The following is a 91,889-nucleotide window of genomic DNA, read 5'->3' as shown; positions in this document are numbered from 1 at the left end:
TCTACTTAGCGATCGCTCTTTAGCAAAACTTTGCGATTTACTGAAAATAGGGAGTAGTAAATTCCCCACTCCCCAATACTGCTTGGGTAAAGCATTTTGAACTCGGAATTGGGTAAGGGGAAAAGGGTAAAGGTTAAAGGTTTTTTCTTTCCCCTTTCCCCTTACCCTTTTCCCCAAAACCCGACAAGTATTGCCCCACTCCCTACTCCCTTTCTAAGCTTCGATAACTACCCGCAAGTTGCCCCGTTTTTTCGCAACGCGACAAGCAGTCGTAGTTCCAGAACGCTCGAATTCCAAATCGAGGATGGTGGGGCCGACTCGCAAATTATGAAATGACAGACGATTAATCGATTCTGGCAAAGCGGGGTCGATTATTCGCAAGCAGTTATTTTGAGCATCAGGCACCAAGTTCACCATCATTTGCAGTAGTTGGAAGATACTACCAGTAGCCCAAGCTTGGGGAGTGCAGGCAACTGGATACTGCACAGGAGCATTATCACCGTTCCGTTCGTAGCCGCAAAAAAGTTCTGGAGGACGTTGATAGGGTTGTTGCTCAGTCATGTCAAATAAACCTTGGAATATTTCTAAGGCTTGATCGATCAGACCGAGCGATCGCAATCCCATTGCAATCAGAGCGTTATCATGGGGCCAAACCGAACCAATGTGATAACCCATCGGATTATAAGCGGGTGACAAACTACTCAGAGTCCGAATGCCCCAACCATTAAACATATCTGGTGCCCGCAACCGTTCTGCTACACTATGAGCTTTTTCGTCTGTGAAGAGTCCCAAATGCAGACAATGCCCAGGATTTGAGGTAATACTGTCTACTGGCTTGCCATCTCCATCCAAAGCCAAGGCGCAGAAATCTTGGTCTTCCACCCAAAAATCTCTATTAAAACGAACCTTAAGATTTCTGGCCTCTTCTTGCCAACGATCTGCCAAATCAAGCCGCTTTTTCATCCTAGCTATTTCTGCTAGGCGCATTTTTGCAGCATAAACATAAGCTTGCACCTCACAAAGGGCAATTGGGCCGTTGGCTAATTCTCCCTTGTGGTTTACGATACAGTCGCCAGAGTCTTTCCAACCTTGGTTAGCAAGACCGCGTTTAGATGTACGGAAGTAACTCAGGTAGCTGGTTTGTTTGGTGTTGCGATCGATCCACTCCATTGCTGCTAGAGCATTGGGCCAAAGTTGCTCTAGGAGTTCTTGATCGTGAGTCCAAGCATAATGTTCGGCATAGAGCAGCAGCCACAGAGGAGTGGCATCAACTGTACCGTAGTAAGGTGTATGGGGAATTTCTTGACAACGAGCCATTTCTCCTAAACGTAACTCGTGCAAAATCTTACCCGGTTCTTCTTCGCGCCATTCGTCGTCGATTTTACCTTGGTATGTCGCAAGTAATATCAGGGTTTCCTTGGCGATTTGCGAGTTTAACATCAGGGTTTGAGAAGCTGTAATCAGCGAATCTCGCCCAAATAGTGTCGAAAACCACGGCACTCCGGCGGAAACAGTCTTATGCTTCCCAAAAGATTGGCGCAACAAATACATATCTTGTTCAGCCCGCTCAATCACTCGATTGAAGGTACTCTTATCTGAGCTAATGCGGGTAATTTGTTGTACCCAGTGTTGCTCCTCCATCCACTCAGCAGCTTTCGCTTGTCCTAAGGTAGTGGCGGCGCTCACGGTTGAACTGGACTGGTTGTTTCTCAACATATTCACTCGGTAGCCCAGCTTTTGAGTTTCGTGAGAAGCTAACTCTAGCTGCCAAACCGCAGTGTACCCTTTGAAATAGTCTGGTTGCCGATGCTGGAATAGAATTCGGGATTCCATCACCGAGCCATCCAAACCTTGATAGGCGAGTGTCAAGGATTCTTCTTTAGGGGCGGATGGCTCTTTGTGTACAGGCGCAACGCTATCGACCTGAGAAAATGTTCCTTCTTCAGCCGTCGGTTCCACTAGACGTAAAAGCCGACCTCGTTTTTCTCTGTCATAGCCCCGGACTTCAAATAAATCAACAAAATCCGCATCAAAGCTGATACTTAGTTCAAAATTGACAGTGGTTGTGCTGTAGTTAGATACTTCTATTTCTTCAAATAGCGCTCCATTCAGAACTATTTCTCGGCGAATTCCGATAGTTTCGGCTTTCAGGCGTTCGTCGATTCTGGGGTTAGTACACAAAATTGAGAGTGAAAACCCTTTTTCAGCAGTACTACTGAGGAGTACAGGCGATCGCCCTTCAATTTGCAGCTCCAAGCGATTGAGAAATCTCGTATCACAACAAAACAGTCCCATGCTGGGATTGCCATCGTTGAGGGAACAGCCAGAAATATTCCCGATAGTATCTGTCACAAAAAATAAATCATCATCTTTAACCGTCAGTGTCGGTTGTGGTCTTTCACTCACAACACAAGGCCACTCAGGAATAGGTAATTGTTCGGCAGGAATAAAAGTTTTTCCATCCAGGAAAATTTTTTCCGGGGTCATTAATGTATCCGGTGTCATGAGCCAAAGTTCCGTGTACAGGTCTATATTTTTGTGATCTTTTGAGTAGAGGTCTTTTACGCAAGAGGCAGCGGGGAAAGAAAAAATACCCTTTTGCTTTGGGACAGAGCAACTAGATTTATTCAGGTTGAAAAAAGAAAGATTTGGGTCAAGACACACAGTCTAAACAAAAAACAGCATCTCGTAGAGAGACACAAGGTGCAAAGTCAGGTCAATTATCTTACCCCTGCTTTTAAGTATGGGATTTTCCCCTGCCCCCCATCTCTCTCCTTCTTGTTGATCCTCACAACTTCCGAAAAAAGACGCTGTCTAAAACTCGTTTGAGCCATTGGAGCCAAAATAATCCTTACACACTGCTAAGAAAATAGCAGCGGTCAAATCTATATAAACAAATATTGATAATTTTATATTCTATAAGGCTCAAGTCAAGACTGAAAACTGAGGGTTTTGAGATAATTCATTAGTCGTTGAACTTTCAGAGACACAAGTTATATAGTATACTCAGAAAAAATGCTACATTCAGAGTTTTCATTGGTATACAGAGCATTTGTTCCATATCTATTATACAATTTTGTTTTAAATATATTTGGTATTTGATTAGACTAAATTATGATAATTAATTAATTTATTAAATTTAATCACTAATCATGGGCTAAATTATGTGAATGTCAATGAGCAGTGGTAATTAATAAACACAGTAGTTAAAACCATACAATAATTAGTGTTTTAGTACTTACTCCTGAAAGATTTTACCTGTGCAAGCAAATGGCAAAGTTGGGCGAGAATGTATATTGGGCTTAGTAGGTTGTCAATCAACAAATCAAGTTGTACGCACTCTCCTAGTTGGTAACGAAGTGTTACGCCTGCTTTAGTGAAAAGCGCTTTTTAGCGTTCTTTACATATTGCAACTGTCTATTTAACTTGAGAGTCCCTTGGAATTTGTACAATGCAGCTGTGACGTGGATCTTGTCGAGGTTGAGCGTTTAACAATAATTCATGAGCATTTCGACTTCTGTGCTGAGTGATCTGCTAAAGTCCCTACCCTACTTGCGGCCCCAGCTATATTTTAAGGCTTCATTAACGGCGCTCTCCCACGCGATGGAAGATCAAGTTTTGGCTGCGACTTTAGCTCAACCCCTTGTAATTGCTAGTTTCCAGCGAGAGCGATTCTACCGCCAAGAAGCTCATCGCTACCAGCGACTAGCCTTACGAAGTAATCAAATATACGTATTATCTGCTCCAGAAACGGATTTCGCCAACAGTTCAGAACACTACGAAAAAGTCGCTTTTGAGCCAACGGATGGCTTAAGTCAAGAGTGGCACTTGGTAGTGATTGCTGACAATTATGCTACTTGTCTGGTTTGTCGGGAAAACCTTGGTTCTATTGCCAAAAACAAGCCATTAACGGAACTAAGCCCTAATCTGGATATCGATACAGCGCGAAGATTTGAGGGAATTTGGACATCGGAAAGGGGAGTTAGCCTCAAAGCCGCCGAATTGCTGTTAGACAGGATTTTAGTTTACAGACCAGAACTGGCAAGTAAAATTCAACAAGCACGTCAGAGGTTTGGCATCGGGGAGCCGCGCAACCACTCTGGAGCCGAACAGGACAATGAATATGCTTGTGACATTGATACAGATCCTTTTGTGCAGCGCTTAGTAACTTATTTGCAAGCTAGTCAGTACAAATTGCACAAAGCCTACCGTTCCATTGCTGCCCAAGCACGAAAAGAACGATTAGTCAACTCAATTAGTACTGCCATTCGGCGATCGCTCGATCCTCATGAAGTTCTTCAGGTGGCGGCACAAGAATTAGGACAACACCTAGAAGCTTGTCGCTGTTTAATTTACCGCGCTCAAGCCACAGATAGCCAAGCCATAATTGAACACGAATTTTTGACACCCGGTGTTTTATCTGTTCGTGGGCAAACCTGGGAGTTAGAGCAAAATTCCCTATTTCGGGACATAGTGGAACAAGGAGAAGGTGTTTGTATTAGCGATACGCTGAATGACCCTCGTGTTAATAATTCGCCAGGACTTTCCTTGATTGCCAAAAAATTTGCCATTCGTTCTTGGCTGATGGAACCAGTGTTTTATCAGGGGCGATTATTGGGCATTGTGGAATTGCACTATTGTCGGATGCCACCGCACGAGTGCCAACCTGGGGAATTGGATCTGGTAGAAGCGATCGCTACCCAAGTAGGAGCAGCTCTTATCCAAGCAGAAGCTTATGCTAACCTAGAAGAACTTAACCAGCAGCTAGAAGCTCTAGACCGCACCCGCAGCAACCTCATAGCCATTACCGGACATGAACTGCGTACCCCCCTATCCACAATTCAAGTGTGCCTAGAAAGTCTCGCTACCGAACCGGATATGCCCTTGGAGTTGCAGCAGATCATGCTCAACACCGCTCTTTCCGACTCGGAACGGATGCGAAAACTGGTACAAGATTTCCTCACACTTTCCAACTTGGAAAGCGGCCGGGTGGAATGGCACCCAGAATCCCTCACCTTACAAGAATGTGTGGATTTAGCACTTAGCCGAAATCGCACGCGTTCCTCAACGGAAAAGCCGCCCCAAGTTAAAACTCAAATTGCCGAAAACCTACCTTTGGTAAGAGCAGACGGTGATTGGTTAGTAGAGGTACTGGCAAAACTCATGGACAATGCTTTTAAATTTACGCCACCCCAAGGAGAAATCACCATTAAAGCGATTTACAACAGCCGTCAGATGGTCGAGGTGAGTGTAGTTGACACTGGACGCGGCATTGAACCGAATCGATTAGAAGTAGTTTTTGACCGCTTCTATCAAGAAGAGGGAGCGCTACGTCGTACTACTGGTGGAACTGGACTTGGTTTAGCAATTTGCCGTCAAATTGTTAACGGCTGGGGTGGGGAAATTTGGGCAGAGTCAACTGGCAAAGATCAGGGTAGTCAGTTTCACTTCACCATCCCAATTGTTCAGAGTAGCCAAGAGGAAAAGCGGACAAAAGTCAAGAGTAAATAGGGATTGGGGATTGGGTACTGGGGCATTGGGCATTGGGCATTGGTTTTTAACAAAGGACTAATGACTAATGACTAATGACTAAAAACTGTTACAGTCTATGACGCGATCGCAATATGATCCTGGTTGCAGTGTTAGGATTCCCTAAAAACGTTGAGAGAATCGACTTTATGGCAGAAACACTCTCTGGACAAACCCCGCTATTTGCTGGCAGCACTGGTGGCTTGCTAAACAAAGCACAAGTTGAAGAAAAGTACGCTATCACTTGGACTAGCCCGAAAGAGCAAGTATTTGAATTGCCTACAGGTGGTGCTGCTGTTATGCGGAAAGGTGAAAACCTGCTGTATATAGCTCGTAAAGAATATGGCATCTTTTTGGGCGGTCAGCAACTTCGCAAACTCAAAATCACAGACTACAAAGTTTACCGGATTTTACCCAACGGAGAAACTACCTTACTTCACCCAGCTGATGGTGTCTTCCCCGAAAAAGTAAATGAAGGTCGTGAAAAAGTGCGTTATGTCCCACGCAGCATTGGGCAAAACCCCAATCCATCACAACTCAAGTTTAGTGGTAAAGCTACCCACGACGTATAGGGACTAGGGATTTGGGACTGGGGACTGGGGACTAGGGATTGGGGACTGGGGACTGGGGACTGGGAATTATAAACAAAATTCTTCCCAATGCCCCATGCCCCATTCCCCATGCCCCATTCCCCATGCCCAATGTCCCATGCCCCATTCCCCATGCCCAATCCCTTAAGTATTTATGGTATTCCCCGATTTCTCCGAATTTTCTCAGCTAGCTCTACAAGGTAACTTTGTTCCCGTGTATCAAGAATGGGTGGCGGATTTAGATACGCCCGTATCTGCTTGGTATAAAGTTTGTGCGGGTCAGCCTTATAGCTTTTTGTTGGAATCCATAGAAGGTGGGGAAAAACTAGGACGCTATAGTTTAGTGGGGTGCGATCCGGTATGGGTTTTGGAAGCAAGAGGCGATCGCACGACTCAGAAAAACCGCGATGGTTCACAGGTCGTTTTTGCTGGCGACCCTTTTACAGCTTTAGCTGAATGTTTAGCACCTTATCACCCAGTAAAATTACCGCAGCTACCGCCAGGAATTGGCGGTTTGTTTGGGTTTTGGGGCTATGAATTGATTCACTGGATTGAGCCGCGTGTACCAATTTATCCACCAGATGAGCGAAATATCCCTGATGGATTGTGGATGCAGGTAGACCACCTATTGATTTTTGACCAGGTGAAGCGGAAAATTTGGGCGATCGCTTACGCTGATTTACGTGACCCGAATGTAGATTTAAAAGCAGCATATCAACAAGCTAGCGATCGCGTCACCCAAATGCTCGAAAAGCTATCTCTACCACTATCGCCCGAAAAAACTAGATTGGAATGGAATCCGCCAGGGAGTAGAGGAGCAGAGGAGCAGGGGAGCAGAGGGACAGAGGAGTATAAGAGTAATTTTACCCGCCCTGATTTTTGTGCCAGTGTTGAAAAGGCGAAAGATTACATTAAAGCAGGTGATATTTTCCAAGTAGTAATTTCTCAGCGACTATCAACAACATACACAGGCGACCCTTTTGCTCTTTATCGTTCCCTACGACAGGTAAATCCTTCGCCTTACATGGCTTACTTTAACTTCCAAGATTGGCAAATTATCGGTTCTAGTCCAGAAGTGATGGTGAAAGCCGAAACCGATGCAGATGGTGGAGTGATAGCAACGGTACGGCCAATTGCTGGGACACGTCCACGGGGTAAAACTACTCAGGAAGATGCAGCCTATGCTCAAGATTTACTCCAAGACCCCAAGGAAATTGCCGAACACGTGATGCTTGTGGATTTAGGGCGGAATGATTTGGGGCGTGTTTGTGAAAGTGGTAGCGTCAAAGTTGATGAATTAATGGTAGTTGAGCGCTACTCCCATGTGATGCACATTGTCAGCAATGTTGTGGGTAAATTAGCACTTGGTAAAACAGCATGGGATTTACTGAAAGCTTCCTTCCCAGCCGGTACGGTAAGCGGCGCACCCAAAATTAGGGCGATGGAGATTATCCACGAATTAGAATCTAGTCGTCGGGGTGTTTATTCCGGTGTGTATGGATATTACGATTTTGAAGGACAATTAAATACTGCGATCGCAATCCGCACAATGGTAGTGCATGATAATACGGTGAGCGTACAAGCCGGCGCAGGCTTGGTGGCTGATTCTGAGCCAGAGAAAGAATATGAAGAGACGCTGAATAAAGCTAGAGGTCTATTAGAGGCGATTCGTTGTTTGCGTTGAATTGAAGAAGGGAATAGGGAATAGGGAATAGGGAATAGGGAATAGGGTACAGATTATTCCCTGTTACCTGTCACCTCTGCTCTAATCCTCAATCCCTTTTATCGAGGAAAGCAGGAGGCAGAGGGCAGGAGGCAGGACGATAATTGCCCGACGCTCCTCTCCTGAGCTACCGCTGCGCTATCTGTTTCCTGCCGCAAACATAGAGAGCAAGGGTTTAAGACAAGAACTCCAAATTTTCAATTTGGTGGCTCTTTTTCAGGAGAGGTTTGAATCCCCAACTGAGGTAAAACTTTCTGCCTCCTGCCTTCTGCCTCCTGCCTTCTGCCTCCTGCCTCCTGCCTCCTGCCTCCTGCCTCCTTCAAAGTTACTTTCGCGTAAAGTTAATCGCACACTGATTTTTGTTGGTTAATTGTAAAACCGGACTTGATATTAGTACAGAAATAGTTCGATCTGCTGTATGAGAATCCAGACCAGATTTTAAAAGTTGATATATCAATATCCTTCTATTTTGAATTACATAGGTTTTACTTTGAACTGCAAGATATTTGGAAACAATTTGTGCTACTTCTAAACCCACGTATCCGCAATACCGTGACAAATTGGGAAGCTTTATAAATCCAATCAACATCAAACTTTTTCCAAAGCTAAACGGAGTTTTTTAGACCTATTGAAAACTGAAAAGAAGTCCTGGTATCCAAATCCAAGACCTCCATTGAAGTTACCACTGACTAGAAATCAACAAACTTGCTCATCATAATTGGCTGAAGTAAATCGCCCAAAGAATTCCAGTTACTCCAATGGCAGCTAAAAGGTTAGTGAAAAATCTGCCAAATTCAACTTCTTGTCCCAATCCCTTGTCGTCTTGACCGGCGGTGAAAAATAATGACCAGGCTTGATTTGCATTGATAGTCTCAAAGTTGTTGAAATCAGGTCTAAAAACAACGGGCCCAATCAAATCTTTTTTGGGATAATCAAAATCAGTTTTCATAAGCTTGCCTCTAAATTGTTTTATTTGTCAACTGAAGAAAATTCGTAAATCTCAAGGTTTCTTCTCTAAAGGTTGGTTAGCCATCCAATCAAACCGTGTCCGGTGATCACTTCCAAAGCTATGAGTGAGACAAAACCAATCATTGCCAAACGACCATTGAGTTTTTCGGCATATTCGGTGAAGCCTGTCCGTGGGGTTTCATCAACATAAACCTTGGGTTCAATCGCAAATCTGTTGAGTTGCCCACGTTCATTAATGGTAAAACCTTTACTTGTCATCTTTTACTCCTTATTTTTGTTTTCTGTAAACAAACAATAACTATTGTAAATATTTTTTGCAACTACTTGACACACTGAAAAAAGTAGTAAGAACCGTACTAAGTAAGTAGGGTATTCGGATTTGTGCGAGAAGTAGGCGATGTCTATGGTCGGCTACGCCTACGCTCTTAAAAGTGAATACACACAACGGTACTAATTGTGTTTAATAAAACTTATCGTTTATATAAACAGAAGTTATTAATGTATGGCTGAGAAAGTATTGCTTATTTGTAACGAAATTGTTATGTTTCTTTACATAAAGATACAAAATCAAATTCAATGCGTTAAACCACTGTTAATCAAGGCTTTCTAAATAACTATACAGTTGAGCCTGCAATTTGCTTTGCCGAGTATCCAAACTCAACGGCAACAGAATTGCTATGCCTAGCAATATCTACGACGGGTTGTGAGGCTTGTAATCCTACGGGGAAGCAAGCTATCGCAGGTGAGGCAAAAACAGCTAAGTGCCTTTGTTAACAGCTAAACGTATTTCTCCTCTGTGCTTTGCACATTTGATTTTTCACATTCGATAGAACTGTAATTTTCTTTTTGGAATTTCTGCTATGTCTTTTACCATCCAGTCGGCTCAAAGTATTTTTCCCGGAACCCTAGTTGCTGATGTTGTTCCAACCGTTGTTGAATCCTTCTCTAAGCTGAATGCTGAAGATCAACTAGCATTACTCTGGTTTGCCTATACCGAGATGGGTAGAAGTATTACAGTTGCGGCTCCTGGAGCAGCCAACATGATCCTCGCACAAGGCTTACTCGAACAAATTAAGCAGATGCCTTTTGAGGCTCAAACGCAAGTCATGTACGATTTGGCTAACCGTGCTGACACTCCCCTCTGCCGTTCCTATGCATCTTTCACCGTGAATATCAAGTTGGGCTTCTGGTATCAGTTAGGAGAATGGATGGCCCAAGGAATCGTTGCTCCTATCCCAGAAGGCTACAAACTTTCTCCCAAAGCTGCTGACGTGTTGCAAGCAATCCGCAATGCTGATTCCGGTCAACAAATCACAATCCTACGCAATACCGTAATTAGCATGGGATTCGACCCGAACGCTCCTGGCAGTTACAAAAAAGTTTCAGAACCGGTAGCTCCTCCCACTGCACCAGCGTTTCGGACTAAAGTCACCATCGAGGGTGTAGACAATCCGACGGTGTTGGGCTACATCAACAACATGAATGCCAATGACTTTGATGCTGCGGTTTCTCTGTTTACCTCTGAAGGTGCTTTGCAACCTCCCTTTGAAAGACCGATTGTTGGTCAAGAGGCAATCCGGGCTTACATGCGTGAAGAATGCCAGGGATTGAAGATGATCCCAGAGCGCGGTGTATCTGAGCCAGTGGAAGATGGCTACACCCAACTTAAAATCACCGGTAAAGTCCAAACCCCTTGGTTCGGTGCTAGTGTGGGGATGAATATTGCATGGCGGTTTTTGCTAGATCCCCAAGGCAAAATATTCTTTGTAGCGATTGACTTGCTTGCTTCTCCTAAAGAACTGCTCAACCTAGTACGTAAATAGAGCGCTAGATTAGTCGCTGCTTAAGCGTGGATTAGTGAGGCATCTTGCCACGCTTAAGCAAAACAAACTGATAACGGCTTTTTTGGCATATTCGTCCTGTGTGCGATCGTTGTTGAAGAAGAATCCAAAATTCAAAATTCAGAATCAATTGGATACTGTAATTTTCCGGTGAAAAATGGAGATTTGGGAATCGGGCTGTATGGATGCTGATGAACTTCTCAAACGTTATTGTGCAGGAGAGAGAAATTTCACTCAAGTAAGCCTGCACTTAGTTAACCTTAGCGAGGTGTGTTTAGCTGGAATCAATTTGGTTCGAGCTAACTTGGCTAACGCGACTTTATCACATGCCAACCTGCGCGGAGCAAACCTGATCGAAGCAAATTTGACTGCGGCGGCTCTCTGGAGAACCGACTTCAGTGGAGCAAATCTGATTTTGGCTAATCTCAAGGCTGCTAACTTGATACGGGCAACTCTCAGTCAGGTAGATTTGCATAAGGGAAGCCTTGTGAAAGCAGACTTGCGTTTAGCAGATTTGCATGATGCTGATCTCAGTGGTGCAAACTTGGCTGGAGCAGACTTGCGTTATACCAACCTTAGTGGTGCGAACTTGGCTGGGGCAAATCTCAGTGGTGCAAACCTGACTGGGGCAAATTTGAGCAATACAGACCTGAGTCATAGCAGTCTTGCCAAAGCTATTTTGTACAAAACTGATCTAAGTGATGTTGATTTCACGGAAGTAGACCTGACCGAGGTCGATTTGCACCACTGCTTATTTAACGGAGTTACCCTAACTGAAGGAAGCTTAATCAAAGCAGGTTGAGCGTTGCTGTTGTCTCATTAAAAATCCAAAATTTAAAAATCAGTCTTTTTCAAGGCAGTTTCAAATTTTTTTACTAATGAATGTCTCGAATTCTTTATTGCAAGATTTGTGCCAAGTTTTACCACATCTACAACCTCAAATCTATTTCAAGTCTTCGCTGGTGTCAGCTAAGATTGGCGATGATCGTATTTTTAGTATGAGAATAGCGATCGCCAAATACCTGTAATATTTAGTTCTAGAGCCAAAACTGGCGATCGCCTTCCACTGTACCTGGAGCAATTCCTTGTAACCGCCGATAAGCTATTTTGTCAGAACCGTATAATGGGACGGGTAAGCGAGGTTCTTTCAACGCCCCGTGATGTAGCAATGTCAGTTTAAGTGTAGCTTCTATTAAACTTTCAATTGATACTTGCTGTTCATGTTCAGGATCGGGAATAACCTTTAAACGCAGAGGATAAGGTAAACCCATTTTCTCAGACTTAACTTCAGTAGTGACCAAAATTACTTCATAGGGCGATAAGCGAAGAGCTAATCCTTTAGTTGGTGCTGTCACTACAGACTGCTGAAATTTATATAGTCGTGGAATCTGAGATTTTACACACTCTACCAAAATAAACTTTGAACCAATAACTTTTGCTCTTTCTCTTAAATTCTTTATTTCATCACCACAAAAACGTCCATCACGGTAAATTAGTACAGTTTTTTGTCTTAATTCAGCAGATGGTAAAAACCTCTCTAGCGTTCGTTTATCAATTGTTTCACCCTCTGTTAAAGCATCTTCTAGTCGGAAACGAATAAACTCCCCTCGCTTATCATATAGACGCACACTCGCACAGACATTTCTACTTCCAAATCCTTTCTTTTTAGAAATTCGGGAAACATCAAATCCGATAAAATAATCAGCAATTTCTAAAGGTTCAGCTAAAATAAAGGGTAAGTTTCCTAATTTTGCGAGAATTCCTGGAATTATCTGATGAAGGATATTACCATAATTACTAGTATTTTTTAATGTATCTTCATAAATTACTTGACTAGCAATTTCACGCCGAAGTAAACGTGAAGAAATAAAAGAATAAAAGCTACCATCATCACTATTATCAGCATGGCGATCGCTCTGAGGGAGAAATGTCAAAACAATGTCAGTAGGAATCGCCATTAATTCATTAATAGCTTGCTCAACTTTTTCTCTATCATCAGAGATGCTTGAACTACTTACTGATACACCAACTCGATGAACAATTATGGTTTCAAACCCATAGTAATTGAGACGTTTCTGAACTTCCCTGATAAAAGGATCTACCTTCAAATCACAAAGCTTCAAAGCTGTAATGCGAATCGGTGTTGCTTTATCTTCATATTGAGCTTGACGACGATAAACACCTCCTTGTGATAGTCCTTTAAGGACATCTCCTCTCCTACTTATAAAATTTTGACCATATTTATCTTTTCCAAATAGAAGTTGAGTATCTTCAAGCTTAAATTTTAGTGGCAGGAATAATTCAGAGAAATTACCGCTCTTTCTGCTATTAATACAGGTTTCCGATAACACAAATCCATAAATACTTAAAGCTAGTGCAGCTTCTTTTTTGTATGAAGCCAAACTATTTTGCCGCTCTTGATAAGGAATCTTAGCTTCTTTGAGTAAATCCCCATAGTTTACATCAAATTGTTTGGCAGTATCCTCTGTGATACAGGGAATAAGAGCGGCCATTGCATAAGGATACCGTTTTTTATTCTTACCAAATTGCACAAGTACAACAGGTTCATCTCTCGGTGCTTCACGAATAGCGATTTCACTGGTTGATGCAGGCTTATAGTTGAGTAATTCTTCTTCACGCTCACCAATAGTTCCTTCAATATCTACAATAGTAGCTGAACTGTTTTTTTCTATATCTCGAACATTTAAACCAATTAATAAATCTTTTGGATTTTGTCTATAAGGATGATTTTCGTAAAAATCAGATAATTTACCTTTGAATACAAAAGAACTGCGAATGGTTATAGCAATAGCTGGGTGTGAAATGTTTTTAATTTCAATTGCTTCCGCCCAAAATTTGGCTTCTCGTCTAACTTCAATTTTGTTAAATGGAATACTAAAATATGAAAATGTCCGTCTAATTTTTAATATTCTTATAGCTAGTTCAGAAAGGATATCAGCAGATATCTGTGGTTGGCTTACCCATTGAATTGAATAATAGCGATCGCCAATATCTTTTTTCAATTCCTCTTGAATTTCTGTTAAAGCTTTTCGCCATTCATCTAAACTTGGCATTGCTTGATCAGGTTTAGCTAAAACCCAGAAATTACCATCTGCAAAGATGGCCATAATATCAGGAAATTTCTGACTAAACCGCCAACCTAAGCGATTTCCTATTTCAGTATCTATTCTGGGAGTCAGTCGAAAGCAGATTAAGTTAGGTTGAGGAATATTTAGTAAAAATATCTCTGCCAAAAATATTGGGGATATATTAGTTTTTAAGGGGGATTGAAGCACACCAGCAGTCATGTAGAAACCTCTGATATAGTAAATTCACAAATTGAGTTAAACGAACAGTAGCGACAACTTACACCCGGATTTTGGGGAAATATTTGACTGAAATCAGCAGAATTTTTACGGTAGCGTCTCAATTCCTCTTGATGTCGTTGAGCTATTAAAGCGAGTTCTATCTGAAAAGCCTTAAGAGTGTTAGGTGTTGCGCTGATAGGTTCTGACCAGTTACCATTTTCTAAGTTATAAAAAGACGCTACTGCTTTTTGCTGGGGGTATCGGTAACTAGCAGCTAGTAAATAAATATACCCTTGTCGCCGATCAAAATCAGAGTGGCCAGTTTTGAAATCTAAAATGTGCAAAGTATCATCTTCTTCGGCAAAAATGCAGTCAATCGCAGCAAAGAAGTTAAAAGATTGATTACCCTGCTTAATCAGAATTGGTTCTGGAAAACCCTCATCACCTCGGCTAAGTTGAATAATTTTCTTCTCAGCAAGAATTGGATTTTGCTGGTAGTTTGTCAGTATTTGAAGTACTCGCTGCTGAACCAAATCTGACTCTTTCCGCAATTCCAGAATCTCTATCATTTGTTCTACAGCGTCTTCTTGATGTAACATCGGGGAGTTTTCATGAAACTCATAAACTCCCTTTTGTGCTAGTAGTCCAATTCGCACAGGAGTGCTATCACTTGCCAAGATTGCTGCAACCGCAGGTTCTCGCGATCGCGCTTTTGTAAAACCTCGTTTCATGTCACAGTGTAAGTGTTCTTTCCCTATGGGTGGAGAGTACTGCAACCATAAGTTGTAACTGACAAATGGTAGCCAATTTTGGCTCATTGATGTCAAACCCCAGAATTTAGCAGAGAAAAAAGTTTTACTTGGTTAGGATTTCGTAGATTGCTGTATATACACCAACCTCGGTTGCCATTTCCAAGGTATGTAAGCCTTCTAGCATCTGTTCGGCAGCCTTTATGAGTTGTGGATTGCGGCTTGATTTTTGAATTTCTTCAAGCAGAACTGGTAGAGGTCTACCAATAGAAAAACTCAGTTGTTCAGGGTTCAACGATTGTTTATTCATGCTTTTGCTCTTGTGTAACGAAATATAACTCAATGAACATCAGTACAACCGCCTGAATTGCCATACAATTTCAACAAGGCAAGATATAAGTTGTTCAGTATTGAACCATATTATGCAACCTGCACAATTGTTGTCAACTATTTAATTCATTCAAAACAAATGTTGAATTTTATTTTCAACACTGGTATTATCTATCTATGAGTGATTCAAAGGCTAAAAATTTTGGATAACTTATAGCCCAGCAACTCCTGAAAAGCTTTGTCAAATAAGGCTTTTAGCCTACTATCACTCAAACCGATAGAAGGCTTATTATTATTTATGCTTCAGGAAATGCGTTAGGCAGTTGAATGTAATTATGGATAAACAAGAGAGTCAGAGTTTTGGCAGGTGTATTTGGCAAGCTCGTAGAAAAAAGGGATTGAGTCAGCGTGAGCTAGCCGTAAAAGTAGGGGTGGACTACACCTATTTGTCCAAACTAGAAAACGACCACGTTGAACCAAGCGAGAAGGTGATCCGCTCGTTAGCAGAACATCTCAGTTTGAATGCAGAGGAGCTGATCTACCTAGCTGGACGTATGACTCAACGTGACTCGGATGCTTTTGAAGAATTGGTTAAGGCGAACTACAAAGAAATGCCTGCTTTATTTCGTCGAATGAGAGAAAGTCCGGGTATTGATTCTTTAGTTAACGCAAGAGATGAGCAAATTGCAAGACTACAAAAAGAAAATGCTGAACTCAGAGATAAGGTAGCAAAGCTTCAAAATCGCTTCTATTCTAAATATGAGATTGAAAACATAGCGAATGATCTTCTAAGTCGTATACAAATTTCATCTCAATATGCCCCGAAATTATCTATCGATACTACTAGGGTATGTGACTTTTTAAATTTGAGTATTTGTCATGCACAAATATCTCCTGATGAGCGGGGATTGATCATAGCTATGATTTTACCTTTAGAACGTACAATTTTGATAAATAATGATATTCCAGAAGTTCTAGGAGCTTTTACAGAATCAACAATTGCTCACGAAATAGGACATTGGTTACTTCATGTTAACAAGAATGAAAATGAAGCTTTATGGGAACAAACAGATATAAATAATGACATTAAAGAAACTAATAGTCCATTCTTCTGTCGTAGTGCTAGTGAGCCACTTGATAAATATATTGCTAGTAGTCAGCTTGATAAGATTGAATGGCAAGCCCAGTATTTTGCAAGCTGTCTGTTAATGCCTCGCCATGTATTGCAAAAAATAAGCAAAGGGCGTGATCTAACTAATTGGAAACATCTTTATATAATTAAAGATGAGCTTGGTGTAACAATATCTAATCTCATAAATAGGCTGCAAGATATTGGATGGATTTATATTCCTAAAGGTTCTAAGCAAATATTCCCTGGAAGTATGGAATCAGAATCTCAACGAATAAAGTATTGGTTATGAGTCAAGAATGTGAGGAGTAAAAAATGAACATCTTCAAAAAATATCAATTTTATAGCAAAGAACAAATTGAGTTGAAAGCTAATGAAGTTTTAAGAATTATGGAGGTTGAGAATTTTCCTCCAAAGTGGCCTTTTGAGGCTAGTCGTGCTGCTGATGCTTTGGGAATAATGATTGACAGGCAAAGCATACCTCCTGATACTCAAGGGTCAATAGTGGCTAAAATTCTCCCATTGGAGAGAAAGATTGTACTCAATGAATTAATTCCTAATCTAAATGGAGGATTTGAACAATCGACAATAGCTCATGAAATTGGACACTGGATACTCCATGTCAATCAAGATGAAGCTGACGGGTTTACAGAACAGTTAGAATTAAATCTAGGACTAGAAGATGTCACGAGATATTTTTTATGCCGCACTGTAGACGCTAAAATTAGCCAGATAAATATGAATAGCCAGTTAGGAAATATTGAATGGCAAGCTCAGTTTTTTGCTAGTTGTCTGTTAATGCCTATACACATTCTAGAGGCTACACGAAAAGGACGTGATTTAACTAACTGGAAACATCTTTATGCAATGAAAGACCAACTTGGTGTCACAATTTCTAATTTGATAAATCGCCTAGAAGACCTCGACTGGATTAACATTCCTAAGGGATCTAAGCAAATCTATCTGGGTAAAGCTGCACCGAATGGGCAGACAAATTTATTTAATAGGTAAAGTGCGATCGCACTCCATTATCTCCTGGCAGCGATGTCTACGACGGGCTACGCCTACGCACCCCACACAGCACTACACTAGAAAGTAAGATGCTCAAAATAGCCTATGAACGCCACTACAACCACTTTCCCTTCTACACTCAAATTGAAAATTGACTTGACTGATGAGCAATTTTTCCAAATGTGTCAGAAAAACCGCGATTATCGATTTGAGCGTACAGCATCAGGGGAAATATTAATTATGCCACCTACAGGTAGTGATACTGGTAGACGTAATGTTAAAATTAGTACTCAATTAGATATTTGGAATTCTGAGAGTAATTTAGGCGAAGTTTTTGACTCTTCAACTGGTTTTACACTGCCCAATGGTGCAGAACGTTCTCCTGATGCTTCTTGGGTAAAAATTGAGCGTTGGAATGCTTTAACCCCAGAACAACAAGAAAAATTTGCCCCGATTTGTCCTGATTTTGTAGTAGAGTTGCGTTCTCGCACTGATTCTTTGAAAGAATTGCAAGAGAAAATGCAAGAATATATCGAAAATGGCGCTCAATTAGGCTGGTTAATTGATAGGAAAAACAAGCGAGTAGAAATTTATCGTCCAGGTAAAGATGTAGAGGTATTAGACAATCCTGCTATTTTATCAGGAGAAAATGTACTACCTGGATTTGTGTTAAATTTACAGCAGATTATGTAGCTTTATCGGTTAGGATACACATGGCGCATTTCAAAGCGACTTTGTTCCCAAAGTGGTAGCAGAGCCTCTTTAGCAGCATTTAATTGAGCTTGTGAAAAAGAGATTTTCCCATTTTCTATAATCCAAATAAATATTCGAGTTATAAAATCTGCATTAAAACTATTCTCGTATTCAGTATTATTTATTCTTGCTACTTGTTCATCTAAGCAATCTATAGCATATTTAAAAGTCAAGTTTTTCCAATCTTTGAAATTGCTATAATTTTCTTCTTGCGTATTTTTCCACTCAACTTTACGCAAATTTCCGATAATATAGTCTATGCCTGTTATGGAAGAATCCGTATTACGCACCAAATTTGTATAGGCTTGGTAATATGGTTTTAACAGTGAAGCAGCAATATTTTCCACATATAAATGTAGCCAAGATTGTATGTCGCGAAGATAAGGTGCTAAATTTATGATATTATCAACTTCTTGAATCAACATACGATTGCTTGTGTAATTTGTTATTTTTGCTAGCAATTCAGCTTCAGATAGTTGAGACTTATCTGAGTAATAATTAATAACTTTTGGAATATATTTCTCTAATAACCACTTTTTGGTATATCTAGCTGTCCAGGTTCCCCGTACCCCTATATCTTGCTGCCATAAAGTTAATTTACCTGTTTCAATAGATTGAAAATTAATATTATTTAGCTCGTAGATTATATTAATTTGATTATTAGACAATAAAGATAAGTCTCTATCTAATTTTGGGAAGATAAATGTATGGTCGCGAATTCCTCGGCTCACTCGAATTAATATACCTTCTCTATGGAATAGATGCCATTTTGACTTGCCTTTTGTATAATCAAATTCATTAGCAAACTGCTGCATTAAATCCCATAATTCTTGTCTTACAGAAAAAAGGATAAAACCTCGACTTTCTGAAAATTTTACGAATTCAAAGTTCCATGTTTCTAAAGCATTTTCAAATTTTATTATTGAGTTTTTATATTCTTGACAAACTTCATCAACACACAAACACAAGTCTGCTACTTCTAATTTCGACAAAATAACTGTTGTTTGACCTAAAATTACTTTAAAGTTATTTTTATCTAACTGTTTCAAAAACCGACGACATTCCCAATCTACCTGGGTGTACAATCCAGTCATTAATTGACCTAAAATCTCTTGATGATTTAAGTTAATTTTTAAACCTCTAAAAAGAATACTGCTGAATTGTATTTCACAATTACCTTCTGCAAAAGCTTTGGGTAAATTACATGCGATCGCTACTTTTGGTTTTACAACAACTAAGCGATAGCCTTCTCGCATTATGCAAGGCTCAAAATCACATTTTTCTAAAACATCCTGTAAATCTGGATGGCATCCGAGAAACTTTTCTATTAAGTTAGATTTAGTATTTATTAAAAAATCTGCTGTATTTTTATCAATATTTTTAACCAAATTAAAATTTAGTTTATTATAAAAGTCTGAGGCGATATCATTATTTTTAAGTGCATCTATATTTATATCAAATACCAATTCTTCCTTATAGTAATGTAGACGTTTAAAAACATTTATTATGTATCCATTAGTGACAACAAAAAATAGTGGGTTGAAATTGTTACTATAAAATCTAGCTTTTTCAATAGCATCATTTAATTTAGTTTTATCTGGTTCTATTACTTTAATAAAAATAAGTGATGTATCTGTATTTTGATCCTTAGCATCATCTGTTGTAAAATAAATCTCAGCATTATCATAATAAATATCATAGTTTCCTGATTTATTTTTTGCCAAAGGGTATTCACGATGACATTTCTCTGGATAACAGAGATGCTTAAACATTGGAAAAATAAACTTTTCTTTTATATCATCTTCATTTTGTAAAATATGATGGTCAAAACCTTGTATCCATTTAATGAATTGTTTAATTGACTCTGGAATAGTCATCAGATAATCTACCTGCTTGGATAAATTTGCTATGCCTTATTTTGTTCGTGTAACTAGCAATTTATCAAGTCAGTTTGGATAGTATAGTAATTGTAGATACTTTACTAAGTTTAGAAATACCAGATGTAGAAAAGTATTAGTATGAAAATCTAAATTATAAATTTAAGGGACAGGCAAAACGCCCATCCCACAAAATTATCAAAATCATTCTGCAAATATGCAACGCCCTTTGTTTGCTATCAGAGGCGCGAACATCAACTTTAAGCCAACGCCGCCACCTTCTCTAGCAAGCCTTGGAACAACCTCAAGCCATCATTACCCCCCAGCATTGCGTCTGACGCCCTTTCTGGGTGCGGCATCATCCCCAACACATTGCCCCGACGATCGCAAATCCCGGCAATATTGTTCAGCGAACCGTTGGGATTCTCCCCTTCATAACGAAACAAAACTTGCCCGTTATCTTCAATTTCTGCGAGAGTGGCTTCATCGGCATAGAATCGCCCCTCTCCGTGGGCAATAGGTAAAGTAATAACTTCACCAGTGGTATAAGATTGAGTCCATGAGAGATTAGTACGCTCAACTTTCAAAGGGACGCGATCGCAGATAAAATGCAAATCACGATTTCTGGTTAACACTCCTGGCAAAAGTCCAGCTTCAGTTAATACCTGAAAACCATTGCAAATACCGAGGACAAACTTACCCTTTTGGGCGTGTTCAATAACCTGCTGCATCACGGGCGAAAACCGGGCGATCGCACCACAACGCAAATAATCCCCGTAACTAAAGCCACCAGGGATAATCACGACATCCAAATCAGCAATATCTGTTTCTTGATGCCAAACCATGCGAGTGGGTTGTAAAAGCAAATCTCTAGTTACATAAGCAACATCGCGATCGCAATTAGAACCGGGAAAAACAATAACACCGAATTTAGTCATTTGTCATTTGTCATTTGTCATTTGTCAATGGGAGCAGGGATTAGGGGTATGGGAACAGGGGAAGCAGGGGGAGACAAGGAGCATATAACCAATCCCCAATCCCCAATCCCCAATCCCCAGTCCCTAAAAGACCCCAGTTTGTGTTTCGACCTCAATCAAATCAAAGCGGTAATTTTCAATTACAGGATTTGATAACATTTGGTCACAAATGCTATCAAGGTCTTGACGTGCTTTCTTTTCATCACTTGAGGTGATGGTGAGTTCAATGTACTTGCCAATCCGCACCTGGTCAACGTTCTCGTATCCCAGTTGCTTAAGACCGGATTGTACAGCCACACCAGCGGGGTCTAAGACTGAAGGACGAAGGGTCACGAAAATTTTGGCTAGATACTTGGTTTGCACGGGCTTTTTCTGAATGCTGCGATCGCTATACTATAACTTTCTGCTCCAACTGAGTGAAAATAAGATTACGAAGCGGTTAAAGTTAATTGATTAATTAGCCCATCTAACAGCTTCAACTACAGTGGCATATTTAAATAATTGTCTATGAGAGCCATACGCACCCGCAGTCAAGAGCGTATTTTCAATCTACTGAAAACCATCAAAAAAGGCATTTCCGCCCAGGATATTTACGTAGAATTACGCAACACTAATCAGAGCATGGGTTTAGCGACAGTTTACCGTTCCCTAGAAGCCTTAAAACTCGAAGGCATGGTACAAGTGCGGAATTTGGCTAATGGTGAAGCTCTTTACAGCCTAGCCCAGCAAGACAAACACCATCTTACTTGTTTGCAATGCGGTGTCTCAATTCCAATTAATCAATGCCCCGTTCATGACCTAGAAAACCAGTTAGAATCCAGCCATAAGTTTAAAGTTTTTTACCACACCCTGGAGTTTTTTGGGTTGTGCAGCCAATGCCAAGTAAACCAAGCTACTGAGATTAGTCAATAGTCATACCGATTTTATGTGAGGTTGCGCTTAATTTTCTCACAGACTAGAGCCAGTGACCATCAGAAAAAGCCTGCTTAGGCAGGCTCATGATGTGAATTTTCATAAATAAATGGTGTATTTAATTTGATCTTCAAGCTTAATTACAGGAGTAATGGAGTGTTGAGAATTAGCGTTGAAGAAGCAGCTATGAATTTAAAATCTCTTTTGGAACGAGTAGCTAGGGGAGAAGAAGTAATTTTGCTAGAGCAAGATAAAGCTGTAGCTCGTTTAGTTCCTCCGCTACAAAAAGAAGAACAATTAGCAAGTATGAAGCAATTTCGTGATTCCCTTGCGATTAAGGGTGAGTCATTGAGTGCAACTGTCATAAATACACGTACAAATGATTCAGAAGTGCATTAGCGTCAGCTTATTGTTGCTTTGTTCAAACAAAACTTAACCAACTAAATACGTCTGCGACTGTTAATTGCCAATTTTCCAAAACACTCAAAACGGGTAAGATATCTTGCTGTTCTTTTAATTCTGGTAATTTATTGGGTTCAAAAATCATGATTGACTCATCATCAGCATCCAGTAACCAACCTAGCTTTGCTCCATTTTGAATAGAAAATGTAATTTTGCGGATAACTCGGTTGGCTGATTGTTCTGGTGAGAGAATTTCGATTATCCAATCTGGGGGAATTTCAAATTTATTTGTAATTCTGCCTTTTGCATCAAGGGGAATTCTTTGCCATTCAAACACAGCAATATCTAGTACTATTGAACGACCTTGAAATGTACAGCGTAATTCAGGAAAAGCATAAGCACTTTTTTTCGGTTTACCAATCTCATTAATACCTGTGACTAAACTGCTTTGTAAGGTACTATGTTTTCCTTGCGGCATAGGTTTTTGGTAGATTTGCCCGTTAAAATACTCGCTTGCTGGCTTAGTTTCTGGTAGTTTTAAAAACTCTTCTACACTTAATGCTGTAGTTGGCTCAATAGATAAGGTCATAATTTAAAACTATCAAAGCTTGATTATTTTATCATTGGGCATGGGGATTATGAAAAAGGGTAAAGGGTAAAGGGGAAGGGGTTTGTTTCTTTATCCTTTTCCCTTTAACCTTGTCCCTTTGTCCTCTCCACTCCCCACTCCCCATTTTTAACTAGGGCGGTTATGTTCTAATCCTGGGATTTGTTTAGAAAACAACTCGTTAGAGTCAACTTGACCATTTGATATAACTGAGCGCATACCCTCAAAAGCAGCAGGGATAGTACGCGGATCTATAAATAAGACCTTGCTGCTATCGCTTCTACCAATTGTTGCACCCATATCTAGATAGCCCAAGGCAAATAGAACTTCCACTGCTTTATTGGCATTGGGATTTGTCTGGAGCTTTTGTGCAATAATTTCTGATGACTCTGCGATCGCTTGTGCTTTTAAAACTTGCTGCTGACGTTCCGCTTGAGCTTTCAAAACGATCGCCTTTTGTTCAGCTTCCGCTTGCAGAACTGTTGATTTTTGCCGAGCTTCCGCATCCAATATTTGCGCCTCTGCTTTACCTCTAGCACTATTGACAGCAGCTTCGCGTTCACCCTCAGAATTTAAAATTGCTGCCCGTTTGCGTCGTTCTGCCGACATTTGCAATTCCATCGATTCCCGCACCGCTTGCGATGGAACAATATCTCGCAGTTCTACCCGCGTCACTTTCACACCCCAAGGATCAGTGGCAATATCTAAATCTCTTAACAACAGTTCATTGATTTGGGAACGAGCAGTAAAAGTTTCATCCAACTCTAGTTGTCCCATCTCGGAGCGAATTTGAGTCAGCACCATGTTTACCATTGCCGATTGGAGATTCTCTACCTTATACCAGGCTTTTTCCATATCCACAATCCGCCAATAAAACACTGCATCTACCTCAATCCCAACGTTGTCGCGGGTGATGCATTTTTGGGGAGGAATATCTAAGACTTTTTCCCGAATAGTTTCTCTGTAAACGATTTTATCTAAAAAAGGAATTAAAAAATTCATTCCTGGTTCCAGCTTTTTGTTATAGCTACCCAATCTTTCCACCAAAGCTTCATTACCCTGATTGATGACTTTTACAGAACCCGCTACAGCAGAACCACCAAGGGCTAAAAAGACTAGTAAAAAGAACTGTTCCATTGTAAATCTCCTGATTTTTTAAGTATCAAATGTAACTCAAAAGTAAAAGAAGTGGGGAGTTAGGAGTTAAGAGTTAGGAGTGGGAGAGATGAGGAAGTAGAGATTAATTTCTTCCCCATGCCCAATGCCCAATGCCCCATTCCCAATAACTAATGACTCAATAAATTTTCTGGTATCACAATTAAAGTAGTGCCTTCTCTCCTCACTACATAAACTCTTTGATGGGGTGCTATGGTAAATTTGTCATCGTCGCATCGTGCTTGCCAGGAATTTCCCTCATACAGTACCCGCCCTGTTTTACCAGGTGGGATTTCTGTTAAGGTTTCGGCTATAACTGCATCCTGAATTTTCGACTGGCGTCGTCGTGGTTGCAAAAACCGACGAGAAAGCACAATTAATAATGTGGAAAGTAATAGCCAAACTAAAACTTGCAACCATACATTTCCCAAACCCACTCCAGACAGCAGCGCCACCACCAAAGCGCTAATTCCCATCATGAAAGCGACAAACGCCGATGGTAAAAATAGTTCTGTTAAACACAGAACTCCTCCTGCCAGAAGCCAGATTAAGGTAAAACTTGGCATAGCGCCATCCTAATGTCTACATTGACGTAAATGCATTTTTACGATTAGATACAGCCAGACTAAGTTATTTACAACAAACAAAACTTGGTATTTATACCAATAATTTTGATTAATTCAGTAACAAGGTGTAGCTAGCAGTACACAAATCCAGTCTATTCTAGCCTTCAAGTCATTGCCAGCTAAAGTTAACCGAAGTTCATGTATGAAGAAGAATTCAGAACTCAGAATTCAGTATTTAGTATAAATTCTGTAGACTGGTTGATAGCGTAGCGTATACCCTTCGGGATGCTTCGCTTAGAGGATGTTTGAAAAGTCCTCTTGTCGGTATCAAAAGTTTTAGATCCCCCTAAATCCCCCTTAAGAAGGGGGACTTTGACTCCGGTTCCCCCCTTTTTAAGGCTACGGTGTACACACAAGTCAAAAGAAGATCAATTTCTCATTGTTCTCTCGTTCCTATGCTCTGCATAGGAATGCCTGATTAGAGGCTCTGCCTCTAGTCAGATATTGAGTCAGAGACTCAATGAATGCATTCCCAGTCGGAGACTGGGAACGAGGAAATGCTTATCAAGCTAGGTTTTTAGGACTTGTGTGTACACCGTAGCCTTTTTAAGGGGGGTTAGGGGGGATCTAAAGTGCCTAAAGTTACAGCGAAACACTTTTCAAACATCCTCTTAGAGCGAGTATTCAAGCGTCGCGTCTGAATATTGGTTTAAAACCTTGCTCTTTGTAGGCAAAATAAGTATTAGATATTACCATTCCCAAACTCTATCCCTTTTTGGGTAGAGTATTCTAAATTCTAAATTCTGAATTCTGACTCCTGAATTCTGACTCCTGTTTTATGATTTCGACTCAACTGATAATTTTTTGTATAAATCCACGCTGTAAGAGTCCCATTAATCCGATGGGAGATAGCGTTTGTGCCAGTTGCCAAACTCCTTTAGTTCACCGTTATCTTTGGGCAACTGGCTCATCATCTGCTCAAATCCCACCAGGCACAAAGGTAGCAGACAGATATGAGGTAATTAGTTCTCAGATTTGGCTGGATACTCAACCGGGACTACCACCAGATGTTCCTGAAGAATTGCCAACGCAAGTAATTCCTTATTTACAGTTATATCAAGAGCGGTTGCATCTCCCCCAGGCTTATGGTTTTGCCTGTTATGAGGAAAATACAACTGATATCTTCTTATTGGAAAATGTACCGATAGATAAAACAGGAAATATTTATCCAACTATTGTTGAAGCATGGGAACAAGCAACGGCGGTACGACAAGTTTATTGGCTGTGGCAAATTCTCCAACTTTGGACACCTCTATCAGAATTGGGACTTAGCCAAAGTTTATTGGTAGTAGACAATTTGAGAGTTCAAGGTTGGTGTGTACGATTGTTAGAACTTTACCCAACACCAGCAAATGCGAAACTGAGTTTACAAAATCTGGGAGAATGTTGGCAGTTTTGGGTAGCTTCTGCAAAAACATCAGTAGCCAAGGGTTTACAGAACATCGTCCAGCAGATGTGTGAAACTGAGGTTGATGTAGAGACTATTAATATTCAACTCAATAATTTACTACTAGCATCTGCGGCAGAATTGCCATTAGTTTTGAAGGTGGCAGGGTCTACAGATATTGGCCCAATTATGGCGCAAAATGAAGACGCTTGCTACCCCAATACTTTGATTGATTTAGATGAACCTTTATTGCACCACTTATCGATTGTTTGTGATGGCATTGGTGGACATGAAGGCGGCGAGGTTGCTAGTCAGTTGGCAGTGCAGTCTGTAAAGTTGCAAATTCGCGTTTTACTAAAAGAGATTACAGAACAAACTGCACTTGTACCACCTGAGTTGTTGCAAGAACAATTAGAAGCAAGCTTGCGGGTGGTAAATAATCTAATTTGTGCCCGTAATAATGAGCAAAAACGCCAAGGCAGAGAACGCATGGCTACAACTATTGTTATGGCGTTGCAAGTTCCCCAACGAGTGCAAACAAGTACTGGGTGGCAATCAAATAATACCCATGAACTTTACTTGGCTAATGTTGGCGATAGCCGTGCCTATTGGATTACTCGCAATTATTGCCAGCTACTCACAGTAGATGATGATGTCGCAACGCGAGAAGTACGCTTTGCTAAAAGCTTGTATCGAAAGGCGCTTTTGAGACAAGATGCTAGTGCTTTAACTCAAGCATTGGGAACAAGAGATTCAGAATCTTTGCGTCTCAAGGTTCAGCGATTCATTGTTGAAGAAGATGGCATTTTGCTACTGTGTTCTGATGGTTTGAGTGATAATAATTGGGTGGAACAATCTTGGCAGGATTATGCAATACCTGTGTTAGCAGGGCAAATGACAGTTGAAGATGCTGTCCGCAACTGGATTGACTTGGCAAACGAAAAAAATGGGCGTGATAATACGTCGGTTGTTTTGACTTATTGTCGTGTTTCTCCAGAATATTTAGTACCTGTGACTCCGGCGTTGCCAGAAGAGATTATAGAAGCAGAAATACAAGAAGAACCAGAGCAATTAGAGGAGGAAGAGGAAGAGGAAGAATTAATTTCCTTTACAGAAAATTCGCAAACTTTGCTAGATTTGGATCTAGAGTTGGATCTTGTAGAGGAACCAATTCTTAACCCAGAAATTCCACCAACTTTAATTACAAAACCTAATTTAGGCAAACGTTTGGTAACGCTGGGGGGAGTTTTGGCGTTGCTTGTGGTGGGTACAAGTGTGGGATTATTTACTTGGTGGCAAGTCAATCCTCAAGGATTCCAGCAGATGTGTCGGCAACTTCCCCAAAGTTTGCAGCAAGTGTGTCCAACTGAAAAATAGAGATTAGGGAATAGGTTATACCGAAATATTGTAATGTTGATGAGAAATATTACAGTATTGATAAGGAATATTGTAATGTTGATGAGAAACATTAAAACATTGCTTATGAATATTGTAATGTTTGAGAAAAAGGTTGCAGTATCGATAAGGAATATTGCAATGTTAATGAGAAACATTAAAATATTGCTTATGAATGTTGCAATGTTTGAGAGAAACGTTGCAATGTTTGCCAGAACGGCTTTTATATTTAGGATGATGGACAAGAAAATTGCGATCGCTATTGAGTCTAGATAGGATAGCGATCGCACCACAAATAACCCTACATCACATCTTGCAACAGTCTAGAAGCTAGTTTGCAACTTGACCTTCATTCAAAAGGAACGACTCATAGATAATTGATATCTTCGCAATTAGAGACTTTTTAAGTCCATTGTAAAATGTTCATGATTTTACTGAAAATCTGATAGACACCACGTAGTCCGTAGGATAATGGAAAAGTGGTGACTTTGAGGAATTGAGATGACTGATCCAGTAACTACGATCGCAGCAGGGGCAATTCTCAACCTCGCATTTCAGGAGTTTGCCAAGTCGGGGGCTGGGGAAGTGGCAAAGAAGATTGTGGGCGGGGCAATTTCCTTGGCAAAGGAGCTACGAAATAAAATCACTGCTAAGTTTAAAGGAAATGTAAAAGCAGAAGCGGCGATCGCAGCAGTAGAAACTGACCATTCCCCAGCAGCGCTAAACAAGCTGGAAGTGTACTTGGATGATGCGATGGTCGATGATGCTGTGTTTGCGACAGAGCTACGGCAGGTAGCGCAGCAAATTATTAATATTCAAAATCAAACCACCTCCAATCGAGACTATAAAAACTATGGGCGCGACCAAATCAATATTGAAAAAATTGAAGGTAATCCCAAAATTGGTGGTTCATAAGCATGGGAAAACGTGGTAGGCGCGGCTATAGCAACCAGGGAGACGACCAAATCAATATCGAGCAGGTGAATGGCAATGTACTGCTCAAGCCACAGGAGACAGTGCGCCCTAACGCCGAACAGAATTTGCTGGCAGAAGTTAGGAAATGGGTTCAATTAAGACTTGAGGGACAACTGCACCATGCCGTCAGGCTGAATTTGCAGAAGGAGACGCAGCCGCAGCAAGTGCGTCGTCCTTGGGGTATGGAGGTGAAAGTGGCGATCGCTCAACCAAGTCAGCTATTGTCACCAGAAACGACGATTAAGCAGGTATTTGACCAATGTGGAGAGCGGTTGCTGATTTTGGGTGAACCGGGGGCGGGTAAAACAACGAGCTTGCTGGACTTAGCTCTAGAACTCGTGGAAAGGGCAGAAAATGATCCGCAGCAGCGCATTCCCGTTGTAGTCGATCTTTCTGATTGGCAACCGACTGCATCTCAATCAAATTCTAGGCGGAGTCACGGTACATCTAGATTACCGGGCTTTTCCAAGAAAAATCTCTCTGAGTCTCTTCCTGAAAAAGCGCCTGTCTGGTCGATTGCAAATTGGCTGGCTGGCAAGGTGCGAGAGAGATACGGCTTTTTGCCACACCAAATTAACCAATGGCTAGAGGAAAAAAGGTTAATACCCTTGCTGGATGGACTTGATGAGGTACGCCCAGAGTATCAGCAGGATTGTGTGCAGGCAATTAACCAGTGGTTAAAATCAGATTTGCGTCCAAGGCAGGTAGCGTTGTGCTGTCGGCGCGAGCAGTATAACACTTATACTCAAAAGCTGGAACTCGATGGAGCCGTTTATCTTCAGGACTTGACGGATGAACAGATCGAGACTTTTTTGGCAGAGACGAACCGAGATGAACTCAAAGAAAGCTTGGTAGCAGATGAGAATTTCCTGGCGCTGATTCGTAGACCGTTGTTGCTGTCAATGGCGGTACTTGCTTATAAGGAGCTAGATCCAACCCAGTGGCGGCAGGCGACTTCGGCAGGCGATCGCTTAAATTTACTGTTAGATGCCTATGTGCGACGGATGCTGACACAGGATACCCCTAGCCGCGCCTATCGTTACGGAAAGATTCCTAGCCCCGAACAGAGTCAGAAGTGGCTGGAAATTCTGGCCTTAGAGCTTTTGCAAGAGTCAGAAACCGAGTTTTTGATTGAGCAAATTGGAACAACATGGCTGTCAACACCCCTTCAAAAGTGGCTATTTACTTTTTTTGCCGTAATGTGTTGGGGACTAATCGGTGCTGGAATTTGTTGGGGGCTAATGGCTGCTCTAATTTTTTGGTGGCAATTCATTGGATTAATTCGTCTGCGTCAGATCGGATCAAGCCCTCGTCTTTTGTTTGGATTGGTGATTGGATCTTTATATGGCTTGGCGCGTGGAATACATGTTTTAAAGGATTTGCCACACATAGAATCAGTTGTGGGAAGCATCCAAATCTCATTGTCAAGTCTCAAACGACAAAAAGTATTACGCAAGCTGTCATCTTGGAAGACTATATTAGTCCCTACTCAAATTAGCGTACTAATTCGTAAATTGAATGAATTAAGCATTCCAAGATGGGAATTCCACTTTGAAGAATGGCGTTTTAAAATTAAAACTCTATCAGTGCCAAATCAAGGAATTAGGATCTTGTGGCGAAATGCAATCCTGATTACGTTAACATTTGTGCCTTACCATACCTTAATAGTCTGTCTTGCACAACGTTCAGCGTCTTCCCTTGATGACATTGCGTTAACTTCCTTGTCCATAGCTCTGCTACTATGGATTGGGCTGGGAGGGGGATATGTCTGCATCAATCATTTTCTAGTGCGTTTATCTTTGTATTGCACTCACTCGATCCCTTGGGACTATGCTCGTTTTCTCAACTATGCTACAGAACGGCTATTGCTCCAGCGTGTTGGTGGTCGCTATCGCTTTATACATGACTTGTTGAGGCAGTCTCTTGCTCAACGTAGAATCGACACCCATCCACATCTAATTAGTTCTCAAGTTTTTTTTCGTTGTGCCCAAGGCTACTATTCGATGGAGCAGTATGATCAAGCTTTGCAAAACTTTGATCGCGCCATTGAACTTAACCCCCGATATGTTGAGGCGATCGCAAGTCGAGGCTATACGTATTATTTAATGGAACGCTATAAAGAAGCATTGCAAGACTTCAATCGTGCCATTCAAGTTAACCCACAACATGAGCAGGCGATTGCAAATCGAGGCCGTGCCTCTTGTTTAATCGAACGCTATGAAGAAGCACTGCAAGACTTCCACCGTGCCATTGAACTTAACCCGGAATATGATTGGGCGATCGCACATCGTGGCATAACCTACCGCTTAATGGAACGCCACGAAGATGCGCTGCAAGATTTCAATCGCGCCATTGAACTTAACCCGGAATATGATTGGGCGATCGCAGGTCGTGGCATAACCTACCGCTTAATGGAACGCTACGAAGATGCGCTGCAAGATTTCAATCGCGCCATTGAACTTAACCCGGAATATGATTGGGCGATCGCAGAGCGAGGCTTTACCTATTACTTGATGAAACGCTACGAAGAAGCGCTGGAAGATTTCAATCGTGCCATCAAACTTGACCCCCAAGATGAGTGGGCGATCACAGGTCGAGGTCGTACCTATTGCTTGATGGAATGCTACGAGGAAGCGCTGCAAGATTTCAATCGCGCCATTGAACTTAACCCTAAATATGAGTGGGCGATCGCAAGTCGAGGCATAACCTACCGTTTAATGGAACGCTACGAGGAAGCGCTGCAAGACTTCAATGCCATTGAACTTGACCCCAAAGATGATTGGTATCGATACCTTCGTTCCCTTATCTACCTCGCCCTCCAAAAAGCCGAGTCCGCCGAAGCTGATTTAAACATTGCCATCGAAATTGCCCAGCAAAAATACACCGAAAAACCCGACAATTGCCAAAACACCTTCAACTTAGCACTCTATCACCTCGTTGCAGGCAATCTCTCAACCGCCCAAGAGTTATATCAGACTGCACTTGAGCAGACAGCTTTGCAAACCCAGATCCAAGATGCCATTCAAGATTTGAAGGATTTGCTACGGGTGTTTCCTGAAAATACCTCTGCCCAGGAAGTAAAAGCAGTGCTGGAGAAAAAGCTGAAATTACATTAACGTGAATTCGACAGGGCTAAAAAATAGCAGGAGGTTAAGCAGGTAAGTCTTTTGGGTAAATGTCAAGAGATTGTTTTTTAGAAAAATTAAGTATAAGCAGTCAACCCTGCTATAAAATTAACCAAAAAGTTAAACCTTTTAGGAGAGAGGCTTAGAGAGAGGTCAAAGTCTATTGCATACAAAAGAGCGATCGCAATAACAGCACCTCTGACATACACGAAAATTGTTGAGAGAGTTGACCTGGGGAACATCCTGGAGTGAAGATAAAAGGGTTAGATATCTTGTCACAGTACTAAGCACATCTGAGATCGGCTTATTTCCTTTCATTTCCCTACTTTTGGGGTAAAGATAGGGGGTAAGGGCGATAGATATTAACGCGGCAAAAAATTAAATAAAGTACGCACGGATTGCTAATACGTGCCTGGACGCAGAGGGTTAAATGCACCGTCGCACCCCGATGAAGCGTCAAGAAATAGCTGATTAAATCAAATTCAAAGCGATTTAATCATATATTTTGTAGCAGATACTTGTGGAAAAGAAAATGCTAGGTGTAAATGTTGTTATGAAAGTTGGCGATCGCGTCCGCGTTAAAGATTCGGTAGTAGTGTATCATCATCCTGAGCATCGGAATCAGGCTTTTGACATCAAAGGTACAGAAGGCGAAGTAATAGGTATTGCCACCCAATGGCAAGGCAGACCCGTAAGCGCTAATTTCCCAGTTGTAGTCCAGTTTAGTAAAAAGTTTAAAGCCCATTTACGTGAAAATGAGTTAGAAGTCATCTAAATGACTCATCGGCGGCGAAACCACTGAAAAATATTCAGTTCGCCGCGCATTCTTTTAAGCTCTTGGCGGTTCTGTTCTGCTGTTGTATAATACCATTCACAATAACGCTGAAACTCTGACCGTGACCGAACTTCGTGGTAAAAATGATGGGTTGTTTGATAAGTGGCAAAAGCTTCCTCAACTTGGGGTTGAGGGGATGGCATAATATAAGGTAAATTTTTAAACATAAAGTTAATTTAGTTTGTCATTTGTCATTGGTCATTGGTCATTGGTCATTGGTCATTTGTTATTAAGAGTTTGGAATTCAGGCAATTACCGCACTTTATAACTCATAACTCATAACTCATAACTCATAACTCATTACTCTAATTAAAGCCAACCGCGTAAGCGATAAACTAAAGAACCAATGTACTCTTTTAAAGCGGTGGTAAATTGGTGCAGGTTGTCGGTATCAGGTAATAAATTCAGTATAGCGGCTTTGGGAGTGCCACCAAGTTCTTGCAGTTCACCCTCACTAACCAGAAAGTCAGTGGGTGCAGGAATAGCATTGATTCCTTGACGCTGGAAAATCTGAAGCGATCGCGGCATGTGCATTGCAGAAGTAACTAATAATACCTGACTGATGCCACGAGACTCCAAAATTTTGCGGACATTTACTGCATTTTGATAAGTATTGAGTGAGTCGGGTTCCTGAACAATCGCCTCAGATGGAATGCCAATAGATGTAAGTATTGTTGCCATATCTGCCGATTCTGATGAACCGCTTCCCCGCCAATCAATGCGGCCTCCGCTCAGAATGATTATAGGAGCTTTTTTTTGGCGATACAGTTGTGCAGCATAAATGACGCGATCGCCAGATTCACTCAAATCGACAGTAGGTCTTGGAGGAAAAGCTGATTTAGTTGCGCCACCCAAAACCACAATTGCTTCTGCATTAGGTATTTGACTTGGAAGATTTTGCCATTCTAGCGATCGCACTAATGATTTAGCGATCCAAGCATTACTGCAAAATAGCAATAAACTTAGGGCAAAAGCAATTGCGATCGCCGCAGTCCGAGGTCGTTTCCACAAAGTAACTAATGCTACTACCAAACTTACGCAAGCTAGTCCTAATGGATAAAAAAATAGTGGCAGTAATTTGGAGAGATATAAAAACATATTGGGGACTGGGGATTGGGGAATGGGTACTGGGTACTGGGTAGTAGGGATTGGGGATTAGGAAGAGATAAGGGAGAGAGGGGAGACAAGGGAGAGGCCTGTTAAATAATTCTCCCTTGTCTTCCCAGTCCCCAGTCCCCAGTTCCCAGTCCCCAGTCCCCAGTCCCCAGTTCCCAGTACCCAGTCCCCAGTCCCCAATCCCTACCTTTCCCAAAACCTGAAATTGAAACTATTTCCAGGAGGGCGACGATAACGGCGGCCGGTTCTTCTTGTTTGCCGTTTGTTGATCCTCTCGTTTGTTGGTTCAACTTCAACCACTTCTGATTCTTCAACTGGCAACTGAGTTCTAATTTCTTCCTTACTTCCCCACCAAGCAGTAATCCAGCCTCCAGCTAAAGCGCCTATTCCACCTAGCAAGATACTCATGGGTGCGGGATACCCCAAATATACAAAACCAAGCATGAAAAATAACCAGTATTTCAGTCCTGTATCCACACCATCAGAGGAGGCTACAGCTGGGGCTTGGGGGCTATTACTAGTTACATTTGTGATCCAGCTTAAGATGAAACCGCCTAAGATACCTAAGAAGATGCTCAGGGCTGGTGCGGAGCCGGTCATGATTAATATAAATGTTAAAAATGCCCCAAATAACAGTTGAGAAAAGAAACTGGGAGAAATAGCGAAAAAATCGTTCTTTTTGTCTGCCATAGAGTAAAAAAAACTATTGAGAAATTACTGCTTTCAATTGTGCCTGTTGTGATTGAGTTGTATCCAAAATCTTTACGTAAGGTTCTTCTTCTGCCGTGAAAGATTCAGCTTGTTTGATTTGTGAAGCTAATAAATCGGCGGTAGCGTCAGCGATATCACCAGTGCGATTGTTCAAACGCTCTTTTAGAACTTCAAGGGGTGCTGTGCATTGGATAATCTGAATGGGAAGTTGGTGTTTTGTAGCTTGAGCGATCGCATCTTGCCGTAAATGCTGTTTATCATACTTGGCATCCAAAATCACCGAAAAACCTTGTTTAGCCAGTATAATTCCCAATTCCAATAGCCTTGTGTAAGTTTTTTCGGTCATCTGTGGTGTATACAAATCATCGCCACCCCGTTCCCACAGCGGAATTCCCCCTAAATGTTTCCGCACTGCATCTGAACGAAGCTGAATTGCTCCTAACTCACGGGCTAAATACTTTGCTGTAGTACTTTTACCAGAACCCGACAACCCCGACATCAAAATCAGTTGTCCCAGCTTTGGTTTTGTGTAATCCCAAGCCTGTTTGTAATATTCACTAGCGGTTTTTGTTGCTTCTTCCTTGACTGTCGCAGGTACGCTTGGATCATCTAGCAAAAATGAAGTTACCTTTGCCCGGACATAAGCCTGACGACTTAAATACAAAGGCAATACCTGTAAGCCTTCCCAGTCTCCAGTTTGCTCTATATAAGCATTCAAAAACGCATTACCCAAGTCTTTGCGCTGCCGTGCTTCCAAATCCATCACCGTAAACGCCACATCATACATTACATCGACAAAGCGAAACGGCTCATTAAACTCAATGCAATCGAACAGCAAGATTTTATCGTGCCACCGGGCAATATTTCTCAGGTGTAAATCCCCGTGACATTCACGAATGTAATCGTTGTGAATTCTGCTAGTAAATAATTCTGGACGTTCTGCAAAAAAGTTATCTGTATATTGCTTTGTTTCTGTAAATTGCGCCTGAGTCTGGGGGCCACCAATATAGTTCTCAGTTTGCTGATAATTCTCATCAAAAGCAGCCCGGACATTTGCTACTTCACCAAAAGTGCGAATATAATCATTCGTCTGTGCTTCGGCATGGTATTGAGCCACCACCCGTCCCAACTCTTCTAGGTGTGTCTCATTTAACTTACCCTGTTCAAAAAGTGTACTCAATAGTGACTCTTGAGGAAACTGGCGCATCTTCAGCACGTATTCTACAGCTTCGGCTGTTCCCCCTAGTTGATATTGCTCCCCTACCAAAGTTATGGGCAAAACTTCTAAATACAGTTCACCAGCACCCCGCTGATTTAACCGCAACTCTTCCTGACAAAAATGCTGCCGCTTATCTAAGGTGGAAAAGTCCAAAAAACCAAAATTCACAGGTTTTTTCAGCTTATAAGCGTAATCCCCAGTTAACAGCACATAAGAAACGTGAGTTTGAATTAGTTCAATGGGTTCTGTTACCGTATGGGGATAAAATCCAGGCTGCAACATTTGCTGAATTAGGACTGGAAGAGTTGCTTCTGTCATTTTTATTCCTCTGCGGTTCAAATACAAAAAAACCAGGAGTTATCCCCCTGGTGACATCAAAAATTATTACACAGTTTACTTAGCTTAAGAAGCTGTTTCAGTTTCAGTTTCAGTACCAGCATCTTCAGCGCTAATTTGTGGTGGCAAAACGCTCACAACAAGCCGCTCTAGTTCAGCTAGAGGTGTTACACCTTCAGGAAAGGGTATATCACTAATACTCAAGCTGTCTCCAATTTGCAGGTTAGAGACGTCGATTTCGATTACATCTGGGATATTTTCTGGCGCACAACTAACTTGCAATTCAGTGATTACGGTGTCTAACACACCACCCTCTTGTTTAACACCAACAGCATTTCCCACAAAACGCAACCGAACTTCTACAGTTGTGTCGCCGTGGCCAGCAACCGCGAAAAAGCTGAGGTGATAAGGTGTACCTTTTGCTGGATGGATCTGAAGTTCCCGCAGCAAGGTTTTACCGCGCCAAGGTGCATCAGCAATATTCAACTCAATCAAGGTGTTGTTAACGGAAGCTCTTTTGAGCAAACGCTCAACAGTTTTGGCCTCAATGGTCAAAGAAATAGATTCTGTACCCTTATGACCATACAAATTGGCAGGTATTAGTCCAGCACGGCGCAAAGCTCTTGGCTTGCTGCCTTCTGGACGTTTTTGAGATTCGACTGTAATAGCCATAGAAGTTGTCCTTTGTCATTTGTCAGTTGTCATTTGTCATTTGTCAGTTGTCATTTGTCATTTGCTAATGACCAATGACTAATGACTAATGACCAATTTACGCACTTAGTAAGGTAGCAGGTGTGCCATCGGGGTGCAATAAAGCGCGTTTAGGCCCGTGGATGGGGTCTTCTACGATTATGGTTTGATCGCGGCTTGCTCCTAGGGAGACGATCGCAATCGGGACTTCCATCAATTCGGCTAAGAATTTTAGATAGTCTAGCGCTTGCTGTGGCAAGTCTTCCAGGGTGCGGCAGTGGGTTGTTGACACTTGCCAGCCTGGTAAAGTTTTGTAAATGGGGCGACATCTCGCAAATTGACGAGAACTGGTGGGGAAGTGTTCACTGCGTTGACCATCGATGTCATAGGCGACACAAACTTGAATTTCCTCTAATTCATCCAGGACATCTAGTTTAGTGAGCGCCATACAATCCATACCGTTAATCCGCACGGCATAGCGACCGATAACAGCATCAAACCAGCCACAGCGCCGTTTACGTCCGGTAGTTGTGCCAAATTCGGCCCCGCGATCGCACAACAATTCTCCCAACTCTCCATCCAATTCCGTGGGAAATGGCCCTTCTCCCACACGGGTTGTATAGGCTTTCGACACCCCAATTACCCGGTCAATCATTGTCGGCCCTACCCCTGCACCAACGCAAGCCCCCCCCGCCACAGGGTTGGAGGAGGTGACATAAGGATAAGTTCCGTGATCTAGGTCAAGGAGCGTGCCTTGTGCGCCTTCAAACAAAATATTGCGCCGTCGTTGAATCGCATCGGATATCTTTAACGATGTATCAATCACGTAAGGTCGCAAGCGTTCCGCATAACCCAAATACTGTTCAATCACCTCTTGTGCATCTAGAGGCGGCAAGTTGTAAAGCTTTTCTAAAATGACGTTTTTATAATTAATCGTCCACTCTAACTGCTCACGTAGTCCATCAGGGTTCATCAAGTCTAAAACCCGAATGCCTGTACGTTCAGATTTGTCAGCATAAGTCGGCCCAATGCCCCGACCTGTTGTGCCGATCTTATAGCTTCCCCGTCGTTCTTCAGATGCCTGATCAATCAATCGATGATAAGGCATCGTTACGTGGGCTGTCTCAGATATCAGCAGGTGGTCAGTGGAAATATTTAATTCTTTTAGTTGGTCGAGTTCTGCGATCAAAATCTGTGGATCGATTACTGTTCCACAGCCGATAATGCAATCGGTATTTGGATACAAAATACCAGAGGGAATCAAGTGCAGCTTAAAGGTCTGACCTTTGACTACAATCGTGTGTCCAGCATTGACACCCCCTTGGTAACGCACCACAACATCTGCGGAACGGCTGAGTAAGTCAGTTATTTTACCTTTTCCTTCATCGCCCCATTGGGCACCTATGACAATGACGTTAGCCAAGAGCTTATATTAAGAAGTAAAGTTTCCACAAACTATTATTATTAACATATTGTTTGAATCATGTCAATCTAATTGCCTTGAATCAAAGCTAGCTGCCAAAGGCGGTAAGGCAGGAGGGAAACCTCTCCCATAAAGAGAAGAAGTTTGGACAAGGACGCATCTTTTCTCGTGCGACGCATCTCGCAAAGAATGTTTTTAATTTTTTTGTCCACAAGGGGAGCCACTGCGGTCTTGGCTCGTAGCCAAGATGAGCAAGTGGCGTGCAAGGTTTGTACCTTTTTCTTCCTCCTGCCTTCTGCCTTCTGCCTTCTGCCTCCTGCCTTCTGCCTCCTGCCTTCTGCCTTCTGCCTCCTGCCTCCTGCCTCCTGCCTTCTGCCTCCTACCCAAATATGGGGTCTACTTGTGCAAAATGTTCTGGCAGTAGGAAAATAAATGAAGCGGTATGCCTCCTGCCCTTTGCCTTTCTTCGGTAAAAGTCACAGCAAGTAAGGATAAAACATCATCTATTATGCAACCTTCTGGAACTCTTGCCGATTTAAATATCCTAGTAGTTGAGGATGATGATGATACTCGCTTTTTTATCACTACTGTCTTGGAAATGGATGGAGCAAAAGTTATAGCAGTGATATCAGCAGCGGCGGCACGCGAAGTATTGTCTGAATTACAACCCGATGTTTTAGTTTGTGATATCGGGTTGCCTGGGGAAGATGGCTACACTTTCATCAACAAAATCCGTGCGCTCAAACCAATGAATGGTGGACGTATACCAGCTATTGCTTTAACAGCCTATGCTGATAGTGAAGCTCGGATTCGTGCCTTGGAAGCTGGATTTGACACTCATGTATCTAAACCGATTGCTCCAGAAGAACTAGTTGAGATAGTGGCTTGTTTGGTTGCTTCTTGTAATTGGTAATTATTGTGGATCAACTCCTGACGGGGAATAGTGGCTACACCTACTCGCCTCCAACGAGTCAAGCTATTATGTTTTGTAAAGCCTACAGCATTAGGAAACCTCCCACTATGTCCAATCAGACAAACTTGACTGATGCTCGTAACAACCTAGCCGAACTCTGCGATCAAGTAATTGCAGATAGAGAAGTGGTAATTATTACCCGACAAGAAGGCGAAAGCGTCGCCCTAATTGCTGTTGATGAACTAGATAGTTTATTAGAAACATCTTATTTACTTCGTTCACCTAAAAATGCAGTTCGTCTGTTAACTGCTTTGGAAAGAGCAACTTGAACCATTGAAATACTTAGATTCAGATGCTTGGTCGCGGCGACTCACTCAAGAACACCGGATTGTTTATCTAGTAAGTGATGACCGAATTGATTTTCTTCAAGCTCGATATCATTACTGAAAATGCTAATTATATTTGGTAACAAGACTGAAAAGTTTCTTGCTTTTCAGTCCGTGAGAATTTCTTGCACAGTTGGGTAATTGAAGCTTAATTTAGTTTTTCTTTTTGAACTCGTTCCCATTCCTCTTGAATACTTTCTAATGCCTTCACGGTGCGATTTAAACGGGCTTTCTTTAACTCAGGAGGCTCTTTTTGGAATAAACTCGGAGAATTTATTACTTTATGTAGTTCAGATTGGGTGGAATGCAAGCGATCGCTCAAACAGCGTTCAAATATTTCACCATTACCACTGCTCACATTTTCTATTAATTGGCAATATATATACTCTTTAGAACTGATTTGACCATTGAGGACGGTATTAACAATTTCCTCGATCAACTTGTGGTAGCAGTCAGATAAGGAATCAGATAGTGCGTCTGGCGTAGGTTCTGCTGCTAGATTATTTATTTCAGAAGTAGAGGGATCGGATATTTCTTCTTTAGTTGGCGTTACGAAAGTTTCCTCAGAACTAGGAGATTCTTCTTTAGTTGGTGTTGGTAAAGTTTTCCGAGAATTTGTAGGTGAAGAATTCGCTTTAGAATTAGATAAGTAATAATCTGCTAAAGAACCGCAGAGAAACTCTTCACGAAAGCGGTTTATTTTGGCACGTGACTGGATTTTGCGGTAACGACGTTTCTGATACCATAAACCAGAAATGAGTAAGCCTGCGATCGCTCCGATGCCAACTCCTGTCAGAGCAACCTTGGCATCTTCTAAAGCTTGATTTTGTTGCCCAGATTCAACAGTCGGCTTGGAAGATGCACTTTCTGCAATAGCATAGTCGCTCCCTGAACTTAGCTGCACGCTAGTAGCGATCGCGGCAACAGACAGTATAAATCTAAATATTAACTTTGATTTCCACATAATTTGAATAGGTTAAAAATATGTTAACGATTTCGGAGTTGCTTCTAATTTAATCGAGACATCAGATAAAGCAGAGTTTTTCGGAGACTAAGCATCTCCCCAAGGAGTGAATAGTTAAGCATCAAACTAACTAGATCCCTCTTTGACGAAGGAAGTTCTACTCCACCATATAAAAAATAAACTTTGTCAACAGTAGTTGACGGAAGATGTTCTTATTTTTTAACATTATTTCTGCGTCTAGGAATCTTGGCAAAGCCATATATTAGTACCATTTTTCAAAGTATCTGTATCAGGCATTTCGTAAAATGGTTATGATTTATAGCGATCGCTCCGTTGGGATCGCATCTTGCTGGGCATAGAGCATAAAGTCTATGATGACATTAAATTACTCGTACTAAAGCAAAAATTGGGATAGATAGCATCAGTGCGTCACCGATAGCGATTCATCGAGCGTCACAACCCGTCATAGATATCGCCTCTTGGGTTTGGAATGTAGAGCTAATAAAATTTCAACTTTAAGAGACTTGCACAGTTTTTCTAGCTACCTTACCAAAGAATTAGGTCTAAAGCCCCGTGCTTCACGCAATGCTTTCAAGTAATGAGTAAGGAGTAATAAGTGGATGAAAAATGGGTATTTACTCATTACTCATTACTTGTTACTCATTACTCATTACTCATTACTCCTTCTTAAGAGCGCCTTTAGGTCGGTGAGGATGTCAATCTTGAATTTCTCTGTGTGCAGTTCTATTTATAGAAATAGAATAGCTACTTCCCATAAAGCTCAATTTATGGGTTACAGGTGTTATGGTGACTCCATCTGATTTGACATTAGAATCAACGCAAACAAAATAGGTACATCCCCGAAAGCTCAATTTATGGGTTATCGGTGCTATGCTTACTCCATTTGATTTGGCATTGGGGTCAGCACGATAGGAAGCTCCACGGTAGATTAAGTTATAATCTGGTTCCGATTTGGGAACAGGCTGTTGTGGATATGGTGTTTCCCTGCTGACTATTTTGCTTGTATAGTATTCGTAGCTTGTACTGATAAGAATAAGAATAAGTAGTAGAAGTAAAATCTGCCAAGGAGCTAACATTAAACCCAAAATCAGGCTGATAGCTGCAAATACAGCCACTAAATGCGAGATTTCCTTATTATTTCTTTTTAATAAAAAATAGCCAGTGATAAAACAAGCACACGGTAGAATCAAAAGGTACAAAGCCATATTTCCTACATTCGTAACTAAAAGCAAAGGATTTATAAAGCAGATTGAACTTATTTGAAAAGCTGTTGTTTATTTTACCTCCAATCAGCTTTAGGAGTTACCGTGTTACTTGAGTAAAAGTGTTACGTCAAGTTATCTGTATTAGCTGCGATCGCAAAGAAAAATTAACACTCAAGGCTATCTCAAGGCTATCTCAAACCTTTGAAGTAGTGAGCGTTTTTGTCTTTATTCATTCAGAGAGGTTACAGGCATGGTATGAAGTGGATGCTCAGTGTAAAGCCTTTGCTGAACTTGATGAAGATATTACCTCATAGCGATGTCATACTGCGATCGCATTCCTGAACGCAGAAATTTACTGATAAATAAAAATTAAAAGCGAACAAATATCACAATACAAAATTATTACTTTGGGGATCTAATAGGCAGAATAACCCACTAGAGCCTTAACCGATGTGCCTCTTGCGACGAAGTAAAAAATACATCATAAAAGCCTCGCAATCTCGCGTATTAAAAAAAAGCAGATGCGTGTTACTGTTTTAATCTCATTGTCTTCCCTTCGCGCTTTTTCCTATGCATCTGCACTATTTACACCCCCAACACCTTGAAGAATTAGTCAAGAGTAGTGGTATAGACTTACACTTAGTGCATCTCAATTTTAGGTCGCTCCAAGGTGTAACAGCTTATGAGTACCTGTTGATTTCTGAGCTACTCCCCCGCACGAATACCGGAATGGTGAAAGCCGGATGGTTGCAGCGTTACGCTCACGTTACAGAAGGTGGTTGGTGGTGTTCGGGACTAGACCCTCTGAATAATTGGCAAATGATGGAATGGGGATGCTTTAAGCCAAACCAACCCCGACAAAACCACAATGGCAAATCCATCAAGTACGAGCATCCTCCCAGCACACCAACGCGGGTGTTTTGTTTGCGGGTAACGTTGCAAGTGTGGCAGCAAGTCGCTGGGCGTTATAATCTGGTTATACCTGAGAATATCACCATTACTGCTGATGGTGAAGCTAGAGGCTTTTGGCAATGGGTGATGCAACAGAACATTCCCCTTATCATCTGCGAGGGTGTGAAGAAAGCAGCTACCTTGTTGACGCAAGGATATGTAGCTATTGCCATTCCCGGAATTACCAGTGGTTATCGGGTTGTGAAAGATGAATTTGGCAAAGTTACCCGTCGTCAGCTAATTCCTGATTTAGCAGCATTTACGCTTACAAAGCGCAGTTTTTACATTTGCTTTGATTTTGAAACTCAACCTAAGACAATTGCTGCTGTAAATAATGCTATTTCTCAACTTGGCTGTTTATTTCAGCAAAAAAATTGTCCTGTAAAAGTCATCGAACTTCCGGGTATAGAAAAAGGGGTTGATGAATTTATTGTTGCTAAGGGTGCAAGTAGTTTTGAGAAAATTTATCGCCAAAGTGTTGATTTAGAAATTTATCTTGCTCAAACCAAACCCCACACCGAGTTAAGCCTTCCGGCGGCACTTACCTTCAACCGTCCTTATATAGGTGAAATACCTTTCCCCACCTCTGGATTAGTAGGAGTCAAATCAGCGAAAGGAACGGGGAAAACTACGGCATTGCAAGGCGTTGTTCAACAAGCAAAAAATCGAAACCAACCCGTTTTGTTAATTACTCACAGAATCCTACTTGGAAGATTTTTGTGTGAAAAAATTGGTATTCAATGGGGAACACATAAAGAAGATGGTGAGAAAAAAATTAATAAAACACTTACCCCTGCTCCTCCCATTCTCCGCTCTCTCTTTCCTCAGCAATCCCTGGGATTGTGCGTTGATTCGATTTGGAAACTTAACCCGGAAAATTGGCGCGGGGCGATAGTAATTTTAGATGAAGTAGAGCAATCTTTATGGCATCTGTTAAATAGTAATACTTGTAAGCACAAGCGGGTAAAAATATTAAAGTTATTCCAGCAACTTATTGCAACAGTTTTAACAAGTGGGGGATTGGTAATTGCCCAAGATGCTGATTTATCAGATGTTTCACTTGAATATTTACAAGGATTAGCAGGAATTAAATTAACACCTTGGGTAGTTCTCAACCAGTGGAAACCTCAGCAAGGTTGGGATGTGACTTTTTATGATTCACCGAATCCTACACCGCTAATTCACCAACTAGAACTGGATTTACTTGCGGGACGTAAATGTTATGTTACTACCGATAGTCGGGCTGGGCGTTATAGTTGTGAAACAATTGAACGTTATCTGAAAGAACGGCTACAAAAATTACGGCGACAATTTCCTAAAACTCTAGTAGTTAGTAGTCACACTACAAACACACCTGGTCATGCAGCAGTTGATTTTATTGCAGCAATTAATCAAAAGATATCTGAATACGACGGCGTTTTTGTTACCCCTAGTCTTGGTACAGGAATTAGTATTGATGTTCAACATTTTGATCGAGTTTATGGCATTTTTCAAGGGGTAATTCCTGACTCGGAAGCAAGACAAGCTTTAGCAAGAGTCCGGGATGATGTACCGCGTGTTGTCTGGTGTGCTAAACGAGGTATTGGTCTAATTGGTAGTGGGAGTACAAATTATCGCTTGCTATCTGATTGGTATCAGGAAAATCAAAAAGAAAACTTAGCTTTGCTGAGTCCATTACATAAAATAGATGTAGATTTACCCTTAGTTTATGACCCGATTCATTTGCGAACTTGGGCGAAGTTATCTGCAAGAGTCAATGCTTCTATTCGTCTCTATCGGCAATCGATGCAAGATGGTTTAATTGCTGATGGGCATCAAATTCAGGTGCGGAGTAATGCGGTTCACAATAATATTATTCGAGATTTACGTCTAGCTTTTCTAGCAACTGATGCTGATGATTTAGCTACCCGCAAAAGGTTAATTTTAGAAATTGTTAAGGTTCAAAAAGATTGGGCACAAAGTCGTCAAAAAGCTAAAGAAATTAAACGTAAAATTAAAGAAATTAAGCAGCAGAATCAATTATCGGTAGCATCTGCTGTAGCTAATGCTAAAGATATTGATTATGTGGAGTATGAGCAGTTATTAGTTAAGCATTCCCTAACGGATGGAGAACGCAACCAAATTAATAAATATGTTCTTAGACAAAGATATGGTGTAGAAATTACTCCTTGGCTGAAATTGCAGGATGAACAAGGATATTATCGTCAGTTGTTAATCCACTATTATTTAACCCATGAAAGCGAATATTTTCACGTTAGAGATGAGCAAGAATGGCATCAACAATTATCTTGGGGTGAAGGTAAAGTTTTTCTCCCAGATTTAAAAACTTATACGCTCAAGGTTGAAGCTATGAGAGCTTTAGGGATGCTTCAGTTTCTTGAAGAAAAACGCGAATTCAGTGAAAATGATCCAGATTTGATATTGCTAAAAAATATTGCTTTTCAGCATAGTAAGCATATTAAAAGAGCGCTTGGTATTAACTTAGTTGGAGAAAAAGAGCAGGTTTCAGCAATAAAAATACTTGGACGATTGTTAAATTTGTTGGGTTTGAAGCTGAAGCGAGTAAATGAGGTTTATCAAATTGATTTAGAAACGCTATATGATGGTAGGGAGAAAATATTTGCTGTTTGGCATCAACGAGATGAGTTGATGTTGGCTCATGTTAAGAGTGTTGGTTATGAATTGCCTGATTATTCTTCAGACTGGAAATTTGAAATTTTACAAACGAAGTCTGAAAAGATAGACCACAGTTTATCTACCTATACTTTCCCATTATCCAAGATATAAGAATTAAGTTTAAATTTAGATATTGATGATTGAGGACTAGTTTATGTTCAAGTACAATCCTTTGGACTGCCTACCTTCGTCGGCAGAATTACCAGATTCAGATAATACCCCTGTGGATAACGAACTCCAAATATTAATTCCCAACTTATTGTTAGCCATCTTAGCCTCGATTTGGCAAAACCGCGATGACTGGTTTTTCGGTATTAACATGGGTATTTATCATACACCAAATATTGGAGCTATAGTTCCTGACGGTTTCTTGAGTTTAGATGTAGAACGTTTTGTTGGAGAAAATGGACGTTCTAGTTATGTTTTGTGGGAAGAAGAAGGCATTCCGCCAATTTTAGCTTTAGAAGTTGTTTCTCAAACTTACAATGGCGAATACGAACAAAAAAAAATTGATTATGCCGAATTAGGCATTTTGTATTATGTCATTTATGCACCAACTCGCCTCCGCCGGAAGCGTCAACGCTTGGAAGTTTATCGCTTAGTTGAAGGTAAATACATTTTACAAACAGGGGATAAAATTTGGATGCCAGAAATTGCTTTAGGTATTGGACGGGAACAGGGTACTTATCAAGGAAGGATGCGAGAATGGTTATATTGGTATGATGAGGATGGTAACAGATACTCAACACCAGAAGAACAATTGCAAAATCTGTTAGCCAGACTACAACAGCAAGGAATTGACCCAAACACACTTTAAATAGTTGAGAGTTAACCGCTAATTAATAATTACAATATGAAAGTTGATAAATAACAGATAGTTATGATTCGTTTACAGCTTGTCCAAAAGTATCTACTTTCAATTAACTAAAACTGGTTCGCAAGATTAAAACAAAAAATTATTGCAACAGGTACAATAGTAGTTGTAATTTTTTCAAAATATATCGTTAAGAATCCTGATGCTTTAGGCTAGATAATGTCAAAAGCCAAAAAAATTATATGAATGCGGAAGATTTTTTCAACCAAGGATTAAAGTATAATTTACAAGGGGAGTATCAAGCCGCGATCGCAGCTTACACCCAAGCAATCACGTTAAACCCTGATTATGCCGAAGCTTACCACAATCTAGGGCTGATCTTAAGTGGTCAACTCAAAGATTATCGTACTGCGATCGCTAACTTCAATCGCGCCATCGAAATCAATCCCAATTTTGCCATAGCGTATTACAACCGGGCTAATGCTCGTTACTTTTTAGCCGATTATCAAGGCGCGATCGCAGATCATAACGTAGCTTTACAAGTAGATCCCAATTTAGCGCAATCTTACCACAGCCGAGGGAATGCCTACTTTGCTTTGGAAAACTACGACCAAGCGATCGCAGATTATATCCAAACAATAGAAATGAGTACCCAATTAGCTGATAACATCAATATTGATATTGCCAACGCTTATCATAATCGCGGCGTGACTCGTTTTGAACGTGGCGATCATCAAGGAGCGATCGCAGATTTTCAGCAAGTTTTACAATGGCATCCCCATTTTGCCGCAGCTTACAGCAATCGCGGCAATATTCACCATGTTTTAGGAAATTATCACGAAGCGATCGCTGACCATAACCAAGCATTACAATTAGATCCTAACTTGGCAGAGGCTTATCATAACCGAGGTAATGCCTACTATGCCTTAGCAGATTATCAAAGTGCGATCGCAGATTACAACCGCGCCCTAGAAATCAATCCCAGCTTTGCCGGAGCGTACTATAATCGGGGTCTTGTGCTTGCTCACCTCAAAAACTATCACCAAGCAATTGAAGACTTTAACCAAGCATTAAAGCTGAATCCTGATGATGTGCAAGCTTATTGTGAGCGTGGTCTGGTTCGTAGTAATCTTGAAGATTACGAGGGTGCGATCGCAGATTATGACCAAGCGTTACAAGAAAATCCCACTCTAGCTTTAGTATACGGCTTTCGCGCAAATGCTCGTCGCCGATTGGGAGACTATCAAGGTGCAATTGAAGATAGCAATCGCCTATTACAACTCAATCCTAATTTAGCAGAAGGATATTGCGATCGCGCGGCGGCTCGTCGTTCTGTAGGAGATCATAAAGGCGCAATTAAAGATTATGATCGAGCATTGCAAATTAATGATAATTTAGCCGCAGCTTATTATGGTCGGAGTATTGCCCGTGAAGCTCTGCAAGATTTACAGGGTGCAATTGATGATAATACTCAAGCCATAGAACTTGTTCCTGACTTTTCACAAGCGTATTGCAATCGGGGAAATGCTCGTCGTCTTTTAGGAGATGAACAAGGAGCGATCGCAGATTATAATCAAGCATTAAAAATTAATCCTGATTTAATTGAAGCATATTACAACCGAGGTTCTACCCACTATGCTTTAGAAGAATATGAAAGTGCGATCGCGGATTACACCCAAGCATTACAATATAATCCCCAATCTGCTGCATTTTACAGCGATCGGGCTAATGCTCGCTATGCTCTAGAAGATTATCAACGCGCAATAGAAGATTACAGTCGAGCGATCGCGATCGACCCCAGCTTTGCCGAAGACTGGTACAATCGGGGTCGTAGTCGTTCTCTGTTGGGAGATTTAGAAGGAGCGCTTGCAGACTTAAACCAAGCCTTACAGCGTCAGCCTAATTGGGCTTCAGCTTACATCCTTCGGGCAGATGTCTACCGCAATCTGGGAGACTCTCAAGGAGCAATTGCCGATTTCCAGAAATCCGCAGACTTGTATTATCAAGAAGGAAATATCCAGTATTATCAACAAATTATTGAGCTAATTGAACAGCTTTGAAGAACCCCATCCCGCCAAAGCTGTGCTTTGTCTCCCCTCCCCAAGAATAAGGCTACAGTGTACACATAAGCCTGAAATAAGTTTACAAAAAAGGCAGGAGTTAGGAGGCAGAAGGCAGGAGGTTAGGAGTATCAATTGAAACTTTGGTTCTGGGTCTAAAGCCCAGTTCATAAAAAGAATTATACCGAGACGCGCAGCGCGAGGTATAAAGCGTCCTTACTTCAATCCCACGTTTTTAAACGTGGGTTCCTCCTGCCTCCTGAATCACCTGTTTTTTCGCGTCAGTTTTACCCCACCCTAACCCTCTTTCAAGGGTAGGGGTTTAAAAATCTCGAAAATAGTTGAGAATTTTCTCAACTGTTTAACATGGTTTGGTCGTTTCAGGATTTAAGCATCGGCTGAAATAGTCAAAAAATGACCAAATGCAAAATACCTACCCTTGAAAGCCCTAACCCTCCCCTTAGAAAGAGCTACACACAAATCTTGAGAATCCTTTTAAGAGGGAGGCAAAAATATATTGGATATATTGGCGCTAATTACTGTGCGTTCGCTGATTTTAAGGCAGTCAAAGGAATTAATTCCTTGAGGGGTAATGATTAAGAGGATTTTTGAAGCAACTCCCTGATGAGAGTGGATTTGGGGGTAGTTTGAGTAGAGAATGATGTCAGGTGGTGGTGCATCGATGAGTGAGACAGAAGTAAAAATAAGCTCCGAGCGGATAGACGATATTCCATTAATAGTTGAATGGCTTGCTCAGATAGAGATAGCCAAACATATCGACCAAAAACTGAAGAAGCCGCACGGAAACCACCAAGGAATGAGCTACGGGCAGTTGAGTGTATTATTACTAACGTATATAATCACTCAATCAGACCATCGGTTATGTGCAGTCGAAGAATGGGTAGAAACACATCGAAAGATTTTGGAATTGACAACGGGGTGGTCGATAGGAAACAAAGATGTCAGTGATGACAGATTGGGAAGGGTAGTAGAAGAATTAGGCAAGCAATCACTTGCTAGACAAGAAATAGAAATTAAATTAGGAAGGCAGATAATTAGAGCATACGAATTACCGACAAAAATTGCACGCACAGACACAACAAGCTTCAGTGTAAATCATGAAAACACAAGTCATCTAGAAGACAATCTATTGCGTCATGGCTACTCCAAAGATAAACGCCCAGACTTATTGCAATATCGTCAGTTACTAGCAACGCTCGACCCGATGGGAATGCCGTTAGTCAGCGCCACTCTTGAAGGCAATGGAGCCGATGACCCTTTATATTTTCCCACCTAACTCTTTACTTCCTCCCTGATTCTACGGTCTTCATTACCCCTATTAACCAGCTTCAAAAACAGATTCTTTTATTGATGAAAATCCCTGAATCCATTTATGAGCTTGAACTTAAGCCCTGTAAGACATAATTCTCACTCACAAGGTCAAAATGAGCGAACGTCCAGTAATTATTGCTGCATTGAAGGTGTGCGAAAGATTCTGCTGAATATAGGAACTCTTGGTTCAGGCTTAGTTGCAGTTATATTTGTAGTAGCAGTAGAAGAATTATCAGCTGCCTCAGAGAGGATAGGTGGTTTGCTATTAGTAGAATCAGCAAAATCACTCAATTGGATAGCTGAAGATGAATTTGAAGATACGGAAGTAGTATTATCAGTATTTTGACTGTTGGGCTTGACCGGAGTTTGAGCTTGAGATGGAGTAACGATGAAAGTCGAACTTGTTCCTAATACCAGTATGAGCAAATGAGAAATATATTGTTTCATGGAGATTGGTAAAATGGGTTGATAAATATTCAAATCTTGAAGAAGTTGTGTTTGTTATTAGTTGGAAATAAAATCGCAATTTTCCAATATAAATCATGACGCTGTTGTACAATAAAGCTTGATCGCAGCGATTGACCAACGGATAGACTACTAGCGCTTAGTACATTAATTCCCTAACAACAACCGAAGCTCCTTGAATTACCTTTACTACAAGGCAAGGGGAAGGTAAACTTCTCTTTAGTAAAAAGAGAGCGGTTATTTTACAGCAGATTGCAAGTTAATGAAGTACAAAAATACCCCACCCTAACCCTCCCCTTGCAAAGGGGAGGGAACTGGATTTTCGGTTTCCCCCATTTGCAAGGGGGGATTAAGAAGGGTAAAAGATGTACTTCATTTAGATGCAAAATGCTGTAAGACTATGAATCAGTCTGATAGAGAGTTGGCAAATAGATACACCTGGAATAATTGACGTTTTTTCATCAACTAAGCCAGCACAACCATTAATATCTTAGTTATATTTAACCTATTAATAGAAGAGGGATGTTACGGAAATTTGTAAAAAGGCAGATTTATATAGAGCAACTCTTAATTAGCATATTTAACTAGCTCAAGCAAAAAGTATATAAACTTTTAACAAAACCTGAGTTTGATGAAGTAGATTTAGTTAATAAATATATATTTGATTTCTGAAAAAACTCAGTACAACTAAGAACCCTTCTTTCCTATTGCCTATTGCCTATTGCCTTTCAGAGCAGATAAGATTCTTACAAGTTAAACTAGACTTCTCTATTTAGTGATGGCGACACCCGCATCTCCTATTTTTCTGAAAATATATGAAATTTAGAACCTTAAAATATCCTTTTGCACTAATGCTAGTCAGCTTCAGTTTTTTGCAGACAGCTGATGCTCAAACTCCTGTCGCTGATATTTCCCAGCTATCTCACGAAGTTTCTGTGCTTCGGAAACAGGGCCCAACAGGGTTACAAGTATTTCTCAAATCCCATACCAATACGCTAAATACCGATTCTTCTGGTGCAGTTATACCTTCCCCTGCACTCCGGATTGCTTTAGATGAACTTTGCCAACAACGCGACTGTTACGCCTCTCGTCTGTACTGGTATACTGACATAGAACAAGCCAAAGCTGCTGCTAGAACCAGTGGTAAACCCATTCTATCTCTGCGGTTATTGGGAAGGCTGGATCAGGATTTGAGTTGTGCTAATAGTAGATTCTTTAGGGTAGCGCTGTATCCAAATGTTGAGATTTCTAAACTACTTCAAGACCGTTTCATTTTGCACTGGCAATCAGTGCGACCTGTACCTAAAGTAACTATTGATTTTGGCGACGGACGCAAGTTAGAGCGAACGATTACAGGCAATAGCATTCATTATATATTGGACGCATCGGGGCGTCCAATCGATGCAATTCCAGGGTTATACAGTCCCAAAGCATTTTTGCGTCAGCTACAGCAGGCTGAAGTAGCAGTAAAAAACTACAGTAAACTTACACCAAGCGATCGCGAGTCTTATTTAAGAAAATACCACAGCGATCGCCTAAATTCTATCCAAACCCAATGGGTTGCAGATTTATCTCGCCTGGGTATCCAGTCTCCCCCTAAGTTGGTGGAAACTCCGAACAATCCCAGTCAGCCACCTACAGCAGAAATAGCAAGCTCTCTAGCAGTTTCTAAGATGATAGTTGAAAGGCCAATGCTAACTGCTCTCCAGTCTGATGCTGAACGAAATCAAAACGCTTTAGCTGAAATAACCGACCAGGAAGTTTGGAACAAAATTGCTCAACTCTATGCCGCCGATGTCAAGCTAGATCAAAACAGTATCTCTCTAATCAAAGCGAAAAAGTCTCAGTCTGCAAACACTCAGGAAGATAATTTGCCGATAATAGTGAAAAAATTTGAAGCCACAATGGCTTTAGATACAGTCAGAAATGAATATATGCTGCACAGCCAAATTCATCAATGGTTTATGCAGGGTCAGCAAACAAGCAGTGTGGAAACACTCAATGAACAGGTATACGCCCAACTATTTTTAACTCCTAGTTCTGACCCTTGGTTGGGGCTTTTCCCCAGCGACGGCTACAGCGCCATTGACAATGATGGCATCCGGTGAACTACCCACACTGACTTGGAGTACCAAGTACAGTGTTGGCTTCTGTAATCACGGGGGAGTGCCGCAACGCGTAATAGTTAAAGTGCTTAAAACAAAGTCCTTTAACCTGTGAAAAGCTTGAAGTCAGTAAAAAGGAGTGACGAGATTTTATAGTATTGACACCTCACCCATCACTCCTTATAACTTGCGCGTTGATTAGCTGTTACGCATTGTTAAATTACACCAGCTGACTACTTCATTTATCCTCTAACTAAAGAGGCGGATAATTATTAAGTTAGTTTGTGCTTTTCTATACAAAAAGTTGTAAATGATTAATATCTATTATGCAATTCTATAGGATTACTACTTTTGCGATCGCACTTGCCGTTCAAGACAGTCGCTACGAGATCAGCGATCGCACTCATCAAGCAATTCACTCAAAGAGCGATCGCTTGCTACATGGTCAGGTCAACCTTCTGCTTTCTCTTCTGCCTCCGATCTCCCAATGACGCTCATGTTTGCAACTAGCCGCATAAATACTTCAGGCGATGTACCACCACCGATTCCCAGACTAAACCCAGCTTCACCACCCTCTGATTTAACCCCAACCTTGTCCGGTGCTGTGCCTTCATTCGTTGAGGCCTTTGCAAATGAGTCGCTCCCCCCTTCTTTTATCAATGTGCTTTTTATCATATTTGGCACAGTCCTTCCCTTTACATCTGGGAACGCCATTATCGAACTACTAAACAACTCCCGTTCGGCTCCGGGACGCAGTGTAAATTCTACAAGTACTTTCGGCTCAGGGCTTTTACGATATAAGTAGTTTTGAGCCTGTTTGAAGTCTCCTAAATGTCCACTTAGCTTCGCGTGATTACCTCCTTCAAGTTCTTTCCAATCCTCTAATTTCATTGTCCGGTATACCTTCAATGTTTCAGGTTCGCCTTCACCTGGTTGAGCATCCGTTGCTGACTGCGTTCCAGTCTCGCGTTTTTTCCAGCCGTAAAGTGTCATGTACTGCTCCTGTAAGGTATGTTCCTGATCCGGCATACTCTTATGTTCGATGTCATAAGTTAGTGCTTCTGTAAAATGTTGTTCGTTTTCAAATTCTGCATCCGTGGAAAAGAGTTGTTTGAGGTGGAATTCAACTACCTCTGGAGAATATGATTCTGTGAGACTGGTTATGAGTGGGTTATAGAGCGGGGACTTTTTAAAAGCACCAAAGTTTGCGTATGTTTTTGTTGGTTTGCCCTTAATCTTGACTTTCAGTTGTAGTACGTGCCCACTGGATAAAGCAGTCGTCAAGCTGGTGATAGCTCCTGTAAGGCTTTCTTTTTTCTGGATGGGTTGCTGTATCGGTTCAGCAGATGCTTCTAAAAAGGAATCTTCCTGCGTTTTCTCTAATGGCGATCGCTTCACTGCCCCCCCATTTTGCTGCACAACATGGGTCAACTCATGCGCCAACAACTCCTGACCGCCTCGACTCCCTGGGTTATATTCCCCCTGTCGAAAGAACACATCCTGTCCCGTTGTGAAAGCACGCGCCTGAATTGACCGATTCAACTGATCGGATTGACCATCTGTGTGAACCTTCACCCCACTGAAATCTGCGCCAAACGCCTGTTCCATCGGTTCACGGATGTTGTCTGCCATGATTTGTCCACCCCCCCGCGCTTGGTTAATGGACGCTTCCAAGTCAGGCGCAGTAGCCATCCCAGCCTCAGACTGACGCTGCACCATCGGCTTCATTTGTAATTCTTCTTCTTCTTCTTCGGGCAATGCTTCTCGTTGCAGTGTGCTATTGTCCAGAGATTTCATTTGTAATTCTTCTTCTTCTTCGGGCAATGCTTCTCGTTGGATAGACTGACGATTTACAGGTTGCGCCATTCTTTGCATTACCTGCTGTGCGACGCTATCAGCTTCCTGTTCGTAAATGTCTCCAGGCTGGCTAATTGAGAGTTTTGCTTGGCTACGTAGTGGTATGCGACTTATATCGTGAGTAAGTGGTTTATCGAGTGGTTGTATTTTTGGAACCGCTTGGCGTGAAATTGCCGACGACTCAAAACCAAAGCCGGGTGTCGGGTGTTTCAGAGATGGAATTGAGAAGTCTGTAGTAGTTTTTTTCTCTCGGCTAACCTGTTCTCTCATTTTTTTTCTCCAGATGCCCAAGCCCTAGCTAGATAAATATTTTGCTGTTACTAACAATCTAGCTAGAATACAGCGATCGCACTTTTAACACAATTGCTCAAAAGTCTGAAGCTAGGTAAAGGGCAAGTTCGACTTTTGGCTACTTTTGATTCTGACGCAGTACCTTTAGCCTTGATTTGAGGAGAGGTTTTTTATTTATGGACTCAAATCAACAATCAAGTTTTTTCACATTCGATGGAGATGTTGGCGGTACTGCTGGATACGCCGGGGTTTCGGCGGCATCAGATGCTAGCAAGGCGGCTATTGCTGCGGGTAAGTACCTCCATGACTCACGGCTTTTGAACCAACTCACAGAACACGTATATAAACTTTTGCTAGAAGACTTGCGATCGCAGCGAGAAAGACTTGGTAATTATAATTCCCAAAGGTGGTTGTGATGGCTACAGGCGCTAATAACGGCAACATTACTCACGAATTAAATTATGTCACTACTAATCGTTTTTATGTCGAAATAGACAGTTCTATTGCTGCATCTTTCGCCGAATGTTCAGGATTAAGTATTCAAATTAAGAAAAATATTTTTCAAGAAGGTGGTGTCAACGACCAGCAAAGAATTTATTTAGGTCATACAGAATTTGCAGACATAACTCTTAAACGTGGAGTTACCGATCATCCAGGTTTTTGGAACTGGATGAATGCAGTTTTTGATGAACAAAAGAAAACATCTCGACGCAATGTCAATATTTTGATTTTCAATCAAGCTGGTGAAACGATGATGAGTTGGACTTTGATTGGTGCTATTCCTATAACCTGGAAAACACCAGCACTCCAAGCAGATGGAAAAGCAGTTGCCATTGAAGAATTAACTTTAGCTTATGAAGGTTTACAAGTTGCAAGAGCAACAGGAGGAGGAACTTCTGTTCAACGAAATCAAAAAACAGGATATTTCGTTTCTAGCTAATTGGCTATTTATAAACTATAACTATGCAAATTATTCAATCTCCACTGGGAAACAATATTCATCCACTTGGAAGAATATCATCTTTATCTAATCCTCATAGAATGTTATTGAGAAAAGAGTCTCATTTTCTGAATCTAAAAAGTAATTTTATCAGTCCAATACAAACTAAATCACCATTAGTAACATCCTCTAAATTTTTCTTGTCTCATGAACATGAACCATCGATACAACCATTAATCGGTTGGGATAGCTGGGATACTCAGGATATAAATAGTGACTTTTCACTACTTGAGTTTGATTCTTCTGATTCGATAATTCATCCAGAAAATAATAATGAACCAATAAAAGACAGTATTCCAGAGATAATGCCAACTCGCATTGAGAAAAATACGAGTAATGATGCGTCATCAAAAATAAATCTTCAAGGTAAATCTAAATCCAAAAAAACAAATAAATCTCGACAGCCACCAGAAAAAAAGTCAAAACCAAAATCTAAGACTAAAAAAACAGTTAAATCATCAGTGGCTAAGAATGTTGAGCAATTTGTTGATGAAAGTAACACTCCTATTAGTTTTAAGGAAAATAGGTTATTAGCATCAAATGAGCCTTTATCGGTTGAGGCTAATTCGGAACTCGAACCTTTACAACTTGATATTGCTTCAGATCATACTACAACTGACAATAACTCTGTTAATAGTATAACAACATCTACTTCGCCTAATATTGAAGATAAATCGATTTCTATCAAGAATATTAATCATGACAGTCAGCAATTAAACTCTGAGTTACCATATAGGTTACCTAGTGCAGATTCATCTGTCACGGAAAGTATTTTGATATCACCAAAAGAGATTAATTTAGACGATACTATAAGTGAAACAGGAGAAACTTCGCCTATAGAATTAACTTTGCCTAATAATTTAGAGCAACCATCTGTCCCATATATTAACTTTAGCAATAATGAAGAAAAAATAATCACTGAACCATCAGAATCAGCTAATATCTCAGATATCCCAGTCAGCCCAACGCCACCACAACAGGATATAAAATATCAAGTTCCTTTTATAGTTGATAATCAAAGCACCACTTTTCAAACAAATTTAATACAAAAAAAAGAGGTATCACCAACCGTAAATTCTTCATCGCAGCCAGAAGAATCACCACATATAAATAGTAATTGTGAGGTAATTCCAGCCATTGAACCAGACTTAATATCAGAAAGCACCGCAAATGATTTTGTCAAAGATAATGCTGTGGCTGATAATGTTCTAGACAATGCGGCTTTATCTTCAAAACTTTCCCCACTTGATGTTAATGATGAAAATATTATAGGGGCGGATAGCTTTACGTCCAAAGCGGATGTTGCTGTCCCTAATTCTGAATCTTCAACCGCTTTATCATCAGTATTTACTTCACCTGATGTTGATAACGCACCTACTTTAGTCTATCCTTTAGCGAATGATGAAAATATTATAGGGACGGATAGCTTTGCGCCCAACGTGAATGTTGCTGTACCTAATACTGAGTCTTCAGTTGTAAAAAGCCCTATTACATTACAACAAAAAATTGATTCTAGTGTTACGAGTGATTCTCCAGTCAGTGCGTCTGTTCAATTAACACCTACCCCCGCTAATATTGAAGATACACCTAGTTTATTCAGGAACTCTGATAGCAATGAAAAACTCCAACCACAAGGGGATGGAGTTTTTGGTCATGGGGAATCGGGCATAGGGCATAGGGAAGATGTTACCAATGCCCCATGTCCAGTACCCAAAGCGACGGGGCGACTATCCCTCTACAGACACCTGGGGATGGAGTTTCCCGTTGCTTTCAATGAACAGTTAGTCAATTCAGAGTCACAATCTGCTATAGCGGTTAATGTTTCAGATGTCTCAGCAAATATGAATTCACTGGAACATGACAGCAATATTGAGAATATTACCAGCGAGTCTACAGAAAATAAGCCCATATTAGCGCTACCTGAGATTAGTGAAACAGAAAAAATTACCGCCGTATCGCCTGAGATTCTTGAAGCAACAGTAGTTAACGCCACATCGCCTGAGATTGTTGAAGCAACAGTAGTTAACGCCACATCGCCTGAAATCGTTGAAACCGAGAGTATTTTCAGGAAAACTATTGACAATGAACAACCAGTAGAACCAGAATTTCCCTTTGCAGTAACAAATCCTGAAATATCAACCTTTGTTGATACCTTAGATAATCCAGATATCCCAGAAGAACTAACTTCCTCACAAAATGAGGTAAGCACAGCACCTAAAATTGAGCAAAATGCGATCGCAGAAAATTTGCCCGCGCCTAAAGGTTATGCTACTGGTGGTCATGTAACAGACTCCCGCGTTGAAAATCGTCAGCAGATAGCACCCTCGGATACTGTACCAGCAATGCTTACGCCTGGGGAGTTTGTGATTAATACCAGGGATGCACAGAAGAATTTACCTCTACTGCATCACATCAATACTGGTGGAACACCGCAGGATATTATCCTTCCAAGTTTACAGACACCCAATCCTCAAAAACCAGAAGAAGAAACTTCTCCAGAAACTCCGACTAAAGTCGATTCTTTTCCAGACACTTCATTACAGCTAAAAAGCGCTGAGACTAACCCATCTCAGATATCTAATCCTTTAACTCCTTCTTCCTGGGGTTTAGATATTGGAAAACAGAAACTTTCGATACTCAATTCTCCACAGCTTAATCTTCTTGAAAATGAAACGATTCATGTGGATGAACCTTCACCTCAATACTCATCGCCTCCCCTGATTTTCCGAAAAACAAATTCTACCACTAATACATCTTCCCAATGGTCAAATACACCTTCTCAATGGTCAAGTGTGGAAGATTTACTCAATGGAAATAATGATGAGTTCACTAGCTTTAACTTTAATGATGGTGAATCTAACAGCCAGAATTCTGAATTTTCTCATGTCTCAGAATCGTCACAAACTTTTGCTAAACACATTCCTACATTTAGAGGCTTTGCTGATGGTGGAGAAGTCACTCCACCCGACATATCTAGAGAAATAGAACCGATAACTGAGACGATAGAGAGCGTATCCTCGTCTTCTGAAGAAGGTGATAAAGATGATACGGCTAATCTTGAAGCTCTAGCCCGTGAAATTTATAACAGATTACGACAACGGATAGAAATTGAGCGAGAGCGTCATGGCGGTTACTCAGGTAGATTACCTTGGTAAATTCCTATTAAATAATTATTTTTTGGAGAAATATTCAAATGGCAAGTCCAGCAATTATTGTAATTCAAAAGCGTCAACCGCAACTTGAGAAAGCCAAACTTGTAGCTTATAACGGGGAAGCGCCAGATATTGAATTAATGTTTAATCCCACAGACATTAGTTTTGCTCGGACTGTTAAGTGGGAAAGTAAGCAAGGAAATAGAGGAACTACTCTACTTCCAAAAGTGAATTTTTCTGGCGTTGAGCCTTACAAGTTCACACTGAAACAGTTGCTATATGATACTTATGAAACTAAAGAATCGGTAATGAAAAAGTATATAGACAATATCAAAAAAGGAGTAGAAACTATTAATAGAACGACCGATAAACGCCCACCTGTTTATATATTAACATGGGGAACAGAGTATTTTTATTGTGTTATCACGAGTTTAACTTACACATTAAATATGTTTCTGAGTGATGGTACACCAGTCAGGGCACTGGTAGATATATCCTTGCAAGAAGTAGATAAAAATAACCTTCCTGGAGGACGTGAATCTGATTCTAAAGGCGCAAGTCGCAAGCCAAACGCCAAACTGGGAAGAACTACTTAATCGAAAGATTGTTTAAACGTTTTAAATTTATATATTACTACTTATGCCTCCTAAAAAAAGCCTTTATTTAAGTGAGCCTAAAATCCAGATAGACGGACAACCTGCTTCTCCTGAATTAATGAAAGATTTGTTGCAAATCACAGTTGAAGAAAGCCTGCATTTGCCAGCAATGTTTACGTTAGTTATACATAATAGCTATATACCCACATCTGACCGAGCAGAAAACAGGGCTTGGCGACATGAGCAGTTGTTTAAAATTGGCAAAAAAGTAAAGTTGGGTTTTACTTCGAGTACTACTCAAGATAATAATTTTCAAGATGAGGTAGAAAAATTCTTAATTGAAGGCGAAATTACAGCGATGGAAGTTCACTTCAATGAAAAATCTGAAGCTGATATAATTGTTCGCGGTTATGATATTTCCCATCGTCTGCACAGAGGTCGCTATAATCGTTCTTTTTTAAATGAAACTGATAGCGATATAGTCAAAAAAATAGTTGCAGAAGTAGGCATCAGACCTGGCAATATAGAGACAACTGGCGAAGTTCATAAATATGTTTTTCAAGAAAATCAAACTAATATGGAGTTTCTGCGGGAAAGGGCTGCCCGTATTGGTTTTGAACTATTTATTACAGAAGAAAAACTAAATTTTTGCAAGCCAAAAACTCAGGGAGATTTACCACTAGAATGGCTAGTTGATATTAGTAAATTTAGTACTCGTGTCACCAGTTCTGAACAGGTGAGTTCTGTGGAAGTACGCGCCTGGGACTATACCCAGAAAAAATTGATTAGCGGAACAGCCAAGAAAGAGAAGCAAGTAACCGAGACAGGAAATCAGCTAGGAAGTAGTACCAGTAATGCATTTTCCAATCTTAAGTCACCGAAAATGATTGTTGTCGATAAACCAGTTGCTAGCAAAAAACAAGCAGAGACGATGGCTCAGGCTTTGTGTGATGAACTGGGAGGAGAATTTGTTTATGCAGATGCCAAAGCATCAGGGAATCCTGAGATTCGTCCTGGACGAGTTGTTAAGCTTCAGGGTATGGGCGATCGCTATAGTGGTAAGTATTATGTTACAGAAACCCGCCATTTCTTTAATCAGCGCGTTTATGAAACTGATTTCAGCGTCCGGGGACTACGTTCTGGTAACTTATTCACAACTCTATCTCCAGAAAAACGTCTACAGCCATCTGAGACTTTATTAGTGGGGATTGTGACTGATAACAAAGACCCAGAGGCATGGGGTAGGGTGAAGGTTAAGTTTCCCACTCTCACAGAAGACCATACAAGTGACTGGGCGAGAGTTGTAGCTGTGGGAGCAGGCCCAAATAGAGGTTTCGACTGTTTACCAGAGGTGAACGATGAAGTGTTGGTAGGTTTTGAACATGGCGATATCCACCGTCCCTACGTTATTGGCGGGGTATGGAATGGTAAGGATGCACCACCGGAAAAAGTAAGGGATTCAGTTACGAACGGTGTAAGATTACGCACCATTAAAACTCGTGTAGGTCACACTCTACAGTTTATTGAAGAAGATAAAGGAAGTAGCAAAAAAGGTATTCGTGTAGAAACTGAATACGGTCACAAAATATATCTGAATGATAGTCAAAGGTGTATAGAGATTGAAACTAAAGGCGGTCATAGAATCAAAATGGACGATATGGGTAAATCTGTTTCAGTGAAATCAACAGGTAATATGTCATTAGATGCTGCTGGAAATATAGACATTTCAGCCAACGGTACGATTACAGTCAAAGGTGCGTTGATTCGACTTAATTAATTTTTCAGGAGGCAGGAGGCAGGAGGCAGGAGGCAGAAGGTAAGAGAATGCTTGTTTGCCCTTGGGAGAAGACTCGCTGGTACGCTAACGTAATTTGTAATTTTCGGTGAAATAGTTAATGAAAAACACTATGGGAGGTTGTGATGGGTAGACCAGCAGCAAGAATTACTGACAATGTGGCGCATCCTTTACCCCCAGTTTTAACAGGAGGGCCGGGTAGTCCCAATGTGTTGATTGGGTCTTTACCTGCGTGGCGTGGCGTACTTGCTGCCGCAGTACCAGGTTTGCAGTCTGCTAAAACATCTTCTGATATAGCTATCAAAGCGGCTGAGGCTGCTACTTTAGCGGCGGCTGGTACGCCAGGGGCACCTGCTGCTTTAGCTGCTGAACAAACTACAAAGACAACGGCAGCTTCTACTATGGGTAGTGCGATCGCAGCAGCAGCAGCCGGTGCTGATATTCATAATTGCGCGACACCATTGCCTGTCCCTCCTCACGGCCCTGGGGTTGTGATTGACGGTAGTCAGACTGTGCTGATTAACAATCTACCTGCCTCTCGGATGGGCGACACTGTTTTAGAAGCATTGGGGCCACCGAATAAAATTATCAAAGGTAATCCTACTGTTTTGATTGGCGGCTAATTGGAGAAGTAGAGAATATGAGGGAGAGGAGAGTTGGAACTTTATCCGAAATTTTGTCAGGATTAATAATCAATCTGCTTTCAGGACTTTTCTCCTCATCAGTCACCTATCCTAGTTTCTTCTCCCAAAATAATGCCTTGCCCATCTGGGGATTTAGCTCATAACCACTGAATCCGCACGCCTTGTATGCTGACTGGGCAACATGATTTCCTTCCAGTACCTCTAGCGTGAGTTTGCAGCAACCCAAATCAAACGCGATCTCCTCCGCTTTCTGTAGCAGCAGTTTGGACAAGCCTCTACCACGGTAGGGTAAAGCAACGATGACATCGTGAATATTAAGTAATGGCTTACACGCGAAGGTAGAAAATCCTTCTAAGCAGACAACAAGCCCTGCGGGTTCGGCATCGACAAACGCAAGAATTACATGAGCCGCTTTTCTTTTTGCAAGCTCTGCTGAGAGATTTGCTTTAACGTAGTCCGACAAACCTTTACCACCACCCATCGGGTCGAGCGCATACTCATCCATTAATTGCACCATAGCCTCCGCATGAGCAAGTATACTCAGGTCTGCTTCAAAAATTTCAATCATCTATTAATTCTTGATTCTTCAAATATTGGCATAACGTTTCTGGTCAGTGGCTACCGACAACCCTAGTTTGCGATCGTTTATCTGAATTCAAAAAAACCAATTCCGATCCTGAAAAGATACTACCAGGAAAGGGAATAAATGAATTTCCTCAAAACTCTGTTCATCCACTTTAGAACCTCAAATTGCCCTGCCCTTGCCCCTCTGCCTCTTCATCCTCGACCTTTGGCGAATAGGCTTAAACCCTCTGTGCCGATATCTTTAAAAATATCCATGTAACAACTGTCTAAGTGCCAGATATGGTTTATGGTCGCGATCGAGCCTATTTGGGAACAGGTTGGGCTTATCCACTGCATTTAAGCGTGCAAGGTGGGATACAACTTAGCCGTGAAGATCAAAAAGTTAAAGAATCTATTTGGATTATTCTCCGCACGGGTGTAGGTGAGCGGGTTTATCGGCCTACCTTTGGTTCACGCTTGTCGGAACTGGCGTTTGCACCTTTGAATAGCGATACCCTACTGCGAATCCGTCTTTATGTCTTGGAAGCTTTAGAAGTTTGGGAACCACGCATTACTATCGATGAAGTTCTGACTGATCCTGATCCTGTGCGTGGCAGAGTGGACATCATCATCAATTATCGGCTCAAAGACGGCCCCGATATTTATAGTTTTGTTTATCCTTATTATTTGGTTTCAGCTGGGGAGGAATCGTGATACGAATTAAAAATTGAAAATTGAAAATTAAAAATTCAGAAAGCTAAATTTTATCTGGGTTTATAGGCTTGTATCTGTTACATTCTTTTTTTTTAATTGGTATGAACTTTGATTTTTTACCGAAATTACCTTCTTCTAACTTAGACGATCGCGCCTTCGATGATTTGGTGGAAGAATGTATTATGCGTATTCCTCGCTACTGTCCAGAATGGACTGACCACAACCTCAGCGACCCAGGAATTACGCTAATTGAGTTGTTTGCTTGGTTAACTGACCAAATGTTGCTCAGATTCAACCAAGTACCCCGAAAAAATTATGTTGCTTTTTTAGAATTACTGGGTATTCGTCTCCAGCCTCCCGCCCCAGCCCGCACGGAATTAACTTTTTATTTAAGTGCTGCACTACCTGAAGCTTACACGATTCCCGCAGGATTAGAAGCTTCAACTATCCGCACTGAGACTACAGAAGCTATTACTTTTAGTACAGATTCTCCGCTAATTATCGGCAAACCCCGCATCCAACATTTCTTAACTGCCCAAACTACCGAAGATATTCCCCAATCTCTGCGCGAAAGAGTCACAACTTCCTGGACTCGTCAATCTAACGGTTACTGGACAGGTAATGAACAACCGATTTTTGAAGAGGAACCCCAACCTGGTAATTGCTTTTATTTAGCAATTAATTCTGACGATCCTTTAGACGCTAACGTTTTAGAAATTATTTTCCAGGGAGCTGCGGCTACTCCGGCTGGGATTAACCCCAATCAACCACCCCGGAAATGGGAAGCTTGGGACGGAGAAAATTGGCAGCCAGTTTTATTACAAGAGTCAGATGATAAAACTCGCGGGTTCAGTTTTTATGAAATGGCTCAACAGGGTGGAAACCCGTCTCAAGGTGCAGAGGTACGTTTGCATCTACCTCAAATTTGGCCTGTGGCTAATTTTACCTCTTATCGAGGTCGCTGGTTGCGCTGTAGCTTTGTTTCCACAGAAGCCAATGAAACTGGTTACAATCGTCCACCACGAATTATTGGATTAGCGGTGCAGTCAATTGGCGGTACTGTTAGGGCTAGTCACAGTACACTGATTCAAGATGAGCGATTGGGAATTAGTGATGGTACACCCGGTCAAAGTTTCCAGTTACAAACAGCACCAATTTTAGAACGCCGAGAAAATGAATATATTTTAGTTACTCCTGCTGGTGGTTTGCCTCAAAAGTGGACTGAGGTGAGAGATTTTGCTGATTCTGGGCCGCATAACTTCCATTACACCATCGATTCAATCACTGGTACAATCCAGTTTGGCCCGCTGATTCGGGAACCTAGCCAACTTAAACAGCAAACCCAGGTGCGCTCAAGAATTCAGCAACCATCACTAGATGACACATCTGTACAAGTTCTGGAAAATAACCAGTCAGAACACCAATATGGGGCGATTCCTCCCCGTGGTTCAGAAATTAGAATGGTTACTTATCGTACAGGCGGTGGTAGAGAAGGTAATGTTCAAACTGGGGCAATCCAGTTTTTGAAATCTGCGTATCCATACATTGCTAGTGTGGTAAATCGTGTACCTGCAATCAATGGCGCGGATGCGGAATCGCTGGAACAGGCTGTGATCAAGGCTCCCCGCATCCTCCGCACACGCGATCGCGCCGTCACTGCTGAAGATTTTGAAGTTTTAACTCAACAGGCGGGTGCTGGTGCGATCGCTCGTGTCCGGTGTTTGCCAGCAAATTCTCGTAGACAAGCTGGTATAGTTAGTTTACTTGTAGTCCCATTCGCAAATACAGATGCGATCGCCCAAGGCAATGGCATGACACCAGAAGAATTTGCCCTCAGTAATGCCCTGCAAGAGCAAATTTTGAGTTACTTAGATGAAAGACGGTTATTAGGGGTACAAGTAGAGTTACAAGAGCCGAATTACGTAGGTGTTTCTGTACAGACAGAAGTTGCTTTAGAGCCAGCATACAATAATCCTTTTGCCAGCGAAGAAATTCGTCGGAATTTAAGGCGATCGCTGTATAAATATTTAAATCCCTTAACTGGAGGAATCGACGGCAAAGGTTGGCCATTTGGGCGGCCAGTTTATACATCAGATATTGTCGCATTACTGCAACAAACCCCAGGTGTGCGTCATTTAGGCCCCGTGCTGCTATTTCCCATCCGCAAGCAAGGAGAAAATTGGCGACGACAACCATCACCAGAACAATTGATCGATCCAGGCTCAGAAGGTTTGATATGTTCTTGGGCTGATACAAATCTGCGTTCAAATCACGACATTCAAATAATTCGTAATTCGTAATTTGTCATTTGTCATTTGGCAGTAGTTATTCTACTTCCAATTCCCCATTCCCAATTCCCAATTCCCAATTCCCAATTTCAAATCCTATGGTTCAAAGTCGCTCTAGTCCAGCTGTAAGCATTCAATTAACACCGATGCAAATTCCCGAAGCTTTACCTGTGGCAGGTTTAGCATTTGCAAATGCAGAAAACATTGATGTTGCTGGACGTACTTTACTTTTGCATCCTGGACATCCCAGCGAGATGATTGTACAAGTGCAAAACTTAGAACAACGTCCTTTACGGGTAAGATTAAGCGTTGAAGGAAACTTCCCATCCCAGTGGTGTCAGATTGGTACAGAAGGCAGTGAGATACCGCCTCGTGGACAGATGGATGCTGTTCTCTACTTCTCAATTCCCGACACATTTTTTGAAGACCAAGAAGCAATTTCCCCTGGAAAAAAAGACAAACTAACACTCAATTTTCGCAGCCTAATTACTCTACACATAGATCCAGGCACAGACAACGAACAAATCGAGAGAAGTGAGTATTTCGATTTATACATCCGTCCCTACACTGCCTATATGGAATTCTTGCCAATTTTGTATCGGGAAGTGGACTTTATTGGTCGCTTCATGAAAATATTTGAGCAAGCTTTTCAACCAATAGTTAATAGTTACAACGTCATGTGGGCAAACCTCGATCCCTTGACAGCACCGCAAGCACTACTACCTTTTATGGCTCATTGGGTTGCTTGGCAAGTAGATTCAGTTTGGGATCTCCAACAACAACGGCGTTTAATTCGCCGTGCTGTAGAACTTTATCGCTGGCGAGGAACTCGTAAAGGATTGCGTCTCTATTTACATCTTTATACTGGTTTACCGCTAGACGAACATTTACCGAATGAAGCTGATAAACATATTAGTATTACCGAACCTTTTGGCCCAAGTTTCATTATAGGAGATGCACAACTAGGAAATGCCGTTTTAGCAGGTGGACAACCATATCATTTTATAGTGCGTTTGCGTTCCAACATTTCTAGTGGCATCATCAACGAAGAACTTATCCAAAGAATTATAGAGCAAGAAAAACCCGCTTTTTGCACATACGAATTAGCCATCGAAAATCCCTCTAGTTAAATAATTCGTAATTCGTAGTTAAGTAAAATTAAACAGACTTTTAATCCAAAATCTAAAATCTAAAATCTAAAATTACTATGTCCCATCCTTTCCCACCTCCACCAATTAAATCTTTTGAACGCTTGCAAGCCGCAGACGGTTTATTAATTAATGCGGAACGCTGGCGCACAGCCCATGAATATCACCGAAATCGGCAAAATGCTCAATATCAAAGTTTAAATCAACCGGGAATTGTCTGCGGTTTAGGCGTGCGAGATGTGATTGCCCCAAGCCAAGTTGAAGCGAGATATCGAGATGGACGTTGGGTGCAAATTCAACCTGGTATTGCAATTGATTTAGCAGGTAATCTAATTGTTGTACCGACTTCTTATGATTTTCCCATTGATATAGAAGTAGTAAGTTCTGAACCGCTCATGATCTACTTAGTAGTTAGCTATGTAGACCCCGATGAATTGCGACGCGGACAGCAAAGAGATATTGTTCAAGAAACTTATCGAATTGACCAAAGAAACTCTACACCAGCCAGTTCAGAAATAGAAATATGTCGAATACTTCTGCAACCAGGACATACTGAAATTACCCAACCTGCGGATGCTTTCTTTCCTGGATATAACAATATTGATTTGCGTTATCGCCGTCAGGCACAAATGCGTCCCCAAGCACTTGTTTGTATGGCGCAGGCGACTCATAGCGATCCTGAATGTGCGCGTAATTTTTTCAGCCTTTCGTATTTGTTGCAAGCAGTAGAACCTCTATACCCAAGTTTGCGAGGGGCTGATGAACCAGGTCAGGTTTCTTTAGCAGAAAATATCCAAGACTTTGACATACTCTATCTAACAGGTGGACAGGCTATATCTTTAAATAGTCTCGAATTTGAATCCCTCAGAAATTACTTAAATTTAGGTGGTGTTCTTTTAGTTGATGCACCAACAAATGCAAATCCTCTGATTGAGAGTACTCAAGCCTTAGCACAACAGTTAGAAAGTCCTTTAAGACCTTTAGAAGAATTGCAACGCAGTCATCCTTTAAGGACAAAACCTTTCTTATTTGCTGCCTTGCCAATGGTTAATCAACAGCAAATTAAACTGTTTATCGGTGGAGGAATTATTTTAGCAATTGGAGATTTAGCAACTGCTTGGGGACTAGATAGAGATTTGAGTTTACCCAGATTGACCATTCGTACAGCTCAGGAATTAGGGATTAATATTCTTCATTATGCTTGGAAGCGGCGACAGTTAATTGGTTTGCAACAAGAAGATAATTCAGGACAGTGGTGAAAGTGGTATTTTAGAAACACCGGGCGATTGGAAATCGGCGGCTACACAAACTTTTGTCCGCCTGCGCGGACTTTCTGAAACCCGCGTAAGCGGGTTTTGTTTGTATAGCCCCAGACTTCTAGCCTGAGGGCGATCTAGGGGGAAACTTGGGAATCAAGAGTTCTTTCAATAGCAGATCAGGAATTTGCAAAAGTATCAACATTTACCGCTTCATGTCGAACTGGAATTAAGATCACAAATTCTGTACCATGCTCTGTAGAAGAATTACATTCGATTGAACCACCATGTTTTTCCACTATAATTTGTCGAGCGATCGCTAATCCTAATCCAGTTCCTTTACCAACGCCTTTAGTGGTAAACAAGTGGTCAAATATTTTTTGCCTAACTGATTCATTCATGCCTTTTCCATTATCAGCAATCTTCACCTCAACTTGGTTTTCTTTTAAAGAAGTGATAATTTTAATTCGGTTAAGATTAAGTTTTATTTCCTCAAAACTCCGACCTATATTTGATTCATCTAATGCATCAATAGCATTTGCTAAGATGTTCATAAATACTTGATTCAGTTGTCCTGGAAAACATTCGATTTGGGGGAATTTGCCATACTCAGTAACTACTTCAATCGCTGGACGGCTATCATTGGCTTTGAGACGATGTTTTAAAATTAAAATTGTACTATCAATGCCTTCATGGATGTTAAATGGTACTTTGTAATCTCTATCGGCACGAGAGAAAGTACGTAAACTGGTGCTAATATTTTTGAGCCTGTCACAGGCTATCGTCATCGAATCAATTATCTTAGGTAAATCTTCTAAACTATATTCCAAATCGATTTCTTCGGCATGAATAAGAATTTCATCTCCAGGAGTAGGAAACCTTTGTTCATATAGTTTCAAGTGTTTAGTAACATCAATCAATGTTGGTTTAGCTTGTTGGAGACTGGCAGCAATAAAACCAAGAGGATTATTCATTTCATGAGCTACCCCAGCAACTAAGTTACCCAATGCAGACATCTTTTCACTTTGCACAATTTGTAATTGAGCTTGTTGCAAATCTTGTAAAGCTTGCCCCGCTTGCTGATAAAGCCGAGCATTTTCTAAAGCTATTGCTGCTTGGGAAGATAGTAGGTTAATTACCTCTAAACGGTTACTAGTAAATACTCCTTGATTCAGTTGATTTTCTAGGTAGAGAATCCCCATCAAATGACCTTGGTTAATAATGGGGGTACATAAAACACTTTGAGGTTGATGTAGGAGCATATATTCTCCAATTACACCAGGAATACTTGTTTTACAATTGTCTATGATGACGGTTTCTTGGGTATTCTTAACGTAATTGATCAGTTTTCTAGGGATATCTTGACAAGTATCTAATAGTTGTGAATCAAGAATGGTTTTGATATCAGTCTGAGAATTTGACTGTTGATCGATAAAGGTAATTGCCCGCACTTGCCAAATATCTTCTTGAGGAAGAATTAATACAGATGTTTTCGCACCAGAATTTTCTAGGATAATGCGAGTGAGACTGCTGATTAATACGTCTAATTCGATACAACTGGAGATAGTTTGAGCAGCTTTGAGAATGCAGGTTAAATCTAGAGCATCAGAAACATTAGTACTGCTGGTGGCGTAAGTTGATGTACGGGAAATGCTGGTTATGCTTTCTAAGGGATTGAAGTTGAATTCTTGCTGTTGCAAAATGGATTTGAGTAATTTGGGATAGCGTTTTTCCAAGTCATCAGTTTTGGCTTTTGCTCCCCAACGGGCATAGCTGTAATATGCTTGTTGCAGATATCCTTCTGCGGCTTTTTCTTTACCCCATTCTAGGTAAAATTTGGCAGCAAGTTCATTCGCGATCGCAACTTCCTGAACATATTCATTGGCGATCGCTTCTTGGATAGCAATTTCATAATAATCTGCGGCTTGTAAGCGATCGCCAGTTACACGAGCTTGTTCAGCTAAAATTAAATTGTACTTGTGCTGATAATTGACTGGCGCATGATCTGCCCATTCTTGCATTTTTGCTTGGTTTTGGGCTACTTTCTGGAGATAACGCTGTTTCTGCGCTTCATTTACCTCAGAACAAAGGGCTAACAAGCTCAGAGATTGATAGAAATTTCGCAAAGGAACAATTAATAAGCCTGCTGCTCCCTGTTCATACTGCTCAAATTTTTGGGAATATTCCCAAGCAGATTCGTATTCACCAAAAAGATAAGCTAGTAGCGTTTTTGCCAAATATACATAACAAATACCATTGATATTGTTAGTTTCAATCAAAACTGGTAACATCTCGACTTCGTGAAAATGCTTACCAGTTAAACAACAGGGATTTATCGTTTCTCCTTGTAAATTTAGAACTGTCTGCCGCCAAATATTTCCCCAAACGAGAGATACCTCTTGTTTAATCTGCTGCATTAGTTCGCAATATTTATCTGCCTCCGACACAGCATTTTCTAGGTTTTCTCCACTCCAAAAGAGAAATTGACAATAGCAATTGGCGCAATAGCCGACATATTCTAAATTTCCGGTTTCTAATCCACTTTGCAATCCATCCAAAAATAAACTTAATGTGGATTTAATTGAATCTTTCCAGTGTTTAATAAACAGGCTGAATGTTAGATAAACTCTGCTTTTAAGCTCTTTGTTTTGAAATTTATCTAAAAGTTGTACTGCCAGTTTTCCAAAGTTATACCCATCTTCAATTGCACCAATGCTGCACAAAAATAATCCATAGAGACTGTAAGCAACAGCTGCCTGTGGTGAGTTACCATACTGGATGCAAATTCGGATCATTGTAAAAATCTTGAGCGGCAACAACATCGGTTTGGCTATATAAACCGGGGCAAACAAACCTGATAAAATGCAGAGTGCAACTAATTTTTGGGGATCGGTTATTTCTGGCAAATCTGCCAATGCTGCAATTGATTGATGAACCAACATTTGTTGCAACTGGTGATGTTCATCAAAAATCATTTGAGAATTACCTTCTTCAGGTAACGTCAAATCTAGTAATTGGAGTGCTTCTCTACCTGTAGCTATTGCTTCAACGAATTTATTTTGCGCTGTATAAGATTGGATTTGAATCTCATAGGTACGAACTTTTTCTAACGGAGATTTAGCGTTTTTGAGGATAATCTCTACTAATGATTTTGATGACTCAAAGTTTGTATTGAGATATTCTGCTTCAGCCGCAGATTCGTAAACAGCAAGGGCCAAATCGTAGCTACTTTGCCAAGCATTTATCGGTAATAGAAGCATCGCCACCTTTAAATACTCAACTGCTGTCGCATAAGCGGTGGAGTTCTTGGCTTTACAACCAGCTATCAGATTTAACCGGGCTAGATGTTCTCGTTCACCAGGTTCCTCTAGTAAATCCAGTCCGTAATTGAATTGGTTAGCGATCGCAAAAATTCCTGCCTCTTGGTGTTCTGGAAGTGTATTCTGCAACAACAATCGTCCAATTTGCAGGTGTGTTGACTGTTTTTCTGCTTCTGGAATGAGTGAATATGCAGCTTGCTGGACGCGATCGTGTAAAAATTTATATACAACCATCTCAGAATGTTCTTGAGTAGCTGCTTGATTTTCTGAACCAACAAAAAACTTATAAACCTCACTTTGCGGCAAAATCAAACCTTCTTGCAAAGCCTTCCACAAGCAATCTGCGGTTTCTACCTCCGATTGTTTAGAAACAATCGCTAATGTTTTTAAATCAAACTGATTTCCAATACAAGCAGCTAGCTTCAATTGTTGTTGAGTCGATTCTGGTAGTCTTCGTAATTGAAAAACCATAAACTCAACAACATCATCTGCGAGAGTTTGTTGATTTATTTGGGAAATGTCACATTGCCAACATCCCTCTACGAAATTGAATTGAATCAGTTTATCTTGATATAATGATTTGAGAAGCTGAGTTGCGAAAAATGGATTACCTTGAGCTTTACGATAAATCAATTGTGAAAGAGATAATGCCACACTTTCTGCACAATTTAATGTATCAGCTACAAGTTGATTTAATTGTAATTGGTTAAGCGGCTTCAGAATTAACCTATTGACAGTTACACCTGTTTTGTGAATTTTATCCAACATCACCATCAACGGATGTGCTGGAAATACTTCATTGTCTCGATACGCACCAATTAACAATAAATATCCCTGATTAGCTTCATTCATTAATAATTGCATCAATTTCAATGAAGCCGAATCTACCCACTGTAAGTCATCTAAGAATATGACTAAGGGATGTTCTTTAGTTGTAAATACTTGGAGAAATTTTTGAAATAATAAATTAAATCGGTTTTGTGCTGCGTTACCTGATAATTCTGGTGCAGGTGGTTGTCTGCCAATAATTCTTTCTAATTCAGGAATGACTTCAATAATTACCTGTCCGTCTTCACCTAATGCTTGAACAATTTTATTCTTCCATTCTTGTATTTGAATACTGCTTTCTGCTAATAGCTGCTCCATAAAATTACGGAAAGCTTGGACAAATGCGGAAAAAGGAATATTTTTATTAAATTGGTCAAATTTACCTTTGATAAAATAACCGCGTTGACGAACAATAGGTTTATGGATTTCGTTAACAACCGCAGTTTTACCAATCCCTGAAAACCCAACTACCAGTGTTATTTCTGTTGCACCTAGACTGACATTTTCAAATGCTTGTAGTAAGGTTTCTACTTCTAATTCTCGACCATAGAGTTTATCAGGGATAATAAATCTATCGCACATATCCCTTTGTGCAATGGGGAAACTTTCAATTTGTCCTGTTGTCTTCAGTTGAGACAAACTAGTTTCTAAATCATACTTCAATCCGAATATACTCTGATAGCGATCTTCAGCATTTTTTGCCATCAATTTGCTGACGATATCTGAAATTACAGGCGGTATTTGTGAGTTAATTTGATATATTAAGGGGGCTATTTTAGCAATATGGGAATGCACCAACTCCATTGCTTCATTTGATTGAAAAGGTAACTTTCCTGTGAGTAACTCGTAGAAAGTTACACCAAGTGAATAAAAATCAGTCCGGTAGTCAATCCCCCGATTCATTCTCCCTGTTTGTTCTGGAGAAATATAAGCTAGTGTTCCTTCTAACACATTGGGACTGATTAGCGTTTGCGTTTCTCTTGGTAATAGAGAGGCAATACTAAAGTCGATTAATTTAACTTGTTTGGAATCAGGATTAATTAAGATGTTGCTCGGTTTGATGTCTTTATGAATAATGCGCTGACTATAGAGTATCTCTAAGGCGTTACACAGTGCGATCGCTATTTGCAAAAACTCTTGTAAAAACCTGATATCTCGCGTATGTTCACGAGTAAAATAATCTTTGAGAGAAATGCCGCCAAAATCTTCCATCACCAACGCATAGCCATTTTGATACACCTCCAGGCTATAGGTTTGGATGATTAGGGATGAGTTGAGATTTTTGGCAATGGTGTATTGATTGCGAAACTGCACCAGTTCATTGAAGGAGGGATATGGATTTTTCAACAGTTTGATCACTACAGGTAATGAGTCAGTTTCTCGATACCCCCGATAAACTATAGTTCTCGAACCATTATAGATTTCTTCAATGACCTGATATCCAGAAATACTAACATGAGTACTGAACATATTGCTAAATCCTAGTGATTTCTAAACTTATTGTTCCCAAATCAGTAACGATAATTTAATGTTTATTGATAAATATTACTGTGAGTTAACTTTAGATTTAAAACTACCAGGCTGTTGATAAAACTCGGTGACAATCAAATTTATCTAGACACTATTTCTAAAGTCCAGCAGTGGAGACAAAACTTTTAGGCATCAAATGCAGACATAGAATACCCCACACAAAAGTGTCGAGGTTTTCAGTAGGAAACTGCAAAACTTATGTACCATTTAAAAAAATGATTGCTACAGATGTAGGTTGGATTGAAGAACGAAACCCAACGTTAAAAACCCAAATTTTGTTGAATTTCACTACGTTTAACCCAACTTACGCATCTGTCGTATTATTTTCGCAAATTGCTATAATCTCATAGTTTTTCAATCCAAAAATGCCCTTGTAAGGGCTGGAGAAAGATTAAAGGGAAAGGGATTAAAAACCTTTCACTCTTTCCCTTTAACTTTTAAAGAGCCAAGTTAGAGAGACGCAATAAATCGCCGTCTCTACAGGGGATTTACCCATCAATATATTTATTGCGAATTGCCAATTGCGTTCGCGTTCGCGTAGCGTCTCGTAGAGAAGCGGGGCGTTAGCCCATTGCGAATTGGTTTAATGGAGAGGCTCACTGCTCCCTTGCCTCTTGTTTAATCACGTTTTTCTGGAATTACCGCATAAGCATCAATTTCAAACAACATACCGTCAAGTGCAAGTCTAGGAACGGGAATAAGAGTGTTTGCCGGTGGTTTATTCCCCCAAAGATTAATAATTTCACGTCCTAACGGGATCAATTTATTTTGGTTGTAATCCACTATAAGAACAGTAGTTTTTGCTACATCTTGTGGCTGTGCACCAACCGCTGCTAAGGCATAACGGAGGTTTTTAAAAGCCTGTATTAACTGCTTTTCAAAGTCAGCGGAGACGAGATTACCTTGTAAATCCGAACCAAATTGACCAGAAATATAGACGGTTCTCGCCCTTGCTGGTGTAATAGCTATATGACTATAACCATTTTGGGTTGGATTATATAAAGTTGGTGGGTTCACCAATTTCAACTCTTGCTTGTCTTTGTCTTTAGCGCTCACTTCATTTTGTGTTGCCACCATCAAGGCGGTAGTTACCCCGCTACCTCCAAGCCACAGAAGTGCATTTCGTCGCGAGAAGTTTGCCACTAGTGAATTTACAGCACTGGTAATACGTCTAGTCATTAAAGCTCCTGAAATATGAGTTCTCTATTTTTGCTCATACTGAGTTCTATTATCTACCAAGTTGGAGTAAAAAGGCACTAGTACCGCAAGGCGGAATTAAAAATTAAAAATTAAAAATTAAAAATGAAGACAGCGTAAGGGTTTTGTTGATTGGGAATGGGTGGTTTATTTACGCCGTGCTGTACTAGTTAAGAGGTAAATTTAATGGTGCTCACGCAATTGCAATATATGACATAACATTTTGCAAAAATTAATCCACTCTACAAGTTGTGTGATACAACCCAATACAGTTCAGATAAGATCAAAACACTTGTAACGAGGGCGATTTATCGCGTCTCGAAAACCCACATTTTTGTACAATTAGCCCTTAACCCAAGCCTATTGTGATAAAACCTACAATTTGTTCAAACTAGTTTTAGCACCCTGCCACCCGTGCAAAATGGGCATGGTAAACAATCCCCACGCCAAACCTGTAATCAACCCAAAAGGCGTAACCAGATAGTTATTAAAACCCCACCAACCGAAAATCTGTGCTGCTAATTCTAAGGGATAAGCCATCATCAGCACACTGGCTAAAGCAGCACCACTCCAGCCATACTGACTTAACCAGTAAAATCCTTTACCACCAGTCACCCCATACAGCAGACGAGTAATCAGCAAACCCGTTACAGTGCCGTAGCAGCGCATACACACAGCCATAATAAACGGTGGTGCTAAATCTAACCCCATCTCTGGTTGCGGACACACATGATTACCCATGAAATAAATGATGTCCGCAATCCCAGGAAGCAAAGACACTCCAGACGCAGCTAGAAAGGGAGCGATAGGCGGGCCAAAAACCATTCCTACCAACAAGAAATCAGCTATAAAACTGACCCAATTAACCTGTAATTCTTCACTGAAAGCTACTCTTGTCATCTCCCTTTCTCTGCATCCTTTATGGTTCGTCTCTTAACTTATATTTTGCACTCTTGCACTAGAAGTTGCGGCTACACAGACAAAACCCGCCTACGCGGGTTGAAAACTTTTAATCCGCCTGCGCGGACTTTGTTTGGATAGCCGCGATTTTTAATCACTAGGGCTACGGGCGTGTTTACAAACTATTTGTTTAGTCTCCTAACTTTTTAGATCCCCCTAAATCCCCCTTAAAAAGGGGGACTTTAAGAGACTCTTTGCCCCCCCCTTTTTAAGGCTACGGTGTACACACAAGTCTGAAATAGCGGATTAACCAAGTTTTTACCCCACCCTAACCCTCCCCTTGCAAAGGGGAGGGAACCGGATTGATTTCTTTTTCCCCCCTTTGCAAGGGGGGATTAAGGGGGGTAATTCGATTTGTGTGTACACCGTAGCCTTTTTAAGGGGGGTTGGGGGGATCTAAGACTTTGAAAACACGCCCTAGGTGCAAGATGTGAGTTAACCTACCTTATTAATGTATGGGCTTGTCAACTTATCCAACTGCTGAATCAACAGACTAAGGAACAATCCTACATCTGTCACTACACCCACCGATTCTACAGAACCGCGATCGCTTAATTTAGTTACCACAGCTGGATTAATATCGACACACACCATTTTCACACCAGCCGGAGTCATATTCCCCACGCCAATTGAGTGCAACATCGATGACAGCATCAAAATCATCTCTGCACCTTCTAGGTGTTTGGCATATTCTTCCTGTGCTTTAATCAAATCCATTACGGTATCAGGTAAAGGCCCGTCATCCCGAATCGATCCCGCAAGCACAAAAGGCACGTTATTGTGGACACACTCATACATCACGCCACTTTTAATTGCCCCCGCTTCCACAGCTTTGGGAATGCTGCCATAACGGCGGATACTATTAATTACCTTCAGGTGATGGCGGTGTCCACCACGAACGGCGACACCCCGCTTCATGTCTACACCCAAGGAAGTGCCCATGATATTTTGCTCGATGTCGTGAACTGCGATCGCATTTCCACCAAGCAACGCCTGTACATATCCTTCCCGAACTAGTTGCGCCAGATGTTCGCCGCCACCAGTGTGAATTACCACGGGGCCAGCCGTGACAACTACTTTACCGCCAGCATCGCGGATTTTACGTAATTCCCAAGCTACTTGCTCAACCACCAATTCCACGCGCCGTTCGCTGGAAACGCCCGCTGACATGAAGCTGAATTCTTGAGTGCTGCGTTGTTCGCGTGATTCAGTTTTGCGGATGGTGCGGATACCTAACACATCTACAATTACCTGTTCGCCAACTTCTAAATCGCGGAGGATTTTACACCGAGCAACTAAACCAGAGGGAGTTTGAGTAATTGCGATCGCGCCATCCATTCGCTGATTTTCTACCTTCACCCACTGACCTTTAATTCGGACTTCGGTAGGATAAATTGTACTGACGTAGAAATCATCAGGCGCAACCCCATTTTGGATCACAGGCTCCAAAATTGCATCTCGCTCATCATGAGGTAAATCTACTGCACCCAAATCAATCAATAGGGAGATGATTTCTTCCATCACCTCATGAGATGGTGCTGATACCCTCACCTCTGCGGCTGAAGTACTTTGCCGTTGTTCTCCCAAGTTGAAATTCAGGACTTGGAAGCTTCCCCCGGCATCTATAATCAAATCCAAGGCGCGGTTAATTAAGCCAGCATCCAGCAAATGTCCTTCCATGCGAATGATACGGCTTTCTACCGAGACATTGGCATGAATTTCATCTCTAACTGGCTCTGTTACCCGCAAAGTTAAGCATTTAGCCGCACCACCAGCTTTGAGAAATTCCGTCAGTGGTGTTTCCAGCACTTGGAAACCTAAATCTGCAAGGCGGGTTTTCAAAGCTTCACTCGCCTTATTCATGATCACAATGCTGTCCACATTCACCGCATTACAAGCGAAGTTGACTGCATCGGCTTCAGCAAGGGCGATTCGCTTTTCGGGTGCGACTCGCATTTCAATTAAGCGGTTGGAGTAAGAATCAAAAGCGCCTGGATAGTACAGCAAATAGCCATTTGCTAAGGGACAAAAACAGGTATCCAGGTGATAGAAACGTTCATCGATGAGTCGTAGGGAGAGAACCTCAATATCCAGCCATTTAGCTAGATAAGGGTGAGAATCTAATTCCGAGCGAAAACCATATCCCGCCCATAACCAACGTCCTTCCCGATCTAGCAGTGCATCTCCTGCTCCCTCAAAGGGCAAATCTTTAGGAAGTTCATTAACTGTATAACCATTTTCCTCAAACCATTGTTTGAAGAAAGGCTCCTCTCCCTGGCGTTCTTTATGTAAAAAGCGACTGAGGACGACAGTATCTCCTAGTACTAAGCCAGCGTTGGCGGTAAAAACCAAATCAGGCCAACCTTTTTCCGGTGATACTAAGTCTACAATGGCGTGTTGTTTCAGAATCTCGTGTAGTCCTTTCCACTGTTCCACGGCGCGATCGCGCGATGATTTGTGAATATTCCCTTCCATCCAAGGATTAATCACATAGTCCACATCGTAGTGGTCAGGAGGACACATTAAAAAGCGAATCCGGGAAGTCATAAAAATCTTACAAGCGTTTTATATGCTACAAGCTTACTTTGAATACAGATTTTTGTTTTTCTACACTTGGTAAAATCTGTTACTAAAGCTTCACATTTTGATAGTTGAAGGCTTTACAAAGGCTTCGTTACTAATTCTATTACTCGAAGAAGGTAATAAGTACAGAAGGTGGCAAAATGCCAATAATGTCAAAACTGCTCGGTTAAGGGGAAAAGGGAAAGGAGCAAGAAAAAACACCATGATAAGCAGCAGATAGCAAATATTGGTGGCGATCGCTCTCTTCTTCTATCTACTTTGCACCAAAATACGGGCGTCCGAAGTCAAGAAAAATTTTTCCCTAACTTCGGGCCAGGTATGTACCAAAAAACTCGACCAATGACAAATGACCAATGACAAATGACAAATGACCAATCAAGCAGTCACAATATAAGGCGAGTTGATTGCTGCTACACTACCAGCATCTACCAAAGCTTGATACACGATCGCCGCTACTTCGCCGCGTGTAGCATCGCGGGTAGGATTGAGTTGTTTCAGGTTCGGGTAATTGACGATAATTTCTTTGTCTATAGCTTTTATTACCTCATCCTTGGCATATTCAGGAATCTTAGCTTGGTCATCAAAAACTTTGATGTTTGCTGTACCATCAGCAGATAACTTCAGTCCATTCACCAGAGAGACAATCACTTGCACGCGCTGAATATTTTTGTTGGGGCCAAAGGTATTGTCGGGAAAACCAGAGAGAAATGAACCTTGATATGCCTGTTCAATAACTTTAGATGCCCAGAAGTCTGCTGGTACATCTTTGAATTTGATCACCGCACGGTTAGGCGATGGGTTGAAAGCTTTTACCAGTAATGCAGCGTATTGTGCCCGTGTCATAGTTGCATCGGGTTTAAATGTGCGATCGGGGAAACCGTTAATTATCCCCAATTTGACTAATTCCCGAATAAACCCACCTGCCCAATGATTCGCAATATCGGTTAATTCTATAGTAGGTGTGGGAGTTGGAGTCGGTGTTGGAGTCGGTGTGGGTGTTGGAGTCGGTGTCGGTGTGGGAGTAGGCGTTGGTGTTGGAGTCGGTGTTGGTGTTGGTGTCGGTGTTGGTGTTGGAGTTGGCGTGGGTGTTGGCGTGGGTGTTGGCGTGGGCGTTGGTGTTGGAACCGAACTATCTGCAAACTCTACATTTCCAGTGACTTTAGACGGATCTATTTTATTTCCTAGAGAAATCAGCTTATTGGAACTGGCATTTTGCAAATCAAATTTACCGTTATTGCGTAGAGTATTGCCTCCTGGATTATTGGTACTGCCGATATCTGGTAGAGCAGTTCCAATTACTGTGATGCCATCGTCAGTATTATTTTCACAGACATTATTACGTAATAGAGGACGAGAACTACCAGAGATAACAATTCCAGAACGGTTTTCGTAAATTCTGTTATCTCGAAGGATGGGTGATGCAGTATCACTAATAGCGATGCCAAAACCTGTTTTGAAGAAGGTATTATTTTCAATTTGGCCTTTGGAATTTTTTGCGATCGCAATTCCATTGGCTGCATTTTCACTAAAAACATTACCTAGAATAACTGGGTTAGCCTCACCTGTAGCAAATACTCCCTCTCGCTTACAGTTTTTGAAGGTGCTATTAGCAACAGTAGGGGCAGTTGATTCAATCCAGACACCACTACCACGACTAGCCAGATTTGTTACAGTCACTCCCCGCACCTCGGCTTTATCCAACAGCACAAATGTGACATTCTGACCAGCAAAAGTACGGCTTAGATAATTACCACTCCCTTCAATCAAAATGCGATCGCCTTTGTTGACTTCACTACCCACCACTGTCACCCCAGATGGAACTGTTAGCGGAAAAACTTCACCGCTAGCAGCATTGTAATTACCATCTGCTAGTTGAATCTTAGTATCAACAGTAGCTACCTTGAGGGCTTGGGTAATAGTTTTGAAGGGGGCTTGTTGGCTACCTGGGTTAGTATCGCTGCCTGATACTGAATTTACGTAAAAATTTTGAGCCATATTTATACTTTAGTAAAATACATAGCTATCCTAGCGCTAACTATGAAAGCAAGTAGCGTTTGATGCATTAAGTAACTTTAAGTACTTCTCACTGCAAAGTTAAAAAATTATTCATCCGAGCAGGGTTTGACTTTTTCTGCCACCATCTCTAATAGTCTGTCAAATTCATTTTGACGGTTAGAGAGACGCGATAAATCGCCGTCTCTACAAAGAATTTATCCGTCAATTAGTTATTGACAGACTACTATAGCAAATAAGATTCCCGACTTTTCAAAGAAGTTAGGGATCTGAATCTCTCGATTTTCACAACTCATTTAGGATCGCTATAGTTTCGCCTAAATACTATTTTATTCTCAATAAGACTCTGTTAAAAAAGAGAGAAGCAGGGAGAAGAGTTTCCCCTCTGCCTCTTTCCCCTCATTTCCTCTTAATACGGCCACTTCCAATCACGAATTTCCGGCATATCGTCGCCATACTTCTCAATGTAGTGCTTATGTTCGATCAGCTTATCTTGCATTTGCTGTTTGACATAAGCTGCCTTGTATCCTAATTTCGGCACGCGATTAATTACATCAATTACCAAATGGAAGCGATCTAGATCGTTAAGCACAACCATATCAAAGGGCGTGGTGGTAGTTCCCTCTTCCTTGTAGCCACGCACATGGAGATTTTTGTGATTAGTCTGGCGATAAGTTAGGCGATGAATCAGCCAAGGATAGCCATGAAAGGCAAAGATAATTGGTTTGTCGGTGGTGAAAATTGTATCAAAGTCTTTTTCACTCAAACCGTGGGGATGTTCGCTTTTTGGCTGTAGTGTCATCAAATCGACTACATTCACTACCCGCACCTTTAAGTCGGGGAAGTGCTGGCGCAGAATGTCTACAGCCGCCAAGGTTTCTAGGGTGGGAATATCCCCAGCACAACCAAGGACTACATCTGGTTCGCCGCCTTTGTCGTTGCTTGCCCATTCCCAAATACCGATACCTTTGGTGCAGTGCTTGATAGCAGCATCCATATTGAGATATTGCAATGCGGGTTGTTTTCCAGCAACGATGACGTTGACATAGTTGCGGCTTCTCAAGCAGTGGTCAGTTACCGATAGCAGAGTGTTGGCATCGGGGGGCAAATAAACGCGGACGATCTCTGCTTTCTTGTTGATTACGTGGTCAATAAAACCAGGATCTTGGTGGGAAAAGCCGTTATGGTCTTGTCGCCAAACGTGGGATGTGAGTAGGTAATTCAGAGAAGCAATTGGTCTACGCCAGGGAATATCTCTGGTTGTTTTCAGCCATTTGGCGTGCTGATTGAACATCGAGTCAATGATGTGGATGAAGGCCTCATAGCAAGAGAAAAATCCGTGGCGTCCTGTGAGGAGGTAGCCTTCTAACCATCCTTGACAATTAGTTTCGCTCAGAATTTCCATCACCCGACCATCGGGGGAAAGGTGGTCATCTTCTGGGAGTTTCTCGGCTACCCAAGTCCGGTCTGTGACTTCTAACACACCACCTAAGCGATTCGATGCTGTTTCGTCGGGGCCGACGATGCGGAAGTTGCGGCTTTCTTGGTTAAGTCGCATGATATCCCGCAGGAATTTTCCGGCAACTTGGGTAGCTTCAGCGATCGCTTTCCCTGGTTCAGAAACATCTACAGCATAGTCTTGAAAATCGGGCATCTTCAGGTCATGCAGCAAGATACCGCCGTTAGCGTGGGGATTGTCACCCATGCGTCGATGCCCTTTGGGGGCTAGTTCTGCTAGTTCGGGAATTAGTTTACCGTTAGCGTCGAAGAGTTCTTCTGGCTGGTAACTCTTCATCCAATCTTCTAGGAGTCTTAGGTGGTCTGGCTGTTTGGCGATGTTGCCAAAGGGAACTTGGTGCGATCGCCAATAACCTTCGGTTTTTTTACCATCTACTTCTTTGGGCCCTGTCCAACCTTTGGGGGTTCTCATGACAATCATCGGCCACTGGGGACGTTCAGTAAAACCATGTACGCGGGCTTCTCTTTGGATACTTTGAATTTCTGCGATCGCTATATCTAGAGTCGCCGCCATCTGCTGGTGGACATCTGCGGGATCATCACCTTCAACAAAGTAGGGCTTGTAGCCGTAGCCTACAAATAAGCTTTCTAATTCCTCATGGCTGATACGTGCCAATACTGTTGGGTTAGCAATTTTATACCCATTCAAGTGGAGGATCGGCAGTACAGCCCCATCATGCACAGGGTTAAGAAACTTGTTGGAATGCCAGCTAGTTGCTAAAGCACCTGTTTCAGCTTCGCCGTCACCCACAACAGCAGCAACGATTAAGTCAGGGTTATCAAAGGCAGCACCAAAAGCGTGGACAAGGGCATAACCTAGTTCCCCACCTTCGTGAATGGAACCGGGGGTTTCCGGTGCAACGTGGCTGGGAATCCCACCTGGGAAAGAGAACTGTTTGAAGAGTTTCCCGATTCCTTCAGCATCCTGAGAAATGTTGTGGTAATACTCAGTGTAAGTACCTTCTAGGTAGGTATTGGCTACCAATCCAGGGCCTCCATGACCAGGCCCAGCAATATAGATGGTGTTGAGGTCATATTTTTTGATGACCCGATTCAGGTGAACATAGATAAAGTTCAGCCCTGGTGTTGTTCCCCAGTGTCCCAAAAGTCTGGGTTTAACGTGTTCCAGCTTTAGCGGTTCTCTCAGTAGCGGATTGTCGAGTAGATATATTTGCCCAACTGAAAGATAGTTAGCTGCACGCCAGTAGGCGTTTATCTTCCGTAATTCTTCATCTGTTAAAGGCTTTGTTTGTGGAGTCGTTGCTAATGTCATTTCGATACTCCATTCCAAAAGGTTTTTGACGGGTTGATCAGTAAGCAATTATACTTGTTTTTCAAATGATAGCCATCTAACCCACGATGAATTTTTCCAGCCTTAGTGACTAAATTCCTTGGTTTGGGATTTTGACGGTTAGAGAGACGCGATAAATCGCCGTCAAGACGAAAGATTGATCATTAGACCTCTTGCAAAAAGCACTTTTGCAAGAGGGGGAAAAGGGTAAAGGTTAAAGGGAAAGGGGGCAATACAGAACTTTTTCCCCTTCCCCCCGCCCCTTTAACCGACTTATGCAAGAAGTCTATTCTAGAGACGGCGATTTATCGTAAATTCAAGGGTTTAAGTCCCCAACCATTACACGTAGTATCAGTTGAGTTGGGGTTTAAATCCCTAACTCCAACTGTCTTTAATTTTGAATTTTGAATTTTGAATTGTTAACGCGTCTTTGGATCTAGAATTTTCATCAAAAAACCTTAGCCGAACCGCATAATGTATTTTATTCAGTTTGATTTATTAATGGATAAATCAAACTGCTCTGTCTTGAAAAGTATGAATTATCAATTAATAATTATTTGCTCAAAATAGGTCTAAGTTTAAATATTACCCGCTTGAAAAATTTGTTGAGCAGTTAAATTTAACTCTGGAAATGTTGGGGACTGGATCAGGTCAGTATCTCGAAACTTGCTCACTTGATATTCACCTTCATCCAAAGAACAAACTAAGAGCGTAGGTTGCTTTGGTTTGCCAATAAACTCCCTACCACCGAAAGCAGCATAATCAACAATCCAGTACTCAGTAATTCCCATTTCTTCATAATCGGCGTATTTTTTGAGATAGTCATCACGCCAATTTGTACTAACAACTTCAACAATTACAGGAATTGATGCAGGTTGAATAACAGTAGATTCTTTTTTCCACAGAGGTTCATTTATCAAATTAGGGCGATTCAACAACAGCACATCTGGCGAGTAACCTGATTCATTTACAGGTGCTTTGACTAGTGCTGTCTTGGGTATAAAGTAGGGGAGATTTAAACGGATACATTCTCTAGTAAGTTCAAAAGCTAAAAATCCTGTTACCTCTTCATGGTCTCCTACAGGTTGAGGCATTTTAACAATTGTTCCTTTGTGCAATTCATAGCGCTCATTATCTGGTTTCCACTTGACAAATTCTTCAAAAGTTACAATTTTTGGTAAAGCTTGAGTCACGTCGCTTTGCTCCGAATTAAAAATTAAAAATTACCATTCAATTAATGACTTAATTATTAATTTCCAATAACCCAGGCGGTGGCGTGATTTCAATGCGATTAGATTTCAAGTCTACAACTGGTGCGATCGCTTCCACAAATGGAATCAAAACAGTCTTTTGCTTTTTGTCATTTGTCATTTGTCCTTTGTCATTCGCAAATGATTCATGGAACTTGACTTCTAACAAATCATTTCCCGCCGGGATGATATCTACCACCGTACCAACGAGTTCGCCAGATGCTTGCATGAAGACTTCCAAGCCAATCAAATCAAGGACATGATATTCATCTTCGCCTAATTGGGGGCGATCGCTTGCTGGCACCATTAACGTACAACCGCGCAACGCCTCCGCCTGATCGCAATTTTCTACGCCAGCCAATTTAATCACATACAAGTTTTTGTTACTGATATAACGTCCTGTCAATAATTCGATTGGTTGTGGTTCCGTCTCACCAGAACGCAACAACCAACGTTTTCCCGGCACCTCAAATCTTTCGGGAAAGTCTGATACAGGGTAAACCCGTAATTCTCCAGATAATCCTTGAGGGGAAACAATCTTACCAATTTCTAGCCAATTATCGAGATTGGGGATTGGGGATTGGGGACTGGGAACTAGGGGCTGGGGATTAGGGGCTGGAGATTGGACATTTTTAATTTTTGAATTTCCTCCTACTCTCTTGCCCCTCTGCTTCTCTGTCCCTCTGCCTCCAATATCTTTATTAGCTTCTTCGTGTTTCATTTCCATCTTTCTTACTAGTACAACACGGTGGAAATAAACCACCCATTCCAAATCAATGAAACGCTTAGGCTGTATTCATTTTTAATTTTTAATTTTTAATTTTTAATTCCGCCTTGCGGTGCTAGGCAGTTACAACCGCACGCTTATAAGCTTCCTCAGTCACTTTTGCTAGACGTTGCATTGCTGTGGCAATCTCTTCATCGCTACCGGTAAGGCTGATGCGGAAGCATTGGTGTTTGTGCGCCCACTCTTCCTCTAATCCAGGGAAAAAGGTACTTCCAGGGACAATAATCACACCTACTTGTTTTAATTGCTGGTAAAATTCCCAGTCGCTAATGGGTAAATCCTGTAACCACAACCAAGCAAAAATTGCCCCTTCACCGCGATGGAGAAACCAAGGTAAATCCTTGGGCATGGCTTGTTCTAAGCTGGTTTCTAAAACGGTAAATTTATTTTGGTAAAAAGGACGGATGACAGTGTGAGAAATGTCCACCAAGCGGCCAGAATTAATTGCAAGAGCTGCGATCGCTTGGCCGTAACGTGAAGAATGGAGGCTCATATTTGCCTGAAAACACTCCAGCACTTCAATCCACTTTTCATCCCCAATGGCAATACCAATCCTTTCTCCTGGTAATCCCGCTTTCGATAAACTCATACAGTGGAGAATATTATCACCAAACACTGGTGTCATTTCAGTAAAGTTCAAGGCTGGAAAGGGAGGTGCATAAGCTGAGTCAATTAAGACTGGCAGATTATAAGGCGCAGCCAGGGCAGCAATCTTTTTCACCTCATCATCAGTGAGGACATTACCAGTGGGATTACAGGGGCGAGAGAAGAGGACACAACCTGTATTTTCTGTAATTGATAGTTGGCTGAAGTCGGGGCGATATTTAAATCGGTGGGCGGCTTCATCAATATCGAGAGTCGGTTTGTAAGCAATTAAGGCTTTTGGAACTAAGCAGATACCGCCGTAACCTGTGTAGTCAGGGCTGAGGGGCAAAACGATTTGTTTTAATTCACCACTGGGGGTGTAGCCACCGAAGCTATTTACAGCGTAGAAGTAGAGGGTTTGACTACCGGGGGTGATCAGGATATTGCGATCGCTTAAGTTTAACCCGTAGCGTTTGTTAAAATCATTTGCGATCGCTTCAATTAATGGTGCATAACCCTGACTTGAGCCGTAGCGACAAACTACCTCACCATATTCTGGACTAGCGAGAAGTTGTGCAGTGCAATCCCGCCATAATTGTTCTACCTCTGGCAAAATCAACGGATTACCAGCACTCAAATTAATAAACTGCTGCCCTGCACCCGCTCGTAATGTTTCGATAATATCCTTCATGATTGCTCTGACGCCAGTCAGGTTGGACATTTGAGCGCCAATTTGTGTTAGGGCAGGGTTCATAAGCTGTGACAAAATGTATTAATTGAGGGGTGAACAAATTATTTGGGAGTTGCTGCTGACATCCAGTTTACATCGTTGTCAAAACGGCTGTTGCCGTCTTTAACCAATCTAGCTAGAGAATGATATTTTAACAAAGTAATAATATTTATCGTTATAGTGGCGATCGCGCTTAGTAAATCTGATGAAGTGATACAAAAGTGTATCATGCGCTCAATACAGATGATGGGAAGTGAGGGAGATGGGGGAGATGAGGAGGCAGGGGAGCAGGGGAAGTAGGGGAGCAGGGGAAGATGAGGGAGATTGAGAATAACTAATATAAACAATTCCCAATTCCCAATGCCCAATGCCCCATGCCCCATGCCCAATGACAAATGACAAATGACAAAACTATACAGGAGTGCTGACATTGGAAGTTAAAGCAGCAGTAGCTTACAGTGCAGGTAAGCCGTTAACGATTGAAAACGTTCAACTATCGGGGCCAAAAGCCGGCGAAGTTTTAGTTGAGGTTAAAGCCAGCGGGGTTTGTCATACGGACGCTTTTACCTTATCTGGTGATGATCCCGAAGGTTTGTTTCCGGCAATTTTGGGACATGAAGGTGCTGGTGTAGTAGTGGAAGTAGGGGCCGGTGTCACCATTCTTAAACCAGGGGATCATGTGATTCCCCTATACACTCCCGAATGTCGCCAGTGCGAATATTGTTTGAGTTTCAAAACTAATCTCTGTCAAGCCATTCGCCTAACTCAAGGACGCGGTGTTATGCCCGATGGCACTAGTCGCTTTAGTCTCGATGGGCAAATGATTCATCATTATATGGGTACATCTACTTTTGCCAACTATACGGTGCTGCCGGAAATCGCCTTGGCAAAAATTCGAGAAGACGCCCCATTTGATAAGGTTTGCTACATTGGCTGTGGTGTAACTACTGGTGTTGGTGCAGTTATCAATACTGCCAAGGTGGAACCTGGGGCAAATGTCGTAGTTTTCGGCTTGGGTGGTATTGGCTTAAATGTCATCCAAGGGGCGCGGTTGGTAGGGGCAAATATGATTGTCGGGGTGGATATTAATCCCAGCAAACGCGCTTTGGCAGAAAAATTTGGTATGACGCATTTTGTCAATCCCCAGGAAGTAGAAGGTGATTTAGTTCCCTATCTGGTTGATTTAACAAAAGGCGGCGCTGATTACAGTTTTGAATGTATCGGTAATGTCAAAATTATGCGTCAAGCATTAGAATGCTGCCACAAAGGTTGGGGTGTCAGTGTGATTATCGGCGTTGCTGGTGCTGGACAGGAAATCAGTACTCGTCCTTTTCAGTTAGTAACTGGGCGCGTTTGGAAAGGTTCGGCATTCGGTGGCGCTAGAGGACGTACAGATGTGCCAAAAATTGTTGATTGGTATATGGAAGGTAAGATAAATATTGATGATTTGATTACTCATGTGATGCCCATTGAGCAAATTAATGATGCTTTTGAATTGATGCACAAAGGTGAATCAATTCGGAGTGTGGTAACTTTCTAATTCATAATTCGTGATTCGTAACTGATGCTTATGCAGACAGTACTGTATCAAATAAGGTTTAAATCTCTATCTTAAGCGTAATTATGAATTATGAATTTAAAAATTTTGTAGACACTACAAACCTGAAAAACTAAAAAGAAGCTGATGCAAAACTTCTATGAAGCAGACTTTTACAGTTGGACTCAAGAACAGGCTAACCTTTTGCGTCATCACCAATGGAACCAGCTTGACTTACCCAATTTAATTGAGGAAATCGAATCTTTGGGAAGAAAGGAACGCCAAGAATTGAGAAATCGTCTTAGTATATTAATTGGACATTTGCTCAAATGGGAATTTCAACCAAATCAACGCAGTCGTAGTTGGTTAGCAACAATTAGAGTACAACGACGGGAAATTATCAAGTTGTTGAGCGAAAATCCTAGTCTGAAACCTTACCTTGAAGAAGCACTCCAGGAATCTTATGAAAATGGTAGGGATTTAGCATCAGGAGAAACAAATTTGCCACTCTCAACTTTTCCCCAGCAATGTTTATATACTTTTGAGGAAATTTTGAGCGATCGCTTTTATCCGGGTGAACCTGCGACAGATGATTTAATGGGATAAAAGCGATGTCTAGGATGGGCTACGCTTACGCACTCATAAGATAGTGTCGATCAATTTCTGCTGTAAGTATTTCAAAGTCCACAGGCTTGGTTAAGTGGCATTTAAAACCAGACTTAAGCGCAAGTTCCTTATCCATTTGGCCACCGTAGCCGGTGAGCGCAATCAGAATTGAGCGAGTAAATTTGGAGTCTTTACTCAGTTCTTGTGCAACGGCGAATCCATCCATCTCAGGAAGCCCGATGTCACAAATAATCACATTAGGCTCCAACTGTCTTGCAGTTTCTAACCCTAAAATTCCATTCTTGGCAATGGAAACTTCATGCCCAAAATGCTCAAGTACTGCTTGTAATGATACGGCTGAATCGTCGTTATCTTCGATGACTAAAATCTTCAACGATTTTTTAGCCGCCTCTATAATCTCTTGGTCGTTATCTAAGGTTGTAATATCCTCGCATACAGGGAGAGTAACTTTGAATTCTGCTCCCAAATTAATCCCTCTACTTGAGGCTTCAACATTACCACCATGAAGTTCCACAAGACTTTTTACTACCGAGAGTCCCAAACCTAGCCCGCCCCTGGAACGATCTAAACTGCGATCGGCTTGGGTAAATGGCTCGAAGAGTTCTGGTAAAATTGTCGGGTCTATCCCTATTCCTGAATCTCTTACAGTTAAGGCCGCTACACTCCCTAAGCCATTTTCACTGGGAATAAATGACAAATTCACCCAAATCGTCCCATCTGGCTGGGAAAACTTTAAGGCGTTATCAAGCAGGTTTCCAAAGATTTGGAAGAAGCGGGTGGAGTCCACATAAGTCCACACGGGTGTGTTTGGCAAGTCTTGTACTACAGTAAGATTCGATCTATTTATTGCTTCTGTATGATCATTAAGACTCTGGCGAACTAAATCCACCAGATTCAACTTCTCAAGGTTTAATGAAATTTTCCCGTAGGTGATAGACGATACGTCGAGTAACTCATCGATCAATTTTGAGAGGTGCTTAATCTGGTGTTGCATCATTAAAACTGTTTCCCCGACTGCACCAGTCTCGCCCAGCTTCAATTTGAGAAGCTGAACGCCGTTCGAGATGGGGGCAACAGGATTCCTCAGTTCGTGAGCTAGCATCGCAATGAATTTGTCTTTTAGGGCGTTTTGGTTCGTAAGTTTCTGGAAAAGCTGAACGTTGGCGATCGCAACTGCTGTAGTATCAGTAAGAATCTCAAGTAGTTCTATTTCTTCGGGTGTGGCTCGGTGTGTTGTACTCCAGTAGGCTCCAATTGCACCCAGTGGATCTGCAACCCGTATGGGAACCATCACTAAACTTTTGACGAAAGTCACTTTGTAGGCATCGATAGGTATTCGAGCATCCTGGTAAATATCTTCAATCACGGCTGCTTGTTTATTGAGCATTGCCCAACCGGAGATGCAAGACTTGAGCGGAAAACGCATACCTTTCCAAAGTGGCCCGATGGCATTTTCATCGACATAGTGGCAACATTCACCATCCCGCAGTACAAAAGTTACTCCATCAGCATTAGTGAGATCACGGGCTGCCAAACGCACAATCTCAATAATTTCCTCAATAGTCCGTACACTGGCCAAATCCTTCACGACCGCAAGCAGGCTATTGTAAGACGAAATGCTATATCTCTGATGTGAATTCTGTTCTTGAGAGATGGAGGTTTGTAATATATTTCTCATAAAAAACTCCGAATAAAAGGGGCGTCTGATTCAGGAGGCAGGAGGCAGGGGGCAGGAGGCAGGAGGAACCCACGTTTAAAAACATGGGATTGAAGTAAGGACGCTTTATACCGGACTTCGTGTCGCTACGCTAACGCGCTACGCGTCTCGGTACAATTCTTTTTTTTAAACTGGGCTTTAGACTCAGCAACTTTAGTTTTAATTGATAGTCCTAACCTCCTGCCCTCTGCCTCCTAACTCCTGCCTTTTTTGTAAAGAAAGCGGGTAGGTTTCAGCAGACACCTACTCTTAATCGTAATCTTAACTTTGATGTTAGGAGTACAACCCAATACCACATTTTGGATTTGTGATTTTCTTAGTATAATTACGCTATTTTCCAGTAAAATGAATCGTAAATATACTTAAAAAGACGCGATAAATCGCCGTCTCTACAAGTGTTTTGGTCTTATCTGAACTGTATTGAGGTATAGCCCGTTGTAGACATTGCTTATGGGCATTAATTTCTCAATGCAGACAAATTATTTGCCAATTGACAGATAATACTCAAATCGCTCCCGGAGTTGTTCAACTGTTAGATTCTGAGTCCAGTATTCCACTAGGGCGTGACCAAATGCCCAGGCGTTGCGATCGGGTGAAGCGGAGTTTTCTAGCAGTAGCGGCCAGAGGGATAGTAATTCAAAATTTAGTGGGTTAGGGTTGCCTGTATTCAAGAGTGAGAAAAGCTCATATCCCATTTGGAGTTTGCCAATCACAATCGGCAACTGTTCCACAGGAATTTGCTCTGCCAGCATATATGCTAAGGCTGGAGATCCAGTTGAGAGTGTAGAAACAAACTGGAGAACGGGACTTTTGAGAAATGCCGTTAATCCTTGTGTTGTCGTCATCTGGAAGGTGTAGTGGTCGATGATTTTGGCCGCGGCGATGATACGGGCTTCTAGGTTACGCAAAAAGCGGGCGAGACGAAGTTGCTTGCTAGGTGCGATCGCATCCACTAATCCCAACGATAGCGCTTCCACTCCCCAAGCGATTCGATTTGTTTTGCTGTCAGCTGTAACCACTGGTAGAACTAGATTACAGAAATTTCCTAGCAATTTGGCGCGATATTCAGTGGCTTCTCGAATAGAAACTTCTTTGGAGCGATCGCCCCATTCCCAATTATAAGGTGGTTGCCATTCGCGGATGGGACGCAGACGATCTACTTGAGTGACAATTGCGATCGCAGGTAAATCTGCAACTTCTGCTTTGATATCTTGCAAAAAATCTACATCCATTTGCAGCGCAGGATCGAGGGCAGGGGTAGCTAACAGCAGTAAATCTGCATTGATGGCATAATCAAGCACTAAATTTCGGAGATCGGCACGGTTGACTTGTTCATAACCAGGTGTATCCCAAAGCGTCAAGGTTTCTCCGCTTTGAGTCTGCCATTGATAATTTTGAATGCGATCGGTACTGGGTAAAACATCAACGGCTGCGAGATCCGCCTGAAATAGCGTGTTAATCAAGCTACTTTTTCCCGAACCTGTGCGCCCAACCAGCAAAATATTCACGGGTTTTTGCTCAACTGCCTCAGCTGGTTGAGCTTGAGTTAAGATATCTCGGAGTGTTTGGGTTTTTGCCTTGGGTAAAGTTGGTGTGGAAACTACGGTTGCTGAAACTGGTAATGTGCTACGTCCGTAGAGTGCGATCGCTTGTCGGCATAAGTTTCTCAGGGCAGCTTCCCGAAATAACTGACTCAAATTCCCCAATAATTGCTGAGTTGCTTGGTTACTAGAACCTTGACTGGCTTGTTTTGCCACCGCCGCCACCGGATTTAAAACCCACTGGGCCCAGTTCCAAACCCGCCAGAATTTCCGAGCCGATGGTTCTAACTTCCGGTAGACTTCGTATCCTTGGTATGCTTGTCCAACCGTTACCTGATTGAGGACAGGCGATAACTTTTGCATCCACTGATCCATATCATCCACCGTTCCGCGAATCAGCCCGTAAGCTTGGGGGACGTAAATATTCAGCAGGGGATATTGAATTTGAGGATTGTAGATATGAGCGATCGCCACAACTAAATCTTGGCATCGCGTCCAAAAAGTTTGCCAGTCTTCCCAAATCGGGCGATCGCTTTGTGCTGCTTGCAGAATTTCTTGGAGTGCGGCTTCTGCTTGCTTTGTGGTGTCACTTCCCACTGTTCGTACAGTATCCTCTACTGTCGATTCCAGTTCTTCTTGGACTTGGGCTAATACAGCTTCTACTTGGTTAACAGCAGGTTGAGTCCATTTGACTAGCAGCCAACGCCAACCAACGAATAAAAGGGTGAATACACCCCAAATCCAATTAATGCCCCACGCATGAATTTGCGAACCGGCGGATACCAGTATGAAAATTATGATAAACGCGATCGGGATTGCTAAAACGACCCACTGCCACGGTTTTAATCGCACCATTGCCCCATACCTGCTTTGGTTAGACTGCTTATACAAATAGTAACTATAGGATTCATATTTGATTTGGTGAAAAAACTCAGTACAACTAAGAAGCCTTCTTGACTGTTGCCTATTGCCTATTGC

The 91,889-nt window shown here is 41.5% G+C and carries 71 protein-coding genes and 1 pseudogene; 38 read left to right on the top strand and 34 right to left on the bottom strand.

All coding sequences use genetic code 11. The features are described 5' to 3' along the window. Window positions 1-213: 213 nt before the first annotated feature. Window positions 214-2,505: a glycogen debranching N-terminal domain-containing protein gene (locus RRG12_RS15935; RefSeq protein WP_420759960.1), complete on the bottom strand. Its 2,292-nt coding sequence runs from the start codon at window positions 2,503-2,505 to the stop codon at window positions 214-216. 996 nt (window positions 2,506-3,501) lie between these two features. Here RRG12_RS15935 and RRG12_RS15930 point away from each other — a divergent pair. The 3 genes from RRG12_RS15930 to trpE all read left to right on the top strand — a co-directional run bounded on the left by RRG12_RS15930 (window position 3,502) and on the right by trpE (window position 7,803). Further along, on the top strand, window positions 3,502-5,511 hold the full coding sequence (locus RRG12_RS15930; RefSeq protein WP_069068167.1) for a DICT sensory domain-containing protein: 2,010 nt from the start codon (window positions 3,502-3,504) through the stop codon (window positions 5,509-5,511). Between the two features lie 167 nt (window positions 5,512-5,678). Next, window positions 5,679-6,101 carry a photosystem I reaction center subunit II PsaD gene (locus RRG12_RS15925; protein ID WP_069068168.1) on the top strand — a complete coding sequence of 141 codons (423 nt, stop codon included), beginning with the start codon at window positions 5,679-5,681 and terminating at the stop codon, window positions 6,099-6,101. A 172-nt stretch (window positions 6,102-6,273) separates the two neighbouring features. Continuing rightward, window positions 6,274-7,803: an anthranilate synthase component I gene (gene trpE, locus RRG12_RS15920; RefSeq protein WP_420759959.1), complete on the top strand. Its 1,530-nt coding sequence runs from the start codon at window positions 6,274-6,276 to the stop codon at window positions 7,801-7,803. A gap of 751 nt (window positions 7,804-8,554) precedes the next feature. On the opposite strand, the gene RRG12_RS15915 is transcribed toward trpE, so the two are convergent. Continuing rightward, entirely contained in the window at window positions 8,555-8,791 is a 237-nt protein-coding gene (locus RRG12_RS15915) for a hypothetical protein (RefSeq protein ID WP_069068171.1), read from the bottom strand. Window positions 8,792-8,856: 65 nt separating this feature from the next. Continuing rightward, window positions 8,857-9,069 (bottom strand): high light inducible protein, encoded by a 213-nt coding sequence (locus tag RRG12_RS15910; RefSeq protein WP_069068172.1) that lies wholly within the window; start codon window positions 9,067-9,069, stop codon window positions 8,857-8,859. 602 nt (window positions 9,070-9,671) lie between these two features. On the opposite strand from RRG12_RS15910, the gene RRG12_RS15905 reads away from it, so the two are divergent. The 3 genes from RRG12_RS15905 to RRG12_RS15895 all read left to right on the top strand — a co-directional run bounded on the left by RRG12_RS15905 (window position 9,672) and on the right by RRG12_RS15895 (window position 11,680). After that, window positions 9,672-10,634 (top strand): orange carotenoid protein N-terminal domain-containing protein, encoded by a 963-nt coding sequence (locus RRG12_RS15905; protein ID WP_069068173.1) that lies wholly within the window; start codon window positions 9,672-9,674, stop codon window positions 10,632-10,634. 175 nt (window positions 10,635-10,809) lie between these two features. After that, complete coding sequence (locus RRG12_RS15900; protein ID WP_420759958.1) at window positions 10,810-11,454, top strand: pentapeptide repeat-containing protein; 645 nt, start codon at window positions 10,810-10,812, stop codon at window positions 11,452-11,454. 76 nt (window positions 11,455-11,530) lie between these two features. Further along, a complete protein-coding gene (locus RRG12_RS15895; RefSeq protein ID WP_420759957.1) occupies window positions 11,531-11,680 on the top strand; it encodes a hypothetical protein in 150 nt (49 codons plus the stop codon). A gap of 9 nt (window positions 11,681-11,689) precedes the next feature. Here RRG12_RS15895 and RRG12_RS15890 read toward each other — a convergent pair whose 3' ends face one another. Genes RRG12_RS15890 through RRG12_RS15880 form a run of 3 tightly spaced genes read right to left on the bottom strand, consistent with a single transcriptional unit; the run spans window position 11,690 to window position 15,019 of the window. Next, the gene (locus RRG12_RS15890) at window positions 11,690-13,960 is read right to left on the bottom strand and encodes a Piwi domain-containing protein (protein ID WP_420759956.1); all 2,271 of its coding nucleotides are present in this window, start codon (window positions 13,958-13,960) and stop codon (window positions 11,690-11,692) included. Further along, complete coding sequence (locus tag RRG12_RS15885) at window positions 13,957-14,778, bottom strand: PD-(D/E)XK nuclease family protein (RefSeq protein WP_420759955.1); 822 nt, start codon at window positions 14,776-14,778, stop codon at window positions 13,957-13,959. Before RRG12_RS15885 ends, RRG12_RS15890 begins: the two co-directional genes overlap by 4 nt. 37 nt (window positions 14,779-14,815) lie before the next feature. Then, the gene (locus tag RRG12_RS15880; RefSeq protein ID WP_420759954.1) at window positions 14,816-15,019 is read right to left on the bottom strand and encodes a hypothetical protein; all 204 of its coding nucleotides are present in this window, start codon (window positions 15,017-15,019) and stop codon (window positions 14,816-14,818) included. Window positions 15,020-15,374: 355 nt separating this feature from the next. On the opposite strand from RRG12_RS15880, the gene RRG12_RS15875 reads away from it, so the two are divergent. From RRG12_RS15875 to RRG12_RS15865, 3 genes are all read left to right on the top strand, one after another. Continuing rightward, a complete protein-coding gene (locus tag RRG12_RS15875) occupies window positions 15,375-16,460 on the top strand; it encodes a helix-turn-helix domain-containing protein (RefSeq protein ID WP_420759953.1) in 1,086 nt (361 codons plus the stop codon). A gap of 23 nt (window positions 16,461-16,483) precedes the next feature. Then, window positions 16,484-17,179, top strand: coding sequence for an ImmA/IrrE family metallo-endopeptidase (locus RRG12_RS15870; RefSeq protein WP_420759952.1), 696 nt, complete (start codon window positions 16,484-16,486; stop codon window positions 17,177-17,179). Between the two features lie 105 nt (window positions 17,180-17,284). Continuing rightward, window positions 17,285-17,872 carry a Uma2 family endonuclease gene (locus RRG12_RS15865; RefSeq protein WP_420759951.1) on the top strand — a complete coding sequence of 196 codons (588 nt, stop codon included), beginning with the start codon at window positions 17,285-17,287 and terminating at the stop codon, window positions 17,870-17,872. A gap of 2 nt (window positions 17,873-17,874) precedes the next feature. Here the strand turns inward: RRG12_RS15865 and RRG12_RS15860 are convergent, their stop codons facing one another. From RRG12_RS15860 to purS, 3 genes are all read right to left on the bottom strand, one after another. Beyond that, window positions 17,875-19,809 (bottom strand): hypothetical protein, encoded by a 1,935-nt coding sequence (locus RRG12_RS15860; protein WP_420759950.1) that lies wholly within the window; start codon window positions 19,807-19,809, stop codon window positions 17,875-17,877. A 260-nt stretch (window positions 19,810-20,069) separates the two neighbouring features. Beyond that, complete coding sequence (purQ, locus tag RRG12_RS15855) at window positions 20,070-20,747, bottom strand: phosphoribosylformylglycinamidine synthase subunit PurQ (RefSeq protein WP_069068177.1); 678 nt, start codon at window positions 20,745-20,747, stop codon at window positions 20,070-20,072. A 123-nt stretch (window positions 20,748-20,870) separates the two neighbouring features. Next, on the bottom strand, window positions 20,871-21,149 hold the full coding sequence (gene purS / locus RRG12_RS15850) for a phosphoribosylformylglycinamidine synthase subunit PurS (RefSeq protein ID WP_069068178.1): 279 nt from the start codon (window positions 21,147-21,149) through the stop codon (window positions 20,871-20,873). Between the two features lie 144 nt (window positions 21,150-21,293). Between purS and RRG12_RS15845 the strand changes: the two genes are divergently transcribed. Both RRG12_RS15845 and RRG12_RS15840 read left to right on the top strand, forming a co-directional pair. Then, window positions 21,294-21,698 carry a Fur family transcriptional regulator gene (locus RRG12_RS15845; protein ID WP_069068179.1) on the top strand — a complete coding sequence of 135 codons (405 nt, stop codon included), beginning with the start codon at window positions 21,294-21,296 and terminating at the stop codon, window positions 21,696-21,698. Window positions 21,699-21,854: 156 nt separating this feature from the next. Further along, entirely contained in the window at window positions 21,855-22,097 is a 243-nt protein-coding gene (locus tag RRG12_RS15840) for a type II toxin-antitoxin system Phd/YefM family antitoxin (protein WP_420759949.1), read from the top strand. A 22-nt stretch (window positions 22,098-22,119) separates the two neighbouring features. Here RRG12_RS15840 and RRG12_RS15835 read toward each other — a convergent pair whose 3' ends face one another. The 3 genes from RRG12_RS15835 to RRG12_RS15825 form a co-directional block, all read right to left on the bottom strand. Next, entirely contained in the window at window positions 22,120-22,689 is a 570-nt protein-coding gene (locus tag RRG12_RS15835; protein WP_420759948.1) for a Uma2 family endonuclease, read from the bottom strand. Between the two features lie 147 nt (window positions 22,690-22,836). Next, window positions 22,837-23,844 carry an SPFH domain-containing protein gene (locus RRG12_RS15830; protein WP_069068181.1) on the bottom strand — a complete coding sequence of 336 codons (1,008 nt, stop codon included), beginning with the start codon at window positions 23,842-23,844 and terminating at the stop codon, window positions 22,837-22,839. Window positions 23,845-23,993: 149 nt separating this feature from the next. Then, entirely contained in the window at window positions 23,994-24,428 is a 435-nt protein-coding gene (locus tag RRG12_RS15825; RefSeq protein ID WP_069068182.1) for an NfeD family protein, read from the bottom strand. A gap of 838 nt (window positions 24,429-25,266) precedes the next feature. Here RRG12_RS15825 and RRG12_RS15820 point away from each other — a divergent pair. From RRG12_RS15820 to RRG12_RS15805, 4 genes are all read left to right on the top strand, one after another. Beyond that, the gene (locus RRG12_RS15820; protein ID WP_420759947.1) at window positions 25,267-27,252 is read left to right on the top strand and encodes a protein phosphatase 2C domain-containing protein; all 1,986 of its coding nucleotides are present in this window, start codon (window positions 25,267-25,269) and stop codon (window positions 27,250-27,252) included. Between the two features lie 519 nt (window positions 27,253-27,771). Beyond that, the gene (locus RRG12_RS15815) at window positions 27,772-28,185 is read left to right on the top strand and encodes a hypothetical protein (RefSeq protein WP_420759946.1); all 414 of its coding nucleotides are present in this window, start codon (window positions 27,772-27,774) and stop codon (window positions 28,183-28,185) included. 2 nt (window positions 28,186-28,187) lie between these two features. Continuing rightward, the gene (locus RRG12_RS15810; protein ID WP_420759945.1) at window positions 28,188-31,361 is read left to right on the top strand and encodes a tetratricopeptide repeat protein; all 3,174 of its coding nucleotides are present in this window, start codon (window positions 28,188-28,190) and stop codon (window positions 31,359-31,361) included. A 562-nt stretch (window positions 31,362-31,923) separates the two neighbouring features. Further along, window positions 31,924-32,145, top strand: coding sequence for a ferredoxin-thioredoxin reductase variable chain (locus RRG12_RS15805; protein ID WP_069068195.1), 222 nt, complete (start codon window positions 31,924-31,926; stop codon window positions 32,143-32,145). A 5-nt stretch (window positions 32,146-32,150) separates the two neighbouring features. On the opposite strand, the gene RRG12_RS15800 is transcribed toward RRG12_RS15805, so the two are convergent. The 6 genes from RRG12_RS15800 to RRG12_RS15775 form a co-directional block, all read right to left on the bottom strand. Beyond that, window positions 32,151-32,372: a hypothetical protein gene (locus RRG12_RS15800; protein ID WP_420759944.1), complete on the bottom strand. Its 222-nt coding sequence runs from the start codon at window positions 32,370-32,372 to the stop codon at window positions 32,151-32,153. 142 nt (window positions 32,373-32,514) lie between these two features. Beyond that, window positions 32,515-33,303 (bottom strand): YdcF family protein, encoded by a 789-nt coding sequence (locus RRG12_RS15795; RefSeq protein WP_069068188.1) that lies wholly within the window; start codon window positions 33,301-33,303, stop codon window positions 32,515-32,517. Between the two features lie 201 nt (window positions 33,304-33,504). After that, window positions 33,505-34,011 carry a hypothetical protein gene (locus tag RRG12_RS15790; RefSeq protein ID WP_069068189.1) on the bottom strand — a complete coding sequence of 169 codons (507 nt, stop codon included), beginning with the start codon at window positions 34,009-34,011 and terminating at the stop codon, window positions 33,505-33,507. A gap of 13 nt (window positions 34,012-34,024) precedes the next feature. Further along, the gene (locus RRG12_RS15785; RefSeq protein WP_420759943.1) at window positions 34,025-35,569 is read right to left on the bottom strand and encodes an AAA family ATPase; all 1,545 of its coding nucleotides are present in this window, start codon (window positions 35,567-35,569) and stop codon (window positions 34,025-34,027) included. An 84-nt stretch (window positions 35,570-35,653) separates the two neighbouring features. After that, entirely contained in the window at window positions 35,654-36,259 is a 606-nt protein-coding gene (locus RRG12_RS15780) for a 50S ribosomal protein L25/general stress protein Ctc (protein WP_069068191.1), read from the bottom strand. A 97-nt stretch (window positions 36,260-36,356) separates the two neighbouring features. Continuing rightward, window positions 36,357-37,700, bottom strand: coding sequence for an adenylosuccinate synthase (locus RRG12_RS15775; RefSeq protein WP_069068192.1), 1,344 nt, complete (start codon window positions 37,698-37,700; stop codon window positions 36,357-36,359). Between the two features lie 508 nt (window positions 37,701-38,208). On the opposite strand from RRG12_RS15775, the gene RRG12_RS15770 reads away from it, so the two are divergent. The 3 genes from RRG12_RS15770 to RRG12_RS15760 all read left to right on the top strand — a co-directional run bounded on the left by RRG12_RS15770 (window position 38,209) and on the right by RRG12_RS15760 (window position 39,060). Next, on the top strand, window positions 38,209-38,613 hold the full coding sequence (locus RRG12_RS15770; protein ID WP_069069091.1) for a response regulator: 405 nt from the start codon (window positions 38,209-38,211) through the stop codon (window positions 38,611-38,613). A 107-nt stretch (window positions 38,614-38,720) separates the two neighbouring features. Then, window positions 38,721-38,942 (top strand): type II toxin-antitoxin system Phd/YefM family antitoxin, encoded by a 222-nt coding sequence (locus tag RRG12_RS15765; protein WP_256090849.1) that lies wholly within the window; start codon window positions 38,721-38,723, stop codon window positions 38,940-38,942. Between the two features lie 4 nt (window positions 38,943-38,946). After that, window positions 38,947-39,060 (top strand): type II toxin-antitoxin system YoeB family toxin, encoded by a 114-nt coding sequence (locus RRG12_RS15760; RefSeq protein WP_335143365.1) that lies wholly within the window; start codon window positions 38,947-38,949, stop codon window positions 39,058-39,060. 87 nt (window positions 39,061-39,147) lie between these two features. On the opposite strand, the gene RRG12_RS15755 is transcribed toward RRG12_RS15760, so the two are convergent. Both RRG12_RS15755 and RRG12_RS15750 read right to left on the bottom strand, forming a co-directional pair. Beyond that, a complete protein-coding gene (locus RRG12_RS15755; RefSeq protein ID WP_420759942.1) occupies window positions 39,148-39,963 on the bottom strand; it encodes a hypothetical protein in 816 nt (271 codons plus the stop codon). Between the two features lie 716 nt (window positions 39,964-40,679). Further along, a complete protein-coding gene (locus RRG12_RS15750) occupies window positions 40,680-41,099 on the bottom strand; it encodes a DUF4278 domain-containing protein (RefSeq protein ID WP_176726936.1) in 420 nt (139 codons plus the stop codon). A 209-nt stretch (window positions 41,100-41,308) separates the two neighbouring features. Between RRG12_RS15750 and RRG12_RS15745 the strand changes: the two genes are divergently transcribed. The 8 genes and pseudogenes from RRG12_RS15745 to RRG12_RS15710 all read left to right on the top strand — a co-directional run bounded on the left by RRG12_RS15745 (window position 41,309) and on the right by RRG12_RS15710 (window position 52,083). After that, window positions 41,309-41,503, top strand: coding sequence for a hypothetical protein (locus RRG12_RS15745; RefSeq protein WP_420759941.1), 195 nt, complete (start codon window positions 41,309-41,311; stop codon window positions 41,501-41,503). Between the two features lie 256 nt (window positions 41,504-41,759). Further along, the gene (locus tag RRG12_RS15740; RefSeq protein ID WP_420759940.1) at window positions 41,760-44,927 is read left to right on the top strand and encodes a plasmid replication protein, CyRepA1 family; all 3,168 of its coding nucleotides are present in this window, start codon (window positions 41,760-41,762) and stop codon (window positions 44,925-44,927) included. A 43-nt stretch (window positions 44,928-44,970) separates the two neighbouring features. Continuing rightward, window positions 44,971-45,633, top strand: a complete 663-nt coding sequence (locus tag RRG12_RS15735; RefSeq protein WP_420759939.1) for a Uma2 family endonuclease — start codon at window positions 44,971-44,973, stop codon at window positions 45,631-45,633. 239 nt (window positions 45,634-45,872) lie between these two features. After that, entirely contained in the window at window positions 45,873-47,690 is a 1,818-nt protein-coding gene (locus RRG12_RS15730) for a tetratricopeptide repeat protein (protein ID WP_420759938.1), read from the top strand. 682 nt (window positions 47,691-48,372) lie between these two features. Further along, window positions 48,373-48,984 (top strand): annotated as a pseudogene (locus tag RRG12_RS15725) (IS1634 family transposase); the annotation flags it as partial. 99 nt (window positions 48,985-49,083) lie between these two features. Next, window positions 49,084-49,368, top strand: a complete 285-nt coding sequence (locus tag RRG12_RS15720) for a hypothetical protein (RefSeq protein ID WP_420759937.1) — start codon at window positions 49,084-49,086, stop codon at window positions 49,366-49,368. A gap of 934 nt (window positions 49,369-50,302) precedes the next feature. Beyond that, entirely contained in the window at window positions 50,303-51,595 is a 1,293-nt protein-coding gene (locus tag RRG12_RS15715) for a hypothetical protein (protein ID WP_069069075.1), read from the top strand. Between the two features lie 323 nt (window positions 51,596-51,918). Further along, window positions 51,919-52,083, top strand: coding sequence for a hypothetical protein (locus RRG12_RS15710; protein WP_176726937.1), 165 nt, complete (start codon window positions 51,919-51,921; stop codon window positions 52,081-52,083). Here the strand turns inward: RRG12_RS15710 and RRG12_RS15705 are convergent. After that, the gene (locus RRG12_RS15705; protein WP_420759936.1) at window positions 52,043-53,719 is read right to left on the bottom strand and encodes a DUF4157 domain-containing protein; all 1,677 of its coding nucleotides are present in this window, start codon (window positions 53,717-53,719) and stop codon (window positions 52,043-52,045) included. The two genes, RRG12_RS15710 and RRG12_RS15705, sit on opposite strands and share 41 nt — an antisense overlap. Window positions 53,720-53,916: 197 nt before the next feature. Here RRG12_RS15705 and RRG12_RS15700 point away from each other — a divergent pair, with 197 nt between their 5' ends. The 6 genes from RRG12_RS15700 to RRG12_RS15675 all read left to right on the top strand — a co-directional run bounded on the left by RRG12_RS15700 (window position 53,917) and on the right by RRG12_RS15675 (window position 60,906). Continuing rightward, the gene (locus tag RRG12_RS15700; protein ID WP_420759935.1) at window positions 53,917-54,156 is read left to right on the top strand and encodes a hypothetical protein; all 240 of its coding nucleotides are present in this window, start codon (window positions 53,917-53,919) and stop codon (window positions 54,154-54,156) included. Continuing rightward, on the top strand, window positions 54,156-54,680 hold the full coding sequence (locus RRG12_RS15695) for a phage tail protein (protein ID WP_069069078.1): 525 nt from the start codon (window positions 54,156-54,158) through the stop codon (window positions 54,678-54,680). Before RRG12_RS15700 ends, RRG12_RS15695 begins: the two co-directional genes overlap by 1 nt. Window positions 54,681-54,880: 200 nt before the next feature. Then, entirely contained in the window at window positions 54,881-57,895 is a 3,015-nt protein-coding gene (locus tag RRG12_RS15690) for a hypothetical protein (RefSeq protein ID WP_420759934.1), read from the top strand. Between the two features lie 38 nt (window positions 57,896-57,933). Beyond that, entirely contained in the window at window positions 57,934-58,488 is a 555-nt protein-coding gene (locus tag RRG12_RS15685) for a hypothetical protein (protein WP_069069080.1), read from the top strand. 43 nt (window positions 58,489-58,531) lie between these two features. Then, complete coding sequence (locus tag RRG12_RS15680; RefSeq protein WP_069069081.1) at window positions 58,532-60,265, top strand: VgrG-related protein; 1,734 nt, start codon at window positions 58,532-58,534, stop codon at window positions 60,263-60,265. A gap of 143 nt (window positions 60,266-60,408) precedes the next feature. Then, the gene (locus RRG12_RS15675) at window positions 60,409-60,906 is read left to right on the top strand and encodes a PAAR domain-containing protein (protein ID WP_069069082.1); all 498 of its coding nucleotides are present in this window, start codon (window positions 60,409-60,411) and stop codon (window positions 60,904-60,906) included. Between the two features lie 106 nt (window positions 60,907-61,012). Here the strand turns inward: RRG12_RS15675 and RRG12_RS15670 are convergent, their stop codons facing one another. Further along, complete coding sequence (locus tag RRG12_RS15670) at window positions 61,013-61,495, bottom strand: GNAT family N-acetyltransferase (RefSeq protein ID WP_069069083.1); 483 nt, start codon at window positions 61,493-61,495, stop codon at window positions 61,013-61,015. A gap of 296 nt (window positions 61,496-61,791) precedes the next feature. Here RRG12_RS15670 and RRG12_RS15665 point away from each other — a divergent pair, with 296 nt between their 5' ends. The 4 genes from RRG12_RS15665 to RRG12_RS15650 all read left to right on the top strand — a co-directional run bounded on the left by RRG12_RS15665 (window position 61,792) and on the right by RRG12_RS15650 (window position 66,900). Next, window positions 61,792-62,205, top strand: a complete 414-nt coding sequence (locus RRG12_RS15665; protein WP_069069084.1) for a GPW/gp25 family protein — start codon at window positions 61,792-61,794, stop codon at window positions 62,203-62,205. A 101-nt stretch (window positions 62,206-62,306) separates the two neighbouring features. Beyond that, complete coding sequence (locus tag RRG12_RS15660) at window positions 62,307-64,505, top strand: putative baseplate assembly protein (RefSeq protein WP_420759933.1); 2,199 nt, start codon at window positions 62,307-62,309, stop codon at window positions 64,503-64,505. Between the two features lie 86 nt (window positions 64,506-64,591). Next, a complete protein-coding gene (locus RRG12_RS15655; protein WP_420759932.1) occupies window positions 64,592-65,623 on the top strand; it encodes a phage tail protein in 1,032 nt (343 codons plus the stop codon). A 77-nt stretch (window positions 65,624-65,700) separates the two neighbouring features. Continuing rightward, window positions 65,701-66,900, top strand: coding sequence for a DUF4159 domain-containing protein (locus RRG12_RS15650; protein WP_420759931.1), 1,200 nt, complete (start codon window positions 65,701-65,703; stop codon window positions 66,898-66,900). A gap of 176 nt (window positions 66,901-67,076) precedes the next feature. Here the strand turns inward: RRG12_RS15650 and RRG12_RS15645 are convergent, their stop codons facing one another. The 10 genes from RRG12_RS15645 to RRG12_RS15600 all read right to left on the bottom strand — a co-directional run bounded on the left by RRG12_RS15645 (window position 67,077) and on the right by RRG12_RS15600 (window position 85,920). Beyond that, window positions 67,077-72,515, bottom strand: coding sequence for an AAA family ATPase (locus RRG12_RS15645; RefSeq protein ID WP_420759930.1), 5,439 nt, complete (start codon window positions 72,513-72,515; stop codon window positions 67,077-67,079). Between the two features lie 678 nt (window positions 72,516-73,193). Continuing rightward, the gene (locus tag RRG12_RS15640) at window positions 73,194-73,754 is read right to left on the bottom strand and encodes a RidA family protein (RefSeq protein WP_069069089.1); all 561 of its coding nucleotides are present in this window, start codon (window positions 73,752-73,754) and stop codon (window positions 73,194-73,196) included. Between the two features lie 393 nt (window positions 73,755-74,147). Next, complete coding sequence (locus tag RRG12_RS15635) at window positions 74,148-74,672, bottom strand: DUF2085 domain-containing protein (protein ID WP_420759929.1); 525 nt, start codon at window positions 74,670-74,672, stop codon at window positions 74,148-74,150. Between the two features lie 495 nt (window positions 74,673-75,167). After that, entirely contained in the window at window positions 75,168-77,279 is a 2,112-nt protein-coding gene (locus tag RRG12_RS15630) for a bifunctional arginine dihydrolase/ornithine cyclodeaminase (protein WP_420759928.1), read from the bottom strand. A 411-nt stretch (window positions 77,280-77,690) separates the two neighbouring features. Continuing rightward, the gene (locus RRG12_RS15625; protein WP_420759927.1) at window positions 77,691-79,310 is read right to left on the bottom strand and encodes a DUF1565 domain-containing protein; all 1,620 of its coding nucleotides are present in this window, start codon (window positions 79,308-79,310) and stop codon (window positions 77,691-77,693) included. Between the two features lie 427 nt (window positions 79,311-79,737). Then, window positions 79,738-82,119, bottom strand: a complete 2,382-nt coding sequence (locus RRG12_RS15620) for a phosphoketolase (protein WP_420759926.1) — start codon at window positions 82,117-82,119, stop codon at window positions 79,738-79,740. Between the two features lie 596 nt (window positions 82,120-82,715). Beyond that, a complete protein-coding gene (locus RRG12_RS15615; protein ID WP_420759925.1) occupies window positions 82,716-83,330 on the bottom strand; it encodes a Uma2 family endonuclease in 615 nt (204 codons plus the stop codon). Between the two features lie 49 nt (window positions 83,331-83,379). Then, window positions 83,380-84,108, bottom strand: a complete 729-nt coding sequence (gene rimM, locus RRG12_RS15610) for a ribosome maturation factor RimM (protein WP_420759924.1) — start codon at window positions 84,106-84,108, stop codon at window positions 83,380-83,382. 121 nt (window positions 84,109-84,229) lie between these two features. Further along, entirely contained in the window at window positions 84,230-85,513 is a 1,284-nt protein-coding gene (locus RRG12_RS15605; protein WP_420759923.1) for a valine--pyruvate transaminase, read from the bottom strand. Between the two features lie 38 nt (window positions 85,514-85,551). Further along, window positions 85,552-85,920 carry a hypothetical protein gene (locus RRG12_RS15600; protein WP_420759922.1) on the bottom strand — a complete coding sequence of 123 codons (369 nt, stop codon included), beginning with the start codon at window positions 85,918-85,920 and terminating at the stop codon, window positions 85,552-85,554. Between RRG12_RS15600 and RRG12_RS15595 the strand changes: the two genes are divergently transcribed. Both RRG12_RS15595 and RRG12_RS15590 read left to right on the top strand, forming a co-directional pair. After that, window positions 85,920-87,029, top strand: a complete 1,110-nt coding sequence (locus RRG12_RS15595; protein WP_420759921.1) for an S-(hydroxymethyl)glutathione dehydrogenase/class III alcohol dehydrogenase — start codon at window positions 85,920-85,922, stop codon at window positions 87,027-87,029. The two genes, RRG12_RS15600 and RRG12_RS15595, sit on opposite strands and share 1 nt — an antisense overlap. 144 nt (window positions 87,030-87,173) lie before the next feature. Continuing rightward, on the top strand, window positions 87,174-87,632 hold the full coding sequence (locus RRG12_RS15590) for a DUF29 domain-containing protein (protein WP_069068318.1): 459 nt from the start codon (window positions 87,174-87,176) through the stop codon (window positions 87,630-87,632). A gap of 25 nt (window positions 87,633-87,657) precedes the next feature. On the opposite strand, the gene RRG12_RS15585 is transcribed toward RRG12_RS15590, so the two are convergent. Together RRG12_RS15585 and RRG12_RS15580 are read right to left on the bottom strand one after the other, a co-directional pair. Continuing rightward, on the bottom strand, window positions 87,658-89,331 hold the full coding sequence (locus RRG12_RS15585) for an ATP-binding protein (RefSeq protein WP_420759920.1): 1,674 nt from the start codon (window positions 89,329-89,331) through the stop codon (window positions 87,658-87,660). A gap of 518 nt (window positions 89,332-89,849) precedes the next feature. Further along, complete coding sequence (locus RRG12_RS15580; protein ID WP_420759961.1) at window positions 89,850-91,766, bottom strand: GTPase family protein; 1,917 nt, start codon at window positions 91,764-91,766, stop codon at window positions 89,850-89,852. Window positions 91,767-91,889 lie beyond the last annotated feature (123 nt).

The organism is Nostoc sp. CALU 546, from assembly GCF_048836525.1.
The sequence above is the reverse complement of the archived record's forward strand: the minus strand, read 5'-3'. Positions and strand labels throughout refer to the sequence as shown.

Excerpts from the sequence above, each read along its gene's own strand:
- RRG12_RS15935 (WP_420759960.1), bottom strand. The coding sequence starts at position 2,505 with ATGACACCGGATACATTAATGACCCCGGAAAAAATTTTCCTGGATGGA.
- RRG12_RS15930 (WP_069068167.1), top strand. The coding sequence starts at position 3,502 with ATGAGCATTTCGACTTCTGTGCTGAGTGATCTGCTAAAGTCCCTACCC.
- RRG12_RS15925 (WP_069068168.1), top strand. The coding sequence starts at position 5,679 with ATGGCAGAAACACTCTCTGGACAAACCCCGCTATTTGCTGGCAGCACT.
- trpE (WP_420759959.1), top strand. The coding sequence starts at position 6,274 with ATGGTATTCCCCGATTTCTCCGAATTTTCTCAGCTAGCTCTACAAGGT.
- RRG12_RS15915 (WP_069068171.1), bottom strand. The coding sequence starts at position 8,791 with ATGAAAACTGATTTTGATTATCCCAAAAAAGATTTGATTGGGCCCGTT.
- RRG12_RS15910 (WP_069068172.1), bottom strand. The coding sequence starts at position 9,069 with ATGACAAGTAAAGGTTTTACCATTAATGAACGTGGGCAACTCAACAGA.
- RRG12_RS15905 (WP_069068173.1), top strand. The coding sequence starts at position 9,672 with ATGTCTTTTACCATCCAGTCGGCTCAAAGTATTTTTCCCGGAACCCTA.
- RRG12_RS15900 (WP_420759958.1), top strand. The coding sequence starts at position 10,810 with ATGGAGATTTGGGAATCGGGCTGTATGGATGCTGATGAACTTCTCAAA.
- RRG12_RS15895 (WP_420759957.1), top strand. The coding sequence starts at position 11,531 with ATGAATGTCTCGAATTCTTTATTGCAAGATTTGTGCCAAGTTTTACCA.
- RRG12_RS15890 (WP_420759956.1), bottom strand. The coding sequence starts at position 13,960 with ATGACTGCTGGTGTGCTTCAATCCCCCTTAAAAACTAATATATCCCCA.
- RRG12_RS15885 (WP_420759955.1), bottom strand. The coding sequence starts at position 14,778 with ATGAGCCAAAATTGGCTACCATTTGTCAGTTACAACTTATGGTTGCAG.
- RRG12_RS15880 (WP_420759954.1), bottom strand. The coding sequence starts at position 15,019 with ATGAATAAACAATCGTTGAACCCTGAACAACTGAGTTTTTCTATTGGT.
- RRG12_RS15875 (WP_420759953.1), top strand. The coding sequence starts at position 15,375 with ATGGATAAACAAGAGAGTCAGAGTTTTGGCAGGTGTATTTGGCAAGCT.
- RRG12_RS15870 (WP_420759952.1), top strand. The coding sequence starts at position 16,484 with ATGAACATCTTCAAAAAATATCAATTTTATAGCAAAGAACAAATTGAG.
- RRG12_RS15865 (WP_420759951.1), top strand. The coding sequence starts at position 17,285 with ATGAACGCCACTACAACCACTTTCCCTTCTACACTCAAATTGAAAATT.
- RRG12_RS15860 (WP_420759950.1), bottom strand. The coding sequence starts at position 19,809 with ATGACTATTCCAGAGTCAATTAAACAATTCATTAAATGGATACAAGGT.
- purQ (WP_069068177.1), bottom strand. The coding sequence starts at position 20,747 with ATGACTAAATTCGGTGTTATTGTTTTTCCCGGTTCTAATTGCGATCGC.
- RRG12_RS15845 (WP_069068179.1), top strand. The coding sequence starts at position 21,294 with ATGAGAGCCATACGCACCCGCAGTCAAGAGCGTATTTTCAATCTACTG.
- RRG12_RS15835 (WP_420759948.1), bottom strand. The coding sequence starts at position 22,689 with ATGACCTTATCTATTGAGCCAACTACAGCATTAAGTGTAGAAGAGTTT.
- RRG12_RS15830 (WP_069068181.1), bottom strand. The coding sequence starts at position 23,844 with ATGGAACAGTTCTTTTTACTAGTCTTTTTAGCCCTTGGTGGTTCTGCT.
- RRG12_RS15825 (WP_069068182.1), bottom strand. The coding sequence starts at position 24,428 with ATGCCAAGTTTTACCTTAATCTGGCTTCTGGCAGGAGGAGTTCTGTGT.
- RRG12_RS15820 (WP_420759947.1), top strand. The coding sequence starts at position 25,267 with ATGATTTCGACTCAACTGATAATTTTTTGTATAAATCCACGCTGTAAG.
- RRG12_RS15815 (WP_420759946.1), top strand. The coding sequence starts at position 27,772 with ATGACTGATCCAGTAACTACGATCGCAGCAGGGGCAATTCTCAACCTC.
- RRG12_RS15810 (WP_420759945.1), top strand. The coding sequence starts at position 28,188 with ATGGGAAAACGTGGTAGGCGCGGCTATAGCAACCAGGGAGACGACCAA.
- RRG12_RS15805 (WP_069068195.1), top strand. The coding sequence starts at position 31,924 with ATGAAAGTTGGCGATCGCGTCCGCGTTAAAGATTCGGTAGTAGTGTAT.
- RRG12_RS15800 (WP_420759944.1), bottom strand. The coding sequence starts at position 32,372 with ATGTTTAAAAATTTACCTTATATTATGCCATCCCCTCAACCCCAAGTT.
- RRG12_RS15795 (WP_069068188.1), bottom strand. The coding sequence starts at position 33,303 with ATGTTTTTATATCTCTCCAAATTACTGCCACTATTTTTTTATCCATTA.
- RRG12_RS15790 (WP_069068189.1), bottom strand. The coding sequence starts at position 34,011 with ATGGCAGACAAAAAGAACGATTTTTTCGCTATTTCTCCCAGTTTCTTT.
- RRG12_RS15785 (WP_420759943.1), bottom strand. The coding sequence starts at position 35,569 with ATGACAGAAGCAACTCTTCCAGTCCTAATTCAGCAAATGTTGCAGCCT.
- RRG12_RS15780 (WP_069068191.1), bottom strand. The coding sequence starts at position 36,259 with ATGGCTATTACAGTCGAATCTCAAAAACGTCCAGAAGGCAGCAAGCCA.
- RRG12_RS15770 (WP_069069091.1), top strand. The coding sequence starts at position 38,209 with ATGCAACCTTCTGGAACTCTTGCCGATTTAAATATCCTAGTAGTTGAG.
- RRG12_RS15765 (WP_256090849.1), top strand. The coding sequence starts at position 38,721 with ATGTCCAATCAGACAAACTTGACTGATGCTCGTAACAACCTAGCCGAA.
- RRG12_RS15755 (WP_420759942.1), bottom strand. The coding sequence starts at position 39,963 with ATGTGGAAATCAAAGTTAATATTTAGATTTATACTGTCTGTTGCCGCG.
- RRG12_RS15740 (WP_420759940.1), top strand. The coding sequence starts at position 41,760 with ATGCATCTGCACTATTTACACCCCCAACACCTTGAAGAATTAGTCAAG.
- RRG12_RS15735 (WP_420759939.1), top strand. The coding sequence starts at position 44,971 with ATGTTCAAGTACAATCCTTTGGACTGCCTACCTTCGTCGGCAGAATTA.
- RRG12_RS15730 (WP_420759938.1), top strand. The coding sequence starts at position 45,873 with ATGAATGCGGAAGATTTTTTCAACCAAGGATTAAAGTATAATTTACAA.
- RRG12_RS15720 (WP_420759937.1), top strand. The coding sequence starts at position 49,084 with ATGAGCTTGAACTTAAGCCCTGTAAGACATAATTCTCACTCACAAGGT.
- RRG12_RS15715 (WP_069069075.1), top strand. The coding sequence starts at position 50,303 with ATGAAATTTAGAACCTTAAAATATCCTTTTGCACTAATGCTAGTCAGC.
- RRG12_RS15710 (WP_176726937.1), top strand. The coding sequence starts at position 51,919 with ATGCAATTCTATAGGATTACTACTTTTGCGATCGCACTTGCCGTTCAA.
- RRG12_RS15705 (WP_420759936.1), bottom strand. The coding sequence starts at position 53,719 with ATGAGAGAACAGGTTAGCCGAGAGAAAAAAACTACTACAGACTTCTCA.
- RRG12_RS15700 (WP_420759935.1), top strand. The coding sequence starts at position 53,917 with ATGGACTCAAATCAACAATCAAGTTTTTTCACATTCGATGGAGATGTT.
- RRG12_RS15695 (WP_069069078.1), top strand. The coding sequence starts at position 54,156 with ATGGCTACAGGCGCTAATAACGGCAACATTACTCACGAATTAAATTAT.
- RRG12_RS15685 (WP_069069080.1), top strand. The coding sequence starts at position 57,934 with ATGGCAAGTCCAGCAATTATTGTAATTCAAAAGCGTCAACCGCAACTT.
- RRG12_RS15680 (WP_069069081.1), top strand. The coding sequence starts at position 58,532 with ATGCCTCCTAAAAAAAGCCTTTATTTAAGTGAGCCTAAAATCCAGATA.
- RRG12_RS15675 (WP_069069082.1), top strand. The coding sequence starts at position 60,409 with ATGGGTAGACCAGCAGCAAGAATTACTGACAATGTGGCGCATCCTTTA.
- RRG12_RS15670 (WP_069069083.1), bottom strand. The coding sequence starts at position 61,495 with ATGATTGAAATTTTTGAAGCAGACCTGAGTATACTTGCTCATGCGGAG.
- RRG12_RS15665 (WP_069069084.1), top strand. The coding sequence starts at position 61,792 with ATGGTTTATGGTCGCGATCGAGCCTATTTGGGAACAGGTTGGGCTTAT.
- RRG12_RS15660 (WP_420759933.1), top strand. The coding sequence starts at position 62,307 with ATGAACTTTGATTTTTTACCGAAATTACCTTCTTCTAACTTAGACGAT.
- RRG12_RS15655 (WP_420759932.1), top strand. The coding sequence starts at position 64,592 with ATGGTTCAAAGTCGCTCTAGTCCAGCTGTAAGCATTCAATTAACACCG.
- RRG12_RS15650 (WP_420759931.1), top strand. The coding sequence starts at position 65,701 with ATGTCCCATCCTTTCCCACCTCCACCAATTAAATCTTTTGAACGCTTG.
- RRG12_RS15645 (WP_420759930.1), bottom strand. The coding sequence starts at position 72,515 with ATGTTCAGTACTCATGTTAGTATTTCTGGATATCAGGTCATTGAAGAA.
- RRG12_RS15640 (WP_069069089.1), bottom strand. The coding sequence starts at position 73,754 with ATGACTAGACGTATTACCAGTGCTGTAAATTCACTAGTGGCAAACTTC.
- RRG12_RS15635 (WP_420759929.1), bottom strand. The coding sequence starts at position 74,672 with ATGACAAGAGTAGCTTTCAGTGAAGAATTACAGGTTAATTGGGTCAGT.
- RRG12_RS15630 (WP_420759928.1), bottom strand. The coding sequence starts at position 77,279 with ATGACTTCCCGGATTCGCTTTTTAATGTGTCCTCCTGACCACTACGAT.
- RRG12_RS15625 (WP_420759927.1), bottom strand. The coding sequence starts at position 79,310 with ATGGCTCAAAATTTTTACGTAAATTCAGTATCAGGCAGCGATACTAAC.
- RRG12_RS15620 (WP_420759926.1), bottom strand. The coding sequence starts at position 82,119 with ATGACATTAGCAACGACTCCACAAACAAAGCCTTTAACAGATGAAGAA.
- rimM (WP_420759924.1), bottom strand. The coding sequence starts at position 84,108 with ATGAAACACGAAGAAGCTAATAAAGATATTGGAGGCAGAGGGACAGAG.
- RRG12_RS15605 (WP_420759923.1), bottom strand. The coding sequence starts at position 85,513 with ATGAACCCTGCCCTAACACAAATTGGCGCTCAAATGTCCAACCTGACT.
- RRG12_RS15600 (WP_420759922.1), bottom strand. The coding sequence starts at position 85,920 with ATGTCAGCACTCCTGTATAGTTTTGTCATTTGTCATTTGTCATTGGGC.
- RRG12_RS15590 (WP_069068318.1), top strand. The coding sequence starts at position 87,174 with ATGCAAAACTTCTATGAAGCAGACTTTTACAGTTGGACTCAAGAACAG.
- RRG12_RS15585 (WP_420759920.1), bottom strand. The coding sequence starts at position 89,331 with ATGAGAAATATATTACAAACCTCCATCTCTCAAGAACAGAATTCACAT.
- RRG12_RS15580 (WP_420759961.1), bottom strand. The coding sequence starts at position 91,766 with ATGGTGCGATTAAAACCGTGGCAGTGGGTCGTTTTAGCAATCCCGATC.